We start from the raw sequence: 115,343 nt of genomic DNA on the forward strand, positions 1-115,343 counted from the left end.
GGGTTGAGTTTGCCGGAACATCTGTGCGTCCTGAACCACCGGAGAAGCTGCCATTCAGCTCAAAATTATTGATATTGTTGCTGGCTGAAACACACCCAGAGACACCTGGATTGGAACCATTGTTATTGGCGATAGCCTGCGCCGCTGATTCGCTGGAACAAGCATAATTGATGTCCATATTCGGGTTGGTCATCAAATCATCAAAGCGTACATCCTGCATATCTGCATCCCCAGCATTGGAGATAGCGATACGCCAGATCACGTCATCATTAATATTGCCATAAACATTATTGGTGTAATTAGTTTGACCCGCATCGATATTACGCCCGCGTTTATCTACGGAGGGCAGCGGCTCTTTAATAGCCAGCTCCATACTATCGTAATCTGTCTCCGAATCACCACAATAGTCGAAAGAGGCAGATGCATTAATAGTGCGGTTGTTATTAACCAAATCTTCTTCACGGTCTGCCCTACTGCGTACACCGAAAGTAATCCATACGGTAGTACTTTCATTACGGGCAGCGAGTGCAGACAAGTCGTTTTGGTCCCAACGGATAGTAGTGCCGCTGACAGTAGGTTCGCTTAAAACAACACCAGAGCTTACTGTAGTGGAACCGGGGATATATTCCAGTTGTGAAGTCCCCAGGTTTTCTGTGACCACAATATTTTCAATATGCTGGGTTCCCATAAAACCACTGCGGATGCTGGGAACAACAATTTCGATGGTCACTTGGCCATCGCCACAGAGTTCACACCAGCTATTACTATAGCTATGGTCAAGGATATTAAAAAATGCGGGGTTATCCGGAGATGAGGGACAATTGTGATCCGCCCTTGCCTGCGGAGAAAATAAAGCAATGTAAATACAGAGCAGCACTAAACCAACAAGCGCATTATTCCAGGATTTCCGTCCAATTACTTCCGACATCATCGTCACTTATTAGCCGCCGCTTTTCTGTTTACAAAATCCTTGACAGCACCCTCAGGTACTGCCGCCGCACAGGGTCTGCCCGGTGCGCGAACTTTAATTGCAGAGGGGAAAAGTGGCCGTGAAGCAGGTCATAAATACCGCCCGGCAGGAGGACTTTTTTGAAGATTGCCAAGTGGTTCTCAGGCAAACCCAGGAGGGAAAAAGCTGTGAAAGCAGACAAAAACTGCCCGAAAAAAAGGGGCCCCTTCCCGCACAAGCGAGAAGGAGGCCCATTTGATTAACTCTGCGGTAGGAAGTCGATCGGGTAGAGAATGGTGATTGTTGGAACACCAGCCTTTTCACCGAAGTTAAACCGTTTGACCCTTGCAACAATTTTGGCATTAAGTGCCGGCGAATCCATATCGCTGGACTCCACTTGTGCCAGGGACACAGAGCCATCCGGTTCGATAGTGATCTTCAGCACCATCTTGCCCTGCAGAGCCGGGTTGTTGCGCAGCTCGCGGTTGTAGATGCGATAGAGCGCATTCTTATAGCGGTCGAAGACAATCTGGATTTCCTCGTCGGTACGAGACGGGCCAACACCATCGCTGAGCGGTCGGTCCTCACCGGCAAAGTCACCCTCATTGCCAATAGCACTTTCAACACGTGCAAACTCGACACCACCCAGGGAAGAACCCGTTCCACCCACATTGCGACTCACATCTGAAGCGCTGATGCCACCACTGCCCTTGGCTGCGGCAGACGTAATCAGAGAGCGCTGGCTGCGATTCTCTTTCTTACCCGCCGTGCTCAGCTGGGTCTGCTGGCCGAGACGGTTATCCAGATCATCCTGGATCAGATCCTGGAAATTATCCTTAAAGGCTAGAACACCTGTGCGCTCAGCTTTCTTGCGCGCCTGCTTCTTCTCAGTTTTGGTTGGCTTGGGCTCTTGCTTGGCCACTTTCTGCTCAGGCTTGGGCTCGGGCTTCTTCTCCTCTTTCTTGGGCTTGGTTTTCTCCGGCTCCGGCGGTGGCTTGGGCTTGGTTTTCTTCTCGATTACCAGCTTGGCCAAACGCTCTGGAATCTCAACCACTTCGCTTTCCGGTTCCGGCAACGTATAGAGTGGCACCAGATAACCTAATAAAGTGGCAATAAACAGAGAGGCGAATACACAGAGACGGAAACGCTTTTCATCTTCACCCTGCGTATGCCAGGGCATAACCATTGGGCGAAAATCCGGTTGCTCGAACTCACGGGTAATTTCAAACTCGTACTTGGACTCTTCCTCTTCACGGCGCAGCTCATCTGCCTGCTCGTCCAGAGCAAAGATTTCCTCGCTGCAGTATTCAATATTATCGAGCACTTGCCGGCGGGATTGATGCAGCTGCTCCAGCTGTTCGTTGAAATCGCGGGTGGACTCACCGATTCGAGCAATCACCCGCTCGGAGGCATCGACCCTGTAATCCTCGGCCCAGAACATTTCACCGGCGCCGGCCTCTTCGAGCTTGCGCAAGCGCTCGGAAATTTCATCAAGCAGCTGGAACTTGGTGCCATTGGCCTGCAACTCGGCCAGCTGTGCCTCTATCTGCTGCCGCTCATCCTCGAGCAGGAGCATGCGCTGGCGAACCGCATTGAGCGATTCGCTAAGTGCCTGCTGTTGTTGTAGAAAATTACTCACAAACTTCCATTAACCCTGAGATGCTTTCTGAATAACCGCCAGCGATACCTTGGTGTAACCAGCTTCCGTACAACTGGACATCACCTTCTTAAGCAAACTGAACGGAATGCCCCTGTCCGCGAGAATATTGACTTCCGGTGGCTCCGGCTGAACTTCTCCCTCGGTGCCGGCTTCCTCGGCCTCCGCCTCAGCAGAGGCCTGGGCCACACCGATAGCCTTACCCATCTCGGCGATCATCGCCTGCTTAATGGCCTCGATAATGATTTCTTCACTCTCAAGTACCTCGCTGGTAGCCACCACTGAATTGGATTCCACCAGAATTTCCTCATTGGTCACCATCAGGGTTACGGTTTCCCTTGGTTTGGTCTCCACCACCGAATCCGGCAGTGTGATCACCTTGGGTGGCTCCAACGCTTCATTACTGGAGGTGTTGGTCAAGAGGAAAAAAACCAAAATGGTGAACACGTCCATTAGCGAGGTAAGGTTCATACCCGAGGTTTTTTTACGCTTATGGCTGCGCGCCATACGCTTCATACGTCGGCTTTCATGTCTCACGGCGCATCTCCTATGGAAATATCGGGAAACAGCACCACTTTCTCTACAGCACTTGGATCACTGGGATCGCTGCCTTCCACACGCACCTCGGCTCCGCGCACGGTATCCATTACACCCACCAAGTGCTCATAGGCAATATCCGCTTCCATCAACAAAATGGAGTCGGTTTTTTCTGGATAGCTGGCCTTTACCTGCAGTAAAAACTCGGTGAGTTTTTTCAGGTCGTAGACCTCCGCGGTTGGCAACAGAGCAAGCTGTTCACCCTCCCCGGCACCTTCCTCTGTAGCCGCTTCCAGCGGCGCAGACTCACCCTCTTCGGATTGCGTCAGGTTTGGAAAACGCGCAATGACTTTCTCACCATCACTAATCTCCAGCGCCTCTGTGCGAACGACGACTTCTACCGTGACCGTGGGATCATCCGGCGCTCCACCACCGGCTCCGCTCGGCATATTTAGCTCTAAAATTGTTACCCTTGAGAACACCGCCGATACCAACAGAAACGGCACCAGCACCACCATCAGGTTTAGGAAGGCGGTGATGTCCAGCTCCGGGGCCTCTTTATCTCTCCCGTGGCGCCGCCTTCTCATTACGCAGTTTCCGTTTGCTGTTCTTCGGTTTTGGCCTCGGCCACTGGTTGTGATTTGGTGTGCTTCTCAGACTTGCTAGCCGACTTGTTTTCACCTTTATTTTTTGAAGCAGGCGCATCGACTTCGAAGCGACGGCGGGTTGAACTGTCAATCAGATTGGAGGCTTTTACGGAAACCATTTCCAGGCTATCGATAATTTCTCCAGTGAGGGAGTTGAGCAGTGCATGCACAATCAACAGGGGGATACCGGTCATCAGACCGAAAGCCGTTGTGTTCATCGCTACCGAGATACTGGCGGAAAGAAGGTCGGCTTTTTCTGCCGGGTTGGCATTGGCCACTGCGGTAAAGGCTTCAATCAGGCCCATAATAGTTCCGAGCAGACCCAGCAGCGTGGCGATATTAGAAAACAGTGCTACGTAGGGCGTGCGCTTTTCCAGCTGCGGAGTGATTTCCATCATGCTCTCTTCCATCGCGATTTCGATATCTTCGCGGCGGCGCACTGCACCCTGACGGGCCAGCCCCATGGAAAGTAGCTTTGCCACACTGGAGTTATCCTGCTTAACCAGATTGCGCGCACGATCGAAATCACCACTGGAGAGGATTGGCTGCAATTTATCCCACATAGTGCGGTTGGTACGACGCTCGTAATGCAGGCGAATAAATCGCTCAATTGCTACTGCGCCACCCAGGGCGGCCACCACAAGAATGGGGTACATAAAAGTACCGCCCGTCTGGAAAAACTCGATGACGCTGTTGAAAAAGTCCATTACAAACCCTCTTGAGAAATACTGCAGTAATTGGTTGCTGCTCTGGCTTTAGCCAGAGAAAGGACGGCGTTAATCGCCGGACAGGCTGAGCTGGTAGAACTCCAGCTCACGCATGAAAACTTCCTTGTCGAGCGGCTTGAGCTTGTCGTCCATCAAACTGGAGACAAGATCACTTTCGACACCCACCTCGGAACTTTTCCAGGGAACGATATACAGAGACTTGGGCGCTTCCTTATTACCAATAATGGAAATACCCGATAACTCTTTAACTTTGGTATCCACTTTCTTATCTGTGGCTTGGTTTTTTTCACCTTCTTGTGCCTGCGCACCGGCAAAAGGAAAAATGGCAAACCCCATCATAAACGGCAAAATCCATTTACACTGCGCTATCACTTGCCCGCCCTCCGTTTGAGATCCGCCAGCCAGATAGACACATCCTGGTCCTCGGGTTCCAGCTGTACATATTGCTGGAATTGTGCCAGAGCGCACTGGAGATCTTGCAGATAGAGATCACACAATATGCCGAGATTTTTTATCAATGGCAGGTATTCGGGGTTTTCTGCCAAGGCATTCACATAAATTTTGCGCGCATCGGCAAAACGACCCTGCTTGCGGTAAAGCACTGCCAGTTCATTAGTGGCCACCGGGTGCTCGGCATCTATTTCCAGCGCTTTAAGAAAAGCCTCTTCCGCTTTTTTTTCTTCTGCCACCTGAATTTGGGCAATGCCGAGATTAATAAAAGGCGCGGGCAAACGCTGCTCCCGCTCAACTACCGTCTCCAACAATTCAATCGCGCGCGCAAACTCCTTATCCGCAAGGAATTCCAGGGATCGTTCAAAGTCCCGGCTCACACTGCCGGACACCCGCACAGAGGAATAATCAGAAACCTTGCCCGACTTGGTCTGAACTCCCGCACAGGCAGCCAAAAACAGCGTAACCACCCACAGGAAAACCACTCGCAGTTTTATTTGCATAGCCCTCTTCTCCATTCTCGCTATTACTGGCCGGAAACTACTTCCGCTGATTCCAAGGCCTCCGGCTCCGGTGGCAGAGGGACAATACTCTGCAGATAGTCACCAGCCTCTTCGGCACGGGCGTAACGGGCCGGCATCAGACCGGCAAGTTGGCCGATACTCTTATCGATCCAGGGATTGTAGATACCCACCCCAAGTAACTCGACATTTTTTTCATGCACGGAAATCGCTTTTTCCTCGAACGGATAAATTTGATCTTCCAGAGCCAGCTCGTACTCTTCCAGTTCCAGCGCACTCAAATTCGTTGGGCGCTCGGACTCTTTCAGAGACACACTGAAGTGCAAATAAATTTCCGCGAGGTAATAAGTGGCTGCGGCGGTCACATCCGCTGCCTGGTAATCAATCAGGGCAGAGAAATCGCTAATCGCTTTTTTCATGCGCTTGCGTTTCAAATTGAGGTTCTGCTCGATTGGCTTAACCAGCGCCACCTGGGTAAAGGCCTGATAACTGGGCTCAGCCAGCTGTAACGCGGCGCTACCAGCCAGGTAGCGGGTGCGATCACTGCGCTGGGAACCGCCACGCTTCTCTATGCGCACCATCTCACGCAGTTCCTGCATATAGCGTTTTTGCTGCCCAGCAGTTTTGTAGATATCGGCGATTTTTTGCCGCGTCTCCAGCGCGGGCTCCATGGGGTTGGGGAACAGCTTCACGTAGCGCCTCAACACCGCCAACGCCCTGTCGCTGTCTTTAGCGGTACTGTAGAGATCCGCTGCCTGCGTCAGAGCCTCGCGGCGTATTTCCTCGTCCTCAGATTCTCGCTCAATACGCTCAAACTCCGCCGCTGCCAATAAGAGCTCGCCACTTTCCTGATAGACCACCGCCAGTTTCTTGGTGACATCTTTGGCCAGTTCATGCTCTGGGAAATTCCCACGGAAATTGTTCAGCACTGTGGCGGCCTGGGTCCAATCCTTGAGCACAATCAGGGAAGCAGCAGCATCGTATTCGGCGGTGGCCAGTAAAGTGGCTCCCGGAGCCGCAGCGCGAATGCGCAGGAAGTGGCCGGCAGCAGTAGCGTGGTCTTCCTGCTTGCGCGCCATATCGCCCTGCTGGTAAATGGATGCCGCCAGATTGTCGACCAGGCCAGCACGATCCTTAGCATCGGTGGCGGTGAGATTCAGGGTTTCCCCATAGGCCACCTCCGCATCGGCATAGGCATGGGTATCAAAGGAGCCGTGGGCCACCACCATCCAGGCGGAGCGGCGAATCTCCTGCTCTGCAGCCGGGAATTTTTCCAATAGCTGACGACCGTTATCGATCGCCGGCGTATAGTCTTTAAGACCGTACAAATCTTCCACCGCACCCAGCATTACCTGCGGCGCTTTGGCGTGCTGTGAGAAGGTATCGGCAAACGTTAACGATGAACGAATAATTTCACGCAACAATGGAGCGCGCTGATCTGCACTGGCTTCTTTCAGATTATTGGCCAGATGTTCGCGATAAGCGTAAACCGCAGCGTAACCCGCCTCACTGGAATCCTTGTGGGCAGGGTATTCGTAGGCGGTGCGCTCATATTCCAGAGCGGCATTGTGGAAATCGCGATTTTCCAGCATCAAGCCGGCGAGCTGGTAGTTCATTTCCGGCGCACGCTCAGCTTCACGGAAGGACTGCAAGTAACGGCGATACCAGTGAATTGCCTCTACGTAGTGCTCGCCCTTTTTATCCTTCAGTTTTTTGTTTTGGTAGGCGGCATGGTAATGGCCGGCCAGGTCGATCAAGTTAGCCTGTAGAAATTCGACCACCTCGCCGAACTCATTAATATCGAATACTGTCCAGTAGTCGGCATTGAGGGCATAGGTATTTACAAAAGTCTTCTTCGCTTCAAGCACCAGTTTGGGGAAACCGCCCTTGCTGTAAATCTCGATCACACGAATGGAAAAGTCCGCAGAAACCTTGTGCAGTGGATTGCGCTCCACAAAGGCGATATAGGATTTGGCCGAATCCTGGTAGCGACGTTTATTCAGGTAATACTCCCCGAGATGGCTGTACACCAGGTATTCATACTGGCGCGCACCCTTGCGAGAGAAATAGTCGACAATAGAATCCGGGCCCTCCATATATGAGAAGCTCAAACTCACCACGCGGAAAGTATCGTCCACATGCTTGCGCTCAACCGTATTGGTCTGCTGGTCAAAGTCGTAACCCTGGGAGACTTTGTAATCGAGCATGGCCACATAATCGTCCAGGGCCATCTCGTACATATCCTGCTTAAACAGGGACCAACCGCGTTTATACAGGGCCAGCTCGTAAAAACTGGAAATCTGCCCAATGGTGATTACCCGGCCATAGGCCTCTTCCGCATCCAGATACTTTTTGCGGGTAAAGTAATATTCCCCCAGGCGAAACCAGGCTTCATCGATATGACGGGAATCCGGGTATTTGGCCACCAACTGCCGCAATACATCTACTGCGGCATCAATTTGCCCGGCTTCTTCATAAGCGCGGGAGAGCTGGTACATCACCTGGTCGTTGCGGTCGTAAAGAGGGTATTTCTTCAGCAGGTTGAGATACAGCGCGATGGCCTCTCGGGCATTCGCCGACATCAGCGCTTCCGGGTCTTCTTCAGGAACCTGCAGTGTAGTGGTGTCTGCGACGATATCCACACTGCCACTAGCGCGAGCTTCAAAGTCCGCATCAGACTCCGCCCCTGCTACATGCTCAGTGGGGATGCGCTGCACCTTGGCAACGGGCGCGGTTACCTCAGCCGGAGCTTCCAGGGCATTTTCTGCTGTTGCCTCCGGTGCTTCGATGGCAATCACAGCACCACTGCCTGCTGTGGCAGGGGCAATACCATCAATGGCAGCATCCTCGGCCCGGTGCGCCTGCTTAATTTTCAGGTCGGCAATCCGACGCATCGCTTCAGGGGTGAGACTCGATTCGGGCGTTTCCTGCAGGTAGCGCTGATAACTTGCCAGGGCCTTTTCCAGACTGCCGTCGATATATTCCTCTTTAATCTCAATATCGACATTTTGCAGGCTGCCAATTGTTTTACCGCTGTTCACCGCACAAGCGTTAAGTAACAGTAATGCCGCGGCGAATGCACCATAGCGCAGTGCATTTTTGGGCTTCCGCCCTGTAGCTATTGGCTCGATCGCAAAACTAGCAGAGAGGCTTACGCGATGATTTACAGGTTTCACGCCTTATCCCCCTCAGCTTCTGAAACTTGCCGTTCAGCGGATTTGTTCTCAGGTAAAATTTCCGGCTGGTCTGCTTGGGGTTGCCCGCCCTGCTCCAGTGGCCCATTTTCACTTTCTGGCACTTTCAATTCGGCAGGATTGCTCTCAGGCAGAGTTTCCGGCTGAGCTTCTAGGCTCTGCTCCTGCAGCCCATTTTCGCTTTCCGGTGCTTCCAATTCGGGAGGATTTTGTTCTGGCAAAGTTTCAGGCTGAGCCTCGCGATGCTGTTCAATCTTGCGCTGATCCTCGCGCTGCTCCTGCAGCTCATTGGCACGGTCGTAACTGTCGGCTAGGGCGAAGCGCGCTTTGATCTGGTAACTCTCCAGTTGGCTGCGGCGGCGCTCCAGCTCTTCAACAGCGAGTGCTTCCAGCATGCTGCCCTGGCGCGCCATCAACATCTCCAGACGCTGCTGGGCCGAGCGAATCTGCGCACGCGAACGCTGGATATCCTTGTTATAACCGGTGTAACTGTGAGTCGCCGCCTGGCGACTGCGCACATAGGAACGGTACACCGTTTGTAACTTTTCGATCTCAGCATTGAGGGCCTGCAAATGCTTATAGGCCTCGGTGAGACGCTGGTGATATTCGGTAGAGAGACGCAAATCCAAAATACCCTGCAAGCGCTCAACACGGCTGCGGCTTTGCTCGGTAAAACCTTTAGGATTGCGTGCGATCTGCTTATGCAGCTGCAGTAGTTGCAGGCGCGCTTCCTGCTCTTCGGCGGTGGCGAGATACTCCGGGCGGCGAGAAACCAGCATTTGCTCTATGCGACTGGAAAATTGATCGCGCTGCTCCATACGCAACTTGATCCGTGCATCCAAGGTACGGAACTGCTCATCCAGCTGTGGTAACAGGGGCTCGTAGTAAGCCCGGCGTGCACTAATAATATCCTCGAAGGCAGCAAGGCTCTTAAGCCACTCTTTATTGCGCTCGTAGAGATCATTCAAGTCGCGGTAGTTACGCAGGAATTCTTGGTAGTCATTGGAGGCCATGAGGTCGAGGAGATAGTGAGTCTCCGGTGCCTCCGGCAAATTGCGCAGCGCCACCACCCAGTTTTGTACCTGGGTAGCCTCTTTGCGCCGCAGCGCTTCGAGAAATTTGCCCTGACGAATACTGTTGATGGAAGCCGTCAGTGTGTCGATCTCACGGCCAAAAGCATCCAGAGCGCGTCCGTAATGAATTGCCGCAGTACTGTGTACATCCAATTTTCCGTAGGCGTAAGGCACAGCCAGCATCACTTCCTGCACCGATTCATTGGTGCCCTTGCGGTTTTGCAATATCCGCCAGGGCACCAGGGCGCGGTCGAAACGCCCCGCTCGGGCCTCCACCCAACCGGCACCGAGCAGCGCCCGATTGGAGAAAGGCCCTTCGAGATTCACCCGGTCAAAATAGGGGCGCGCCAGCTGCAGTTCGCCGGCCTCCATCAAGTGGGAACCCAGTAATAAATTGGTCTTGTCGTACAGGGCCTGATCGGCCGGGTCGCCACTGTGCCGCTTGCCCAGAGCGGTCAGCTCCAACACCCCACGTGCTTCCTCGCCGGATTTCAACTGGGCAATGCCCAGGTTGAACTCCACAAAGCCCTCCAGGGATTCCTCACCTTTCAGGTCTTTCAGTAGCTCTACCGCCTCTTCGAGACGCCCCAACTCCATAAAAACCCGCGCGCGCAGGAATTGCTCATCGGCACGCACCCGCAAGGGCACCCTGCCCTCAATCATTTCCAGCGCATGCAAAGCGTTTAGAGGTTGCTGTTTGTGGTAGTGAATTTTGGCCAGACGATAGGCGGCTTCATTGCGCACTTCCTGCGAAACATTGCCCTTCAGCACCGCTTCAATTGCACGCCCCGCTTCCCGGTGCATACGGTAGGAAAGCTCCAGGTCACCCACAGAGAATTCAGCCTGCCCAAGATGATTACTAAAGGGGTCTAACGCGGGCTCATCCAGACGGTGATACTGGGCCAGCTCGTTATCCAGCGCTACAATCGCATCAAAGTAGTTTTCCTGGTGGGCGTAGTACATGGCCGCACCAAAGAACAGATCGCGCAATTCTTCTTTATCATCGTCTGCGCCAGACACACTAGGGAGTAGAGACAAGCTACATAATGTAAAGCTGAGAACACGCAGGCCAGCTCCAGCTACGCCGGAAAATGCCGAAAGCAGGGGTATACGCATGGTTACCAGTCCTTGAAGTTAATCTCGGACTCGGTTCCGGAAATTCTGATCTCGACAAACTTTGGCCCTACCGCCTTGTCGATTTGATAAGAAGCATTGGCTCGATACTCTTTACCGGAAGGGGTCTTGCCTATAAAGCGCACTTGTAACGGGTGTCCACCAGCCTGCACATTACCGGTATAGATTTTTTGCACCCCCCCTTTTTGTAAGGATTCAATTTCCCGATAGGTGTAGAGGTGGTGCGCCACGATTTCACCATTGAGAGTGACTTCTACGGATTCCAGTTCAAAAGGCTTTTCGTCTGCGACAGAAACAAACAAAGCCACCTGAGTATTGGAAGGAAACAACAGTTTCTCTTCCAACTGTGCCAAAGTTGCTGTCAGATCAATTACATCTTTCTTAACATCCTGGATTTGCTCGTCCAAACCACGGATATCATCACGACTGACATTCTGCGCATTCACTGCGGCAGCCAGTAAAAGAAGGAGAGCTATCTGTAAAATTCTGAACATGTGGCCTACCTCTGACCCAATCCTTATCAATGAAAACCAGCGATGTGCAAACCCCTTGAGGGCCACATTGAAGTGCCTGTAAACAGGGACCTTTCAGCCAGCGGCATTGTAGTGAATACAGAAATAGGCAGATGTGAGGAAAGTCAAATCTAGGAAAACCGGCAATTGCTAATTTTTTGCACTGAGAAGTGATGCGACTGAGCAATTATGTGAGGTGGATCTCATTAATTCTAAATTCGCGCCGAAATATTAATGGCTACTGTTTTATAGATTCATTGTGAAAGTCTTTCACAAGCAAAACTGCCAACCTATAAAATATTAAAAGTACCTGCTGTGCAATCGATAATCATTTATCATTTGCGACTAGCAATAAAATAAGAGTGGCTAGCCATTGGCAATCACCCAATAGATACAGGAATGACTGCCAACTTGTAAAGAAGCCGTTCAAATAGTCCGGCGATTTAATCGCCGCTGTTCAATGAAATGATCACTTTACCCTTTGCTCGCTTGCTATTCAGGTAAGAGAAAGCCGCCAGACTCTGGCTGAATGGATAAACTTTATCAACGACGGGAGAAATGATTTTGTCCCTGTATAAGGCGCTTAGCTCACTGAGCTGATCCCCATTCGCCTGCATAATGACCATACGGTAAAACGCATTCTTGTCTTTCGCCTGTTTCAATACCGGGCGAGACTTAAGCCCGATTAGCTTACGGAAAAACCAGTTGATACCCAACTCCCTCGCCGTCAACGGGTCCAGCACCCCAGCAATAGATACTACTCTGCCGCCTCTTTTCAATACTTTAAAAGCATCCATTGTGTATTGTTGGCCTAGGGTGTCATACACCACATCAATATCAGACAATAAATCCAGATAGTTTTCTTTCTTATAATCGATCACTTGGTCCGCACCGAGTTTACGCACCCAGTCCACATTGGCACTACTGGTTGTAGTAATCACATAAGCGCCGTAGGCCTTGGCAAGCTGAATCGCCATAGAGCCGATGCCACCGGAACCCGCATGGATCAATACTTTCTCTCCCTTCTTCAAACCAGCAACCTGGATCAAGGCCTGGTAGGAGGTCAGCCCCACCAAAGGGATACTTGCAGCTTCTTCATGGGAGAGGTTTTCAGGTTTCTTCGCCAGATGCGTAGCATCCACCACCAGATACTGGGCAAGGGTGCCCACGTGATCCTCCCCCACCCTGGCGAACACTTCCTCTCCGGGCTGATATTGTGAGACTCCACTACCCACTGCGACCACCTCGCCACTCAGATCCCGGCCAATTCCCACCGGCAAGTTGAGCTTCTTTAGCGCTTTCATCTCGCCGCGCATCACCATTAGATCAATGGGGTTGATGCTGGCGGCATTGATCTTGATCAACACCTCGCTCGCACCTGGCTCGGGTACATTCGCCTCCTGGAAAGCCAGACTGCTATCGATATCGCCATACTGAGTAATTTTGAGTGCTTTCATTAATCTCTCTAGTCATCAGTTCAAGAATGAGAGCGATAGTGCCCCCTGCCCCAACGGAGAAACAGAGAGCATTTAGTGGAAGTCTTTTGTCTTTCTGACAATAATGAATGCTAAGTTGCCGTGTAAACAAGCAAGAATAGGGGCTTTATGGACAAAATCCGGGCATTACGCTACTTCAAGCGCGTGGCAGAACTCTGTAGTTTTACTGCAGTGGCTGAGGAATTCGATGTTCCCGCCTCTTCTATTTCACGGCGTGTGCGGGACCTTGAGCAGTCTCTGGGAGTAGAGCTATTGCAGCGCAGCACCCGCAAGGTGGAAGTTACCGAACTGGGTAAGCTCTATTACTCCATGATTAATGAAGCCATTCGCCAACTGGAGCAGGCAGATGAGCTGGTGAGCCAAACCTTCGAAGCCCCCAGCGGGTTGATCCGTATCAGCTGCCTACCTTCTTACGGCGAACAGCACTTAACCCCCCTACTGGAACAATTCATCCAACGTTACCCAAACATTGTTTTTGACCTGCACTATAGCGACGATCTTACCCAGCTAGGTAAAGATCCTGTAGATATCGCCATTCGCGGAGGCTCCGCTCCCGATGAGCATGTCATCGCTAAGCGTCTATCCAAGAACGAATTCTCACTCACCGCCACACCCGAGTACCTAAACACCCTAGGGAAAGAGATACCGCTAAACAAACAGACTATTGAATCTGCCCACGCCCTCCAATACCGCGGCCCCAGAGGACTGATTGACTGGCATTATTTCGATGATGATCACTGGGTGCCACTAAAGCTATCCACCCACCTGATCAGCAATAATGGCAAAGCTTTACTGGCTGCAGCACTAAATCATCGCGGTATGTTCTGTGTACCCTCATGGAGTATTTGCGAACACCTGGAATCTGGAGAATTAGTACAGGTTCCCACCCAAGGTAAAGTCTCTGTCAGCCCTGGAGGTGATATTGGCATCTTTCTTCTTTACGAGCGCAGTAAATATCAAATACCAAAAATTAAACTATGTGTGGATTTTATTTGTGAGCATTTGCAGCATCACCTAGATAGAACCAACGAGCAAATATAAGCAACCTGAATACCAATAAATGAACTTTTGAGAAGTGCCATATAGCTGACTAGGCTACCATTTTTACTGAAAAATTTACCACTCCTTAGTTAACCTTATTAATCACGACTTGAATTTTATGTTTTTGTCACTTTAAAGATTTACTCTCCAAAGAATAACCAACTGAACTATAAATCGTTGTAAGTGCCTGGGAAGCACATACATCAAATGATATATTGCGACTTCAATAAATGATCAGTCAGCCGTACAAAAGGTAACAATGGATTCCTCACTCGAGAAAAGAGCAACACTTAAGCACAAGATATATGCATGTATAGCTATTGGCATAGCCTGCCTACTCCCAATTGGAGCTTCGAGTGAACTTTTGATCAGTGATGAAAAAGCTAGGTTTCTTGCTTTTACTAGCATCGCTCTCTCTATAGTTCTACTCACAATCTTATTCATTTCTCTCCCCAGAAGAAAATCGACAATAAGGGAAATTATCGAAGATCAGAAAAAAAGCCCTCTCTTGATGGGGATAGCTTTAACTATGGGGATCCCAATTACCATCTATCTTTCAATAGCAAGAGGATTACCAGCAACATTACATTTTTTCATATCAACTCACGATAGCATAGATGTGACAGTTTCAGGAAAATCATCTAGATACCGAGAGAAGCATTGCAAAGGTAGAATCCTTCTGAGTGAGTACAACTCCTTAATGAGCAATCAGATATGCGGCGTGACAAAAAAGTCATGGGAGGATCTCAAACCTGGCGACAAACTACGTCTTTATGGTAGGAGGTCATTTTTTGGGTTTAACCATATAAATTACACAAAATTAACCGACACAGAAGTGTCCATTTGAAACCCACATTTATACATTAAAACCTTAAAACAGATGAACAATGGGGGCAGCCCAAGCTATAAATTTAAGCTAAAAAATATAACAATGAAAAGGGACTTCGATGAATACTCATTACCTTTTTACTAATCTTCTCGACGTACTCTCACTTTTCTTCGGTTTACTTATCACGATCGAGCACAGTAAATCTGATATCTTGGTGGTTCACAAAAAAAACAGATGAAGCATTTCATAATGGGGAAGGGTTTTTACTGATACTGCAAAGTAGGTACTACCAATGATGGTTCTTACCTTCTTGATTAGCCCTATCAACCTGCAGCATGGACTGGATGGTTTGTTGTACTGCTTCCGGCAACTATATTGTTGGCTTGGAGATGTATATAGCGCTTGCGCAACAAGTATTAGAGTTATAAAGCAAAACAACAGCCTCTTAATACCAAGGCATAACTTATAGCTAGTAGAATTGTTAGCATTCCTAGCCATACCTATATCCCTCACCACCACATGGATTGTGCTTTAATGATTCCTATGTCACTAGATGACTAGATCTCTAGAGGCTGTTTCATAACTTGAAATCGGTTATTCTCACGCAATTACATAGAAAAAAAGTTCAGCAATAGTGAGCCGATTCAAGTCAGAGTTAACCAATGATCAATGGAAATTGATCGAACCATGTCTTCCTGAATTAAAACGAGGAAAGGGAGGCCCAAAACCCATTGATAATCGGGCTTGTTTTGAAGGCATCCTGTGGGTTTTGCGTTCTGGAGCGCGATGGAAAGATCTTCCTTCACACTATCCATCACCGAGTACATGTTGGAGAAGGCTTCAGTTTTGGGAAGAGCAAGGAGCTTGGCTACATGCATGGAGAAGATTCCTGGAGCTATTGGATCAACAGTCTTTGCTTAACTGGGAGGAAGTCTTTTCTGATGGTAGCTTTGCACCAGCAAAAAAGGGGGCTTCGAAGTCGGGAAAACCAAGCGGGGCAAGGGTTCAAAGTGGATGGTGGTGGTCGATGGCGAAGGTATTCCACTGGGAGGCACCATTACTTCGGCCTCACCAGCAGAAGTAAAGTTATTACATCCATTGCTTGATGTTACGTATAAAAATACAAAGATTCATCGCTTAGTTTATGATAAAGCGGCGGACTCTGATCCTCTTAGAGATAGTCTGTTGAGTCGTGGAATCGACCTTATCTGTCCACACAGGATAAATAGGAAAAAAGCCTCAAGGCAGGATGGTAGAAAGCTCAGAAGGTATACTCGCCGTTGGAAAGTTGAGCGGACTTTTGCGTGGTTGGGAAATTACCGCCGTTTGGTTGTTAGATGGGAGCGATATTTGTCCACTTATCGTGCTTTTTTCTATATTGCATGCATGTTAATTACGTTAAATAAGTTATGAAACAGCTTCTAGGCAAAGTAAAAAATAAATTCATAAATTTTTATCCAGTTAGCACACAAGAACCACCACTCTTTATTTTCTCCAGCCAGCCCCATATGCACAGTATCTAATTCAGGAGGTTTGCACAATTAGTCCCTACCACGAGCATTCAAACAAGCGTAAGATATTACTATTAAGGTAATGGTTAGAAGCTGTTTCATAACTTGAAATCAGTTATTCTTGCGACCTCATGGAATGATAAGACCAGTAAGTGTGAGTAGATTTAAGTCAGAATTAACCGACGCTCAGTGGAAATTGATTGAGCCTTGCCTTCCCCAGCTAAAACGTGGAAAAGGAGGTCCCAAACCCATTGATAACCGTGCATGTTTTGAAGGTATCTTGTGGATTTTGCGCTCAGGAGCACGATGGAAGGATCTCCCCCCATCTTACCCTTCGCCGAGTACTTGCTGGAGAAGGCTCCAGTTTTGGGAAGAGCAAGGCGCTTGGTTGGAGGCTTGGAGAAAATTTTTCGGACAGCTCGATCAAAGATCCCTGCTTAATTGGAAAGAAGTCTTTTCGGATGGTAGCTTTGCTTCAGCAAAAAAAGGGGAGCAGAAGTCGGAAAAACTAAGCGAGGCAAGGGTACAAAGTGGATGGTGGTGGTCGATGGCGAAGGTATTCCATTGGGAGGCACCGTTACTTCGGCCTCACCAGCAGAAGTAAATTTATTACACCCACTACTCGATGTTACCTATGAAAATACAAAAATTCGACGACTAGTGTACGACAAGGCTGCAGATTCTGATCCACTACGCCATAGTTTGGCCCGCCGTGAAATTGACCTGATTTGCCCTCACCGTAGGAATAGAAGAAAACCTTCGAAACAAGATGGCAGAAAGCTTAGGAGATATATGCGACGTTGGAAAGTTGAGCGAACTTTTGCATGGCTAGGGAACTACCGTCGTTTAGTTGTCAGGTGGGATCGCTACTTATCTTCATACAGAGCTTTTTTCTATATTGCCTGAATGTTAATTACGCTAAAGAAGTTATGAAACAGCTTCTAGGCACGCATAAGATTTTTGAGTCTAATAACTGTGGCCACACGGCCCTTTGTGAGGCCCGTTAATACCCATAAGTACACTCAAAAGCCCTCTCAAAGAGCTGCAGCAAGCTTAGCAATACCATCTATCGCTCAAGTCTCCCAATCTGTACCTCTCCACCATTACCTCTTAAAATCTACAGCTGTCCTAAAATTAGCACGCCAAAAAATCAATTGCCTTTCACAAAAGGAGTTCGATATGAAAACTATGACCTGCAAGCAATTAGATGGCGCTTGTGATGTTGAATTTCAAGCAAACTCCTTTGAAGAGATTGCGGATCTTAGTAAGAAACATGGCATAGAGATGTATCAGCAAAAAGAACCGAAGTATCTAGAGTCCATGCATAAAATGCAGGAACTTATAAGAAATTCTGAATCCATGAAAAAATGGATGGAATACAAAAAGGAGCTTTTCAGCTCCCTACCCTCTCAGTATTAATTGTGAACCCAAAGATGACCAAAAATACTATAGAGAGAATATCGATGGCTACTTGGTATTTCTGGTAAAACCAACAAATCAATTTTCCAACCAAACAAGCCACCTCATAGTGAAAGCAATCACTATAGCAGTGTAAAAAAATAGACTTTCTAAGTTAAAATAGGTACAGACCATTGAACATGTTGAAATGTTATGCAAATCATAATAACTCTATCCATCGCACTTTTATCTAGCTCAAGCTCCAACCAGAGTACGCTTGAGATCCTTAAAATGTATGAACACTTTACCTTGTCTAGTGCCGCTGCTGGTAAGTGTTACCAACCTAAAAAGCCAGAGCTAGCTTCATTCTTGGCAAATTATGAGCTGGTAACACGTATGTCATCTCAATACCTTAAAGAGAAAAGGCCCCAACTAACAGAAAAACAAACAGCGCAGATACTTCTAGACGCAGGTAAACGAGCAACTGATAGGGTATATCAGGAAATAGAATCCGCAAGCTGTATGAGCCCCAAGATTCAGGATCTTATTAAGCGATTTAAGGTGCAATCAGCTTGGAAGCCGAACATACCACCTTCAGGTGGGTGATCATGAAAGGATTAACTAGTACTAACGATCAAGGTAAGACGATCTTCCCTCCCTAAGAGATCGTTAACTTACGACAAAAGCCAGAATGGCTACTCCCCAAAGGATAGCTTTAACAATATAATTGTTACCTAGACCTTAAAGGGAAATAAATCTAACTTTCAGCAACAGGAAACATAGTCAAGTTTGTATTAATAAATCTATTAACATTCCACAAGCTTAGGCCTGTGTATGTTTCCCTATCTACTTCATCAATTTTATCGAAAAGGATTACCCGTGGGACGTAAATTAATGTGGTCAAGCATTTTGATTGCTTCACTAAGTGGTTGCACCTCCCTCATGGAGGAAACTGTCACAAAAAGAGCACCCTTTGACTTAAACTGTGATGCTAAATCAATGACGATCCATCAACTTGACCGGCGTACATACGGCGCTTCCGGCTGTAATAAGCGCGCCACATACATTTTGAAAGGTCCCTGCGCTGGGCCAGGGAGTGCATGTGTAGCCATAATGAATTCCACCATTGAAGAGCAAAAACTTTAATAACCTCTTAATCTTTAGATATCTGCGAAGTTGAATTTATTTCAAACTTACTTCGCAGATTCATTCCCACTCAAAGGTGTAGATCAACTTTTAAACAAACCTGAAATATCATCAAAATTAATGAACTAATGGAATCTTGAGCAGACAATGAAAGTCAGTACCCAGCGCTTAACCATGTCACTAATCACCGAGGGTGATTGGTCACTTTTTGTAAGTCTGCATACTAACCCTCAAGTAATCCAGTTATGTTTCGATACGCCAGATGAAACAGTATTAAAGTCTAAGTTTGAATCAAGACTTACCCCCTGGGAAGCAAACTCTAATACTTGGTTGTGTATGGTTATTATAGATAAGCTCTCCGGCCAGAAAATGGGTGTAACTGGGTTTCATTTGGAGGATGGCATAGCTGAAGTTGGCTATTTACTGTTACCAGAATTCCATGGAAAAAGTTATGGTACCGAATCGCTTAGCGGCTTAATGGAATGGGCATATTTAGAGCATGGTATTGCGCACTATAAGGCAGTGGTAACAGAAGGCAACATTGCTTCAGAGCGAGTGCTCGGAAAGTGCGGCTTTCATCTTGATATGATCATCCCAGAAGCTCATATGATTGGCGGAAAAACTTATAGCGACCATATTTATTTTCGAAAAATAGAAACTTATAAATAATTCAACTCTGCTATTTTAGTAATTAAGAGCGGATAGAAGCTTGAAAACTATGATAGTTACTATAAAGTGCCCTCCGTCACCCCTAAAATCATCACTCTTTTGAAGAGCTATTTACTTATAGATATTCTCAAAAGGAATACTAACCAGATACCTCTTTCTTCTGGCTAGCACCAACAAAAAATAGACAAGCAACCAACCCTGCAAGTGCAAGATAAGCATTAACCGTAAACGCCCGGTCAATACCTGAAGAGATATCTGGTGATAAAGCCACAATAGTCGCATTCATCCCAAGACCAATGGCACCTCCAGCAATTTTAAACATATATATTACGGCTCCGGCCAAACTGGCTCGACTTGGTGATACAGCAGTGATTGCAGCAGTGGTAACTGCAGGGTTAAAGAGGCCAATGCCTGTACCCAACATCATCATACCCGGCAAAAGGCTAATGAATCCGGTATTGTCGCTTAGATGAGACAACATAAACATTCCTACGCACATACAGAGTGTGCCTGCCCCAGCCAACCACCTTGGCCCAATCAGCTCATAAAAACGCCCTGATATATAAGCAAAGATTCCCGAAACAACCATCAATGGAATCAATGACATACCAGATTGCATCGCACTATACCCCTGTGTTTTTGTCAAAAACTGCGGAATATAAAGTAAGGCTGAAAAATATAAAACAGCGACTAACAGGGTAACAACACTTACTGAAAGAAATTTTTTATTGCCGATAACATCACCTGGAACCAATGCAGTACGCCCTATGCGACATTCAATAACGGAAAATAAACATATAAAAACTAAAAATATCGTCAACAAAACAATAACCAATGGATGCTTGAAGCCAATCTGCCCAGAAATATCCAACGCAAACAATAGTCCAAATAGTGAAATAGAAAGTGTTGCTACACCTGGATAATCAATTTTCTCTTCTGTCTGCTCTGGTGGTGTAAACGGAACTACTTTCCAGCAGACAAATAGTGCGATTGATGCTATAGGGATATTGATTAAAAAAATCCACCGCCAGCTTAAAAGGTCCGCCAGTATTCCTCCCAGTACTGGGCCTACGGCATTAGCAAAAGCGCAAACTGCCATAATCAGCCCGCCAGCCTGGCCAGAGCGGTCATCGGGCATCAAGTTATAGGTCATCCCCAGAATTGATGGCCACATCAACGCTGCCCCAACTGCCATCAAAGCTCGGGAAATCAACAGCATATTAGCATTAACTGCCAATCCGCCTAAAATGGAGAAAAATATAAAAATCAGGGTACCGCAAAAAAATACACCTCTTCTACCGTAGAGATCAGCAAGCCGGCCACCAGTAATGATCAGCACCCCAAAGACCAGCGCATAGCCATTAATAATCCACTGGGAAGTGGTAATGTCTACATTAAATTCACTTTCAATAGCAGGTAATGCAGGAGCAAAAGCCGTAAAGTCATTTGCCACAAGGAACACAGCCACTGACAAGGCCGCGAGCCCTAAATATTGCTCCTTTCCTAGAGTAGAATTTAGCGCGGGCATTAATTGAAACCTCCTGCGCACTAGATCTCAAATCGAACTCAACACATTATCAAACCATGCTCCTGAGCACATTTACAAACCCAACACAGGATCTTTTAAAACGATTAAGTTTCATTATTACTGCCGTCTCGAGAAGGCTTTTGGTAACTGCCCGGGAAGAAAGAAAACAGCAATCACAAACGCACTAAGAGCAAAATAAGCATTTACCGTATAGGCCCAACCAATACCACTCACCACATCTGGCGCAAAACCTACAATAGCCGCATTGATTCCCAAGCCCAAGGCACCTCCTGCAATCTTGAACATATAAAGAATCGCACTCGCCAAGCTTGAGCGCGCAGAATCTACAACTGATATCGCAGCGGTAGTCACTGCCGGATTGAACAAGCCAATACCAATCCCCAAAATAATCAATCCGGGTATAAGCTCAAGATATTCTGTTTCTTTGTTCAGATAAGATAGTGAAAATATTCCAGCGCCTTTGCAGACAAGTCCCCCACATATCAACAATTTAGCCCCCAGCTGTTTATGCAGAACACCCGATAGATAGGAGGTCAGTGCAAAGGTTGCCATAATGGGGATCATTCCCACACCAGACTGAACTGCCGTAAACCCCCGATATTCAATTAAAAACTGGGGCAAAAACAAAATAACGGCAAAAAACATCACTGCCGATAAAAGAGTAACCAAACTTACCAGGGAAAATGTTTTATTAGAGACAATATCAGCAGGAATTAATGCAATCTCTTGATTGCGCTTTTCCACAATAATAAACAAGCAGATGAACACTAAGAATAGCATTATCAGATAGATCACCAATAGATCCCTGAAACCAATTTCGGCAGCCAAATTCAAAGAAATCAAAAGGCTGAACAGAGAAATGCTCAACGTCAAAACTCCCAGGTAGTCTATCTTCTCTCGTGAAATTTTGGGAACATCATCTGGAACTGACTTCCAGCAAAAACAAATTATGGTAATCGCAAGAGGAATATTTATAAAAAAAATCCACCTCCAACTTAAATATTCAGCCAACACCCCTCCAGCCACAGGCCCAACAATATTTGCCACCCCCAATACTGCCATCAAGCCCCCACCAACCTGCCCAGCATACTCTTTGGGAACCAGGCTATAGGTCATACCTATAATAGAGGGCCACATTAACGCTGCACCTATCCCCATCAGACAGCGGACTACCAGTAACATGGCCATATCAATAGCGAGGCCACCAATTAATGAACAGAGAGCAAAAATGGCCGTTCCCACCATAAATGCACGTTTTCTGCCATAGATATCCGCTATGCGACCGCCAGTGACCACCAAAATACCAAAGACAAGTACATAACCATTAATCACCCATTGCGAAGTGGTGATATCAAATCCAAACTCACGCTGTATAGCTGGCAATGCAGGGGAGAAGGCGCTCATATCAATCGCGATCATAAATAAGGCCAGAGCGGCAGCAAATAAGCCATAAACCTGCCCTCTGGAAATCTGTAGCTGACTCACCCCTATAAATCCCTCAGCAATTCTGCAATCCATTCGGATAGATTCGCAGCTTCCTTCACTTTCATCACATGGTCTTGCACTTCAGTGACTACCCGCCTTCCCGCTCTGGAATTCTAGGAGCGCTCATAAACATGAAAGCAACAACAAAGCCCACAAAAGCAAAACAAGCGTTTACCTCAAATGCCAAGCTAATACCCGATGTGATATCTGGAGAGAAACCCAATATGGCCGCATTTACACCAAGCCCTACCGCTCCACCGGTAATTTTGAGCATATAAATAATAGCACTTGCTAAACTAGCGCGGTTGGGATTTACAACCGCAATAACCATTGTGGTTGTCGAGGGGTTAAACAGCCCCAGGCCAGCGCCTAATATAATCAGCCCTAAGATGTAGTTATACCCTTCTCCCAGCCTGGACAAGTAAAACATCCCCAGGCTCATGCCCAAAATTCCAACACATACCAATATTTTCCCTCCGGTACGCAAATATAATTTACCTGCAATAAAGGACATCATGCCAAAAGCGACCATCATGGGTACCAGGGACAAGCCGGACTGAATAGTAGAGAAACCCCGCACATTGGTTAAGTATTGTGGCAAATACAAGATCACGGAAAAAAAAGTTACGGAGGTAAAAAGGGTAACAGCTCCTGCGGCAAAGAATCGCTTATTCTTAATGATATCCTGAGGTATCAGGGCGAAATCTCGCTCTTTTGTTTCAATCAGTACAAAAGCAACCGTAAACAGAAGAAAGGAGGTTAATAACCCCACTACCAAGGGATTCATAAAGCCATTTTCAGAAGCGAAATTTAAGGCCAAGAGAAAACTTAACAAAGAACCCGTAAGGGTCAAAACCCCCAAATAGTCAATTTTTTCGTTTGGGTCATAAGGTATATCTATCGGGATATATTTCCAGCACATATAGACCGCCGCAGTAGCGATGGGCAAGTTGAAAAAGAATAGCCAGCGCCAACTCAGTAGATCTGCCAACACTCCCCCCACTACTGGCCCCAAAGTATTGGCAAGACCGCAGATGGCCATAATTAATCCGCCGGTTTCCCCTGCGCGTTCTTCTGGCATAAGGTTGTAAGCCATCCCCAGAATTGATGGCCACATTAAGGCGGCCCCAATACCCATTGCAGCCCTGGCAGCCAACAGCATTGGAACATTTACAGCTAGCCCTCCGAGTAGGGAAAAGATAAGGAATATACACGCACCAATGATGAAGGTACGGCGCCGCCCAATAATGTCGGCAATACGGCCACCGGTAACAACCATTACCCCAAAAACCAGCCCATAGCCATTAATTACCCACTGTGAAGTGGTAATATTCATATTCATCTCCCTTTCTATGGCGGGAATCGCCGGGGAGAATGCACTGATATCAATGGCAATGATAAATAGGGCAACATAAATGGCTAATAGGCCTAAACGGTTTGACTGCTGGGTAGGCTCCTGCATATGTGCCATAAATGGTACCAGCTTCAGAAACTCCAATTTGATTGTTAGGCCAGGGGAGTTCGACCACACCATGCAATACGCTAATCTATCGCAGATTCGATTTTTTATCCTAAAACCTGATTACAAAAACCGGTAAGCTTGAAAGGGTCACCCAAAACCGTTTCTTTTGGAGTGCCACAAAGGGTACTACTTAAGCTTAGTTGAGTTTACTCAGCTAAACTCCAATGTATTTAGCAATCTAAATAGCAGAGTTGTGATAATGCGTACACTATTTTTCTTGCTATTACTTATTCAATCCTTACAGCTTGCCGCTGAAGAAACAGCTATAAGTAACCTCAAAGATTTTCAATGGAAAAATCGTATTTTACTGCTAGCAAACCCACCAAAGCCCCCTGAAACCCTAGAGTCACTGCTCAAGCTGGGGCCACAATTTGCTGAGAGGCAACTTCTCTGGTTTTTATTTTCAGGTGACAAAATTGAAACGAATTATGCAGGAAAAATTACCGGGGATTTTGGTAAAAATATTCGCGATGAATATTTCAAGGGAAATAGTGAGCAAGTTGTGCTAATTGGCAAGGATGGCAGAGAAAAATATCGTACAGTTACCTTTTCCCCTGTAGAAATTTTTCAGCGCATAGACCGTATGCCTATGCGCAAGCAGGAGATGCAGGGCAGCCATCAGCCCAGTGAAGTACTTTTGGGTAAATGTACTGTATCTGTTGGTTCATTAAATATTGTACCAAGATTGACCAGAAAGTTTTGCCAGGAATGACTACACCCAATTTCTCCGTCGTGCACCTTGCTCTATATTTACTGCTTCAAACCTTGAGAGGACCTTTGAAGCCACTATAGAAACGGGCCCATCAAGATCCACACTATACCGATAACGATTATAACGGTAGACGCTTCATCCTCATTGGCATATGGGCTTTTCTAGCCCACCATAGGCATTTTATCAATTGAATCTGGCTCACTATTCCAAAGGGAGAGTAGCTTGCTACTTAAGCCCTATCCCTGGCTCTTTTCCCCACCATTTTAAACAAAATCGGGCGAACCTTGGCAAACAGCCACCCCAATGCCTTACCCCCGGCCGTCGTCTCACTTGCCTGGGCATATGTATCCAGCGCCAGTTGACTTTGTACCTGCTGACTTAACAGATCCACTTCTTGATCTAGCTCTATTCCTGTGGCGCTGGCAATACGATTCATACGCTGGAAACTGCCTATTAGCGCGGCCGTATCCACCAGTGCAGAATCACCATGCTCCTTGGATAACTTCTCCCTGGCGAGGACAAGTTGCTGATTATCATCCCCCATAGCAGCGTCCACAAAGCCAATAAGCTCCGCATACTCCCCGGAAATTCCCCCATTACCAGGTCCATTATTTTCACTAGCTGCCGCTCTTTCCGAAGAGAGCAAGTCGGTGATATTTTGCTGCTTACCCTGCACCTCTCCGCTTACTTGTAACAACATTGCGTGAGACGCCGAACAATAGAAGCACTCATTATTCATCGACACCCTGGTAGCGACTAACTCAATTTCTATACGAGATAGTGCACGATCGTGACTCTCACCTACCTGCATGACTTCAGAGGGTAAAAAGTAATAACGATTCTCCATATAGCGCTGACAACGCACCGCCTCTGGTACCAAACTCAAAGCTCTAAGCACATTAGTGGGCTTGGGGACATCCCTATATAAATCTTGCTCCTCCTCTGCACACTGGCTCTTGCCGATCATTGGCACCCAGGCTGCGCCCTCTTCCAAGCCTCCGGGAATATATTGCGATGGCGATTCATTCACTAAAGTTTGAATTTCTGGCAATGCCTCCAAAGGTAAACCCAGTGCCCGATGGAAGGTATCCACATTCATGACAAATACAACTACAGCGACCAACTCCACATACTGTCCCTTGGAGATTTCTGAGGGTATTAGTCTTTTAAACCACTCGTCACTTAAACGGGAGGAGTCTGTCACTATACGGTGAACTGTATCGACAATAACTTCGGAAAGTTCCGAATTAGATTCATGCCGCCCCTCCACCTGATAAGGTGAAAGCGCTTTCTTCCGCTCTCGGCAAAATGCACATTCATGTGCTGCACGCACCTCTCTGGCAATGGCAAGGTGCTGCTGGGCAGACCACCAATTACCGGTCTCCCCAATAAACTGCCAGGCTTTTAAATTTGCCTCACGTAGACCTTCACGAATAGGCAACTTCTGTTTCGAGTAATCAAATAGCATTGTTCAATCCGACTCCCTAAAAGGGTTGATACCTTCACTAACAATTACGAAGGAGATTAATATGTAATAAGCAAACATTTCTACATTTATTTTTGGAATTATTTTTTTAAATAAATCGCCCATTTATTTAAAAAAATAGTCGGAAAATTTACAGCGGGGAAAGGGACCAATACACTTGACAACACCACCCCTAAATAGTGGATCATCAGCTAATTGGCAAATGTATGAATCGGAAATTTTTATAATGAAGGCAATTATTATCGGTGCAACGGGACTGATTGGTAGTGAACTGGTTGAACTGTTGGCAAAGGAATCCGCTATCGATGAGATAATCACTCTTACCCGCCGAAATGCCCCTATTCGCCACCCCAAGGTACGCAATGAAATTGTGGACTTTGAACATCTGACGGACTATGCAGACTTATTCCGTGGTGACTTGCTTTTTTCCTGCCTTGGCACTACCAAAAAACAAGCAGGCAGCCTGGAGCAACAACATAAGGTGGATGTGGAGTATCAATACCAGGCGGCAAAGCTTGCTGCGGATAATGGGGTGTCGCATTACCTGCTGGTATCCTCTAGCGGTGCCAATACCAAAAGTGGCAATGCCTACTTGCAAATGAAGGGGGAACTTGAACAGGAAATTTTATCTTTGTCCTTTGCCCGAACCAGTATCTTTCGCCCTTCCCTACTTTTAGGTGAGCGGGGCGATTCCCGTCCAGCAGAGAAAATTGGCGCCATATTATTACCCTGGATCTGCCGACTCCCCGGACTACAGCGTTTTCGCCCAATTGAGGGGGCTCAGGTAGCGGCAAAGATGGTGAGAGAGAGTCTTAAAGAGGGCAAAGGCCAAGAAACCTTCACTCTGGATGAATTGTTTTCCAACTAGCGCCTTTTTGGGCTGGCGCTTGAGGCTTTGGCGGCACAGACTATCTCTATAGGATTCCCTTTGCGGTGAACGCCATGCTGTTGTTTGTGCACTATTTATCTAGGCTGCTCCTGTCTTTAGCCCCCTCCCTGCTGCTTATCTACGTAGCCTATCACCGGCATAAGCGCCAGTATGGAAGATCCCAGATGGAAGATCCCGGATGGAAGATCCCGACTCACCGTTCTTGTCCGATCAATCAGTAATGGGCATTGAAGCCTAAGCCTATGCCCCAGGAATTTACCGGCCTATGCCAGCTGCTGGAACACATAGAAGCCAGCTGCCGGCATACTGAACGGGTCTCCCTAGAGTTGGTAATAGATGCCGTAGGGCTCGGTTCTTATGCGCCCTTTCTGCTGGTGGTGGGATTGATTCTATTTTCTCCCCTAAGCGGCGTGCCCGGCATATCTACCTCCATGGCAGCATTACTCCTACTAGTGGCCATTCAGCTGCTACTGGGGCGCAAACATGTGTGGCTGCCCCAGTGGCTATTAAACCGTTCGATTTCCAAGAAGAAGCTCACCCGAGCATTGCACTGGTTGAGGCGACCGGCAGAGTTTGCCGATCACTGGATGCAGCCACGCCTGCATTTTCTGGTAAAGCGCAGTGGTACCTATGCTATTGCCACTACTTGCTCACTTATCGCCCTGACAATGCCGCTGATGGAACTGGTGCCCTTTTCGGCCACTACAGCCGGCTTCGCCCTCACTATTTTTGGGCTGGCCTTGGTGGCTCACGATGGCTTGCTAGCGCTGATCGGCTTTACCATGACCGCCCTACTAACCCTACTACTAGCGCATACCCTGCTGTAAGGCTGACACACTCAACCACTGAAATGCGCTTGTTACTTGGCCAGCCACCGATCCGCACCCAGTACTTTCGGGTAATAGGCAAGTGTGGCCAGGGCAAAAAAATCGTAGAGGGCATGCCAGACAACCACCCCCAATAGGCTGCCGCTGGCTTGGTAGACAAAACCAAGGATTAGGCCAAATGCGAAAATTAGCAGCACATAGATCAGCGAAGCCCAGTGAAGAAGGGCAAAAACGAAAGAAGCTCCGAGTAACCCCAGCAGCGGGGAGCTCAGTTGCGACAGCCAGGTTTGCAGAAAGCCACGAAATAACAACTCCTCACAAACACCTGCGGCGAGAGACAACAGTACCACCTGGGCCAACGGCATTTTGCAGAAAATTGGCGCCAGCTGGGCACAGTACCAACGCAGAGTACGCCCCACGCGATGATGAGCGCGGGTCAATGCCACAACCACAGCAAAGCTAAACAGTGCGCCCAAGACTCCCCAGGCAATAGAACTCCACGGGTCGCCTCTTGCTGGTGATAGCGTCACATCGGAAAACCAAAGTCCGATCACTGCCAACAACAGGCAAGCCCCCTGCACCCACATCATGGTGCTGAAGATATTTATCTGGCGCTTTTTTTCCTGTGACATAGATTCTGACTCCATTCATTAGAGCTGTTTTTTTCCCTCGACTCTTGGCCCAATACAGCCTCGCGTTACAACTCCAGAGCTTAAAGTGAGTGACTCAGCCACCCCCTATTACACTCTTGAGGCTCACCTGACCACTGGGCGCTACCATAAGCTCGGCAATCCCACCATCGCGTAATTCCCGCTCCAACTGCAGGGCCTTTTCTTTGGGGGCAAAGTAGGCCTCTATACCGTACTTGATGCGGTAAAATTGCTCTGTACTCCAGGGATTAGCACCGGCAATCCGCCCCTTAATAAATATCCCCTCGATCGGTTTTTCCAGGCTCGCCGCAGAAAATTCATAAAGTCCTGAGGGGGATTTTTTCAAGGAGACATACACCACCTCCCCCTCTCGTATAGGGCGCTCTCCCGTTAAGGCTGACTTGGCAATACGGGAAAAGTCGTAATTCAAGCGCGCATAGTTGCCGCGAAACAGGGAGCGGGGGTCTACCGGTATCGTTTTTACCCGGATTGGCTCTCCAGTCCAAAGCGGCACCTGTGCCTTTACATACATGCCTACCAGAATCAAAAACTGTGCAGCTATCGCCATACCCAAGGCAAAAGTCAGTCCCTTTTTCATTGTGCTCCCTCCCTGCCCTGGTGGTACTTCCAGTACTTGGCGGCGCCCAATAACAGGCCCGCAAATAAAATAAAGATCAGCGAAGCCCCCAGGTAATCACCGATCAGATCGATATAACGCAGCAATGCAGTGATCAGTATCGACATCACCCCAAGGAAGAAATAATGGGAAATACCATCGTGAATACCCCGGTAAATTAACCAGCTACCACAGCCAATAAGGGCGAAATTGGTAGCCACTTGCAAATACATCGCCAAGTCTTGGTTATCACTGCTGCTGACAGTGATGAGGGCACCAATAAAGAACACATAGAGCAAACCACTCGATATCAAACGCCTGGCCGGCAGTGCCAACAGCAGAGTAACAGTGGCCATCACGGCCACCACCAGCCACATAGACAACCGGTGTTGCCAATCGGCCTCGATCAACGCCTCCCAAGGCTGTTCGAAGCTGAATACCAACAGGCTGGCCAGGGCAAAACGCAGACACCACACCGAGATCACCGCAGCGTAGTCCTTGGCCACCGGCGAAGCCCTCAGCGCCAGCCAATGACTAAAGGTATACAGCAGAATAAAAAGGGAGACCGCCACCGCCAGATTCTCTGAATAAAATTCCAGCCCTGCGCCCAGCTGCTCGCCACGCCAGAATTCCGATAGCGAGAATTCGATCCAGAAGCCGATGCTCACCACAAGCAGCAGCATAAGAATGGTGCTCGCTCGCCCGCGTAAAAGTACATAGAGAGATTGCGCTATAAAGAGCGGGAAGAGCGCCGGGTAATAGCCCATGCTCACCTGTAAAAAGAACCACAGCAGTGCCAGCACATTAGCCTGAATGGCCAGCCAAGGGCTGCGGGTAATCAAGGCAAATGGCAGACAGCCCAGTGCCCACCAGAAGATTCCATCGGGCATATGCTCACCCAGATGGTAGATTTGTGCGATCAGAATTATCGCGGCACCAAAAAAGAAGTTCCCCAGCAGAAAGAGCCCTTCGCCGGCACGGCGGTCCCCTGTGCAATAAGCTCGCAAGGCAACCCACTGAGTGACCAGCGTGAGCGCAATCAAACCGCCCATACGCAACGCGCGGGGGATTTCTTCCCAGTTGGCGCCAATCAGGGTGATCAGTGCAAGCGCGATAAATAGATAAGCGAGCCCCACTAACACGTTGTAACCCAGTGAGCGCTGCCGGGCACTGCGATAATCCACCTGGTAGCGGGCACAGATTAACTCTGCCTGTGCCTCGCTGATCACCCCGTCATCCACCCAATCCTCGGCTTCACGCGCCAAGTCATATTTCAATAAGCGTATCAATCGCATACCACTGTCCTGCGGCCAAATATCCATTGCGGCGCTGTTCAGCGCCCGCTGTAAGTCTTTGGAGTATCTCTGATGTCGTCTCCATCCACAATCTAACAACCAAGCCGGTCAAGCCCCAGGGCAGCAAGATAGCGACAAGCTATCTGACACATTTAAATTGTTAATTTTTATCAAAATTAAACCACCAATAGTATTAAGCCCAGAGAAATTACTGACACAACGCGGTATTCACTTAAGGAGTTACCCATGTCCCGTTACATCGAATCCGAACTTAAACCCTTCAACGCCAAAGCCTACCAAAATGGCGAGTTTCACGACGTCAGCGATGCCGATGTCAAAGGCAAGTGGGCGGTATTCTTCTTTTACCCCGCCGACTTCACCTTTGTTTGCCCCACCGAGCTGGGCGATCTGGCCGACAACTATGAAGAGTTCAAGAAGTTGGGAGTGGAGATTTACTCCGTATCCACCGATACCCACTTCACCCATAAAGCGTGGCACGATTCCTCTGAAACCATCGGTAAGATCCAGTACCCGATGATTGGTGATCCCACCGGCACTATCACCCGCAACTTCAGCGTAATGATTGAGGAAGAAGGTATCGCAGACCGCGGCACCTTTGTAATTGACCCGGAAGGCCGTATTCAGATCGTTGAGATCACTGCAGGTGGTATTGGCCGCGACGCCAACGAACTGCTACGTAAAATCAAGGCCGCCCAGTACGTGGCCGAACACCCCGGTGAGGTATGCCCGGCCAAGTGGAAGGAAGGCGAGGAAACCTTAGCCCCGTCTCTCGACCTGGTAGGTAAGATTTAAGTTTTCCCAAGCCCTCACAGGATTGGAACTGGCTTTGCCCACTCTTTGGTGGGCATTGTCATTTATAAATTCTGACAAACTGATCCGAACAAATTCAATAGAGTAAGCATTACCACTGATTTCTTTTCAGAAAAAGCTCACCTGATCATCACAAATTTGAGTGCAGTAAGAATCTAGTTCTCCCTACTTTTGATGATACGATCGCACTCGGATAATAACTGAATAGCCAATAATGATTCATCCATAGGAGCTTGAGGGCATTCAGTGCGTCCTGCAGAAATACAGCGTTGTACCGCTGCAGCCTCATAAATGAGCCCCTCTGAACTTGGAAAGTTAAATTCCCCCTGAATACTAGGGAGATGGAAAACCTGTGTTTCAACAACATTTTTTGGATTACGGCGGCTTCCACCGTACTTAATTAATGAAAGACATGTTGGACTATGCGCGGGGGCTTGCACTCTAATCCGACCTTTCGACCCATATATATCCATCTCCTCCGCACCTTCATATAAAATGCTCCAGGTTGCTATTGCTGTTGATGACCCTTCAAAATGGATATGCATTGCGCCTGCGGCCACTTGCCCAAAACCATAGCCATCAATTACTCCAGCACAGTCAGCTTCTTTAATATTACTTCCACCAAATATTAAAGCTTGATGAATAGGGTAAACCCCAGCATCGAAGCTGCCTCCTGTTTTCCAGGTTGGCGAATTTAATCCTTCATCACGCTTTAGGTCAAAACTTAAATCTGCTCTAACTTGCTGGACCTCTCCGATATCACCACTTTCAACTATTTTTCGTGAGTATTCAATTGCTGGAAAGAAACGCATCCACATAGCCTCACTACAAAACAGGCCTTTTTCCCTGGACAGAACTTTTATTTTAACGATATCTTCTACAGAAAGAGCGACTGGCTTTTCAATAAAGACATGTTTTCCTGCATTTAGAGCCAAAATGGCATGTTCAGCATGAGACTCTGTTGTGGTTGCGATATAGACTATATCTACAAGAGGGTCACTCACCAAGTTTGCATAATTCCCATAATATCTTTTAGCCCCATGCAATATTGCAAATGCCTGCGCACGGCCAATATCCCTTGCCGCAACTGCATAGACTTGGGCTGACTCAAGAAAATTCAGCACCAAGGCAAAGTCGTTTGCAATTTTCCCACAACCAATAAAACCCCACCTATACACCCGCTCACTTTCCATAGGTAGATTATCCATAGGCGATACAACCATACCCGACGCGGATGTATATAGGCTCACTGGGTTTATCTCCAATAAAATTGTTAAACACCAGTGTAATGAAAAAGAGGGATGTACCGCCAAACAAACGTGGCAGAGCTCAAAGGTTGAAGCAATCCAAGACTGCGACCAATTAGTCACCGAGTTAAAATGACAGTTTTTAATGACCCTTGGCTGACTTTTAAATAACACCTTTTAGGAGATCTTAATTCTTATAAGGGTAGGTAGTAGCTATAGCAATATTTCATTAATCGAGATATTCAACCAACACAATATACTTACCTCCAGTACTACACCTTAATTAAATTAATCAAACCATCATGTACCAGCTATTTATTGCCAATAAAAACTACTCTTCATGGTCTTTAAGAGTTTGGCTCTTAATGAAGGAGATGTGTATACCGTTCGAGGAAAAAATGATCACTTTTGAGGGTGGGGATAGTTGGAAAAAATTTTCCAGTTTCTCACCTAGCGGAAAACTACCTTGCCTGAAAGATAACAATCTCTTAATCTGGGATTCTCTTTCAATTACAGAGTATCTAGCCGAAAAAATCTCTCTCATCTGGCCAATGAATAGGTCTGCCAGAGCTTGGGCGCGCAGTATTTCAGCAGAAATGCACTCAGACTTTGAATTCTTCAATAGCAAATCGCTAAGCTGCGCGACAGAAGTTAACACCCCAGTAATACCAGATAATCTTAGTAAAGCGGTCACCCGAATTGATGATCTGGTGCAGGAAGGACTTGGAAATTTTGGTGGCCCTTTCCTTGCCGGCGAAAAGTTTACCGCCGCAGATGCATTCTACTCTCCAACAATCATTAAAATAAATAACTACAATTTATCAGTTAGCACAGAGACAAACCAATATTTCAACAAGATATTGGCTTTACCAAATTTAAAGGAATGGATAGGTCAGGCCATACAGGAACCATGGAAAGTTTCAGAATATGAAGAAATGGAAAAGGATATTGGGAGGATAATAAGAGACAAGAGAGGACAAGGATAAACTATAGATATCCCACTTCCAGCTAAACCCAATTTAAACTAAGGCTTCATAGGGTTGAACAACAGATGTGTTGTAGATCTTACAGAGAGCTAACCAGGCTAAGCCCCCTGTACCCCCCGAAAGATTAGCCAATCCAAGACTTGGAATTATGGTGAAAACCCACCCCAAAGCCTCTCGATAATAGCAAATGTCCAGAGATTATTGATAAAAAATACAAAGTAACCTAGCTATTATCATGATCAACTATATAGATTGCCACCTGTGACACACTACCTACAAACACCCCTTACCTACCAAACGATAAAGATTCTTCAATCCAAATTGAGCTGACTATCTACACCTATAGCATTAATAAAACTCAGATCATGTGAGACCAATAAGACAGCACCAGAAAAATCCATAATGGCATTTACTAATAGCTGGCGGGAATCCAGATCCAAGTGATTATCTGGCTCGTCTAGCAGTATCAAGTCTGTGGCAATGGTGCCCCGTGTAACGGCAAGTAATGCCACTTTTAGTTGCTCCCCTCCACTTAGGAGCCTGAGAGGCAGCAGCGGCGTATCTCCCCTTAGCCGCAAACTACCTAGCATGGTACGCCATTCAGATTCTTTTCTACCGGGGTGAAGATAGAAAAGATTCTCTAAGGCGGATAACTCTTTATTGAGAAAACTGAAGCCCTGGTCTAAATAACACAAACTTCCACGAGTTTGGCAGACGCCACTTAGAGCTTTTAGCTGACCAGCTATGACCTTTAGCAGAGTGGATTTTCCACTACCATTGCCACCCGCTATCCTCCAACGTTCCCCCTTGCGGACTGTTAAAGATATAGGCTTATCATGAGAACCATATGGGAGCTGCAAATTTTCAAGATGTAATTGTATTGACTTGCGAGAATCACACTTAGTGAGGGATAGCTTTTGCGGTCTTAGTCTCTGTGACTCAATTACTGTTATTTTACTTATTTCCTCTCTTTTTTTCTCTAACTGTAACTGGCGCTGCTCTAACTTTCGCTTTAATTTTCCAAGACCTTTCCCTGCGCGATCTTTTTGTGAGTCCATAAGACTCTTACTTTGAGAGTTCCGCTTGCCTTTTCCCTGCCGTTGTCTAGTAGCGAAATTATGCAGACTTTTCTGCCTGACATTATTTAGTTGGTTGAACTCTTTTCGATTATCCTCTGCCCTTTGGAGCAGGGCTGCTTGCTCTGATTCTTTTTGTTGCATATACGCACTGTATGCGCCGCCATAGGTTTTCAATCCTCGCTGATAAATCTCTATTATTTGTCGGACATTTTCCAGCAGCTCTACATCATGACTGGCGACCAGTGCCCCTCCTGCATGATTTAAGATTTTCTCTTGCAGCCACTCCCGCCCACTCTGATCAAGATGATTGCTAGGCTCATCTAGCAGTAAGTAGTCACTTGAGAGAGAAAATGCATAGGCAAGGCTTAACTTGGCTCTCTGACCACCACTCAATCGTTCTATCGGCGTATCCAATGGCGCATTGATTTTTGCTTCCTCTAGCTGGCGCTGCCAAGTAAGAGGCAGATGCCAATAGTCCGCAACGGATATCAGGTCATCCTCTGATGCATGCCCTTGCTCTACCCGTAAAAAAACTTCATACAAATGGCCATCTGCAAGACAATCGACGATCCGCAAATCAAGTCGGGGATTAAGCTGTTTCACCAGATGATGGCGTCTTCTCCAAGAGACCTTACCACCAGTAACGGAAGCTTGACCGTGAAGAACACTTAGTAGTGTGGATTTCCCGCTGCCATTAGGTGCAACTAATCCAGTGATTCCAATAGGTAATTCCAAGCTTACTTTATGGAAAATCGGGGTGTCCCCAAATATCAGGGAGATGTTTTCAAGAGTACAAATAGCTGTCATATGCCCTCCGATCATAGGACCGTGCGGCGTATTTCTGCTATCAGCCAAGATAGGTGTTTGAGGAAGATACGCCACCTGCAAAGGATTGATTAGGTCCGCAGCGATAGAGTGCGAACTTAGTTCCAGTTATGCGCAGGGCTTAATTCATCGGCGTAAATGACTCCGGACAAGATATTAGATTAGTATTTCCCAAGGCGTGGGCATCTATTAAAGGCGCTTAGCGTAATTAATATGCCAATATATTTCAAGCACTATTTGCAAACCAATCAACTTAGATGATACCTACTATCCTAGCGGTTAGAGTAACCTAACATGCTTCTCCATCGAGACTTGGTACTGAACACTGCGCCACCAATCCGACCATCTAGTAGCTTTCTAAGTCTCAACTTGTAGGAAGGGGGTACCTTAACAACCCGCCAGTATTTTCGTTCAAACCACTCTCTTATAGTCAGACTGATTCATCTGTAAGTGAATGGTTAGGATTAAATAACCCTGCACATTAAGAATTTCAACGGGTTAACTTTCTTTCTGAGCCATAAAGGTAATATGGATTGTCAGGAACTTACCGAGACTTTACCAACCTCTCAATAAAGGCTACCAGTGTGCAGAAAACAATCCCCGCCAGAAGAAATACTGGAACTATATAGATAGCAGTTTGTATACCATAATTCTCATCCAGCCATCCTACTAAGGCATGGGCAAATATCAAAAACACGCCCCCCATTCCAAGAGAAAATGAAACAGTAAACGGTGGATTTCTTGAACTACGCGTCAACCACTCCATCGTATAGGGAAAAAGGTAAGATAGAGTTAGACCACATACAGGCAACCACAAAGGATTAACCCAATAACCAAGAAGAAATACAACTGCTGTTGATACAAAAGAAATTATCAACCAAATAAATGCACTACCCCTTAGAAGGATGAAGGTAAAAAATATCCTTCCAATACACAGCAGGCCAAAAAAAATTGAAAGTAAAACATCTGCCTCAACAGCCCATGGACCACCCCTTGCATCAAGAAATAACACAAGTCGACTAGCAAGGATGTGTTCAGATCCATTATATGCAGAAACAATTAACCCACCCCCAATTGCAATCCACCATTCTTTTGGCTCTTTATCTCGTTTACTGTTTTCTCGATAAGCACTGGGATCAAAGTCCCCACCTCCTGTTTGATGCCTTCTTTTTCTTCTGAATAAGCCGACATAAATATATAGAAGAATGACAGCAGCAAGTACGCCAAATAAATAGAACCCCCCTTCCCAGTCAAAATGATACTTATAGGATAATGCAGGTATTAAGGGAGATAGTATCGATGCAACTCCATAGGTGCTATGCAACCCACAATATCCTTGACGCGCGAGATCTTGAGGAACAAAAAGAGGGATTGCTACATTAATCAGTACCATACAGCCCCCTGCTCCCATTCCAAAAATAAAACTTCCTAAAATAAGAGTGGGAAAGGAATGATAATAACCAGAAACTCCCGATAGTATTGAGCCAACCCCCATAAAAGCGACAAATAACCCCAAACCCGATATCACTCTAACTCTCTTTACCCATAAAGATCCTGATAGAGTCATTAATAAGGCAGAAAAAGTAGACAAAAAGAAAAAGGTAGAACCCTTAGAAGGGGTTACAGAAAAGTAATCCAAGATTTGAGGATAAATTGGCGCCTTATAAACCTCTATAAAACCTAGAAGAAATAGCGCTCCATAACAGGATAACAATCCAAACCAATAGATCTTTTGCTTCACGCAGCTCTTCTTTTAATATAGTGATCGCACTCTACAACCATCTGAATCGCTCGCACGGAGTCTGCTAGAGGAAGCTCCGGGCACTCAATTAAACCTTTCTCCAAACATTGCTGCACAGTCCGAGCCTCGTAGTATAGCCCCTCAGAGTTGGGATAATTAAATTTACCCCTAATTCTCGGCAGCGGGAATTCATACATCTTAGAAACATTATTCGATCTTCTATCGCCTGAAATTCTAGTTGTTGAAATCTTTGTTGGACAATGCGCCGGCGTAAAAATTTTTATCCTGCCTTCAGTTCCATAGATCTCCAACTCTTCTGCTCCCTCCACCAGATGACTCCAAGAAACAACTGCAGTAGATCCAGAATTAAAGTGGGCATAAATCAGTCCGGCTCCATCTTCCTTAAATCCATGATCATCAAGTACCCCGGAGAACTCCAGATCTGATGTATCCCGACCCAGCATCATCAACGCTGCATGTATTGGGTATACCCCGGCATCCAAACCTGCCCCAACTTTCCATTTAGGAGATTGAAGCCCTTCGTCCATGAGTAAATCAAAACTCAAATCAGCCCGTAGCTGACAAACATCCCCAATGCCACCGGAAGTTATAATGCTTCTGCAGTGTTGTATAGCTGGAAAGAATCTCATCCACATACCTTCCATGCAAAAAAGCCGCTTTTTATTGGCAAGATCCTTAATCTTTTGGGCATCTTCGACGGTCAGCGCTATAGGTTTTTCAATCAGTACCGGCTTCCCTGCCCTTAAAGCCAATTCAGCATGCTGTCGATGCAACTCGGGAATAGTCGCAATATAGACAATATCGACTTCTGGGTCAGAAACTAATTCCTGGTAATCTCCATATGCTCGACAGACTCCATGCTTACCTGCAAAATCTTTAGCCCGCCCAAAGTCCCTAGAAGCCACAGCATGAATTTCTGCAGATTCCAGATAATTGATCACTATGGCAAAATCATTCGCAATCCTTCCACAACCAATAAACCCCCAACGTAGCTTTTGGGGAGAGACCCTCTCTGGAGTATAAACATTCGCTATTTCTACGTCCTCAATCAGCCCCTCTTCATCTTCTATAGTATCGGGATCTAATACGAGTTCAGGGTGGTAGTAAAGCCTCTCTTGCAGGCTATTCCAGGCACCCTCAAGATGTTTACCCTTTATTTTGTTCACCCATATGCACCTTCCGAGAGGTGCAGGTAGAGGCGCGCGTAACGTTCCTGAACGGTGGATTGAAATCTGTTTAATTGCCGTTTTGTATACATCCAGACTCAGCCCCTTCACACTAGCGGAAAGTCCCAGATTCACGTAAATGTCAAACAGCAATTTAACTTCTGCCTTAGATATCAATCCCATCTGTTCAGCAACCAGTGAAGTAAATAGGCAATCAATACCCACAGCTTCACCATGCATCAACCTAAAAGCCTCATCACGTTCCAACCATCGAGATAGCGTATGTCCAAAGTCCATTGGCCTAGATAAGTTCTCCTCTTTTAAATCTCCCGCAATACTGTCAAGCATTGCATCGATACAATTTATTAATAATTTATAGGATGCTTCTCCCGGGAGCCCATCAGGTCCCAGAAATTTATTTTCTAATAATGATGCACCTTGGGCTGACAATGTATCGAGTACATTTCTATTAAATACCACGCCAACCTTGATCATTTCACCAATCGCGCTTTTCAGCACTCGCTGTGGATTAGTTTTTAAGAAGGTTGGATCAATTATTGTGTGCAAAGGGCTATGAAAAGCACCTATCCCATTTTTGATGTTGTGGTTTACACTAACCTTAATACCGATAGATGAGTCAATCATGCCCATTAGAGTGGTTGGGATACGTATCCAGGGCGTATTACGTCGCCATACCGCACTGACAAACCCTATTGTATCCGTTACCGCTCCCCCCCCGATAGCTACAATTGGCTCCCTATAACGAAGAGGGTTGACCTTCCATATTTCATCAATCATTTTTAAAAGACTGTCAATATTTTTTGACTGCTCACCGCCCTTCATAACAATTGGAATAAATTTAACCCCAACAGACTTTTCCCACGCAATGATAGATTTTTCATACAAACCCCAAACCTTGTCATCAACACAACAAATAATTCTGTTCTTTGGGGGCCTTAAGAGCTCAATAAGAAACCGATTGCCGAGGTCAAACAGCCCGTGGTGATACCAGATTCTCTGATTTGTAGGGGCCTGACAAATAGTGTCTGAAACTTGGACAATAGAGTGATGGTTTTCGTCTGCTCGCACTTGAGCCTTGATACTAGGCTCAATCAATGTGGCTAACTCAAGTACACTGCATGCATGATTTAACCGCGGTAGCCGCTGGTATTTTTCATTATCATCATCCAAGATAGATTCAATGAAAAGCCTCTTCAAATCACGATAATCTTGTTCAAATAAATAGCAATACCATATAGCCCCCTTTTCCTTTCTTGTAAGTTCAAGCGCGCGATCAAGCCTATCCGGCATAGCTTGTCGAATGAAAATCGGCCTGCCCCTGAGCCCTTTCCGCATCACTATACAGTTTTCTACACCTTCACAACGGGTAGCCAGAAAGGAGAAACTGATTCCCAAGTTGGTTTTTAAAGTAAAAGATAGCTTTTTGAAATCCTCAATATCACCAAATTGCTTCTGTGCCGTCTCATCCTGATTCACCACTACATCCACAATGTTGTGGGGGGCTAGATTCCACTTTGCGACACAAAGCTCAAGCTCATGGCAGCATTGGTTAAGTAACATACCTTCGGCATTTTGCCTGAAGATGCTTTCCAAATTAGCTTCTGGATGTGGATTGTGATGTATAAATCCCACACTTCTGGACTTTAACTGCCATTGTTCATTAATTCTCTCAGCTTCGCTGACGTAGCTGGCGATATGCTTCTGATAGCCTATAACAACATTTACATGCTCCTCACCAGCACGTCTCTCCATGTCACGCAATTTTTCCAGTGAGTCGGCGCCAGGTTTTTCCAGGTAGATATTTCTATACCCTTTGCCTACTACAAAATCAAAAATCCTTTTCGTTGATTGAGTTCTAACTGAAATCAACACCAAACTTTTATGGGAAAGATTTGCCTTAGGTAATTGTTCTAAAGAGGAATAGAGTTTGAAGTCACCAAATTGATCTTTGAGCCTTGCCATCTCCTCATGAAATGCCATCCCTTTTTTAGAAGACGAAACAGCAGCAGACAGCCAGTGCTGCTCAACGATGGCATCTACTACGACATTAGGCATACTCATCAACTGAGAAAGATGCAGCCATCCGATTGACTCCCCTGGCAAGCCAACACCAATCACGATGACATGCACCACATTTTGGTTCATAGGGGCGATCTCATATCAAATCTAAGCCATCCAGGCTCACATGAATCCGAGTTACTTCTTTAACTCATTGCTAACGTCCTCCCATTTAGACTCCAAGTCTTTTCTGTTCATGAGCCTGTAACGACAAGGCTACATCAGCCAACTGGCGCCTTCCCCTCCCCTAAAAACCAATGATCGATTGGGAAAATTTATTAGAAGTATTTATATTGATAATTTTTATTAAAAGAAATGAATCGATAGTATCAATGCCGTTCCAAAGACAAAGACTGAATAGAAAGTGATGAATAAGGAGTTATCCATGTCACGTTACATCGAATCCCAACTAAAGCCCTTTAACGCCAAGGCCTATCAGAATGGCGACTTCTTCGATATGAGCGACGCCGACGTAAAGGGCAAGTGGGCGGTGTTCTTCTTCTATCCCGCAGACTTCACCTTTGTGTGCCCCACCGAGCTGGGTGATCTGGCGGACAACTACGAAGAGTTCAAAAAGTTGGGTGTGGAGATCTACTCCGTATCTACCGATACTCACTTCACCCACAAGGCCTGGCACGACTCTTCCGACACCATCGGTAAAATTCAATACCCCATGATTGGCGACCCTACCGGCACCATCACTCGTAATTTCGGAGTGATGATCGAAGAAGAGGGCATTGCCGATCGCGGCACCTTTGTCATCGATCCGGAAGGTCGTATCCAGATTGTGGAGATCACAGCCGGCGGAATAGGCCGCGATGCCAGTGAGCTGTTACGCAAGATCAAAGCGGCCCAGTACATCGCCGCTCACCCTGGAGAAGTCTGCCCTGCTAAGTGGAAGGAAGGTGAAGAAACCTTAGCGCCCTCCCTCGATCTGGTAGGCAAGATATAAACCCAATGCCTCTGACCCGGCCCATCTAGATGGTGGGCCACAACCAAGCCTGAATTAGTTAGAGAAAGGACACACCGATGTTGGACGCAAACCTGAAAAAACAACTGGACACTTACCTGCAGAATATCGTCAAACCGATCGAGATTCGTGTGTCTACAGATAACAGCGAAAAATCGAAAAAGCTGGAAACCCTGGTAGATCAAATCTCCGGGCTCTCCAAAAAAATTACTGTACAACAGGGCCAGGCCAAGCGCACACCAAGCATGGCTATCGCCCCTGCTGGAGAGGAACCCCGTGTAAGCTTTGCCGGTATTCCCCTGGGCCACGAATTAACCTCATTGGTTCTGGCACTCCTGCAGGCGGGTGGCCACCCATCCAAGGCAGACCCGCAGCTGCTGGAGCAAGTACGTAATCTGGAAGGTAAATTTCACTTTGAAACCTATATTTCTCTCTCCTGCCAAAATTGCCCGGATGTCGTACAGGCAGTGAACCTGATGGCCACCCTCAACCCGAACATTACTCACGAGATGATCGATGGAGGGTTGTTTCAGCAGGAAGTAGAACAACGCAATGTAATGGCGGTACCTGCGGTCTACTTAAACGGCGAACACTTTGGCCAAGGCAGAATGTCCCTTGAGGAGATTATTGGCAAACTGGATACAGGTACCGCAAAACGCAAAGCTGAAAAACTGAATGGAAAGGCTCCTTACGACCTACTAGTCATTGGTGGTGGACCTGCCGGCGCAGCAGCTGCCATCTACGCTGCGCGTAAAGGTATTCGCACCGGGTTAGTAGCTGAACGTTTCGGCGGCCAGGTGATGGATACTGTAGGTATCGAGAACTTTATCTCCGTACCTTATACAGAAGGCCCGAAGCTAGCAGCCAGCCTGGAACAGCACGTTAAAGAATACGGTGTAGATATTATTACTGACCAACGTGCGACAAATTTACAGCGCAATGAACTGGTAGATATAGAACTAAAGAGCGGTGCCACCCTGTCCAGTCGCTCTGTGGTGCTGGCCACTGGTGCAAGATGGAGAGAGCTTGGTGTACCTGGTGAAGCGGAATACCGTACCAAGGGCGTTGCCTACTGCCCCCATTGTGATGGGCCCTTCTTTAAAGGTAAGCACGTAGCGGTTATTGGCGGCGGTAACTCTGGTATTGAAGCGGCTATTGATCTTGCTGGAATTGTCGAACATGTCACCGTACTGGAGTTCGCTGACTCACTCCGTGCCGATGAAGTACTGGTGCGCAAGACACAACAAATGGACAACATCGATATTATCCTCAATGCACAAACTACCGAAGTATTGGGGGATGGTAACAAAGTCAATGGCCTTGCCTACACCGATCGCAAATCGGGAGAGAGCAGAAAGCTCGACCTTGCAGGAGTCTTTGTGCAAATCGGACTAGTGCCAAATACAGAATTCCTCAAAGAGAGTGATGTCGTAATGAATCGTATGGGTGAAATTCAAATCGATGAGCGCGGCGCAACTTCCATTCCAGGCGTCTACGCTGCCGGCGATGCCACTACTGCCCCCTACAAGCAAATTGTGATCTCAATGGGCGCAGGGGCCACAGCGGCACTGGGAGCGTTTGACTACTTAATTCGGTCTTCTGTGGAATAAAGACTGGAATATCAAACGGCCGGTCATTGACCGGCCACTCACTCAATCTTCATCTTCTATTTCTCCACGCCACGCCGCTATAAGGGCTTTCCTGCCAAGTTCCATAAAAATCTCTTTTGCTTACCTTTTCGTAAAACAAATGCCTACTGCCTATTGAATGGTTCACAAGCTCATAGTGACTTCAGCAACTTCCTCATGGATACGTACAAATCGGTATACATACAAGCAATTTGAGGCATTCCAACAAACAGACTGCTTTACTATTCCAGAATGAAAAATTGACAACTTGATCTCGGTTGGCCCCTTTATTGGGATCGATTTCAATGGGCTGGTTAACGTCAAATTTGTTGATCATCAATTCCAGGTGTTGATGGTCAGCTGGATTTTATAAAACTATATTAGCAAGTGGCTCTACCATTTAAAAAGGAAGCGTTTCAAAAATTGAGCCTCGATTAAATACACTCTCAACAGACTCGAGACTTGATGTTGACTACATTGTTACAGAATATGGCTACTGTCAATTAATGGGAAAACCCTCGACTGACCACACACACGCACTGACCAACATTGCTCACCTAGGCTTTAGAGAGGGCCTGTTCAAGTGGGCAGAGAACACAACTTCAAATAAACCACCAAATAAGTGCCCTAAATAAAATTCCCACAGTGCCTTTAACTCCAAGTAATTTACCTGAATCCCCTCAAGCAAACTGAAAGCGTATTATGCCAAAATCGTCACAGTGTGGCCCTGTGGTCATTGAGCCACGATGTTTACAATAAAAAGAAATGACCATATAGACTCTCCAGTTTTGTTACCCATCCCGGCCACAAAACCAGACGTTCACGAAGCCACATATAAATCCGCTAAAGAGAAAAAAACCAGAAGTTTTACCCTTAACATCGTATTTTGACTTTATTTAGCTAAGATATTGGGATCAAAGAGGATATATCTAGACCAAAAAAGCAAAGCTGGTCATAGGCAATTTAGCCAGAAAGAGAAACCAAGAAGTTAAATTTTACCCTGTCAACGGGAACCCACATCCAAACCGAATGTCTGTTTGAGTGATGCAACTGAATAAACACAAATATTAATTCGAAATTTTTTCACATTTTTTACGTAATAAAAAACTCAACCTTCGTCACAGTTCACACTGGCTTTTAAATTTAGAGTGTCACCTAGATTTTTTGACATCATCTAGAGGAACACTCTACAAACAGATTTTTATTACAAGAATTCAACCACCGTGAAACACTCTTATTCACGGAGTTAACGGACTCACAAAAATAGAGATACCAGGAGTAAATCCATGCTACTAAGAACAAAATGTGCCATTGCCACATTACTACTGATGCCTTTCAGCTTGCAGGTTCAAGCTCACGGCTGGTCTGAATACCCAAAGGCGAGGCAAAAAATATGCTATGACCAAGGGAATGTCTGGTCTGGAACTCCCCCAAATCCTGGCTGTGCATTAGCAAAAACCATCTCTGGGTCTTATCCATTTCAGCAACACAATGAATTTTCCATCAACATTCCTGACTACAATAATTTTACGGCCGTAAAAGCAGCCATTCCAGATGGAACACTCTGCTATGCCAATGACCCACAAAAAAAGGGCATGGGTGCAGCTACAAACACTTGGAGCCGAGTTGAAGTTAACGCTGGAACTTTTGAATACGTATTCAATGCAACCGCACCGCACAACCCCTCTTTTTGGCAGTTTTATCTAACCAAGCCCAACGCTGACCTTTCAAAGCCTCTCGCCTGGGATGACTTGGAGCTTATTCAGGAAGTGGGCGATGTGCCAGTTGTGAATAGCCAATATCGAATGAATGTTACGATCCCTCAAGACAGGGTAGGCAATGCGATTTTATTTGTACGCTGGCAACGAGTAGATGCAGCGGGGGAAGGTTTCTACAATTGTAGTGATATCACCATTGTAAATGGTGATGTTCAACCGCCTACCGAACCTGATCCGGGTACAACAGAGCCATACCTTAGTCAAGGCAACACCTTTATCCCGCAGGATATTAATATCGATTCAGTAGCTGTAGGGGATACTGTCAATTATACGGTCTTAAATAAAAATGGTGAGGAACACTCATCGTTTTCATTAGCAATTACTGAGGACAATAAAAATGATTGGGATAGACTGCTAGCATCTCAAGTTACTGGCTGGTATCAATCCAATCACAATGGAAATGTCTTTATCGGTCGCTGGCATGAGGAAATGAACCATTACATGTATTTCCAAGGCGATTTGCATGGCAACTATTTTAACTCTAAAGATGCACGCGCTTCAGGCCAGTTCAGTATCACAAGTAATGGCAGTGAATTGATTGCGTCTATTACGCCCAAGGTGTTAAAGCCTCTCGACATAGCCAAGGTCGAGCACGGTGAATTACTGGTGCTCTCTACAGGAGAAAGCACAGGAAACATCACAGATACCCAATGGTCACAAGTGAGTGGCAGCCCAGTGGAAACAGCAGCCGGGCCGAGTGGTGCATTGGTTATTGACACTTCAAGTTTAACCAATGCCCGACACGAGTTGAGTTTTAAGTTAACCGTAAGTAGTAGTTCTGCCAATGATGACGAGGTCTACTCCTTTGTCGTTGAACCCTCGACACCCACAGATCCTACAGATCCTACAGATCCTACAGATCCTACAGATCCTACAGATCCTACAGATCCTACAGATCCCACTATTCAAACCTGGGACAGTAACCAAATCTACACTGCTGGGGACACGGTAAGCCATAATGGTAAAACATGGACTGCCGGATGGTGGACCAGGGGTGAAGAGCCAGGCACAACCGGGCAATGGGGTGTTTGGCGCTAAGTAACCAATCAATAATTTATCTCACAGGCTTCGGGGGTTTATGTCAATAAGCCCCCGTTTTTACATACCAAGAAATTAAAAAAAATCGATTGAACCTGCGGAGACCCTGATGGAATTTTCTATACAGCCCGTCTAAAACCCTATCAAATATGGTTTATGATATTTCACGGTCGCTTTACATCGCTACAATTTATAAGCTGAATTTCTAACTATCGGCAAAACCATAATCACCAAAATAAACCAAAAATTTTCTAGATTATATTCCGCCGCTCACACAAACCTGATCAAACTTCTATTCCATATCACGCAAATACATGATTGTTGAATCCATTCACGATCTCACGCAGAACACAATCAAAGCAGAGCATCACAATTCATTTCCCATAAATTTAATTGACATTGCCAATATTTATCTTACGGAGAGAGTCAACTCTCTAGTGAGGAATAAAATAATATTAGAAAATGTTTCATAACTTGAAATCAGTTATTCTTACGATCGAATAGAATGATAAGAACAGTAGGTGCGAGTAGAGTTAAGTCAGAATTAACAGACACTCAGTGGAATTTCTTGAGCCATATCTTCCCCCAACTAAAACGTGACAAAGGTAGCCCCAACCTCATTGATAACTCTGTTTATTTTTAAGACCTCTTGTGGATTTTGCACTTAGGGGCAAGATAGAAAACAAAGAAACGACGCCTATTCGTACAACAAAGCTCCGAATTGGGAATCCGCTACGATACAGCCTGCCCGCCGTAAAATTGGCCTTATTTCCCCTCACCGCAGGAATAGAAAGACACCTTCGAAAAAAATGGCAGAAGGTTTATAAAGTATGTACAACATCTTAAGTTTCAGCGAACTTTAACATGACAAGGAAACTGCCGTCGTCCGGTAGAATCGCTATGTATCAACTTAAAGAGCATTTTTCTATATTGCCTGAAAATCAACTGATTTAATGAAGCTTTGAAACAGTTACTAGAAAAATAGTCGCGAAACAACCCCAATATATCACTTGATCGATCTTAGCCCTCTAAATGTCACCTATAATGCCCTGAAACAATGGCATAGATGCGTAGCAAGGCAAGGTAAACCTGCAGAATATTCATCTTCCCCAACAGGTCAAAAGTATAATTTAAACCTTACGAAATCTACTTTATTAAAAATATTTCAAACCCTACATATAAAAGTCAAGGCTCACGGAAGACAATAAATCCACCAAAAACACGGCAAGAACCCACCTAAGGCACCGAAAATTTAGCCACTATGAATCACGAAGATCAATACCACAGAAAGCTAACCACAGCCGATAATGCCGTAGCCTCTATACCCAGCGAGAGTATCATCTCCATGGGTATGCGCGTAGCAACCCCGCCAGCTTTACTTAAAGCTTTAGAAAACCGGGTTCGGACAGGCGACATAAAAAAACTCATGGTTTATTACATGCGTTGTGGCGGTGTCGCGATGAAAACAATCTTTCAGGAGGACTTGCTAGATCGCGTCAGACCCTTCTCATCCATGCTTACCAAAGACGAGGTCAAGCTTGCAAAGAAAGGCTTCGCCAAAGGAAAGAAGTATATCAATTATGTTCCCATTTCTTTTAGTCGATACCCGGAAATTATAAAAAGGCAAGTGGATCTAGATGCTTTCCTCGTAACTGTATCCCCAATGGATAAATATGGATATTTCAATTTTGGTACTAGTGGAGATTATGCGATTGAGTTATCCAGACATGCAGACCAACTCATCGTTGAAGTCAACAAAAACATGCCGAGAACTTCTGGGGGCACATTACTTCACATTAGTGAAGTAGATACAATTATAGAAAACGACACTCCATTAATTGAAGAACCGCAAAGAGAAACCTCTGAACTGGATAAGAAAATTAGCGATTATATTGCACCGCTAATACCCGATGGCGCCACAATTCAAATGGGGATTGGAGGTGTTCCCAATGCCGTGTGCGAGCAGCTGAGAAACAAGAAGGATCTAGGGATACATACAGAGGTCATTACCTCCGGAATGATAGATCTAATCAAATCTGGTGCGGTTAATAATTCACGCAAAAAACTAAACGCCCACCTCAATGTGTTCACCTTTGCTATAGGGGATAGGACACTCTATGACTTTATTGATAACAACCCTTCAATGGCCTGCCTTCCAGTCTCCTACGTGAATGAACCACAAACTATTGCTCAAATTGACAACATGATCTCAGTCAACTCCTTTATTGAGATCGATTTCAATGGGCAGGTAAATGCAGAATTTATCGATCATCAATTCTCTGGGGTGGGTGGACAACTGGATTTTATCAGAGGCGTATATTACTCAAGAAATGGTAAAACTATATTGGCGAGCAGTTCTACGGCACAGGGAGGGAAAATTTCCCGGATTGTACCGCGCCTAAATACAATCACAACAGACTCTAGACTGGATGTTGACTATGTCGTTACTGAGTACGGTTGCTGCCAGCTTATGGGTAAATCAACCACAGAACGCACACATGCCCTAATTAACATTGCACACCCAGACTTTAGAGACAACCTGATAAAGCAGGCTAAAGAACACAACTTTATCTAACCAAGCATATGATCAACCTACACATTTATCCTGCACTACTTTTTACGCCAGGCAATAAGCCCAATCTTTTTCAGAAAGCAACAGAGGTAGAAGCCAGCGCAATTATTATTGATCTCGAAGACAGTGTACCTGCTAGTGATAAGCAATTAGCCAGAGACAATGCTATTCACTACTGTTCCAAGATCCAAAGCGACAATACTGCCAACATTATTCGAATCAACCACCTAACGAGCAATGAAGGACTAAAAGACATACTTGCCATTACTACAACCAAGTTACAAATCGACGCTGTACTTTACCCAAAGACAGAGTCTCCTAATGATATCCAACAACTTGGTAAACTCCTCGCCCAAACTTATACAGACATAGCCATTATTGCTTTAATCGAAACTGCCTGTGGAACAATGAATATCCACAATATTGTTAAGGACAGCCCCAAAAAACTGCAGGCCTTAATGTTTGGTGCCGCAGACTATGCCAACGACCTCAATTGTGACAACTCAATAGACGCCCTAAGCTCTGCACGTAGTAAAATCGTGGAAGCTTCAGCAGCAAACAATCTGGCCTGCTTTGACTCCCCCTATTTTGATTTCAATAATGAAGATGGACTAAATAAAGAACTAAATATCGTTAAGGGGATGGGATTCAATGGCAAGGCCGCCATTCACCCCAAACAAATTTCTGCTATCAAGTCTTCTTTCAAGCCTACTCAAGAACAATACGAAAAAGCAGAGAAAATAGTAGAAATCTATAACAATTCAAAGGGTAAAGCCTGTCAATACCAAGGGGAGATGATTGATGTACCGGTTTACTCCAAAGCAAAGCAAGTTATCTCTATATTCAATAAACTTAGCTAAAACCTAAAGGGAAGTGGTGGTCATGCAATTCCAGCCATATAAAAAAATTAACGATAATCGCTACCGGGAAGACTTTGGATTTTACTTCGAAGACTTCACAGAAGGTATGATCATTGAACATCGTCCAGGTAGGACATTAACTCGAACAGACAATACCTGGATGACACTATTAACAATGAATACGGCACAGTTACACTTTGACGCCCACTATGCACAAAAAACCGAGTGGCAGTTACCGCTAGTGGATAGTACTTTAACCCTGGCGATTATAACTGGAATGACAGTAAACACTATCAGCAAGAAGGTAGTAGCCAATTTAGAGTGGGATAAGGTACAGCTACTGAAACCTGTTTTTGAGGGGGACACCATCTACGCAGAGAGTGAGATCCTATCTAAACGAGAATCGCATTCCCGCCCCACTCAAGGAATAGTGACGGTTGAGACTCGTGGCTTCAAGCAAGATGGCGAACTATTTATGCGCTTTATGAGAACAGTATTAGTGTATAAGAAAGGACACTCACCAAACTATAACATTGACGAAGCCTCAGAATAACTCTGAGATTCCCCTGACTTTTAGAGCGATTGACAGTAAGAGTGGTCCTTTTGAGCTACTTATGCTGTATGCTCAACTGCTAAAACTGACCGTCTACACAGAACCATCTTTCGCCTAACGAACAAAAACAAGCTGAAAGGACATTACCCAAAGTAACTGGCACGATAGAACCTGTTTACTTTTGCGCAGGACCTAGCCATTCATCATCTTTCTTTGCCGCTCATCCATTATATAAAACCTCCCCTACTAAATTAACTGCACAAAGTTAATCAATATCTAGAATGCCAGCCATTCAACTAACCCTATGGAATAATTACTGATGCAAACGATCAAAACGAAATTTAGAGTTACCAAGTGGCGATTAAAGTCATTAATCCTAGCCACTTTATTGACTTCCAACGCTATGGCCACTGACATTGAAGGCGACTGGAGATCGATGCTTAAAACAAATGATGAGAAGATAATACCAATAGTGATTCAACTAGAGGAGAATAGCGGTGAATGGACTGGCGTATTAAATAGCCCATCTTTGGAGGAAATGAAATTAGACATTACGGGGCTGGAGGTTATAGATAATAGAATTGTTTTCGAGGTAGAAGCCCTAGATATCAAATACGAGGGAAGTTACATTAATCAGGTAGACCTAATCGCTGGTGCAAACATTAAGAAAGGCGCATCATCTCTTACATTTTTTAGCAGAATAAATGACCATATTGATGGTTCTAGCAATCATTCGCAAACACAAAAAAAATCTACTCCATATATTATTGAAGATGTCAATTTTAAAAATAAAGAGACAAGCAATCTAATTTCGGGAACTTTAACCAAGCCAGTATCCAGAATTAAAGCAACGGCTGTTCTTATCAGTGGTAGTGGTCCCCAAGATAGAGATGAATCTCTTTTTGGACATAAACCTTTTGCCGTAATAGCCGATCACCTAACCCGGCAAGGATATGCAGTATTACGCTACGATGACCGAGGCGTTGGTGGATCTAGTGGCAGCTATCAAACAGCAACTACAAAAGACTTCGCAAGTGACACCAGTGCAGCTGTTGACTATTTGAACAGCCGTAGCGACCTACCTCAGGGTAAAACTGGCTTAATTGGCCACAGTGAAGGCGGTATGATAGCTCCTATGGTTGCCAGTAGGCGTGATGATATTGCATTTGCCATTTTACTTGCTGGGCCTGCAGTTAAAATACCAACTATGCTTGCTGATCAGTGGTACCGTGGTCGTAAATTTAATGGTTTATCCGAAGAAATATTAAGCAAACTCAAAGAGTTAGATAAGGAAATCCTAGAAAAAATTGGCAATCTTGAATTAAATGAACCGCTTAATGATGCCATTCAGGATCTTATTTATTCCAGCATCAGGCTTGAGGGGGTGCCCGAAGAAGACATAAATACCCAATTTGAAGAGGTAAAGAAAGAGTACTCTCTTTTGATATTTCGTGATTACTTAAAGTTCAATCCAGAATTCTATTTAGAACAAATAAAAGCTCCGCTATTGGCTCTAAATGGTTCTTTAGACTTTCAAGTTGATGCAAAAATGAATTTAGGTAATATACAATCAGTGTTAAATAGAACCGGACATAAAGATTTTACGGTCATTGAACTTGACAGAATGAATCATCTTTTTCAAATAGCTAACAAAGGTTCAAGTACTGAGTATGCTGAAATAAAAGAAAGCTTTTCGCCAAAAGCATTACATGTAATTTCTAAATGGTTAAACGAACGATTCAAAATCTAGATTTGACTAGAATTTATGGCTCCAATTTGGGAGCCATTTTATTACATTCAAACGAAATGCTATTTAAAAAAATCAAATCGAGTGGGTATACTTAAATTAACCTAAAGATTAAAATATATTGGGAAAACCTTATAGATATTGATAATAAACGCCCCATACTGGAGCTGATAATTAGTAAACCCTCAAAGATCTATCGGCCGACTAATTCCCTTATAGAGAGATCGATCACAGCAAAACTAGAATACTTTGCACCCTAGTCTCAAGTCTGTGGTCAACCACTTTATGAGCAAGATATCTGTTTGAATTTCCTATTCAGAGTAATCCTAGACCGCTCATCGCCCCTCCCTACCATTCATCCCCTCAGGAAGCCACTCCTACTAAATTTATAACACCAGGCTAATCGACAGGTAGAATATCAACCATTCAACAAGTAGGTACAGGAAGAGTACAAATGCAGCCTATCAAAACACTCTTTGCAGAAGCCAAGTGGCACTTGAAAACAGTAATCCTCACAACTGGCTTAATATCAACCAATGTAATGGCTTCAGGTTTAGAGGGGGATTGGAGGTCCGTAGCCCAGATTAATGGTGAAAAGAATATACCTGTAGTCATTCACCTGGAAGAAGATAACGGTATGTGGAAAGGCTCCTTAGATAGCCCTTCCCTTGGGGCTAAGGGAGTAGAAATATCTATGCTGGAAATCCGGGACAGCAGTATCACTTTCGAAGTAGAAGACTTACAGATTAACTACAAAGGCACTTACAGTGCAGCAGTTGATCTTGTATTTGGGTTTATCAGCCAGGAAGTGACATCCCCTCTGAACTTTAGCCGGGCATCTGAAGATGCAAAGAACAGGACTAGCAATCGACCCCAAACACCAAAGGGCCCATTTCCGTATGCTATAGAGGAAGTAAGCTTTAAGAATGCTGCGACAGGCAATATCATTTCGGGAACACTGACCAAACCAAAGTCTAATATCAAAGCAACTGCTGTTCTTATCAGTGGTTCTGGGCCTCAAGACCGGGATGAAACCCTGTTTGGCCATAAGCCATTTGCGGTAATCGCCGATCATTTGACACGGCAAGGATATGCAGTATTTCGTTATGACGACCGCGGTATTGGCGGCTCAAGTGGTGACTTTCGAGCAGCCACCAGCAAGGATTTCGCCAGTGACGCCAACGCAGCTGTAGATTATTTAAACAGCCGTAAAGATCTCCCAAAGGGTAAAGTTGGATTAATAGGACACAGCGAAGGCGGTATGATAGCTCCCATGGTTGCCAGTAGTCGAGATGATATTGGATTTACCATCTTACTTGCTGGACCTGGAGTTAAAATACCTGAGCTACTGGTTGATCAGTGGCACCGAAATCGTAAGTTCAATAACTTACCTGAACAAAATATGCAAAGACTTAGCCAGTTAGATAAGGAGATTTTTGAAAGAATTGCTCAACTCGGAATGTATGAAAGTCTTAATGATGAGATTCATGAGCTGCTTTATGAAAGCGTGAAGCTCGAAGGCGCTCAGGAAGAGGAGTTGGATGCTCAGGTTGAACAACTAAAGAAGCAGTATACTACTCCTTGGTTCCGTTATTTTGTTAAGTTCAATCCTGAACCTTATTTGAAACAAACAAAGTCACCACTTCTGGCTCTTAATGGCTCACTTGATTACCAGGTTGATGCAAAAATGAACCTAAGTAATATACAATCAATATTGAGCAGCGCTGGACATAAAGACTTTAAAACTATCGAGCTGAATAAAATGAACCACCTTTTTCAAATAGCCAATAAGGGCTCATTTTCAGAGTATGCCGAACTAGAGGAGAGCTTTTCACCTGTTGCCCTCGAAGTGATGTCCTCATGGCTGAATGAACGCTTCTGATACTTGATAAGAATGTCAAGACATGGCTCCTAATTTAGGAGCCATCTTACTTAGATATATGTGCAATGAGTATTTTCAAATCCCCAACACCATCCGCAAAATTTTTAGCCTACCATTTTGGTGGCTGGTTGATATTTTCTTTAGTTAATGTTTTCTCTTTAGGGCTTCAATCTCAGAATCACACCGATAAAATCGTGATTAATATTATTATTGTAGGGTTTACTACAGGGATCTCTACCCTTCTTACTCGAGAAATCATATATCGATTTAGCCTCTTTGATAAAAACGGGTATCAACAATGGATTGGCTTCCTATTAGCTGCCATTCCTCTTGGCGGTATAGGCGCCTATATTGCAACTGGCTTTGGATATTTATATTACATCTTTGTAGGATATGAAATTCCATCTTCCTTTTGGGAGGTTGTTGTTAGCAATTGGTTCTATCTTACCATTCTTATATTTATTTGGAGTTTCATTTATCTTACTCTGGTAAATCAAGAGCAATTACGCAAAGCCGAACATGATGCAACACAACTTAAATTACAACTGAACGAAGTAAAAATGAGCGCTCTAATGGGGCAGTTAAACCCTCACTTTCTATTCAATGGGCTTAATAATATTCGTGGACTAATCCTTGAAGATACAGATAAATCCAGGGATATGTTGACAAACTTATCTGACCTTTTACGTTATACGTTAATGGCCCATAAGCATAAAACTGTGTCATTAAGAGATGAATTGGAAATCGTTTGTCAGTATATCGAACTTTTGAAAATACAATATGAAGATCGATTGTCTTTCACATTGGAAGTTAACGAAGATTTAATGGGAGAGCGGATACCTCCACTCCTAATCCAGCTGCTTGCCGAGAATGCCGTTCGCCATGGAATAGAAAAATGTAAACAAGGCGGTGAACTAGTGGTTAAAATCACCAAAGAAGACAATCATATGGTAATCACTGTGATAAATCCAGGTACTCTCATCAGAGAGTCAACCAAAGAGAGTGGTAATACCGGCCTGGGGTTAATCAATATACAAAAAAGGTTAACCATACAATATGGAGACAAGACATATTTTGGAATTGAACAGCAGGGCTCCCAGGTAGTTGCTCGGTGCCATATTCCCTCCTCTCCCTTACAATTAGTGGTATAAGAAGTGAAAGCCATTATCGTTGAAGATTCTCGACTCGCACGCAATGAATTAAGAGAGTTACTCAAACCTTATAAGAATATAAACTTAATAGCAGAAGCAAAAAACTGTGAAGAAGCTATTCTCCTTATATCAGAGGAAAAGCCTGATTTAGTATTCTTGGATATCAATCTTCCTGATGGCAATGGCTTTGACATACTTGAAAAACTGGATTTCACACCTCAGGTTATTTTTACAACAGCTTATGACGAATACGCCATACAAGCTTTTGAAGTAAATGCACTGGATTATCTACTAAAACCCATAAACCCTGAAAAACTAAAGAAAGCTCTCGATAAGACGTCAAGTGAAACACCCACCGAGCACACAAATAGCTTAACAAGCTATTTAGACTCCAACAATAAAATATTTATCAAGGATGGGGAGCGTTGCTGGTTAATCGAAATTGGAAAAATTCGATACTTTGAAAACTGCGGCAACCATGCTCAAGTATTTTTCGATGACAGCAAGCCTTTTATCTATAAATCTCTAACCAAAATAGAACAACGATTAAACCCAGAAGTATTCTTTCGTGTAAATCGACAACAAATTATCAATCTAAACTTTATTAAGAATATAGAATCGTGGGTTAATAGTGGATTAATAATAACAATGACCGATGGGAAAGAAATAGAGGTTGCCAGACGGCCAGCCACTCGGCTACGTGAAATGTTAAGCCTCTGAGAATCAGGCCTAAAAAATAGCAGTGGAGCAAAGCATCAGTTAGATTAGTTTAGACTTGGTAGGATCATTTCCTATTTAAATAAAGTGTACGGCCAAGCCAAGTCTAAACTACTATAGATTCACCCATATTAAAGTTATAGGCTCAAACTCTGCGACTTAGCTACATCTCAGATTTTCTGATATATACCCCATCAACGAATCATACTATTAACCATTTAATCAATCAGGCCTGCAGGGCTAAATCATCAAATTATTGTGTTCAATAGATGGCATTGCAATATGACTGATACTTATACTTCGGAAAATATTTCAGTTAATCAACTGACCAACATTTTGCTAGACGCTATATTAAACTAACATTTAACATTAGAGATCAATCTGTTAATGATACTTATATATTCATCAATATACGCAGAGATACTATCTTCGCTAATCAAAGGCTCACAATAACCAAATACAAAAGCCGAGTTGCGATAAGTCGTATAATTTATAATCATTAAGGGGTTAATTGCAGTTTTCAAACTAATCATCCCTTTTCGAATTTCAAAATATCTCATTTCATTTGCAAGAAGGCGCATATTCCCTACATTTGAAACAAGAATACCTGCAGGAAAGTATTCTTTCGGCGCAGTGATCTCAGCAGCCATGCGGGTGACCTCCTCCATGCTATAGTCAGATCTTAAGCTTTTTGTCATTGGTTTTTGTTTGAGGAGCACTAAATTAATCTCATTGTTCAAAAGCTTGGCTACCTCGAAAATATCGGAGCTTGTTGCGTTTGGTGGTAATTTTAGGCTGGCAGTTTCTGAAAATGAACCAACATGATCACTCGGGATAATGGGGTTGCACAATAGTCGAGCATCCATCGTGAAAATAACTTCTGGCAAATTTCTACACGCCGATATAACCCGAGCAGCAACTGATGCAACAGCACAATAAAGCGCCGTTAGCTTAACCTGATTTTTTTTAGCTAAACCAGCTAGCCTCTCAATTTTTTTAGGTGATATTAAATATGATTTAGCACACGCTCTTCTATCAGCGACGGACGCTTTCTTCTCAACCGCCCAACGGCTACCCCCTTCTATTTGATGCTCAAATTTCTTCTCACCACAATATCCAGAAGCCTCTAGTTGACTAGCAATACTATTTAGCAAAGGGAGTGATTTAACTTCATGCCTTGGCTTTTCATGAAGGCATAGGAACTTGTCAAGATCAGAGAATAGCGTCATGAGGGATCTGCCATCAAGTATGGCATGTATATTTATAAAACAAATCCAATCAACAAAGCCTTGTTTATTTGTATATACCCTTAATCTATATACATGCTCCTCTGTTTCAATGAAGGTCTCAGCAAGTTCCTTAAACTCTTTCTCCAAATCAAGCTGATCAACAATTAGAGTTACTTCTATTGGCACATCAACAAAATCAACATCACAAACCCACCTTAATCGCTCACCCCTTTTTACACGCGCCCTCAAAAATGGATGACGCTTATGTAAGTAAGTCAACCCCTCTCGCAAGGACACCATTTGCAAGGGCTCACAGACTTTTATAAAAGAAACAAATTGCAGGCCACCACGAGATAACCTATTCATTTCAATAAATAATGCTTCTTGGGGGCCAAGCTCTCTCGAAAATGGTTCTGGACTCATTGAAAATACCTTGTATTCATAACATTGCCTCTAACCTTTATGATGGAGACATGTAAATCAACAACTACTGATCTTTAGCTATCCTTATTTATTCCAAGAGGATCAACAGATCACTGAATGAAACATAGTATGTAATTAGACTTTTCTTACTCATTGACATATATACTAACTTCCCCCCCAAAAATTTAGTAATGATCCCGGTGGTAGAGATATTCCAAGATATGTAATCCACAACAGATCTTTTAAATACAATCTTTATTTCTTTTTATCATGATTATTGCAATTCTTTAGATAGTAAATTTCTTGAAAAAACAGGCTTTTTTTTTGTAAAGACGCAAATAACTCCTTATCATCACTAATGCCGCCAAATGCAGGTCAACACCTTTTGCAAAGGCCAACAAATTGCTCATCATTTATGTCATAGAAAATTAAACTGTAAAATTATTATATTACTAGTTTGTCACTTATTTAGTTGGGGATCTCCTTTTGTAAAGGTGATGCTTCGGCTTTCAAAACACCAGAGTACATTTACATGGTCTCCTCTCCTTATAGAAGAAGCATGGCCAATGCGATTCGTGCTTTATCCATGGATGCAGTCCAACAAGCCAATAGCGGGCATCCTGGTACACCTATGGGCATGGCAGACATTGCGGAGGTCTTATGGAACGATTACCTAAAGCACAACCCAGCTAACCCGAATTGGTCTAACCGTGACCGCTTTGTCCTCTCTAATGGACACGGTTCCATATTGTTGTATGCCCTGTTGCACCTTTGCGGCTACGACTTATCAATCGAAGAACTGATGAATTTCTGCCAATTGCACTCCAAGACCCCGGGCCACCCGGAATATGGTTGCACACCTGGTGTTGAGGCCACCACAGGCCCCCTAGGCCAGGGGGTTGCTAATGCCGTAGGTATGGCCCTGGCGGAAAAAGTACTGGCGGCTCAATTTAACCGCCCTGGCTATAAGTTGATCAATCACCACACCTATGTATTTATGGGGGATGGATGCCTGATGGAAGGCATATCCCATGAAGTATGCTCTCTGGCTGGTACTTTAGGCTTGGGCAAGTTGATCGCATTCTATGACGACAACGGCATTTCTGACGATGGGCAGATTGAAGGTTGGTTTACTGACGATACACCCAAGCGTTTCGAGTCCTACCATTGGCACGTCATCCCTAATGTTGACGGCCATGACGCAATTGCGATTAAAGCAGCAATTGAAAAAGCCCATGCATGTTCTGATAAGCCCACCATTATTTGCTGTAAAACCGTGATCGGCTTCGGCTCCCCGAATAAGCAAGGCCGAAAGGAATGCCATGGTCAACCACTCGGTGAGGATGAAATAGCTCTCGTTCGCAAAACGATTGGTTGGGACCACCCTCCTTTTAAGATCCCAGAAGATATCTATGCATATTGGGATCAAAGGTCTAAAGGTAAAGCATTAGAGAAGGAGTGGAAGGGTCTCTTCGCTAAATACCGTGAGGAGTATCCTGAGATGGCATTCGAGTTTGTGCGTCGTCAGAGTGGAAAACTTCCACCAGATTTCCTGGTAAAAGCCGATAGCTACATTAAGCAATGTCAAAAAGATGCACTAAGAATCCCATCTCGTAAAGCGAGCCAGAATACACTGAATGTTTACGGGCCTCTGTTGCCCGAACTTCTAGGTGGTTCAGCCGATTTAGCCGGCCCTTGTTTTAGCCTATGGTCCGGTTCTAAAAGATTGAATAAGAAAGATGCTTCAGGCAACTATATACACTACGGAGTTCGTGAATTTGGTATGAGCGCCATAATGAATGGCATTGCCCTGCACGGAGGTTTTATACCTTATGGTGCTACCTTTTTGGTTTTTATGGAGTATGCTCGAAATGCCGTGCGTATGGCGGCATTAATGAAGCAACAAGTTATATTCGTCTATACCCATGACTCCATCGGAATAGGTGAAAACGGCCCAACTCATCAGCCGGTGGAGCAACTCAGCGCCTTGCGTTCTACACCGAATCTACACACTTGGCGCCCCTGTGATACTACGGAATCAGCAGTAAGCTGGAAGATGGCTATTACACGCAAAGAGGGGCCCACCGCACTAATATTCAGTCGTCAGGATCTAGCTCCACAGGAACGAAATACCACTCAGATAACACAAATTGAAAAAGGTGGTTATGTACTGTCCGACTGCGAAGGCGCTCCTGAAGCAATCATCATTGCGACCGGCTCTGAAGTCGAGCAGGCCATAGCTGCTAAAAGAAAGCTCACTAGCAAGAGAATTCGAGTTGTGTCCATGCCTTGCATAGAAACCTTTTTGGAACAGGAAGAACCGTACCGTGAATCAGTTCTCCCCAGTACTCTCCGCGTCCGGGTGGTGGAAGAGGCTAGTCATAAAGACTATTGGCACAAGTTCGTAGGCTTTGACGGTGAAATCATCGGAATGGATAACTTTGGCAAATCTGCACCCGGCCAGGAAGTCATGCAGTACTTTGAGTTTACAGCTGAGAAAGTTATTGAAAGTATCGAGAGGCTGCTGAAGTAATTTAGTATGGAAGTAAACCATTTCTAAAGAAAATACGGTGCCGACCATTAAAAGGGCAAATATTTCATCGAATCATTGACCATCAATACCTCTGTATTTCAAAGTTATTTTTCATAACTAAAAAAGTTCAACCATCTTGTTTTAGTCGAATCAATATCTATTCAGATTATCCCATCATCCTTTTGGCACTCGCACAATTTTTCTTGTCTGTATTCGTGAAATTTTTATAACCTAACTACCTTACAATGAAGTGAAAGTTGCCAAATTACCTGCTCACGCTACAAATCCCCAAGTTTGCCTCCATACTCTAAAGCTATTTAGGACCTATCATTTTCACAGCTAACCAGCCTATCAGGTAAAAAACTTTACATTGGGAGAATTTAGATGTCCAAGCACCCTTACTCTTTGGCACTAACTGTAACTTTCTTGCTGTTAGGTATTGCCTGCAGTGCGATTGCCCAATCAAATAACCTTGAAGAAAATAAAAAAACTGCCATGCAGGCAGCCGACCTATGGCACAGTGGGTCAAAGGTCAATCCTGATTCAATTTTGGCACCTAACTATATCAACAATCTAGACTCGGCCACAAATTTGAGTATCGGCTCACAAAAACGTAATTTAAAGGAATTCAAAGCCGAAGTCGCCAAATTTCATACGGCCTTCAAAAATGTAAAACTGATTGATTCAATGCAGGTCGCCGAGGGAGATCTTGTCGCAACCCATGTAAAAGTTAGCGCCAATCACACAGGATCATTTATGGGAGAAATTCCAACAAATAAAACCATCACCTGGGATGCCGTAGAGTTTGTTAAAATCAAGGATGGAAAAATACTAGAAACCTGGGTGACCTGGGACAAATATGGTTTCTTGAAACAGATTGGAGTATTGAAATAGCTATTAGAAATCCCAATATAACAGTGTAGATCCAGTCCCTCCAACAAAATCTGGAGATTTACCAATTGGCTTTCACTTGAATGGATTTAGCTTTCAAGTTCAGCTAAATAACTTGCACAGCAGCCATCGCCGTCTAAATTTAAGTTCAAGCTTAGGCGGCAAAGATTTCAAAATAATTACAACCACTCAATAACAACCACCTTGAGTTGATTCATCTTGAGACTCCCAATGAAAACACCTGTTTTAGTCTTTGCTTCCTTTTACCCAAAACCCGACAAGGAACAAGCTGTCAAAAATTTGCTCACAGAGATGGTTTCACCATCCAGAGCGGAGCCTGGTAATTTATTGTATGAACTTTGCGAACAGATCGACCAGAAAGATCACACAATAATCTATAGTCTCATAGAGAAATATATAGATGAAACCGCGCTCAGTGAACACAAATCTTCAGCTCACTACATTAACTACCGAAAGAATATAGAAGATCTATTATCCAGACCTATAAGCGTGGTTGTACTAAAAAATATTTACCAATCCGACTGAGCTCTTACTCTATGCTCAATAACTCTTGGGTACTTGACCAACTCCCACCTCATAAAGATGACCTACATCTCACGCCTCCTCAGACAGCCTCAGTTTAAACACCAGCCTGCTATTGACACACACATTAATATTTGCACTCCCTAAAATAGGAAGAACAACAACTTTTAGACCTATAATTAAGCTGATTTAAAATCTTGAACTTTTACCTTAAGACTTGACACCCAAATCATCTACACTGCCATCTTTAACATGAAAGGTTCTCAGCCAATTAAGAAACTGCCGGCAGTTAGGTACTAACTGTAAGTTAAAAACCTAACATCTCAACATTTACACTGTTAGCGGAGTTCAATGTTGAATCTTGGAATTACGAATAAAGTAGCCATTGTAACTGGCTCTAGCTCAGGAATTGGCTATGCCATTGCCAAAGAGCTTCTTGCCAATGGGGCAAAGGTAGTTCTGGTTGCACGAAACGAAGCACGCCTGCAAAAAGCAGAAAATAAGCTACATAAAAATTCAAAGTCTGAAGTAACTTCTATCTCAATAGACATAACTCGGGACCATGCTGCACAACAGATAATCAATAAAACCCTAAACACCTTTGGAGCACCAGAGATTCTAGTCAACAATGCTGGGCGCGCCCATGCTGGTGGGCTTATGTCCTCAACTGAGGAAGACTGGGAACAAATGACTGCAGTAAAACTCACTTCTATGCGGAGAATGTGCAAAGCCACCATCCCTTATATGCAAAAAAAAAGCTGGGGAAGAATAGTTAACATGTCATCTATTGGCGGCACCTACCCAAACCCAAAGCTGCTCATATCTCATGTCCTAAGTGCAGCAATCAATAATCTATCAAAATCTCTTGCATTAGAGGTTGCACCGTACAATATACTAGTTAACTCGATTGGAGTAGGCGCAATTAAAACGGATAACTGGAAAAATAACATGATCCCATTTATCCGCAGTAATACGCCAGAGTATGCAACACTTACAGATGATGAAATTCTTGTTCGAGTATCGAACGAATGTACGCCTGTAAAACATCCAGGGGAACCAGAAGACATTGCTACTCTGGCCGCCTTCCTTTGTTCTGCGCGTAATAATTTTATCACTGGGGATAGTATTGAGGCATCAGGCGGAGCTGACCGCTTTATGTAGGATTTAGCTTTATCATTAACTAACATATACAGCGGCTAACCAACAATAATAGCGAGGCCTTTTATCCCTCACATTTCAATATGAATAACACTTTTTTCTTCATACAAGATCATAGCTCTGGAAACTATCATAACCTCTGTCACTATCACAAAGTTTAATCTTACCCTCTACCGGACAAACAATCATTAACACCGAGCGCACATAATAACAACCCTATACTAACAAGAACAGATTAGTGATCAAACAAACTGATTTGTCACTGGCATTTATTCACTTACAAATAAATTCGGACGTCCTTTTACTCAAACTAACAGACAATTAAAATAAACTAAAAACTCATCAAATTATAATTTTCTTCAAGTAACAATAGAGATTTTCTCTTCCAAGAGACCGCCAAATTTTCTCAAGGAGAAATAAAGTGCCGGCTATCAACCCTATTCCAGATGCGATGAGTGTAGTGCTTGTCCAATTTTCGCCTTACCCAGCCTCTGATTCAGAAGGCATCAAACAAAACATAAAGAGAATTGAAGCATATGTTGATCGTGCATCTTTATGCTTCCCGGGCGTGGATTTAATCATTTTTCCTGAATACAGCACTTACGGATTTGGCTTCCATCCATATGCTGAGCATTTAAAACTTGCTACAACCATACCGGGACCTGAAACAGAAGCTTTTGGGAAAATAGCTAAGCAATATGGTGTTTGGCTGTGTGTATCAATTGTCGAGCTTGCACCTGAGCCACATATGAAACCATATAACGCAATGGTCCTGATCAATGGTGATGGTGAGGTCGCTCTTTCCTATCGCAAAATGGTTCCATGGTGTCCTATGGAGCCCTGGAGTCCCGGGCCTGAAATGTCAGTTTGTAATGGTCCAAAAGGGTCGAAACTGGCCATTGCGATTTGCTCAGATTTTGACTACCCAGAAGTGGCACGTGAAGCAGCTTGGAAGGGTGCAAATGTAATTCTAAGACCTGCTAAATATATGTACCCATGGGATCATATTTGGGGGATTACAAATCAAGTGCGGGCTTATGAAAACCAAGCTTATGTAGTAGCGGTCAATCATACTGGAGAAGATAGTTCCTACTCTTATTTTGGTCGCTCAATGGCCTGCGATTATGATGGGAACATCATATGTTCTCTAGATGGCAGTGAAGGTATGACAAAAGTTGACCTTTATCCTCAACTAGCTGAAGAGGCTCGTGATAAGCGGCTATCGAACAACTATCTTTATCAGATTAAACACCGTGGGTATACAGGAATGCCTCCTAAGGGGGCAACTCATAACCCTTTTAGCATATATAGTGACTGGGATAAGATCCCTAAGCGATGGAACCGTGATCCAAGCAAAGAAGCCGAGAAGATCGCGAATAGAGGAAGAAAAATTCTGGCTGAAGCTTCAAAGAAAGAAAACCTTAAATCACCAGATTCAGAGGAGTAGCAGTCTTTGCAGAGTTCTTTCTTAGAACTACCATATTTAATTCTGAAATAATTTGGTTACTTAACTCCCTCTTTAATCAAAGGGGGATCTTACATCCATAAGATCAGCAACTTACTACTGAAATTTCATTGCGAAAGCGGCATCTGAATGATACTTCAGGCCGAAGCTAAATGATTCAGCGCTGCATTTAATTATTTTAATTACTACTTATAAACTATCCAGTATCGAGTATTTTATCTCATCATCATTAAAACCCTAAAAAATATCACTATCAAAAGGCCCACGTTATAAATCAACTCCCTCACAACAATCCTACGACCCATAATGGGCCATTAAATCATAAATCAAATAACATCAATGAACACCCTGTAGAAACACCATCCATGTAGATATTACAACGCACTCACTCACACATATTTTTCGCCCCCTATAATTAACCACGCACAACCTCAGATAACAACATCACTAACCCTACCGTATTAATAAATTATCATTGAACTCAATCGTGACCCAGCTCACAAACATATTCAAAGCTAAACCACCACCAATGATTACGCCTGCAACCAATTGACATTGCAAATATGAATTTTGCAGTATGAGCCAACTAATTCATTGGGAGACGCCAGCAACAGAACGATTAATTGGGAATTAACACATAGAACTTACAAAGATTAACCGCTCACACTTTTCAAGGAATGGAGAGTATCAATGCTTAATAGAATTCTAGCACTCACACTTTGTTCAATCTTTTCTATCCCCACTTTGGCAAAAACTTTACTAATTGATGGTCAACAAATCGAGATTGGAGAAGTTGCCGTTAATGGTACAGGCTGCCCTGTAGGGTCAGTAACGGCTACGGCAACAGATGATAATAAAAATATCGCGATACTTTTCAGTAAATATAGCGCCGTAACAAATTCTTCAAATCCAATTGCTAGCTCTGATTGTAACTTGGCAATACCTTTAAGTGTAGAACCTGGATTTTCAGTAGGAATATTAGATATTGATTGGCGGGGTACAGTATTTTCTGCCGATGGATCCCTTATCAATTTCCATAGAGAATACTTTTTTTCTGGCAGTCAAGGCCCGAGCCATGACAATAACTGGAATAGCTCTGGCTTTGAGAACTTTGTCCTCAATGATCGCCCACCATTTGCCTACTATTCCGGGTGCGATGGGGAGGCCCTTATTGCGAGAGCAGATACCGTTGCAACAGTAATCGGCGCCGATAGCCTATTTTCTCTGCGTTCTGCCGATGTTGGAGCACAATTGCTTTTAAATATCCAAATTATTCCTTGTGATGAATAATTAGAGCAATTGTATTCACTCCCCCCTTAATAAAGTGGGGAGTATTTATTAAAATAAAATTCTTGATTTACATGGCAATATCAATATCTACCGTTATTTATCGATTAATTATTCAGACTTATTAAGTTATTTACTGAAGCAAAGTTAAACATAGACAGACTATAACTATCTACTTCTTGCTTTCAATAATTGAGCAGCCAACCCAGTCAGCAGATCGAAATTCAAACTGATGGCTTTATCTGATATTTCGACCATTTTTCAATTATTGAACAACGAGCTACCTGAACGGCACTAGTCATAGCCCCTCCCCCTCCAATCCTCAAGACGCAAAAAACTACCACCTATGCTCACCTGCACCGCAAATGTGAATCATTACCATATGAGATGAATTCACTTCTGGGGAATCACCCATGCTTCGCAAAAGCTTGATTGCCATCGCCCTCTCCTCAGCAATCCCTGCCTCTTTTGCCAATGACGCGTCTTCCGGACAAAACGCTGTAATGGAGGAGACCCTAGTGATAGGTGTCCGCCAGCGACTATATGAGCGCGGCGCCCTCTTGGACGCCATACAGAAGACTGAAGTCGTAGACGAGAGCCTGATCAAGTCCCAGCAAGCGGTAAACCTGACGGATGCCATTGAGAAATCCCCCGGTGTAAGGGTTTCCAATGAATGTTCTATGTGTGGGGTTAAACGAGTAATGCTGAATGGTATGCGTGGGGAGCATTCCACCATCCTCACCGACGGTGTTCCCTTACACACGATGATGGCTGGCTACTACGCGGTAGATGCACTGGCCACCACCGGCATCTCACGTATCGAAGTGGTCCGCGGTGCTGGCGCATCACTGCTGGCACCCGAAGCAATCGGCGGAACCATCAATGTGATTTCCAAGGAAATAGAAGAAACTGGCGTCAATATAAATGCCTCCATGGAGGACAACGACAGTTATTTTCTTGGCTTGATGGCAGGCTATCTGAGCGATGATGAACCTACCCGCACATCGCTGGTCATCCAGGATGACAAACATCACCAGATGGACAACGATGGTAACGGCGTCAGCGAAGCGCCGTTACAGGAAAATACCAGTTACGTGGTGCGTCTCTCGCAAGACCTGGGTGAACGGGACAACCTGATCCTTCGCACGGCCTACACCGACTCCAATATTTTTGGTGGCCCCCAGGGAGACAGCATTGGCTCAGTCTTGCACGGATACGATGGTGTGGAGTCTGACCACTTATTTGTCGACGACGATGTGCGACAGCAATATATCGGTAAACCCTGGGAAACCACCGAATGGATAGCCACCACCCGCAGTGAAATTTCCGGCAGCTGGCTACACGAATTTAACGAGTCCTATAACACTTTGCTGACAGTTGCCTGGTCAGAGCATAAACAGGACTCCTTTTACGAGGGGTTCGACTACAGCGCTACTGACACGCTCAATTACTTCGACCTGCGCAACAACCTGATCCTGAACGACCAGCATATGCTGACGTTTGGTGTCGACCTTCGCGATGAATCCATGCTCTCCGACTCTGCTGCAGGGGCGGAAAGTGACAACTACATCGAAGATAGTTTCGACTACCAAACTACCGGCCTTTACCTGCAGGATACCTGGACAGTCTCACCAGATCTTGAGGTGGCACTCGCCATACGCCTGGATAATGCCAAAGCCGATTTCGTCGCCGAGCAAAAACCCGGTACCGAGATCGATGAAATAGTGGTGGCCCCGCGTATAGACTTGCGCTACCTGCACGACGATCAATGGACCTCTCGCGTAGCGATGGGGCGAGGCTACCGAGCCCCTCTATCCTTTTTCGAAACGGATCACGGCATCCTGGATGCGGGAGATGGCTTTGCCATCGATATTGAAAGTCTGGAGAAGTCTCTATCTGCAACTTATGCGCTGAGCTTCGAAGGGGAGCGCCTTAACAGTACCCTGTCATTGGCATTTACCAAAGTAGATAACCTCGCGGCATTAAGTGAAACCGAGGACGGGGTACCGCTGCTTAGCCAAATGCAGGAAAGTGCCTCTGTAGGCGCTGCCGACATTACTCTCAGTTATGCGCTGAACGACAATCTATCTATTGGCGGCACTCTGGAGACCTACGATTACGACGATGTTTTCCGGGAATCCTTTGCCATTGCCCCAGTGGAGCAACGTGCGCTATTCAATCTGGATTACAAAACCGATTACTGGATGCTATACGCTAGCGCCACCTGGATCGGATCTCGTGACCTGGCTGAATTTGGCTACGAAGGCTTTAACCAGCTGGGCGATTCCACACTTAAGAGCACAAACGCAGACGCCTATTGGACACTGGATATGAAATTGACCTTTGATGTGAGTGAAAACCTCAGTCTGTACCTGGGCGGCAACAATCTCACGGATTACACCCAGGTCGAGGAAGGAGAAACCCCTCTGTTCTGGGATGCCAGTGGTGCCTATGACGTAGCCTATATCTATGGTCCCCTGCGCGGCCGTGAATTCTACATGGGCTTCGACTGGAACCTGTAATGCGAACCTGGCTCCTACTCTTCACACTTCTGTTCGCGCCAACTGGCGCGACTGAAGTTCCCACTTCGCTATTCAATTTTGAATTGCACAGCCTTGCCGGGCCCGAACGTATCAACTTGCAGTACTTCAAAGACAAGCCAAGCCTGATGGTACTGGTAGAACCCGACTGCCCCTGGTGCTTTCGCCAGGTTCGAGCACTAAACCGGCTTACACACAAGTGTTCACAACAGTTCCAACCAATTGCCCTGGGTATCAATGGGTCGCGCAAAGCCCTACTGGCTGAGTATCGAAAATTGCGCCCGGAATTTCCCATGTTCCAGGCGAATCGAAAACTCCAACAGGTGCTGGGTGAAACTCCCGGCACCCCCTTCAGTTTTCTAATAGCACCCAATGGTAAGCCGCTGCGTTGGCTCAGGGGATATATTCCTGATGAGCAATTGCAGCCCATTCTGGAGCAAAGTTTTGGTTTTACCTGTAGTAATACTTCTTGATTTCAATTAATAACTGCAATTCCTCATGCTGTAGTAGCTCATCTTGCTGTCCCTTAAATAACTCACTCGGTGACCTGTTACCCCGGCTCTCTCTAGGTTTACTACTCAGACGATCCATTTCAAATTGAACCTGCTCACCTGTTACTTTATTTAAGTCGGCATCCTTTGGGAAATACTGTCGAATGGGGCCGTTAGTGTTTTCGTTAATCCTCCCCAGGATGAATATAAGTGGGCAAAATAAATATCGACCTCTAAATCTTCTGCAATCCTTTCATAACCAGAGAATTCAAGACCATTGTCGAATGGTAATTATTTAGCCTCGTCCGCACTAAGAACGTCAATTAAGTTTGCAGCCAAATTAAAATCAATCTTCATTTGACTTAGGTAGTTAAAAAGCCAGATACTTTACCTCTACTAAGAGATAACTCTCGCAGAAGATTTATTATCTTTGAGCGTCACTCTAGATTTAATACTATAGAATTTATTTGGGCCTTAGAGTCTCTATATACTGCGCATCTACCCACATTATTTCAAAATTCGGGGGGGTACAACGACGACAGTAGAAAAGATATTTTCCATCTGGTGTTACATACCCACCACCATCTTCCCCCTCTGTATTGATTTTATCACCAAAGTTAATAGCTTCACCCCATGAGCCATTCTGCTGGCGAAAGCTGATATACATGTCGCTATCACCATATCCGCCCTCTCTTTCACTATCCCAGATGATGTAAGACTCATCAGGGGCAATAAAGGGGTGAGCAGTCCACTTGCCCGAGTTTATCTGTTGGCCAAAAGGCTTTGGCGTTTCACGCTTACCATCTAACAGTCGTGAATAGCGAAGAATTCCATCGCCGTTTTGACCTACTTCATCAAATACAAAGGTTCCTTTCGCAGAAGCAGTAAGGCGCATAATACGAATGTCTTCAAATTGTGAGCCAAGACTTTTAAGCTCTGACCAACCATTAGCGATACGCTCTCTATATTGATTTCTAGCATACATCGTTTGACCATCCGGTGAGATGGAACCGCCCCAGGCCACTTTAGACTCATGCCATCGATTGTTCTCAAGCTTGAATACAACTTTCGAGGATTTGCCACTTTGGTGATATCTTCTTGTAACGTAGTACTCTTTCATATCGGGCGTGAAGTAACCGCCCCAGTCACGATACTCTTTCGAAGGCTTAGGGGCGAACAGTTGTGGAGTCAGCCCAGGTGGCTTCTGTCCAAGGTAAGGGCCTTCAAGTACTACAGGGGTATCCTTACTATAGCTGGTACCACTTAGAGTTAGCAGGGAAAGTAAAATGACTGCCGTAGAACGATGCCTCATGACTTATCCTTATTTGATCAGGGGGTAACTGGCAATCACTGTAATCAACTTGGCTATATAGCGCCTGACGTCCTTGTGAATTTTGCCTGATTCTTATTCTGATGGCGGCAATCAGCTCACTGCATGTATAAAATATATACAAATACCACCCTCTTAGGCAGGCTTTTAGTTATGGGCGGTGGTAAGCTCAAGAAGCAATAACAATACGGATCAACCTCCATAGACTCCTCAACTGTTTCCAATCCACCATTCTCCCAGTTTCAGGATTTCTATACTTTTTACTTTGTGGCCAGCCTCTACTTCAGCGATTTCTTCCTCGTAAAATTTACTCTACTATTTTGTGTCCTTCTGGCAATTGCATCGCCTTATCCAGTAGTCATATCCTCTGAGTGCAATAAAAATCCATACCCCCCACCTAACCGTAAAGCGGACTCAATGTGTATAGACTTTCCCACCCTCCTTATGGGCATCTACCCGCTTAGGGTCGCCAAAATTCAAAGGCCCCATCCGGAAGCTTTAAAAGCAACTCATCAAATACCTCTTCATTCACATGTTTCCGTACAGCTTTAGCAACATCTTTAATTGCTGTAACTGTTGAAAAATTGTGCTCTTCTCGTAATAACCGCACCTCCCTGGTCATTTCCTCTTCACTATCAAAGTCTTTCTTTTCTTCGTTAACATCCCAGTCGGCCACAAACAAAGATCTTAGACAAACAGGTAAGATATTGGAAAACGCAATAGCATCGGATGTAGAAATTCGACGGCGGAACACATGAAAAACGCCCTGTGTCATTGTATAGGTAACATGCGTACTCCAAAGCCCAGCTATATCTCGAGCATCAACTAAATATTCAAAAAAATTTTCAGATGCTTTCTCATATTCCAATGGCACAGTCATAATTAGTTTTACTAATCCTGATTAATATTAATTACGATTAACACCTTATATCAAACACTACTGAAGTAGCGTGATTGATGTATTCTATACTTATAATGATCTGATGTTTTTTCCTAACGATTAATCATGTATGGCAACCAAACACGCTGTCTATCATAATTCATAACCTTAAGTGTGCAGGATTATGACTGACATGTACTAAGATTGATTCAAATTTTCATAAAAACCAAATCATGACAACGTCTCTACGCCAGTTCTCTGAAATGGTCCGCAAAAGGAAGATCACAGCGACATCCTTAATTGAAGATGCCTGCGATAATGCGGTGGCCCACTCAGATCTGGATGCTTTTATCTGCCTGGATAGGCAAGGCGCATTACAGAAAGCACAGCGTATTGATAACGAGCTGAAAGAAAGCAGCAATAACTGGCCGCTTGCTGGCATCCCCATCGTTGTCAAAGACAATATCAATGTGAGAGGTTTTCAAACGACTGCGGGCACACCTGGTATGAACTTCCAGGCCAAGACTTCTGCCCCAATAATTGAGAGTCTAGAGAAGGCCGGAGCTATCGTCATTGGCAAAACCAATTTTCACGAACTCGCCTTCGGCGTAACCTCGAATAACGCCGCCTATGGTGCCGTCAGGAATCCTTGGGATAAATCCTGCTTTCCAGGTGGTTCATCCGGGGGAACAGCAGTAGCCATTGCCGCCGGGATCGTATCTGCAGGCCTGGGCACAGATACCGCCGGTTCAATCAGGCTGCCAGCAGCCCTCACAGGAATTGTGGGCTTTCGACCATCCACTGGCTGCCTGAGTACCGAGGGTATAGTGCCCTCTGTACCAGCGTTTGATACCCCAGGCCCCATGGCCGCCAATGTAGAGGATACCGCTTATCTGTTTGAGATATTAACCGGGTCTGCCCTACCCCAGGCAAAGCCACTTAATCAGCTGCGCCTTGGGCTTGCCCACCCGCTATTTGATAATCTCTCACCAGGTGTATACCAAGCTTTTAAAGCTGCATTACATTCCCTTAGCTCCGCGGGAACCACCCTAATAGAAATCGATTTATCCTCGTTAGTGAGCGCAGTCCTTGATGTTGGGTTTCCTATCGGATTTCATCAAATGAAAACCGCTATGACCCAATTTTTGGCGAGCTACCAGCCTAATACCCAACTTGCTGAGTTGGTTGCAATGATCAAAAGTAATGATGTAAAGGCTGTCTATCAGGAGTCAGTACTCGGCCCTAAGGCACCATCAAATGCCGAGTATCAAACCGCTTTAAAGAAGATGCCTGGAGTACGCGACAACTACCTAAAAATCATCCAGCAGCACCAACTAGATGCGATTGTATTCCCTACAGCACCGAGCGAAGCTCAATCTATTAGTACTTCATCAAACCAACTTGAACTAAACGGAAAAATACTTCCAACTCTGGACACACTCATACACAACAATGCCACAGCAGCAGTCACCGGTGCTCCCGGAATAAGCATTCCTATTGGGCGAGGCAATAATGGCTTACCGGTAGGTCTGGAACTGGATGGAGTGCCCGGCGCAGACTCAACACTTCTCGCCATAGCAAAGGAAATTGAACTTCAGATACCAGCACTGGTGTCGAATGGCCTGAAGTGAAACTTCAGACCCCAATAGAGATGCCTCAATGACTGGCAGCTCACTTTAACCCTTCTCTTTTCTTTAAAACCATCACTTTAGCGAAAGACCGAACACTGACAGTCTCAACCAAGTAGAAAGGGCTCTGAGCAAACAACTTATTCCATTCACTGACCGTTCGTTCACGCCCTTTTGTTCCCATTAGCATCTGCATATCCATTGCCGCTAAATTGAGATCTGCCCCTTTCTCTGGCAGTACAGCATCAACAATCGCTAAAGTAGTATTACGTTCACCCATCGCCCGATGAATATTCATTAAAAGCTCTTTAGCCCTGGTATCATTCAGCAAGTGAAAAATAGCCACACACAAATAGATGTCCTTATCACTTACTGCATCTGGAAGTGGGTCATTTAGGATATCAGTAGGATAAAAATCCAATCGTTTCCTAACATCATCACCGAGGTGACTCTCCCAATACTCTCGCGCAGTCGATTCTACATTGCTCCTGTCAACAACAACTGCATTCAGGTGTTTGTACGAAGAAAGGATACTGGCACTTTTACTACCTTTTGCGCCACCCAAATCAATAATTCGATCAAAATTCTTCCAGTTAAAGTCTTGCAGGTATTGTAAACCGGTAAGATGATCAACAGTGTCCATTGCATCCGAAAATAGGTCACTAACCTTCGGGTGATCATTCATATAATCAAACATCTCCTTTTCATACACACCTTCAAAAGGCACATTGCCCTCCTTGATATGCCCCTCAAAGTTGGAAAACCATGGCCTACTAAATTCAGGGGAATTATGCATCAGGATCATATTTTTTACGCTGTTGTCGGCGTTAGTACGAAGCGCTCTTGAATTCCTATTATGCGAAAAACATTTTGGTTCATCTTCTTTAAAAATCCCCATTGCGCATAACATTCTCATCAATCGATAGAGGTACTGTTTATCGGCTTTGCAAGCATCCGCCAACTTATCTATCGAAATGGCTTTATCTTCAATATGATCAGCAACATTAAGACAGGCAACAGCATATAAACAGCGAGATTGCCAAAATAAAGATCCTATTTGCATCAAACGAAAGGGAGCCGGGATCAGGCGATTTGGAATATTGCATAAACTGTAAACCGCATTGGAAACCCTCTGAAAGATCCAATTAGAGACCCTATTCTTTTGCATAGACCCGGGCATAAGAACTCCTCAGAAAAAAATGTCTGATAAAAATATCCAATAAAAGAAGCATCTCTGTAATTACAAACAGAGACTTGAAAGGTTACATATTTTGTAAACCGGCCTTTAGGATTCGGCCATTAAAATCGGCAAGCTGCTTTAAAAACTCAGGCCCCATTTCCTGGCCCATTTGCTCCTCAAGAACTGGCTTGGCCAGCATGGGCAACATTGCAAGACTGACAAACGCAATCCTGAGCAAATCATATTCAGTGCCAGCGTCCGAAGGTTCAGCGCCCTGAATTTCCGCCAATCTCCTGGTCCCCCGTTGGCGCCCCCGCTCTAAGAGTTGGCGAATAACATTCTTTCCTGGCCCCTCGTTAAGCGCCATAACTTTCAAGATTAGGGCTGGAAACTTGGGATTCTCCTGCATTGTGGCATAGTAGAGGTCGAAGAAGTCACCAAAATCCCAGTCGCCATCTAGGCTCAGCTGCTCAACAGCATTAATCAGGGGGAGTAAGGTTTGACGAATCATATCTTCGTATAAGCCATCCTTACTGCCGAAGTAATACCGAATCATTGATACCGCCACCCCCGCCTTGGCAGCAATTTGGCGAGTGGTAACCCGGTGATACTCATCGTTCAAAAAGCACTCTCGTGCCGCTTCTATCAACCGACTGGCAACATCTGACTCCTGCATATTCCTTACCATCCTCGATTTGTAATGCAATGGAGGCTAACAGGGTATAGCGCCACCTTCCATAATGGCTATTGTTCAATATAAGGGGTTTGTACGAACACTGAGCGCTTAACTACCTTAGACCGCTATACAGAGATAACAGGAACAATCTGATTCCTCACATTAGCTCTTAAATGAATAACTAGTCACTCTTTAGCGTGCCCATTCATACAGACAAATTCTAAGTCATTCAGGCTGCTCGCAATGAGGAAATTATTAGCAGCTAGTTAAAACACAAGAATCTATAAAGAATGCGAATTTAGCTTGCGTTTCTTGAGAGAAAAATCAGATATATCTAGAGGAAAAAGAACGAAATATAGGCACAAAAATAATCTTATTGGATTTTATTAAGTTTGTTTTAGTGTCAAAGCTGCGTAGAATTGGTAGATATTTATCGGTATTTTTGGCTGTCACTGTGCGAGTTTAATCGGCACATAGCTCAAGTTTAAAAATCCGAAAAGCTTTCCAAATAATCCATTTACTTATAGGAGAACAGTAGCGTGACATAAGAGTAAGTAAAAGGCGCTGACCCATGGTGCGGGAACACCAGGGGCCAGCTGACCAAATTGATACACAGACTATCAAGATGGCTATATGCATAGTACGCTAGAAACCCGCTCGTCTTCAATAAAGTGGAGTACATTCAGCAGCTTGGAGCGATTCCCCAAGCTCTGGGAGCGTTGCGCCCGCCTTTTCTTCTTCTATGCCTACCGTTCCCGTGCCCCACCTCAAATTTCCTGCAAACACCGCCCTTCAAGCCGCCTTCCCATTACGGAATGCTTAGCCATAACTTGCATATCAGTAGGAAAAGAAAATGTTGATTTTAAAACGCCGCACTGGCGAAAATCTAAGAATTGGAACAAATGTCTCTATCACAGTATTAGAGGTTAAGGGTAATCAAGTAAAGATAGGAATACATGCCCCCAAATTCCTACCTGTGCATCGTGAAGAAATTTATAGACGCATCAAACAAGGAAAGGGAATAAGTAATAGCGGTCAGTGAAACCCTACGCCCCCAGCAAGGAAGCCCCAATCTGCTGGGTATCCCCACATTAACCTAAATAGTTAGATCACTACTAGTACTAGCAGAGAATGAAATAACTTAAAAATCAATAGAATTTAGGCAGTAAGGGGAGTTACTGCCATACCGTAGAGTACATTATATCGACAAAGGGACAGCCGTGAATTGGTCAGGTACAGAAATCACTCTTCATCGAAAGAAACTATTCTAGTCTGCTAAAAAGATATTACAGAATAATTAGGACACACCCTAGAAACCCATCAAAATGATAATTCACTTCATATTTTTTTCTATGAATTCGATAATTGAGCTAAAAACAGCTACGTGATGCTCACTATCAGCAGGGCCATGAGCCATATCTGGATAAACTTTCCACTCATAGTCTTTATTAAATTTACTCAACATCATATGCATACGATGCATATGCTCTATATCGACAACCTCATCCTTCTCGCCATGAATAATAAACACTGGGCGACTAAGTTCTTGAGCCAAGTATACTGGAGAGATATCCTTCAAGAGATCGTAATTTTTGACAGTGTCACCAACATTCTCTTGTAACCACTTAGTTTGAGCCTCTGATGTGTAAGGGGAGTTAAGATATAAGTTAACATCTGTAACACCAGCTATACTAACTGCACAGCGAAATAATTGTTGATGTTTAATAGCCATCATCAATGCTGCATAACCACCATAACTCACCCCTGCTGCACAAATTTGTGAAGACGCAATATCCTTACGAGCGCCAACCACCTTTGTAGCCTGATAAATATCCTCAAGCATCAAGTTACCCCACTGCTGAATACCAGCCTCTTCCAGTTCAGCTGAATAGCCACTCGATCCTCGATAATTCACTCTAAGAACAGCATATTTATTCGCCACAAAGAACTGCGTGTAATAATCAAAATACTGATGATCAAAAATACCCAATGGGCCACCATGTGGCATCACTATAAGAGGATATGGCCCGTTTCCCTTCGGCATATTCAAAACATAAGGAATATCTATTCCCTCTACTTGAATCCAGTCATGAAATTGACGACTCTCAAGCCGACCATCTAAATGAGGAAACTTAGAAGCAACAAGCTGATCAGATTTCTGCCCTTGTTTTCGGATGAAATAGCGTCCAGGCTGATCGTGGGTCTCACTAAAGTAAAGCTTTACAGTATTATCGATACTTGCTCCCACCGTTGTTTCCAGCAAACTGGTCATGCCATCGTTTACTTGTATGCTTTCATCTATATATTGATACTCAAGCTTTCCATCCCTGACAACTTTTACACCAATTAATGCACCCGTTGATTCATCTATAATCAAATCAACAATATCATAGCTATCTGATCGGTAAACTACACTTTCTTCCCCAGTGGAAAAATTACACTGGTAAACAGTGCGATCTTTCTCAGCAGTTGTATCCAGACAAAAGTAAGCACCATCCTCAGGGCTAATAGACACCGGAATAAGAACACCATGCTTTTCACCTGCAGATGGCTTCTCCTCTAACTCTTCTTTCGTCCAACTCTTTATTGGAGTTGAAGAATTACCATCGGCAATCCTACTTAGGTGAAGCTTCCCTTCATCGAAATACAGAGCAGATTCTGGCTGACCTGACAGGTCAAAGAACCACCGTGCGGCAAAACCCTTAACCGAGGCTACTTCATTCTGAGCTGTAAATTGACCGCCATCTTTTCGTACAAGCTTACTCGCTTTCTGGTTAAGCAAGTTCAGTTTTGATACGTCTATCTTGTATACCTTGGAGTAAATCCCACTCTTGGCGTATAGAAAATACCCAGGCTCATCCGGTAAGGCATGAACTAACCAACCTGATGTTTTCACCTCAAATACTTTTGGCGGTAAACTTTTAGAACCTAAAACATCGAGCACCAATAAACGATAAGCAGGCTTGGTATCGAGTAAATTTTTAACACCTTTTTTTAACTCCATAAATTGCGCAACAATATATCTAGGACCGATCCAGCGAATGAATCGGATTGACGCATCCCTAGGTGTTAAGGCTTTCAGATCAATCAATGTTCTCTTAGATCCATCCACACTATTCCAAATAACCAACTTCTGGCTTTCATCACCCTGAGCTACAGAGGCTACAAACTTCCCATCAGGACTAATCTGAGCCGTCATAGTTTCAACGGGCTTAAAGTAAGTTTCAGCAGGCATCGCAACTGCCGACCCAACATTTACTATGAAACTGAACAAAGCTAATTGAATTAGCTGACAAACAATCTTCACTGCTCTACCTCCAGCGGACCCTGCCAACTATTAAAAAACACATCTTGTACTCCCGTGCCAGACACCAGAGGATATAACTCAGTTAACGATCCAAGTGATTCTTGAATTTCATTAAAATCTGTTGCTATACGATTTTTTAAATAAACTTCAATCGAATCTGATTTTCTCTGCTTACCTATGAATAAGCTGCCAATGTAATTGGTCTTTTCTGCTTCCACATGAAAACGCCAAGTACGTCGACTAGACGTATCTAGCTTGTATGGAAGATTAAAATAAGGTGCATTAATTTGAGTAATTTGGTAAAGGCCTGAGGGGATAGCCATTAAGTAATAGCCTGAGGGCTTACCCTTTAGGCTGATATGGTAACGGTTATTTTTTCGCAGCCAGGTTTTTTTCCCACTTTCTAAGTAGGTGCTTCCATTCGAATACAATTTAAAAAATTCGATCGAAGGCGCCGTTCCACCCACATCAAGCTTCACCAGTACATATCCCTGCCTACTTCCCAAATCAGGTGGATTTTCATAGGATACCAGTGATAGAGTTCTTGCAATTACTGACTCCGATAAAAAAAGCGCAGTAAAAATGGCACTCTTTAAAAAGAGGGCCATTCGGCCTGAGTTACACTCTATCAGCCTTTTATTCTCCAGATTTTGCGTCAAGATACCGCTTCCATAAGTTCAGGTTTGCAAATGAATGATACGGCTGGGAATATTATCTTAGAGCTAGTTGCAATACAATTAGCAGGCATCGACCAAAATTATGGAGAGTAATATGCCCGGGATAAAACCCTTCAGATGTATAAAGTTTTACCCACTTATACTTTTGACCTGTATAATAATCATACAGGGCTGTGCGGGGCAGGTTAATATACTGCCTGCTCTGGAAGAGAGCACTCCTATTAATGATCAAGAGGGTATCGTAGTCGCTCGGATCATCAATGCCTCAGGTAACCCCCTACCCTTTAATCAGCTTACAATCAACCCTGAAAACCTGAATGAGTCAAAGTCAATAAAGCCGGAGCGCCTCCTAGCCGCAAAGCCAAAATTAAATGGCACGACCGTATTTGCCTCCTATGTCAAACCTGGAAACTACTCTCTGAGTAGCATTCGAGCGTTTTACGCCAATGGTAATGGATGGTATAGCCGCTTCGTCAGTGCAAATGAAAAACTGGGAACCTTCTCCGTAAACCAGGGAGAGGTAACAGACCTCGGCACACTAATCTATTATCCGAAACCTCAAGGTGATAGGTATCTTGACCTCTTGATTCGAGCCCCAGAATCAGAGAAAGGTGAAGTGCTTACGAAATACTTTCCATTCCTTAAGTACAACCCCGAGGTACTTAATGGATGGCATGTTGATGAAAATGATGAGGAACGTGAATCAACGTATATATCTATTGCACAGAATCCTGTGACATACAATGAGCAGTATGTTTCGCCGGCCAATTCTATCTATTTTCTAGGAAAGATTGGTGTATTTATCAAGCGGACCTCTGAAGGAGAGTGGGAGCTTGATGCTGTTGACACTAATCATGAATTAACCGCCATTGCTCAAAATAAAAATGGTGACCTGGTGGTAGGGGGTAGTGAAGGAGCTCTTTTCTGGCGTCCAGCTTTTGGGGACTGGCTAGATATATCACTAGAGCACAACTCTCATGTAGAGCATTTAAGAATGCTTGATACAGGAGAAATCGAGATTTTGGTTGCTCGTGACTTTGAGCTAGATATTCTAAGAGGCGCCGTATCTGGTTCAGATATACAATGGAGACTAATTAACCGCTATTCCACTAATTCGAGTAAAAGATGGGATTATAGATTAGAAGCTGAAATAAAAAACAAACAGGCTCACTCAAAAAAAATAGATCGCCACATATACAACACAACACTATTTGAACTCAATGGGCAGAACTATATAAATATCCGTAACCACTCAATCTACGAAAATACCATATTTGCGACAATCAATAGCGAAATTTTCATTTATAACCCCGACAATTGGATGATCGAAAGATCTGTTAATGACTTTGAATTTTCAGCAATTATTGATGCTGGTGCTGTTCAGCTAGGTATTGAAAAAGCTGGCTTTTGGTCATTGAGTGGAAAGCCAACCTATCATAAAATCGACCAAAATGGCGCTCAGAATAAAATAACAACCTATATCCAAAGCTGCCCAGATAATAAATCCCCAAAAAACTCATGTCGTAAAAAGAGCTTTACATTCCGATCCGTTCCCTGGTTCTCCAATGAAAATGATGCTATTGCTATTGTAAGCTTTGCGTTAAATAGCTTTTCTGGTGGAACTCGTGATACTGAAGTCAAAATCCTAACCACCACCGATGGTGGGGAGAGCTGGGTGGCAACCGAAAATGAACCACCGACAGACTATTGTACCTCTATAGTCCCTCAGATTGCCGACCGCCTGTTGGTATCCTGTGATGGTGCTAATGGGGACTTCTATGAGTCAACTGACTTTGGAGCCAATTGGCATCAGGTAAGACAACAGGATAATTTCTAGCAAAATATGGGTGAGCATTGGTATTTTATATGCTCACCCATATTAAGTTAAAAATAGCCTATATCTTGCATCACCCCTAAATACTATTGAATTAGTAATTTTTCATTTACACACTTCAATGGCTAGCCTAATTTGCACAAGGTTTCACTTTACCAGATGCCAAACTCCGCCCAAACTCCCACAGCAAATGATATGCTTAGCTCTAGAAAAGGAATACCGGCTGCAGGCCAATACACTTCTATCCATAGTAATTCTGAATACCCATTGAAATCAGATTGCTTACTATTCCGCCCCTCTATCTCAGGAAATCTAATAGCGTACAGCGCCTCTTTAATAGTATTTTCCGTTCAGTACTAATGGCTGTATGAATAATTAGACTTTTTCTATCTGCGATAAAAATCCAAGGCACATTTAAGCGCATGTGAAATCTAAATATATAAAATATAAGGTACCTTTAAATCTGTACAAGCACATAAGATTGCTACTACACCTTGAACAGATTAGTACTTTTTAAGCTGGAATAAATTGCCCATTTCGTATGCTGAGTAAATTTCCTGCATTGCCTCTTCGGTAACTTGATTGATCTTTTCTATCGTGGGGTTCAATCCTGTACCATCAACAGTTGTTCGAAACGGTCGACTTGAAGGCTCTGTCTTCAGTAAGTTCAGAACCGCATCTGCAACCAATTGTGGGCTGGGGGCATTCTCTGATTCATGACCCTTCTCTGTACCGGCCCACAGTTGCTCCGGGGCATCTGCATACTCACCATAACTCGCAGCCACTTCTTTGTCACTTGCTCTTAACAGGTTTGAGCCAAAATCAGTTCCAAATCCGCCTGGTTGAACAATCAAAGACTGAATACCAAATTGCGCCAGCTCTACGCGATAATTCTCTGCCATTCCTTCTACAGCATGTTTGGTGGCATTATAAGAACCAAGGAAAGGTAATACGAACTTACCTAAAATGCTTGATATCTGAATAAGAGTTCCACTGCTGCGCTGTTTCATCTGCGGCAACACTGCACGTATTAAACGCTGAACGCCAAAAACATTGATATCAAAAACCTTTTTAAAGTCCTCGATGGTAAAGCTTTCCTGCCACCCGAGCGTACCGACTCCCGCGTTATTAATTAAGATATCAATTGGGCCGACTTCTTTAGTTGCTTGAGCAATACCCTTGGCGACGCTCTCATCATCGGTTACATCAATATCGACGACAACGATACCTTTAGCAATAAGCTCACTGGCTACAGAAGCATTGCGGCCACTTGGGTCTCGCATGGTGCCGATGACTTTGTAGCCATTATTTGCAAGTGTATTGGCTATTAGATAACCAAAACCACTATTTGAACCAGTAATAAGCGCTGTTTGAGTCATGATTGTCTCCTTAAATTTTGCATCACATCAACTGGTGTAAAGATTAAGACTTGCACGTGCATTAATGAAATTGATTTAATGCATATAGCAATGAATAAAAATAATAGCTACAAAACCAGTACGCAAAAGGCTTTATAAGCTACCCTTATTGATCAAATGTTCAATCAGGGGGGGGGTTAAAAATTAAGAAAAAGGGCTTCAACACAAAGAGCCGGATTGGTTATCTATCAGATTTTGCATCTAGTTTTTTAGTAGAAAAATAACTAGAAACAACGTGCAGAATAAAAAATCATAAGATATTTTGAATAAGCAGTCTAAGGAATGAAAACCTTAAAAGCAGTCATCTAGCACCATACAAGTATAGGACTTAAACAATTACAAAATTGAATTAAATCCTACCTGCATACCATTTAGATAACTCTAGTTATATTTCCCACTAGGAAAGTTGTATTCTCATTGTTTACTCATCTCCGCCTCAAATGCCTCACGGTAGTCGGGATGCCAACGAGAGAGTGGCGGACGATTGTTAATAATATCCCCTATCGCCCAGCTCATGCGTTTAACATCAGTTTCACGATCTACGTCATTATCCGGGCAAAGAATGTAAAAATCACCACGCTCGACGCTCTCCAGCATAAAATTGACCACTTGATCCGCAGTCCATGCGCCATCTGGTTTACTAGGGCTACCAATCATACCCGTGTAAGTGAAACCAGGAATTAACAAGTGAGATGAGACCTGGCTTCCAGGTGTATTTCGAATAGAGTGCTGTAACGCCTCCGCAGTAGCTTTTACCGCAGCCTTACTGACGTTGTAAGCCGGATTTCCCGGTGGAGTGGTAATTCCCTGCTTAGATCCGGTCGTAACGATAACAGATGGGCTATTTTGACTGATCATTTCGGGAGCAAATGCATGAATACAATGAATCACACCCCAAAGGTTTGTGTTGATAATCTTATTCCAACCATCTAAATTCTCCCAACTTCCATTTTTAACAGCAGTTCCTGCGTTATTAAAAAGAAAGTCGATACGACCGAATTCTTGTTTAACTTGATCTTTGAGTGCTAGTACCGAGCTAAAATCACTCACATCGGTTTCTACTATTAAAGTATCATTTGGTAGAGCGCGCTTAGCTTCTTCCAGTTTTTCTTTGTTAACATCTGCTAAACAAATCTTCATCCCTCTTTTTGATAGGGCCTTTGCTGCCGCAAAACCTATTCCGCTGGCACCACCAGTAATAACTGCAACATTATTCGGCTGAAAGATAGTAGATGTGCTCATTGGGATTCCTGGATTATCGTCAAAGACATAAATTAGAGTTTGTGGAATACGGTATTAATACTGCTCCTTCAGGCATAGGCTTTTTACCGAAATCATTCTTTACAGCCTTGGGACTCTCAATGGAGTTTTGCCTGAAGAAGCCTGCTACTAAGATAGACGACTATTTCATCAATTTTAGAAGCTCTTGAGCAACAGCAATGGAGGATTTGTTGTTCTGGCCTGTTACCAGTTCACGATCAACAACTACATGCGGCTGCCAATCTTCTTTGCTACGGGAGTAATTACCACCGGCATTGGTGAGTGCATTTTGAGGCCAGTAGAACAGCTCATCACCACCTAAGTAGTATTGAGTAGCTACAGCTTCTTCTGAGTTACTAAAAGAGGTCATTTTGTAACCGTCATATACCCAGCCCTTGGCAGCTTTAGCTTTCTTACCGGCTTTCATTTGGGTTTCAAATTCAGAGCTGTTAGGCAAAGCGGACAACAGCGCAACTGGGCCATGACACACTAAACCGGTAGGCTTGGACTCAGCGTTAAAATGACGTAAGAAGCTGCCCAATTGATCATTGGATACCAGGTCACCTAAAGGTGCATGACCTCCAGGTACAAACAGCGCATCAAAATTCTCTATACCGATTTGCTCAATACGAGCAAAGCTAACTACTGGGCTGTGATCTTTGTCAGTCAGCATTAGCTGGTTGAGTAAAGCTTTATGGGCATTGTAGTTTTCTTGACTAGTATCTAAGAAATGGTCAGCCGTGTCTGAGACCGGGTCCAATGTCGGCGCCAGCCCCATCGGGGTAGCGAATGTTATTGTGTGGCCAGCTTCCATCATCAACTTGACCGGCTCCATAAGCTCATTCAAATAGAAGCCCGTTTTGTAGTCACTACCACCCTTCAGCTTCATTTCTGATACATCTGACATCACAACCAGAACGTTATCTGCCACCGCCAGTGGGCTGACTAGCAATGCTGCCATCGCAAGCAGTTTCTTCAAGTTCATAATCACTTCCTCGAAATTAGGGTTGAATCAATTGAAGTGGCGACAGAATAGGACCCCAGGCTTCATTACTGAAATTAATTAACCTAATATAGGTATGAGCATAACTAATGGCTGAGACTGGTTAGAATGGGCAATATTTCGGACATTGAGCTGAACCAACTAAGGCTCCTGCAGATTATATTTGAGACCCGAAACCTGACCCGGGCTGGTGAGCGTGCAGGGCTAACGCAGTCTGCGGTAAGCCATACGCTGAAGAAACTCCGCCACAGTTTTGATGACTCACTAGTCATCAGGCAAGGCAATCAACTGGTACTGACTCCAAGGGCTGAGTCCCTACAGACACCGTTAAGTCGCTGGCTAAGTGATTTTGAGCGGAATATTTTAAATCAAGAAGAATTCAATCCTGAAAGTACGCAACGCACTTTTTATATCGCAACGAGCGACCTGGTGGAGCAAAGTATCGCCCCCCCCCTAATAGCATTACTGCAAAAAGACGCTCCGAGAGTTCAGGTTATTTTTATAAAGTTAGATAAGCACAGGATCGCCAACCAAATTGAGAGTGGTGAGGCGGATCTTTCTATCAGTGTTATGGAATCAAGTCATCCAAGCCTGATAGTAAAAACCTTGTATAAAGATTCTTTTGTCTCAGCGGTAAGAAATAATCATCCATTTTTGAAAGACAAGAAAAATGTTCATAGTTTTTGTCAATATCCGCATATTATGGCAGGCACGGGGAGAGATAACCGCGGAACAGTTGACAAGGCACTAGAAGAAATTGGCTTATCCAGAAATGTTCAATTTAAAGTAGCGAATTTTTCCAGTGCGCCCTACATTGTAGAATGCAGTGACGGAATCCTCACCGCACCAAGAAAATTTATCCAGTCTATTGCCGGCAAATTCAATATTGTGCATTTTACTCCACCTGTCACCCTCCCCCAATACTCTATGAAAGCCTATTGGAACTTAAAAAATAAGGATGATCCGGCAAATAAATGGTTGAGGGAAAAGATCGTGGAAGTTGCTCGTATTGAATACTAGTTTCAAGTGAGTTTAGTTTTAACTATCTTAATTAGCGCATCAAGTATCGATGCTTTATTATGTGTGGCTACAATCAGTGAAACCTCTCAAATCTTTAGTTTATAAATTGATATCGTTATCAAGAGGCCGCCGAGAACCTTTTGGAGGCCCCCACCTTACACACACATCACCTTCCTCCAGGGTACCTTTCAGAATATCACACCTGATTTTAGGGGTCGTTATTTGCTGTCTGCAATTCTCTAGTGACCTATCCGGATAGGAATCTCTGCAGTATTCAGCAAGTAACTCACTTGCTTTTTCCGGTCTGGAAAAATAGACAACACCGACTATCAATATCATAACTACCACTACAACTTTCATAAATTAGGTCTTTAGAATATTGAGACTACAAATATTTCCGCTTGTGGATTGATTTTCAAATGCATAAACCAGCTGGAATATTTGTGCTAGATATCGATATCTATGCAGTAATGAGTACTCACCAACGTATCGCACTCTATATCGACAACGAGATAGTACTGAATATGTCAGGCACCCAGCCAAGACACTTTGAGATTCGAATTCCACAGTTACTGGTGATTTCTCTCCCAACTAGATCGCCCCCTGTCAGTACTACCTATTGATTTTCCCACTTGGAATTGAACATATCCGAGATTGCTCAAAGCTCTGTACACGTCATCTCTAGTTGGAGACCATCCAAACAGAGAGGATTCATATCATAATACTTTTTTAGACCCCAAGAGTTGCGTGTTCTCTAAATTTTTCAAGATCCTCGCTCAAAAAAGGTTCAGTGGAAAATATATTAAGTACTGCACAGAAAAGTAAATGAAGGAAACTAGAATGATCCCCCAAATTTACCTTTTCAACACTGTGAAGTGGTCCACAAGTTCCCACATTGCATTCGATTTAAATAATGAATCTTCGAGCAGACTATGGATAAGCTATTTAGCAAGAAAGTTTTGGTATTGGCACTTACTATTGTATTGGCCTCATGCAGCGGCGGTGGAGGCTCCTCTTCGGATTCCGACCCAGCCCCATCCACAGGGGGAGATGGTAGTGGCCAGGGATCTGGAAGTGGTACGGGCGGCAGTGGATCAGGTAGCACTACACCACTTCCAGACAATGAACCCGGTACAGTGACTGTTGGCGATATTGAAACTGCAGACTTGGGATTTGCCCGAATCACTTCTCGGGATATCACCTTACCGAATGGCCAACCCAATGCCCAAGAGGTTCACGGGCTCCCACACTATATTGCCAGAACAGACAGCACCCAGGACGACACCCTAAAGTCGGTCCCCATGCGAAGTTACACAGCTGCTTGCGCAACTGACACCGACAAACCTCGAATGTTTGTTTCTAAGACCCTAAGCGAGGGTAGTGGAGATGATGAAGTCACTTATGGCACTGTTTATGAACTGCAATATAACCCAGAGACTTCAAGCTTCGATCAAACCGGTAACACAACGATACTAAAACAATGCTACGAGTCGCACGGTATTGCGGCCAGCTCAGATTGCTCCCGGGTTGCGGTCTTGTGCAACACGGAATACCAAGCCAACAAGCGCTATGAGGTGCAGGGTGACTTAGTAGAGCAATACGGTAGCGATTCGATGAAAATGGAAGATAACATCAGCCCTATCGATGCCCGTATTGAAAGAGACATCGGCCTGATGATTTCAACCAATCATAGTCAGTACATCGGCTACTTTACTGATCATGCCACCCTAACATTTGAGGACTTCCTCCCAGGGCTTAAGGCTAAATTCCCAGAGACCGATTTTGGTGATTCTCCATCCTTTAAGACCATTAAAGGAAAAGAGATGCAAGAGGAGATGGCTTATATCGTCGATCAGCTCTCTGAAGCCGACTATAACGCGATGGTCGAGTACATTCGTGAGAGAGGTTATAAATATAACGACCAGATCTGGCTCATGGAGTGGGACGATCAACCACTCAGTGAAAAGCCTGCGGCCTATGTTGTAAACAAGATGCACGGTGGTGGCCATGCCGGAGCCCAGGAGCTTATCTATGTGGACAATGATAGCCAAGGCCGCACCAGCTATGCCTTCTCCGTAACAGCGCGAGTATTTGATGGCAGCTATGGTGGCTCCCACTACTCTGCAGGAATGACGGTTATTGATCGAGATAACTGGTCCCTAAACATGAGTGGAAGTAATAATAGAGGTTGGTATTGGCTTTGTGGCTATGGCCACGTATTAAACATTCGCGCCTTCTATAATCCAGGTAATGAAAGGTATGGAGCAATTTGTACCAGCGATGGCGGAAAATATAATCAGTCTCGCGGGTTAAACACTATTGCGATCAAAATGGAGGATACTTCCTCTACCAGTAGATTTGAAGGAAGTTACAATTACCTTGTTCCCTCCGACAATGCATTCTTCTCCAATGGCGGTGGGCACACGGTAGTGCCGGTTGATAAAGACACAAATCTATCGCTTATCGTCTCCCCCAAGTATATTGATGACGAGGAAATGAATCGCTTCCTACAAAGTGAATACGGCATTGATACAAGTAGTGGCGGCCCCTTTGATGAGCAGTGTTCAGATAGTACGAATTGCTTCTTCTCCTATATGTCAAGCAACAGCAACCCAACCATCTCCAGGCAGGGCCTACGCGGAGGTGATGCCCTGGACGCCTCTTCTTTAACCCGTATTGGTATCGCCAAAGTCGATGGTAACGGCAGTATCGAGGGGCAAGGCTTTAAATGGCTGGTAGAAGAGCCCGACTGTCAAATCAGTGATCCTCAACTTATTGATTTGAAAAATGGTCGCTACCTGTTTGGCTACGCACAATTTCAGTGTATCTCTGATAACCTATCGTACAACCGAAGTTCAGCGAAGAATGGCGCAATGCGTATGCTGGTCCCCAAGGCCTATTATGTTATGGAGATTGACGCAGACCTCAATGTATTAGAAGGGCCAGTAAAACTAACCAAGTTTGGTTGGGGTGGCCTGGATGAACCCATTTTCCTTGGCAACGGTAAAGTAGCTTGGTCATACATCAAGAACCCCACCTATGATAATTACGGTGGCGGCAAGCAGAATATTTGGCAAGCGATGATTTACCATTCAAACAGTGTCAATTAATCTAGTTATTGAGCGATCATTATCGTGTTAAAAAATGGAGAGCCTTGCTCTCCATTTTTAATGAACAACAACCTAAGTAGTTTCAAAGTAGTTAAGGTTAATACTCCGCAACAGAAGAAAATGCTTGGTACTGACTCAAGAATATACCTCCAGATAATTTCTGCAGAAAACTACTTCTCTCCAGGCAATCCATCACAGGCCCCTTAACTTCCGATAGATGCAGTTGAATTTCTCTGTCCAATAGATTGCTATTAATAGACTCAAGTACCTCCAGGGCACTCCAATCTATTTCATTCACTGCGCTGCACATCAGAATGACATGTTTTACCTGTGAGTTATTGGCAAGGCCGGTATAGATACGGTCTTCCAATACGCCGATATTGGAGAAGATTAAGCGACCATCTACGCGGAAGGTGAGAATCTCGGGAACGGTTTTTACCTGGTGCCGGTGAATATTACGGAAGTGCTCGGTACCCTCCACCAGGCCCACTTCGGCGATATGGGGTTTGGAAGCACGATAGATAAACAATAATAAGGATGCACCAACACCACAAGCTACACCGGGTTCGACGCCCATTAGCAGGGTAACGGCAATTGTTAGGGTAACGGCAATAAAGTCTGCTTTAGCAAAGTGCCAGGTTTTACGCAGGATGGAGAAATCCACCAGGGAGAGAACCGCAACAATAATGGTGGCGGCTAGTGTGGTTTTCGGTAAGTAATATAGAAAAGGAGTTAAAAAGAGTGCAGCCAGGGCGATACCCAATGCGGTAAACAGGCTGGCAAATTGTGTCTGCGCCCCCGCTGCATCATTCACCACCGAGCGGGAGAAACCACCGCTCACCGGGAAACCGCCAGAAATGCCTGAGCTTATATTGGCCATCCCTAGGGCAACCAATTCCTGGTTGCTATCAATTCTTTGCCTGCGCTTGGCGGCCAAGGTTTTGGCCACCGATATAGATTCTACATAGCCAATAATGGCAATCATTAGTGCGGGCACAAATAAAGATTGCAGCAGCGGCAGTGAGGGGTGCGGCAGTGATAGGGGCGGTAACCCAGCAGGAATAGCGCCTACCAAGGCCACTTGATGTGCTTCAAAATTTATGGAGATGGATAAGACGATAGTTACCAGTACACCCACTACTGGGGCCGCCTTGGCAAACAGCTCGGCATTGCTGCTAGACAAGCCCATTTTCTCCAGCCATTTTGCAGCAAGGGCCCTACTCCAGTAGAGAAAAATCAGCACCCCTACTCCGGTGATCAAAGCAAGGCTATTGATACTGTTCAGGTTCTGCCATAGTGATAGCAGCAGCTCCGGTGCGGTATCACCCTGGGCGGCCACCCCCAATAAATGCCGCAACTGGCTGAGGGCTATCAGTAATGCCGAAGCCGTAATAAAACCAGAGATCACCGGGTGGGAGAGAAAGTTCGCCAGCATGCCGAGGCGTAATGTACCCAGCAGAAAAAGTATTCCCCCGGAAAGCAGTGCCAGCGCGGCGGCAGCGCTCAGATAGTCCACCTCGCCCGTGGCGGTGACCTCTCCCAGGGCGGCGGCGCTCATCAGTGAGATCACCGCGACCGGCCCCACAGACAAAGTACTACTGGAACCAAAAATACCGTAAACCACCAGCGGTACCATGCTCGCATAGAGGCCGACTTCCGCCGGCAGGCCCGCCAGCAGGGCATAGGCAAGAGATTGGGGAATCAGTAGCACTGTGACAATTGCGGCGGCGAGCAGATCGCGGTTTAAGGTGCGGCGGTTATAGGATTGAAAAGTAGTGAGGATGGGAAACCATCGGGAGAGTTGCTGCATAACCTTGGTTCACCTTCCACTCTGTTGTTTAACAACGCCGGTATCTCCCGCTTTATCACGGCACATCACGGGCATTTAACTGCGGCACACTTTCACAACTGTGCCGCAATTCTGGGTATGACCTAGCCGGCCATTGAAATGTCTTTATTAGGGCTCAATAGCAACCAGCGCGGCACTGACATCGAAGCCGGCCATCTGCGCTTGGCCGAACAAATGTTTTTTATCTGCGCCCATTAAAACTTTGGCGCCAGCCCACACCTGGCTGGAACGATTGCCGGTACGACAAAATGCATGGATTTTTTCGCCGCCCTGCAATACATCACGAAAGGCCTCACAGTGTTCCCGCGTCATTCGCCCACGGGTAAAAGGGATCGCAATAAAACGCAAGCCGGCGTCCTGGGCGGCCCGCTCCATAGCTTTGTAACTGGGGTGTACTTCACTCTCCCCCTCCGGGCAATTGCAAACCACCACCTGTACACCACTCTGTGCCAACGGTGCCATTGCCTCACAGGTAATATGTTCAGAAACACTCACCTGTTCATCTAACTTTTTAATATTCATAGTCGTCTCGAAATGACAGCAGTCCTCATTAAAATAGAACTACAGCGCTGGGATTAACTGGTTTTTTACAGCTGATTCAGCGGCACTTTTAAATAAACAGTGCCATTGGATTCCGCCGGGGGAAGTTGCCCTGCACGGATGTTGACCTGCACCGAGGGAATAATCAGCCGCGGCATAGGCAGACTGGCATCGCGCTTTTTACGGATTGCCACAAATTCGCTTTCACTAATGCCGTCGCGCAGGTGGATATTCTCGCGGCGCTGAGCACCCACCGTGGTTTCACACTGATAGTCCCGCTCGTCTTGCGGCGGGTAATCGTGACACATGAACATGCGGGTTTCGTCCGGCAGAGATAATATTTTTTTCACCGACAAATACAACTGCGCGGCATCGCCACCGGGAAAATCACAGCGGGCACTGCCCACGTCGGGCATAAACAGGGTGTCCCCCACAAATAGGGCATCGCCGATCAGCCAGGCCATATCCGCCGGCGTGTGGCCGGGACTATAAATCACCCGCGCCTCTAGTGCCCCCACCTGAAAAGTTTCACCATCTTTGAATAGGTGATCGAACTGACTGCCATCGGCAAGGAACTCCCGCTCCAAATTAAAGACCTCACGAAAAATCTTCTGTACCTGGCAAATCTGCTCACCAATGGCGATGCGCCCGCCCAATTGCTCCCGTAGGAAAGGGGCTGCAGAGAGATGGTCGGCATGGGCGTGGGTTTCCAGTATCCATTCCAGGGTGAGGTTCTTTTCGCGGATAAACGACACTATCGCCTGAGCACCCTTACTGCTGGTGCGCCCAGATGCCGCGTTAAAGTTAAGCACGGCATCCACCACCGCGGCCGAGCCGCCGTCCCTGTCATACACCACATAACTCCAGGTTTCGGTCTCCTTGTCCAGGAATGGCTGCACCTGGGTGCCTTGCTCTAACTGCGACATTTTATGCCCTCCAAATTTCACTACCAGAACAATATACATTTTGATAATATATAAAACAATATATTATTGATCTGTAAATTATTGCCAGGCCAAGTTCATGCCCGATACCACAAACCTCGACTTAGACAAGATGCGTGATTCCGCCGGCCAAGCCGCGGCCATGCTGCGCTCCCTGGCCAACCAAGACCGCTTGCTGCTGCTGTGCCAGCTCAGCCAGGAAGAACTAAATGTAGGCGAACTTGAGGAGCGTCTGGGGCTTCGCCAACCCAGTCTTTCCCAACAGTTGGGGGTCCTGCGCCGCGAGGGGCTGGTAGATACCCGTCGGGAGGGCAAACACGTCTATTACCGGGTAGCCGATCCACGGGTAATGGCCCTTTTACAAACCCTCTACCAACTCTACTGCGCGGAGTAACCCCATGACCATCGACTGGACTGCTTTCACCCCAGCCACAGCACTCGCCGGCGGCGCTCTTATCGGCCTAGCCAGCATTCTGTTACTGATGTTTAACGGCCGCATCGCCGGTATCTCTGGCGTTTTGGGCGGCCTGCTGGAGGGCAACCCCGGTATCGGCTGGCGCCTGGCTTTTGTTATCGGATTGTTGGCTGCGCCGCTGGCCTGGCAATTATTTTTTGTCCTGCCACCCATAGAAATTGAAGCCGGCTACCCCACCCTAATCGCAGCCGGTCTACTGGTGGGCTTTGGCACTCGCTTGGGCTCCGGCTGCACCAGCGGCCACGGAGTTTGTGGTCTTTCCCGCCTCTCCCAGCGCTCTCTGGTCGCCACGCTGGTATTTATGGCTGCGGGTTTTGTCACTGTTTACGTTGTACGCCACCTGCTGGCCGCTTAAGCGAGGATCGAATTATGAAAACCACTTTTCCTGCACTGCTGGCGGGTTTGATCTTTGGCCTCGGGCTACTGTTATCTGGCATGGCCAACCCGGAAAAAGTCCTCGGATTTTTGGATATTGCCGGCGCTTGGGACCCCTCCCTGGCTTTGGTGATGGCTGGTGCCATCGCCGTGAGCCTGCCCGCTTTCCAATTATTTAAAGGCCGCAGCCAATCCCTGTTGAAGCAAACCATACAGCTGCCGACAAACAATCATATTGATCGCCGTCTGCTGATTGGCGGCCTGATGTTTGGTGCCGGCTGGGGGCTGGCGGGCTTCTGCCCCGGCCCGGCTATTGTGGCGAGTGGTGCCGGGCAGGAAAAAGCTCTGATATTCACCCTGGCTATGCTGGCCGGTATGGGGATTTTCAGACTCAGTGCCCGCAAGATGGTCCCGGCGCAAGGTTAAGGCCAAAGACTGTGGGCGGCGACTGCTACGAATAACCCGCGCCGCCGCAGCGGTCTATCTTGTTGTTTCAGGGCGCTCGCACAGCGGGTGCCGATACCCAAAAGATAAAGGTATGCGTGCGCACCAGCTGATCCCCTCCTGGCTGAAAAACTACCAGCCCAAGTGGCTGATAGGGGATGCCGTGGCCGCAATCCTTGCCAGCATGATGCTGGTTCCCCAGGCCCTGGCCTATGCGGCTCTGGCCGGCCTACCCCCCTACCTGGGCCTCTACGCAGGCCTGTTACCCCTGGTGGGCTATGCCCTGTTTGGCTCCAGCTCGGTACTCTCTGTAGGGCCCGTGGCAATACTGGCCCTGATGACCGCATCCGCCCTCACCCCCATCGCCACACCCGGCAGTGCCGAATATATCAACGGAGCCATACTGCTGGCCCTGCTCAGCGGGATCATGCTGCTACTGATGGGCTTTCTCGGCCTCGGCAGCCTCTCCAACCTGCTGAGCCTGCCTGTAGTCAACGGCTTCGTCTCCGGCGCCGCGGTGCTGATCATTGCAGGGCAAATAGCTCCCCTGCTCGGCACCAAGAGTGAGGGCCACACGGCCCTGGAGATACTATTGAGCACCATAGACAACAGCCCCATGAGCGACCCGGATGCAGCATTAATGGGGCTGATCGCTCTGTTCAGCCTGGTTATCGCCCGCCTCGGGCTCCCCCTGTTACTGCGTACACTGGGCGTTGAGCGCACACGGGCAAAGCTTCTATCGCGCCTGGCGCCCATGCTGGTTGTACTGCTCTCCATCGCCCTTACCGCCATCTTTCACTGGGAGCAGGATTTACCCGTGGTGGGCGAAATTCCCGCGGGGCTACCGGACTTCACGCTGCCGGTTTTTAACCCCACCATGATTTATCAGCTGCTGCTGCCGGCCCTGATTATCGCCTTGATCGGCTTTGTCGAAAGCCTCTCGGTAGCCCATACCATCGCCCTGCGGCGGGGGGAGAAGCTCGACGCCAATGCAGAATTACGCGGCCTCGGCACCGCCAATCTCCTCAGCGCTTTTTCCGGTGGGTTTGCGGTAACTGGCAGCTTTGCCCGCACCGCGGTGAACGACGAGGCTGGGGCGAGATCACCACTGAGTGGCGTTATCGCCGCAATATTTATTGCCCTGGTACTGCTTTACGCCACCAAGGTATTCACCGAACTGCCGGTGTGCGTTTTGGCTGCAACGATTATTGTCGCGGCAGCCAATCTGATCGATTTGCGTGCGCTGGCGCACCACTGGCACTACGACCGCACCGATGGTCTGGCCATGGGTGGCACCCTGTTGGGCGTTATATTGTTTGGTGTTGAGGCCGGTATCGGCCTGGGTGTGGGGCTCTCTTTCGCCACCCTAATCTGGCGCGCTAGCCGCCCCCATATCGCCGTGGTGGGGCGCGTTCCCGGCACCGAGCACTTTCGCAATGTGCTGCGTTACACGGTAAAAACCCAACCAGATACCCTCTTCCTGCGCATCGATGAAAACTTGTTTTTCAGCAATATCAGCGCGATTGAAGACCGCCTGTTTGCGGAAGTACAGCGGCAGAAAAGCCTGCACGACCTGGTATTGATCCTTTCTTCGGTCAACCGTATCGACAGCACCGCCATTGAGCGCTTGCAACAAGTCAACCAAGATTTGCTCGAGCGCAATATCCGTCTGCACCTGGCAGAGGTAAAGGGCCCTGTTCTGGACCGGTTGGGGCGCTCCAAGCTGCTACAGGAATTAACCGGCCGGGTTTTTCTCTCCGCCTATATTGCCGAGCTGGCCCTGCGCCATCACAATATCCATGACGACGGCCAAGCCAGCACGCCACCCTCCCCCGCCGACCCCAGCTAACCCACAATTTGGTAAACTTGTCTGCCACCACCAATCACTGGCAAAATATCCAGTATTTGGGCGAAGGACACCATGGCTGGCGATACACTGACACAGGAACAGCAGGCCATTGCGGATCACTCCGGTGGCCATGCCAAAATTATTGCCGTGGCCGGCTCCGGCAAAACCACCGCCCTGCTGCACTATGTAAAAAATCGCCTGGATGCCGGCACTCCTGCCGCCCAGCTGCTGGTATTGATGTACAACCGCAGCGCGCGGGAAGATTTCGAACGCCGTATGGGCCAGCTGGCCAGCAACCATACCCCGGCAGTGCACACCTTTCACAGCATCGGCTACCGCCTCTACCAGCGCATGATTGCCAGCGGCCATATCGCCGCAGCGAATCTCAGCCCCCTGTCACAATCCAGCGTACAGCTACAAATCTGGAAGGCCATCGAGGAGTGTGCTCCCACCCACGAGCTGGAAGAAATTCGCGAACGCAAGCAGTCGGAAATCGAGGCCGCAGAATTTTTTATCGACTACAGTAAAACCCTTCTCTGCAGCGAATACAGCGCGCTCAAGGAACTAAAACTCGGCGACGAATACGGTTATTTTTTACAAGTATTTCGCACCTTTGAAGATTGGCGCCGCAGCCAGGCGGCCGTGACCTACGCCGACTTAATTTACGACCCGGTAAAATTACTCCATGAAAAGCCGGAGCTGGCACAACAATACGGTGGAAATTTTGAAGATATCCTGGTGGACGAGTATCAGGACATCAATGAGATACAGCACTTTCTGTTGCGAGTGCTGCACGGCGGCAATGGCAATGTGATCGCCATTGGCGACCCCGACCAGACCATTTATGAGTGGCGCGGCTCTAAGCCGGAATTCCTGCTCAAACTCTTCGACCAGGATTTTCCACCGTCTCACATTTACCACTTGAGCCGTACTTTTCGCTACGGACACCAGCTGTCCCTGGCCGCCAACCACTTTATTGAGAACAACCGCGATCGTGCCGAGATTTTTTGTGTTTCCGCCGATGGCGAGCAGCAAACTCCAATTGAACAGATAAACACCGACAAGGAAGGTCACTGGCTGGTAGAACACCTGCGCCGCTGCCAAAAGCAGGGCCAATCTTTAGCGGGTATCGCTGTACTGGTCCGCCTCTGGTCCATTGCCGCACCACTGGAACTGGCACTGCTGGCCAACAGCATCCCCTACCACTCCGCCAGCCGCAACACGGTGCTGTCGCGCCGTGAACTGCGGCCATTGTTCTGGAGCCTGAATATCGCCTCGGGCCGCTTTAGCGAACTCCCGCCCAAGCGGCGCCAGCAAGGATTGTACGAATGGCTCACCGCGCCGCATGTCCGTATACCACGCAAAGTACTTGAACCCCTCTGTGCCACCCTCGCCACACAAGAGAAAGGCTGGGGCAAACAGCTGCTTGCGCAACTGCCAGAGACCCTGAGCAAACCGCAGGCCAAGCGCCTGCGCCAAAGAGCAGAGCTTTTGATACAAATAGAGAGCTGGCGTGGCCACGCCGGCGAGCTACTGCGCCGGCATATTGGCGAGCTGGAACTTCTCAGCGGTATTGCCGAAGACGCCTTCACCCGCCAGCAGGGTGAGGAGAGGCAGCAAACTATTCTGGCCTTCTGCCAATATCTGGATACCCTCAAGCAACCTCCAGCAGAAGCCTTGGCGCACCTGCAAGAACTACAACGGCAACACCGCGAAGGCGAGCAGACTGCCGCGGAGGCTATCCAAATTACCACCATGCACCAGGCCAAAGGGCTGGAGTGGGACCAGGTTATTATTCCCACCCTCACCCAGCACAATATGCCCTACCAGTCCCAGCGGGATTTCAGCACCCCTGCCTCCCTGGAAAGTGAGCGCCGCCTAATGTACGTGGCCATGACGCGGGCAAAGTCCAAACTATTTCTGCTGGCCCCCACCGAGGAGGCCAAACGCAAAGATCCCGAGGCCGCACAGCCCTCGCTGTTTATCGACGAAATGCAATTGCCCCTCAGCCAGCTGATGGCGCAATGCCTGCACGAGCGCCCCGAACATATCCATACCGATATCCCGGTCTCCCGCCAAGCCCTGCGCTACCTAGAGGCCTGCGACTACAACCCAACCCTCAGCGCACCCGCCGCCCCCATACGCAAGCCCACCCAAGGCGAAGCCCTGCGCCACAACAAGCTCGGCCAAGGGCGGGTTTTAAAATGGGAGGATCAGCGTGTGGAGGTACAGTTCAGCGATGGCAAAACACGGCGCTTCGACTGGGACACCCTGGCCAGCTATTTGGTGTAGCGCTTGGCAAGATCAGTATGTATGGGGTAAGACAATGATTTGTAACGATTTTTTTAAGAAAACAGTTGACTTGGGTAAAGCGTCTCTATAATATCCGCACCCGTAACGCGCTCGTAGCTCAGCTGGATAGAGTACCTGGCTACGAACCAGGCGGTCGGAGGTTCGAATCCTCCCGAGCGCGCCACACAAAGCAAAGGCTTACGTCTCAGGGCGTAAGCCTTTTTTTGTTGTGGTGCAAATTAAGTTGGGTAATCGCTCATAACCTGTATATTTTGACAGTTCCGTATGTAAGCTAACAATAATGTTTCATACTTTTTATATTGAGAGCTTTCTGGCAAGGACCGATACCGTGCCAACTCCCATGGATCACAGGAGATCCTTGCCAGTTTAATCCATTCTCAACTGCATACTGGGCTGTACTAATAAATTGTGACTACTCCTTTGCCCATTAACAAAATGCAGGCTTGATAACCTTGAAGTGTATCTGAGCGCCCTCATGCACCATCATTTGTGGGCCTATGCAAGTCATGCAGGATCAGGACATCATTCAAACCTACGGAAAACGACTCCGAGAACTGAGTAAACTGTGGGATTAGCCTCAGAAGAAGCAGGCCAGCAAGCGAGATACCAACTACCCCCACCTCAACAAGTACGTGAGCGGAATGAATGAACCGACGCAGGAGGTACTGATCCAGCTGGCGGATATTTGTGTAGGTTTCCCAAGTATTTATTTAACTTTAAAATTGATTTTCAAGGGAAACTCCATAGAACAGGGCATTCCAGAGCATATCGCTGGTTTAAATTTTGTTTCTCTAAATACAGCAATGGCTAAGTCAGACATGTACTTATTTGGAGACTCATAAATTGAGATTTTCTCAAGATCACCATCCTCATTGATAAGTGCGACAACATCTAGCACTCCCCGCTTCATCGATATTTCATGCCCCTTGTATAGAGGCCAATGTAGTGCCTTGAGCCCCTCTTTAGGGAATGGAGGTTCATCTCCCTCTTGAAAATTCTCATACTCCGAAGTAAATATCCGCTTTTCTTTTTCAGATAATTCACTATAGGGCCTATCAAAAGGAATTCTTCCAGATACTGCTACACGCTTGATATGGCTACCTGTCGGAGGATCAACTTTAATGACGTTTTCTTTTGAGAAAGCTAACATTGAAAAAAATAGCGGTATAGCAAAAAAGATAATTCTCATCATAAAAATCACTAAAAATAAGATTTCTTAAAGTTTAATTCTAAAATTGAGATAATTAAATATCAATACTCGCACAAAGATATTCAGCACCAAAAATTAGAAAAAAACACCTCCAAAACAATTAAAAAATTGACATCATAATTTCTGACTTACTCTTCATTACTTACACCAGCCAACCTGCTGGCAGACCCGACGCATTCTCTCAGGGTCAACACGGACGAGCTACTCGGCGTAAAGCCGGTGAAGAAAATCAAGCAGCCGGACACCGCCACCAAGCGGCAGGTGATTCAGATGATCGATGCGATTATCGCCCAGCGCCAGGTGGAACATGCTATGCGGCCATTGGAGCGCTAACTACTGATTGTTAGCGCTCTACTTTTCTTATTTGGTAGCACTCAAACTAATGTCCGTATTTCTGATTATTAAGTACCAATCACGACTATGGGATAGCGGGAGAAAAGCGAACGGCTAAAACAAAAAAGCTCAGAGAGTGCTGAGCCTTTTCAAGGTAAACTAATTATGAGCATCCTTTAATTTCACTATGCATTCACTCATCAGACGCTATTTCCATAAGTAATTCTAAACACTTTTCGTCCTCCACATATCCGAACTCAATAGTTTCTGACTTTTTTCTTAAAAGAATACTTAAGAGATAAGATTGAGAACCACTGTCTGGCTTTAGAAATAAATCGACCTCATCCAAAGAAAAACTTCCCTTAAAATTACTTTTTAATATTTTAATTGAGCCTACTTCAGAATCTATACTAATTATTCTAGATTTATTTTTTTTCTCGTTTGCAAAAGAGAAAACCATTTTTCCATCTAAAACTTCACACTTTTGTGAAAAGTATTTCGTCAAAGTATCACCTATATTATCACAAGCTACAAGATGCATCGCTGTAAATAGTGTAGTTAATTTCAATATACGCGAAATCACAATTCACCTCCAAACCTCTGATAAAGAGCTCTAGGACTATTTATACCAGCACCAGTATTCTGACCAGCAATGTTTGCTATATGAGTTGCAAAACTTCCGCAATGCCTACCTGTAAGGCTGTATGTTTGAGGTCTATTTTGAATCCTTGAGATCTCATTCATCGCCCGACCATACTGAGCTTCTGTAATTTCAAAGGTCTTAGAAGCATTTAACCCATATTCCTTATTTAAATACTCACTATCGTCAAAGACCACACCATCAACGCCAGTTATAAATTCTTTGTTCTGAGTACCACCATTAGGCCAATATCCATACGTACTAATTTCCCCGTCTGGATTTTCTAGACTTACAAAAGCATGACCTATTTGGTCTTCTGAATCACTTAAATGAGCACCAACGGTTAGTTTCCATGCCCCCTTTTGTGCATCACAAGACATACCTTCTCTTTTATAGTCTTCACAGCTGGCTGTTTTGACTACCTCTTCAGGATCTTCCTCATCTTTTGAATCCGAATCATCACTATCATTGCTCTGAGCAGAGGAAGATACGGATTTACCACCCTCACTCCTGCCTAGTGGTGCTCCACCACCTGTGAATACGGGCCCACTTAATGCACCCGCAAGCCCCATATCTCCTCCGTTATACTTGTATCCCCAACCTTGTACATGTTCAATCTCGAAACCAGAAGGGTCAACAAAACTCAACGGATTGTTAAGTACATAGGAATACCTGTTCCAATTCTGAGAAGTCGATGGAAATTGCACAATGGGATCAGGGCTCAAAAACCTGCCCAGGGTGGGATCATAGATCCGGCCATTCATATGAACAAGGCCGGTTCTATCCAGGTGTTCATGTCCGGTAAAACCCCTCTTGGTGCTGAGCCCCTGCGCTGCTATTAGTTCTACAATATCAGCCTTGCTTAACCCTCCGCTCCAATCACTCTTCTTGCGGGCACCGAAGGGATCAAAGGCCGTATCCAGGATAACAGCCCCAGATTCATCGGTTACCTTCTCAATAGAGCCCAGGTAGTCACGGTGCAAAAATTCGAAGACCTGAACCTTGATGCCAAGATGATCGGTAGCTGAGACCTGTAGGATATCTCCACCAATTTGCACCTTCTCGATCTGCTGATAATCGGGATCATTGGCCGGAAGGAGATCTTCATAGTCACCCACAATAAACGCTTTTTCGGTCATCAGCTTCTGTTGGGATTCATCCCACCAGCTGGACTCTCGGTAATAGCGCTGCCCACTGGGGCCGTATTGGAAGCGATCTCTTGCTGTGGGAGTTGCAGTATCTTGTGCGCTCCCCAAAGTAATCTCTTCCGCCAATTGACGCGCGTTCCAGGTAATCCACCGATCGTTACCCACAGCAGCATCATAGCGAGTTAGAGAGCCATTCTGGTCATAGCCTAAGTTATTGACCACACCATTGATATTAACTTGGGTTACAGCATTGGGACCGGCATTGTTAACCTGCTCATATTGGTAACCAGTCACCTGATTACTCACATTTCCCGTTGCTGATTTGCTAAGAATATTGCCCAGGGAGTCATAGAGTGTACTTAGGCTACGAAGATGGCTGCCATTCAGTAATGTCTCGCTGCCTTCCAATCGATTGAGTGCATCATAGGAAAAGCGCTCTTCCTTTTTATTGGCTCCGCTTATCGATAAGCGACTTTCCAGTGTACCGTTAGAACGCCACTTGTAAATATTATTTTGGATAGAGCCAGCAGCAGTGTTAATGGAAGTAATACGTCCAGTATTCGGATCGTAATTTGTTTTCGTTGTTAGTGAATTACCAAAGGTAAACTCTAGTATTTTCCCTGAAGCATCCCGATCTTTAAAGGTTTTTAGGGTACTTATCCCATCAGTAATTTCTGACAAGAAACCTTGGTTGTTGTAATGATAGCGAGCCTCAGCACCAGAAGGATAAACGAGTTTATCCAGGCGACCTGAATTATCATAACCATAAGTATGCTGATAATTGCGCTGCAAATCACCAGCTTGTAACGAGGTTTTTAAATCCTGCAATTGACCCGCAGAATTATAGATATAGTCTTCAGAAAATAGAGTCAATCCATTCTGACTATAACTTCGATTTGCAATGCTACCTATTGCATTTGCTGCATCATAAGTCCAACTGGCTACGCCTAAAGCATCGACCTGCTCACGCATACGCCCAAGCTTGTCATAGAGATAACTTAAGCTATCGCCCTTGTTATTTATCTGCTCTCTTATCTGGCCTAACCCATTGTAGTGAGTGACCACAGTACCGAAAGCAGGATCAATGGTTTTTGTACTGTTGCCAGCATTGTCATAAAAGAAACTGGCTTTAGTTGATAAGTCATTGTTAACAAGCACTGATTTCAATAGACCACTGCCATAGTAGTCATATTCTGTAGTCACTTGTTTATTAGTTCCCACAGCTTCAACTACTTTCACCTGGCTACCAGAAATATTGTAATAGTGATGCCTAGCCTGAGTTTCAACCAAGTTGCCATTACTATCCAAGATATCTTCTTCTGCTTCGACCCTGATTAATTTCTGAGCCGTATCTGGATAGTACTTAGTGCGGACTTCACTACCATCTGGACTTGTGATTTTCTCAATACGGTCCTTTATATCGAAATGATAGATAGTCAGTGGTTTATTTTCCCCTAGATAGAAGGGATCCGTTTCTAGATATAAGCGGCCTTGCAAATCATAATTAAATTCACGCCGAGCAATACGTGTTCCATCAAATGCCTTTTGATCCTGCTGCACTATTCTCCCCAGCAAGTCATAGTAGAGTTCAACTTTGGGAGAAATTGAAGAATCTTTGATTATTTTATAAGCTGCAAGAATATTACCAGCTACTGGACAAGTGCCAGCAAAGCATTCGGAATATGTCGTATTAAACACCACTCCATCGGTATTGGTCTTCTCGATTTCGCGCCCAAAGGCATCATATTGCACACTAGTAGTACGGATATTGCTATCAGTGATCTCAGATACCAAGCCAAAGCGGTGATCGTAAGTTAGTGAGACCTTCTGGTCGAGAGCATTGGTTAATGTCCCAGGGTAGCGGTTATCTACAAAATCAGTTGCAGACGTTGTTCTTGTTTCTACATGGGCTCCGCTAGTACTTTCACTGACCAAATTACCCGAGGTGTCATAATCAAAATCAGTGCTTAATTTTAGATCTGCATCATCGGGAAAGCTAACCCTAGTTGCGACCTTGTTCGTTGACAAATAAGGAAGAGAGACCACGGTATGAGTACGATCGGGAGCACCACTGGGGCCACCATCATACTCCCTAAGCTCCAGGCCGGATGCAAAGCCCACTAACCACTGACCATTTCCAACTCGGTTTTCAAAACTAGTGAAAATCTCGCGACTTCTCTCAATGCCACTCAAGGAAAAGTCAGAAATTTCGCCCCAGGTAACCGGTTTAGTTGGTAAGGTCGGGAGTTTATCGGTTTGCCCAAAGGAAGGGGTAATAATACCGCCCAAGCCATCTTGATCAGCGGCCCCAGATAGGGATTTCGCTGTTTTCTCTACTGAAGTTTGATTCTCAAGCAGCTCTCCGAGTGTACCAAAGCTTCTCTTTCCAAAGCTGTTTTGTAGTGAACGATAACCAAGAACCTGGTTCTTTTCGATCAGGGTTTCAACACTTTTCTCTAAGAAGGGGTAGTAACTCTTATCTAAGCCAGTGGATAGCTCCATCACGCTATAACGATGACGCTCATCCGCCAATTTCTGCGCATGAGAACCATAACTTCCCTGGAACTGCAGCTTTCTCGCCACCTTACCAAAATGCGGGAAATCTTGACGGAATTGGCGGTAAGTAACGATATCCGACGCTAAATCATGGATTTTTTGTGCGTAGAAGCCCAGGAATCCCCAGCCCTTGGTACTGACAACGCCAACACCTTGATAGGAATACTTGGTTTTATGCCAACCATTTTCCAAATCATCTGCCAAACCATTTGCCAGTCCATTGGATCTGTGCACTTCTCCGACTACTGTCCGATAGTCACCATTATCGGCCTCAAGATTTTTCGCATTTTCGGGAAGAACACCATCCCCAAAGGGCCTTTCCAAGAAAGTAGCGTTACCAGAGGCAGAGGCTTGGCCAGTTACCTCACGTACCGTAGTGTGATAGAACCTAGTAGCTTTGCCTAAACCATCGATAATTTGCCAGATACCGGTATCGAGATCCAGGTCACTAGAGCTATTAACCTCTTCCCAATTGAATATAAGGGGGTTAAGGCATTGATAGCCAGTACCATGCTTATCATAACCGCAGAGTTGAACTTGCTGCAGACGGCGGTAATGCTGGGAATACTTGCTAGCAGGTTCTGGCTCAGTAATTAAGCGGTACTCTCTTAATAATTTATTGTCTAGGTAAACATTAATATGGTGGAGTAGAACCAACTGCTCTTGCTCAATTTCTCCCGAGGCCAGTGGTTGCGGGGGGGCATCGCTGCGGGTGCCATAGGCAAACTCTATACGTGCATCGTTTCCATTACCGTAGGTGATTTCTAGTGGATAATTAATACCTTCAACGGTATCAAGATGGTATTGATACGTTATGCTATTCCCAAAGGCATCAGTAACCTTGTTGATGCTCCAAGCAAAGCTCGGGTTCTTCCCTGCGCGGATTCGACTGTTATTTGTGTTACCAAACTCATGAACTTCACCATTAGGTTTATGTACCAGGAACCAAGGCTGACCACCTGTCTCTTTTAGTTCAATAAGGCTAAAGTCATCTCTAAGCTTTCGGTACTTCGAACCAGAGGCCCAATATTCTCCGGAAACAAGGACCAATGGCTGACCGTTCAAACACAGCGAATCCGTATCATCCAACTTAATGCGGTCTGTGTTGGGACGATTCTTCACACAGCGGCGGATCTCCTACAGACCACTCAACCTCCATCCATAGCCCAGAATATCTTCTGGCAACATCTCATTATTTCTTTCCCGGTATCGAGCACCTGAATACTGAAGGCCCAAGCTAGGGACCAAGTTATTAACCCCCGGCGCTACTTCGACAGGAATCGATATAACCGCGTCCCCTTCATAATTAACGTTTGCACTATAATTTGCAGTTCCTGGTGTATCTGCAATTGCAAGACTGACCGCCGGCTCGATCCCCTCGAGATTGTGTACATCAATCCAATCACTTGTAGTCCATCCAGAGCACTCAGGGCCATTACAGGCACGGACTCTGTAGCGATATTTATCTTCTATGTCTCCGCGAGCTGAATAAGTCCGCTCCTCTAGATTACCTGAGACCACTTTCCAGCAACTATTTCCACAGTTTGTGTCTGGGTCATTGCGACGCTCACGCTGTAACTCAAAAGAGGTCCATGTAAGGCTTGGTTCACTCCAACTGAGATCGTAATCACCAAACTCACTGTCACTAGGGAAAGAAGTAAATTTCGGTGCGTCTGGTGCGGGCAACGGCACATTGACCATCACAACTTTACGGCTATCACTGGGAGTCCAACCACTACAACCATGGTCATTACAGGCCCGAGCCATAAAACGATATTCGCCACTGGGATCACTGGAGTTGAGTGTAACCTCCATAGAGGTTGCTGTACCCAAGTTGGAACTACCGCACTTAGCTTAGGTGTAACTCCCTCCATTGATACTGCACCGAAGCTCATAACGTGTTACCGCATCGAATGAGCCGGTAACTTCAGACCATACTACCTTAAAACTACTACTCTGGGTCCCGTGGTCAGGTTGCGTAAAGTTCCGCACAGTATCAGGCTGTCGACTCACAGTCACTGAAGAGGAATTTCTCCAGCCACTGTAAGTGACATAGGAACCGCCCTTTGCATAGGCCCTAACACGGTACTTATAAGTTCCATTAGTTAGCGGAGTACTTCCAGACGCCGGAACAGGCGTCGGCCCAGTGGCTGTGCTTGCACTAGAGTAAACTTGTGTCCAACCTGAGCAGGAATCTTTACATTGTTGTATCTGATAGCCCGTAACAGCATAACCCGAACCAGGTGCTGACCAATCGACGCTTATGCGCCCCTCACGGTCGACAGTGCCACTTGTTATATCCTTAAGGACAATGCTAGCCGGCGTATTCGGTGTACGGGCAACATTGACCCGGCGTTCGTTAGAAAAAGCCCCACAGCCGGTACTATTACAGGCTCGGACTTTGAAATCCCATGCTCCTGTAGATAAACCTGAAATCTTGGTGGAACTTGCCCCAATACCGTTGAGGGGAGACCAAGCCCCGTTGTTAATCTGCCTATAGACCTCATAGCGAGAGACAATACCTGAAGGTACTGGCCAGGATAAGGTAAAAGAACCGTTCGAACTATTTGTGGGGGCTGTTAGATTGCCTAGCTTAGGGGGCGCTTGTAATTTTACCGTTACTGTAACACTGCCCAATGCTGTACCACTACCCGGAACCCATTCACCTATTATTGGATTCCAAATATCCCCTGAAAAAGCGACAACTTGATACCTATAGTCCCCATTTTCAGTGTGGGTAAAAGATCTAGAAGTACCATTTACATTATAGGTGCCAATAGACTTTGACCCTTTATGGACGCTTACTCCATAGTACTCGGCAGATGAATTTGTACTCCAACGAATCGTATGCTTTCCATTTGAATTCGTGGTGCTTGCCCAAACCCCAGCAGTAGCAAATTCAGCAAAAAGTATTAAAAACAAACAACTAAAGAAAGAAATCCGTTTCATCATAGCCAGACTACACGTAGAAAAAAGCTTCACACCAAAAGGGACCATCGGAGCCAATGAAGGCAAAAATAAAACAGTACATCCCTGTAAATTAGGCGCACCTTTTATCACAAGAAGAAAAGTACAATCAACAACATTCTAAATATTCTTTCGCATGGTAAAGGTGGGAAATTAATTTTTAAAATCTAACCACAACAATCTGGTCGTTAAAAACACAACAACCTTTACATAGGTACCAACTAATAATTATTTTCTGAGGTCTTAGAAGGTTATAAATTCATCCACTTCAAAATCGGACACCTAAAGCCAAATACAATCTCGGTAATATCTGGCTTCTGCCTAGCAAGAATTTATGAAAAGGTGGAATTAAGCATTTTTATAAGACTGCACACTTAAATTAACAGGGTGGTAAGCAGCCTTCCCCAATTAACTCTAAAGAGATATCTATAACCTTCAAACTGCCCAAGTAGACTTTAATCTATGAGCTAGATGTCATTTAAATTACAAGACAATAGACATGTTAAATAGTCATAATTTTAATAAAAATTAGGAACTAATGCTCTGTTACATACCGATTACTTTCTGAGCCGCTCTTTCTATCCATGACCCCAACGCACTTTGTTCACTCTTTATTTTATTGTCCGGATGACCCAAGTATTCTCGTACAGAAGTGTTTTCAGCAATATAACTTCGCTTCCAGCTCATCGCATTTAGACCTTCACCCTTATACGATGTCATCAATTCATCCAGGATATTCAAATAAGTTGATTTTGTATCTCCGGCCTGAAAAAACAAAGTTGAAAGACTTTCAGATTCTTCTGTACCATCTTTTTTGGTTTTATTCGTTAGCTCAATTTCCAGTACTTGAATAGAAGTTTTTAGATCTCTTACAATCACTGCATGACAGTAACGATGAGGGAGATTATTGACTAACTAAATGAGTTAGCGCAGTCCGACGATGCACCCTGCCTCTGCTAGGGACATCCCGCACGGTTCAAAAGGGTTTGTAATCTTTACCAAAGCCTTGGCCACGCGGTTAGCAAGCTTGACCAGCTTACTGGGGCGATACCCTTTCCCACAGGCATGCGGATATTGCGCCACAGGGTATTGCGGATCTTGCGGCCTTAGCCCTGCCAATCCACTTACATCCCGTGCAGGTCCATAAACACCTCATCAATGCTGTAGACTTCCACATTCGGGCCGAACTCGCGCAGGGTGGTCTTCACCCGCTGGAAGGTACCGCCATACAGTGGATAATTGCTGGAGAAAATCACCACCCGGTGGGCATGCAGGTCCGGCCGGAATATCTGCACACTGCTGGCATAGCAGCTATCCTACAGGCCCCAAGCCCGGAGCCTTCAGCGACCGCTTCAAGGTGTACAGATTTCTGGTTTACATTCTCGCAGGTTAAGGGGTACAAATGAGGCGAATCAATTTATACCCAATAACGGTGCGCCCCATAACAACCAACAGGGCGACTGATTACCAGGCTCGAGTTTTCGATAGTACGGAAATAGCAGCCAGATTTATTTGCGGTGAAGACTGAGGAGTAACCACTCAGAAGCTGCTGCATCGTATGACTATTTTTAATAATGACTCAGGAGAAACCATGGACGAGCTCGAACTTGGAACAAAGATCATTCGCACTGCCGTTGTCACGATAACCTTTTTCCTAATTAGCGCTTTTATAGTCTGGCGTGTAACAAAGCCACTAAAAAGCTTAGAAGACAGGATTCCTGAGAAAAAAGCCCTTTATGATGAAAAGATGAAGGCATACGAAAATGCCGTGCTTTTGATAAGTGGCCTGGAGTCGAAACTAAACCTTCTTCTTACTGAATTCGAAAAAATAGGAAAAGACAATAGTCCAGACTGCAAAGCTACAAAATCCAAAAAAGCCGTCATCTCGCACCTCAATAAAGCTGATAAAAGGCTGGGAAAACTGGCGCCGCACTTCGAGCCAGAAGTACAAACGCTGATTGAAGATCTGAGGAAATCAACTGAGCTTGCCTCGCAGTCGGCTGGAATTTTTGCTCAGGACCAAGAAAATTTTAAGCTGCTACAAAAGCAGTTGAACGCCCTCACAAAAAGCATCTTTAAAGATGGACATAACCACTTTTCCACTCTGTCGACTAGCGCAACTAACTAAACACCATGTAGAGTTAAAAGCCCGATTTTCGGTTTTGCCAAAACTCCAGTATGCGGCGCCTGCTGGACTTCATTAGGATTTCAATAGAGCGCATCCGCATATTGCTATCAATTTCCAACCTCACCACCTTGGACGGCGGGCCGAAGCGGCGCCAGTCTGTCCTCCTGGGCGCATTGACACACTTGGGAATGCTTGGTGCCCCCCCCCCTCAAGGCGAGAACTTTAGGCACTGCAAGAGTACCAGCAAAAGGAACAGGATGATCTCGCAGTAGGTCATCCCGGCAATGAGTACCAGTGAAATGCTCTCTAGGTTATTCACGCCCTCTCAACACAGAGTTTGCGAACTATTAAATCGGGCTTACATTCGATCCAGATCAAATTATTGCTTGGCATTGTCTGCCTCCTCAATACATGCACGAAACCGAACAGTTGTTGATCAATGATTGTATATCTCCCAATTCATTTTCTCGATTAACTGCATTACACCGAGGGAAACTTATCTTAATAGATAATTTGTTGAATTAAAGGGCTAGTAAGTAGTCAATATATAAATGTTGAAACCTCTAAAAAAAAAGAAAATTGAAGTACACACCGAAACCAATGTACTTCAAGAAAGCGACTTCATTCTTAATGAAATCACGAAAGTCGATGGCGCAGGCATTGTGACCACTACTTATGAAATCAGAACACCCGTAGGCGTCACCTTCACTCACAGAAGCAAAGCTGCTGCGCTTACAAAACTTGAAAGCCTTCTGCAAGAGCAACGTTTTTCAAACTCAGGTATGAGCATGTAATTAAAAAATAGGCCCTACTTATCGGGCCTAATTTCTTTGCGCCACATCAGCCCATACTTACTAGCCACTATCCCAAACTGCCGCTTGTAGATGGTTCTGGTAAGGGGACCGTTCATCGGGGCCATTATCGCCCTTGCTCTGGTTATGACCCTCTTCCACCAGCCACAGGTGGCCGGGTCTTTGCCGAAGACGCGGCGCTGCTCGCAGGCCCAATTGGCACCGCCATACTTATGGACTCAAGCGAGCAGGACTATATGCTCAACATCCAGATCCGAAGCCTTTTGGAAAACTGGCCGCTATAGGGGGCCACTCATAAGCGCGGCATATCGGTACAGGCCTTTTCATTTCTGAGGTTCACCGGAGTCAAGTAGAGATGAATCAGCAGCTCTTGGCGAGTATTCTGACAGCCACCATCGGCATCGGACCACTGGGGAAGCCACTGCTTGTGATCATAAGCCTCGAGCTCGGTTTAGTAGAAGCCGTTTAAAGTAGCTGTTACGGCAAGTAAGGGAAATATATAACCGTGCTTTAACATCGAAAGGCAGTCAGCTTATTTTGATAGCTGAGCCATATATGATTAGAACATGAAAGCTTAGTCAGCACTTTTTGTGAAATGCAGACTGTCTTTCACCCGAATCCCGGTGCTTGGGTCAGCGACATACCAAGTTAGCTCGTAATCTCCAGCCTCAAACCACCCTGGTATCGTTAGATAATTTCGAGTGTAGTCCTTTGCCTCAGAATAATTCAACACGACATCACGTGATTTATGAATGGGGTAATTATCCCCATTGGGAAGAGTGAGCACGCTCCATTGCTCAAGAGTAACCAATGATTGTGAAGAATCTAAATTGCGAATACTTGCATCATAATTGACTCTTCCTCCATAGGAAGGAACTGAAAATTCGACAGGTTCGTCAAGCACAATCGCTAACTGAGTATCAGAGACATCCCCCTCTACAACCAGCTCAAAGTCCCAGAAATCTATATAACCACCAGACACAATGAATGTAAATTTACCTTCTCCATCGAAAAAATTTTTTGCTAAGAGACTGTTTTCTTCCCCACAGATATTGATGCTTTCTTGCAGCTGTGGTACAGGATTAGGGTTTTCCGGTGTTGAAAGCTCTATGCTCCTAAACAACATCAACGCTTGCGATTCAAAATAAGGAAAAGTGAAAGGTCCTGCAGGTTCACTTTTTGTTTCATAAGATACTCCGCCCGCAGTTCCATTTTTAACTTTCGTATTGATACAAACTTTCTTAATGGTATCGAATTGATAGCCAATATCTAAATTCACCTCATGTTTAATTCCATCTTCCATCCTAAAGGGAAATGGCTCACCTAGATCTATTTTTGTACTGATTGTATCCGCATGAACCAGTGCCGATGCACAGATAAAGGTGATACCACCGATAGAATTTTTCAACACAGCCCTGTGCAGAGCGGATTCTGTAGCCAGTTTTTTCAAAATTACAACCTATTACATATACTATGAAACAAATAAAACTTCGGACAGTTTTTTAATGCCCAACCCTAATAAGGCCTGCAGCTTGATAATCGGCATTAATCGCACTCTTGGACGTCTCCAAATTGTGAAAAAATACCTTTACAGAGCTACAACCCTAAAACAGCTAGGCCAAAACTATCCGAAGTATTTTATTTCATTCTTTCCCCATGCCCCAAAATTTTCACCTTATATACGTACCAACTAAGCCAACAGTTAAAAGCAGAGCGATCAACTAACCTGGTTACCCCAGTAAATATTATTTAACGCGGATAACATCTGCCCCAGCACCCCAACCAAATCGCTGCTTGCACTCCCAATGATCTTCGGCAGAGCCGCCCTAGCGGTAAGCGATATGCCAGCCGCTGTTGCCTTTCATATACAGCGGATTGTCCGCTTTATTCGGGGCCACTTTTGCCAGGCAAAATTGTCTGTAGCCTGACATTTCCACATAGCGGGCAAGCTGGCCGACTTTGCCGGCCCAGGCGCCGCTGCCTGAAGCCACTAGGTAGCGCTCGCTATTACTGGCAATGCCCGGCGGATCGTTTTGTATGGCCAGCTCTTCTAGCTGCAGTTGTGCGTCGATAGTGTCCCGGGCTTGACGGCGGGCGCTAGGGTGTCCTCTTGTGCGAAGGGTTTGCCGTTATTGGGTATGCCGCTAAAGATGTTTGATTCCTGCTAACACGCAGATTTGTGCCTCCGGGCCTGGGCTGGTGATGCTGTTTAGCTAGCCGACTGCGATAGTGGCTATGCCTAGGATGGTGAGCGTGGCTGGGTTGATGTCTGCGCTCTGGTCATTCACCGATAACCGCTAAAAAACTAGCTTTGATCGTAGACAGCGCGGCCACCCAAGCGCCCTACTCCGAGCAATTGAAATACTAGCTGGCCAACGTCACCGACCCGGACCTGATTTTTGATTTTCTCGACAGCTGTGGGCATCTTTACCAGGCCAGAAGTAGAGCAGTTCTACGCAGCCTTTTTTATCAAGAGTAAGAGCAACGCGGCGATTGACAATATCTGTAAGCCGGCGGTTGAGCGCTGGCAGGCCCACTGCAAATCTGCCCTAGCCGCCAATAAACAGGCCAAAGAAATGTTTGAGCGCAGCAAGCGAGGGGGTAATGCGGTACTCATCGCCAATATGGAAAATAGCTTTAAGGCGTGCAAGCAAGAATCAGATAATGCAGCTTTTATCCGATCCAGAAAAGATCAAGCAGTTTTCCCGGCTGGTGTTTGATTTATTAAATAGGCCTGAATGACTTACACGGAAAACGGGTTAATGCCGGTTACACATATATAGAGGATATTACCATAGCATGGCTCTCGGGTCTTGAACTTTCCGCTTCCGCCCGCTTTAGCAACCCAGGCCATGCCAATCTATAGGTAGGGGATGATCCCCTACCAGCAAAACACATAAACGCCCTCGATTTTTTATGCATCTTGCCAGCTTGTAATTTTTTCAAGAAGAAGTACCTCAGTAGATAATTAGTGTTTTCGTTCTGCCCATTGAGTACTTCAATCTAATGTCGTTCTTTCAGGGCGACTGGTGGCATCAGCTCCAGTAAGATTCCCAGCTTACCCATGTTGAAAATAACTAGCCTGGAACCAACGGGCCCCACATTACTATTGCCAAGGGCAGTATTTGTTATAACAACCCAGGCATAAAATTGTGAGCCTAAATGAGACATGAATACAATATAATTTTCAATCACTCTCTTACAATAGAGCAGCGCAACGTGTATAGGGTTTTTACCAGCAGCTATCCTGGCACACTAATCCTGCATTTAAATAGATTTTGACAACAAATGGTTAATAGTGACTACTAGGGACCAAAAGATATTTTCAAGCGCCAACAAAGAGCAGCCTGACTCTTTTAAGCAGCCACAATACAGGAAAAAACTCAAGGCTTTATTTTAACTGCACAAGCACAATCAAGAACAGCTTGAAGAACCGTCCACCTTAGAGCTCTGACATCAAAAAAAGAATTTCCCCTGAAAAGGCAGAATAACGCTTAAGGTCGATCACGGGTATTTTGCACTGCACATAATATTGATAAGTTATTAAGTTGTGACAACATCCACTTAGCCCCACACAAAATTCAGATGCTGCCAAATCAACCAGAGGTTAACAAATCAATCTCGATTAATTGCCTAGAGCCAGATAAAGTTCTAAGCCGGAGATAATTAAACTTAGTCAACTCAAGACCAGAGCATCCTCTTAAAACTTGTTATGCAATCACATAAACCTTGGAGAATCATAAGAAAATGAACTTAGATAAATATATTCTTCTAACACTCTGCTTTATGTCTAGCGCTTTATGCTCCGCAGACACAATTAAAGTAGAAAATATATCTTACTCTGCCTCCATAATTAAAGTTGGTGCCGGCCAACCTGCAATTGCAGTAACTGACCTTAATTCAGACGGAAATCAAGATGTAATTATTGCAAACAATTCGGACAACAACATAGTAACCTATCTTTCCAATGGCAATGGGACTTTGACACTAGCGGGAGATTTCCCCGCCGGTGACAGCCCTTCAGGTCTATCGACCTCTGACATCAATGGCGATGGGAACGTTGATGTTGTTATAGCCAACCACGAAACCTCATACGTCACCATGCTATTAGGAAATGGCAAAGGAGGTTTTAACCCCGCACCGAATTCACCATTAAACGTGTACGTAACACCTCACCCACATGCCGTCCGATTAAATGACCTTGATGGTGATAACAAAGTTGATCTGATTGTAGACAACCGTAATCACGAAGGTTTACTCGTTCTCAAAGAACACGGGAATGGTGATTTTAAACTGCCAGGGAAGACTATCAAAGTGGGAGGAGACCCCTACCGGGGGTTTGCCATCAAAGACTTAAATAAAGACGGACACTCCGATTTGGTGACTCCAAATCAGAATGACATAGGCATATTAATAAATAAATCCGGCAAGGGTTCTTTCAGCTTAAGTAGTCTTGCGCAATCCGAAGTGCCATTTAGCGTTGAGGCGGCAGACATGAACGGAGACGGAAACATGGATTTACTTGTAGCGAACAATCGCAATATCATTACTATAATCCCAGGAGATGGTAGCGGTAGTTTTCTTAAAAAGAAACAAATCGAAATCCAGGCATCTAATGGCGCCAAACAGATTGCAACGGGAGATCTCAATGGCGATGATGTTGACGACGCTTTAGTCAGCAGTTGGTCAGGTGAAGTGCTTATTTTGATTGGAGGCCCGACGATCAAGTCAATCAAATTTAAGAATTTTAACATTCCCAACCCATGGGGGGGCACACTTTTAGATTTAAACAAAGACGGTAAAAGTGACTTTATTGTTGCGGATGGCAACAGCAATTTAGCAGCTGTGTATATAAGCCGGATAGAGTAACAGATACCCTATTGGATGTAATCTAAAGTTACTCCTGCAGCGTACCGGAATTAATTACCAGAGCAACATACCCACATAAATACAACCAACCTCTCAACCACAAAAAACCGCAGAAGGTTATCACCGTGAAAATAAAATCTCTTTTTGTTTTAGCTGCAACGACAACTATAGCCGTCAACGCTTCTACGCAAGAAAGTAATGACGCGGTATCCGATGAGACCATCGCAAATCAACGAGCGAATTTAGAGAAAAGCACCACAGGGAAAAGCTTTGGCCCACAATCTCCACGAGATATTGAATCAATTTCCGGAAACCATACGATTTTCTTCGCTGCCGCACCAGCTCATACAGTTATGAATTTGTGCAACATCCATTTTCATAAAAATGCTGAGCATAAAGGTGGAGAATTTACCCAGTATGCGGGCAATGGTGATGGACGTGGCTTTCTGTCAGGCTATAAATATTCCGGCACTCTTACCGCGGCCGAGTTAGCCCCACTTAATCAAGAAGTGTGCCCAAGCGATCATGGGAGTCTTTATCCGGGAGATACCATTGAAGTCCATTACGTCCACTCATCCGCCAAAATCAAGCCGGGCCCAACCTTGGGTTCCTGCTTTAATGAAGAGATTAAGAATCCACAATTGCGTGTAGAAACGCAAGTTTATGTCTTGGTGAATGATTCCACTGCTTTAGACTTTGTAAAGCTAACTGCCCATGATGAAAAAAGTGGTTTTCAACAAGCCTTGGGCATTCCCAGCAATACTGGAAAGCCAATTCAGTATTCAGGTTCCACCACCGGTCCAGATTACAATGAACAAGGCTCCCCTTATCAAGTCACCTGGAGTGTCCGCCCCAACGTTGCCAAGGTCAACATTACTTCTGTGGGCAACTGGTGCAAGGACAATATCTTTAATGAAGATCATGCTCACGGTGTAAGGAATCTGATCCAGAACCCCAAGCTTCTCTCCGAGATTAAACACTAAACACCCATGGCAAGAATAAAACTACCAGCGTGATCCTATCCAACAACAACGGACACGCCACTAAGCGGCTAACGACCCCTCAAACAGCTCAAGGCTACTAATGTATGGATGCCAACTAATGCCATAGCTAAACCACCCTGCTTCTTGGTTAACCGGAGTAGGAGCTGACCACTACTCTCCTTTGCATGATGGTCAATATTTAACCTCAAGTACTCTTTTTCATAAAAGTACTTGACGCTCCATGGAGAAGTCTATATTGTGCGCACCCTCAACGACGCGCTCGTAGCTCAGCTGGATAGAGTACCTGGCTACGAACCAGGCGGTCGGAGGTTCGAATCCTCCCGAGCGCGCCATTTCAAAAGGGCTTGCATCTCCGGATGCAAGCCCTTTTTTTATTTCTTCAGTAGATAGATTCACAAGTAGCGATTGCAGGCATACGACCATACACTTCTCATTAGCCTAAGGTAATCTCGGCTTCGGCCCGGCAGCATTCACTAACTCTTTAAGTAAGAGTGGCCTGCAGTCTTATGCTTAAGCGTGCGATTTTAGCCCTACTCTGTATCCTTGTAATTTATATTGTTGCCGCTTACGTCTACAACAAGCACTTTACTCAGTCTGCCACCTTCAAAAGCTCCCCCTCCGAGCCCGAACGATCTGAAAGCCTGGATTACCTCAAAGAAAAAGACACCATCAAAATCTTGATTGTAGATGGCGGCGGTGTCCGTGGGCTCATCCCCTTATATGTGCTCAACTATATCGAGAACAAACTAAACAAACCTATTAGCGAAGTTTTTGATGTTTATAGTGGTGTATCCAGCGGTGCTATTGTAGCCAGCGGCATCAACATCCCTGAAAAATTTATTCCCAAAAACTACACCGGGCATGATTCAGCCACAGAGTACTTAATACAACTCTATAAAGAAGAAAGTGACTATTTGTTTTCCTCACCCTGGTATCACGATCTATTGACAGGCTGGGGGCTTTTTTCCCCCTCCTTCATGGGAGAACGGCTCCACCGTGTACTGGAAAACCACTATACAAAGTCGCTTTCTTTTACAGACTTAAATAACTTTGTCCTTATTCCTGCACTGGACATTCACAGTGGTGAAATACACCTTTTCAAAAATCGTGGGGATGCAATCAAACAATTACCTACCGACAGCTTATACCAACTTATCACGGCAGCAGTCAGTGCCGAGACCGCCTTTCCCCCGGTAGTCTTCAAAACACCAGAGCAAACCAGAGTGCACCGTTACTTTGCCGATGCAGGTCTAGCCATGAATAACCCCACCAGTCTGGTGCTACTTGATATCCTTAAAGAGTTCCCAAATAAAAACTACTACGTTCTAATATTGGGGGCAGGTTCACCACCATTGGCCAGTAGCGAGGTAGATTATAGTGAGCTAAAAAACTGGGGGCGCATTCGCTGGATACGAGATGCTTTTTCTAATATCCAGAGATATATGGACCTTCAACAATTATACGCTCTTGATCTCGCCCAACATTTCTCCGATAGCGACCGCCTAGAATACGATTATCTCAATATCGAAATTGCTGATCCATTCGTCGATATCTTTGACTACGACTCCCTACACCATTTAAAAATTTATGCCGACCGCTTGATTGAAGAA

At 45.3% G+C, this 115,343-nt stretch carries 91 protein-coding genes, 2 tRNA genes and 4 pseudogenes (2 of these 97 only partly in view); 51 read left to right on the forward strand and 46 right to left on the reverse strand.

The features are described from left to right. From MJO52_RS13275 to MJO52_RS13325, 11 genes are all read right to left on the reverse strand, one after another. Positions 1 to 928: the beginning of an isopeptide-forming domain-containing fimbrial protein gene (locus MJO52_RS13275; RefSeq protein WP_252082136.1), read on the reverse strand. Its footprint begins 12,110 nt before the window's first position; 928 of the gene's 13,038 nt are visible here — the first part of the coding sequence; its start codon is at positions 926 to 928; its stop codon lies beyond the left edge, outside the window. Between the two features lie 280 nt (positions 929 to 1,208). Next, entirely contained in the window at positions 1,209 to 2,588 is a 1,380-nt protein-coding gene (locus tag MJO52_RS13280) for an AgmX/PglI C-terminal domain-containing protein (RefSeq protein WP_252082137.1), read from the reverse strand. 9 nt (positions 2,589 to 2,597) lie between these two features. Next, positions 2,598 to 3,143 carry an ExbD/TolR family protein gene (locus MJO52_RS13285; protein WP_252082138.1) on the reverse strand — a complete coding sequence of 182 codons (546 nt, stop codon included), beginning with the start codon at positions 3,141 to 3,143 and terminating at the stop codon, positions 2,598 to 2,600. Next, positions 3,140 to 3,730: an ExbD/TolR family protein gene (locus tag MJO52_RS13290; protein ID WP_252082139.1), complete on the reverse strand. Its 591-nt coding sequence runs from the start codon at positions 3,728 to 3,730 to the stop codon at positions 3,140 to 3,142. The genes MJO52_RS13285 and MJO52_RS13290 overlap by 4 nt, the downstream gene beginning before the upstream one ends. After that, positions 3,730 to 4,497, reverse strand: coding sequence for a MotA/TolQ/ExbB proton channel family protein (locus MJO52_RS13295; RefSeq protein ID WP_252082140.1), 768 nt, complete (start codon positions 4,495 to 4,497; stop codon positions 3,730 to 3,732). The genes MJO52_RS13290 and MJO52_RS13295 overlap by 1 nt, the downstream gene beginning before the upstream one ends. A 69-nt stretch (positions 4,498 to 4,566) precedes the next feature. Beyond that, positions 4,567 to 4,890, reverse strand: a complete 324-nt coding sequence (locus tag MJO52_RS13300) for a hypothetical protein (RefSeq protein ID WP_252082141.1) — start codon at positions 4,888 to 4,890, stop codon at positions 4,567 to 4,569. Then, positions 4,887 to 5,471, reverse strand: a complete 585-nt coding sequence (locus tag MJO52_RS13305; RefSeq protein ID WP_252082142.1) for a tetratricopeptide repeat protein — start codon at positions 5,469 to 5,471, stop codon at positions 4,887 to 4,889. Before MJO52_RS13305 ends, MJO52_RS13300 begins: the two co-directional genes overlap by 4 nt. Before the next feature lie 23 nt (positions 5,472 to 5,494). Next, positions 5,495 to 8,665, reverse strand: a complete 3,171-nt coding sequence (locus tag MJO52_RS13310) for a tetratricopeptide repeat protein (RefSeq protein ID WP_252082143.1) — start codon at positions 8,663 to 8,665, stop codon at positions 5,495 to 5,497. After that, positions 8,662 to 10,872 (reverse strand): hypothetical protein, encoded by a 2,211-nt coding sequence (locus MJO52_RS13315; protein WP_252082144.1) that lies wholly within the window; start codon positions 10,870 to 10,872, stop codon positions 8,662 to 8,664. Before MJO52_RS13315 ends, MJO52_RS13310 begins: the two co-directional genes overlap by 4 nt. 2 nt (positions 10,873 to 10,874) lie before the next feature. After that, entirely contained in the window at positions 10,875 to 11,384 is a 510-nt protein-coding gene (locus MJO52_RS13320; RefSeq protein ID WP_252082145.1) for a hypothetical protein, read from the reverse strand. A gap of 461 nt (positions 11,385 to 11,845) precedes the next feature. Next, a complete protein-coding gene (locus MJO52_RS13325; protein ID WP_252082146.1) occupies positions 11,846 to 12,859 on the reverse strand; it encodes an NADP-dependent oxidoreductase in 1,014 nt (337 codons plus the stop codon). Positions 12,860 to 13,006: 147 nt separating this feature from the next. On the opposite strand from MJO52_RS13325, the gene MJO52_RS13330 reads away from it, so the two are divergent. The 8 genes and pseudogenes from MJO52_RS13330 to MJO52_RS13360 all read left to right on the forward strand — a co-directional run bounded on the left by MJO52_RS13330 (position 13,007) and on the right by MJO52_RS13360 (position 19,492). Beyond that, the gene (locus MJO52_RS13330; RefSeq protein ID WP_252082147.1) at positions 13,007 to 13,939 is read left to right on the forward strand and encodes a LysR family transcriptional regulator; all 933 of its coding nucleotides are present in this window, start codon (positions 13,007 to 13,009) and stop codon (positions 13,937 to 13,939) included. 259 nt (positions 13,940 to 14,198) lie between these two features. Then, on the forward strand, positions 14,199 to 14,786 hold the full coding sequence (locus MJO52_RS13335) for a hypothetical protein (RefSeq protein WP_252082148.1): 588 nt from the start codon (positions 14,199 to 14,201) through the stop codon (positions 14,784 to 14,786). A 616-nt stretch (positions 14,787 to 15,402) separates the two neighbouring features. Further along, complete coding sequence (locus MJO52_RS21480; protein ID WP_353505425.1) at positions 15,403 to 15,852, forward strand: transposase; 450 nt, start codon at positions 15,403 to 15,405, stop codon at positions 15,850 to 15,852. Continuing rightward, positions 15,753 to 16,181, forward strand: a pseudogene (locus MJO52_RS13345) (IS5 family transposase); the annotation flags it as partial. The gene MJO52_RS21480 and the pseudogene MJO52_RS13345, both read left to right, overlap by 100 nt. A gap of 234 nt (positions 16,182 to 16,415) precedes the next feature. Next, the gene (locus MJO52_RS21485) at positions 16,416 to 16,883 is read left to right on the forward strand and encodes a transposase (protein ID WP_353505433.1); all 468 of its coding nucleotides are present in this window, start codon (positions 16,416 to 16,418) and stop codon (positions 16,881 to 16,883) included. After that, a pseudogene (locus MJO52_RS13350) lies at positions 16,799 to 17,185 on the forward strand (transposase); the annotation flags it as partial. The gene MJO52_RS21485 and the pseudogene MJO52_RS13350, both read left to right, overlap by 85 nt. Positions 17,186 to 17,458: 273 nt before the next feature. Continuing rightward, positions 17,459 to 17,698, forward strand: coding sequence for a DUF1059 domain-containing protein (locus tag MJO52_RS13355; protein WP_252082150.1), 240 nt, complete (start codon positions 17,459 to 17,461; stop codon positions 17,696 to 17,698). A gap of 1,272 nt (positions 17,699 to 18,970) precedes the next feature. Further along, a complete protein-coding gene (locus tag MJO52_RS13360) occupies positions 18,971 to 19,492 on the forward strand; it encodes a GNAT family N-acetyltransferase (RefSeq protein WP_252082151.1) in 522 nt (173 codons plus the stop codon). 139 nt (positions 19,493 to 19,631) lie between these two features. Here the strand turns inward: MJO52_RS13360 and MJO52_RS13365 are convergent, their stop codons facing one another. From MJO52_RS13365 to MJO52_RS13375, 3 genes are all read right to left on the reverse strand, one after another. Next, positions 19,632 to 21,020, reverse strand: coding sequence for an MFS transporter (locus MJO52_RS13365; RefSeq protein ID WP_252082152.1), 1,389 nt, complete (start codon positions 21,018 to 21,020; stop codon positions 19,632 to 19,634). A 117-nt stretch (positions 21,021 to 21,137) separates the two neighbouring features. Beyond that, a complete protein-coding gene (locus MJO52_RS13370; RefSeq protein WP_252082153.1) occupies positions 21,138 to 22,526 on the reverse strand; it encodes an MFS transporter in 1,389 nt (462 codons plus the stop codon). Positions 22,527 to 22,614: 88 nt separating this feature from the next. After that, complete coding sequence (locus MJO52_RS13375) at positions 22,615 to 23,997, reverse strand: MFS transporter (RefSeq protein WP_252082154.1); 1,383 nt, start codon at positions 23,995 to 23,997, stop codon at positions 22,615 to 22,617. 250 nt (positions 23,998 to 24,247) lie between these two features. On the opposite strand from MJO52_RS13375, the gene MJO52_RS13380 reads away from it, so the two are divergent. After that, positions 24,248 to 24,760, forward strand: coding sequence for a DUF4174 domain-containing protein (locus MJO52_RS13380; RefSeq protein WP_252082155.1), 513 nt, complete (start codon positions 24,248 to 24,250; stop codon positions 24,758 to 24,760). A gap of 229 nt (positions 24,761 to 24,989) precedes the next feature. On the opposite strand, the gene MJO52_RS13385 is transcribed toward MJO52_RS13380, so the two are convergent. Then, positions 24,990 to 26,228 (reverse strand): alkylhydroperoxidase-related (seleno)protein, encoded by a 1,239-nt coding sequence (locus MJO52_RS13385; RefSeq protein WP_252082156.1) that lies wholly within the window; start codon positions 26,226 to 26,228, stop codon positions 24,990 to 24,992. A gap of 244 nt (positions 26,229 to 26,472) precedes the next feature. On the opposite strand from MJO52_RS13385, the gene MJO52_RS13390 reads away from it, so the two are divergent. Both MJO52_RS13390 and MJO52_RS13395 read left to right on the forward strand, forming a co-directional pair. Further along, positions 26,473 to 27,114 carry an NAD-dependent epimerase/dehydratase family protein gene (locus tag MJO52_RS13390; RefSeq protein ID WP_252082157.1) on the forward strand — a complete coding sequence of 214 codons (642 nt, stop codon included), beginning with the start codon at positions 26,473 to 26,475 and terminating at the stop codon, positions 27,112 to 27,114. 263 nt (positions 27,115 to 27,377) lie between these two features. After that, positions 27,378 to 27,962, forward strand: a complete 585-nt coding sequence (locus MJO52_RS13395) for an exopolysaccharide biosynthesis protein (protein WP_252082158.1) — start codon at positions 27,378 to 27,380, stop codon at positions 27,960 to 27,962. A gap of 32 nt (positions 27,963 to 27,994) precedes the next feature. Here MJO52_RS13395 and MJO52_RS13400 read toward each other — a convergent pair whose 3' ends face one another. The 3 genes from MJO52_RS13400 to MJO52_RS13410 all read right to left on the reverse strand — a co-directional run bounded on the left by MJO52_RS13400 (position 27,995) and on the right by MJO52_RS13410 (position 30,523). Continuing rightward, a complete protein-coding gene (locus MJO52_RS13400; RefSeq protein ID WP_252082159.1) occupies positions 27,995 to 28,594 on the reverse strand; it encodes a CPBP family intramembrane glutamic endopeptidase in 600 nt (199 codons plus the stop codon). 94 nt (positions 28,595 to 28,688) lie between these two features. Continuing rightward, positions 28,689 to 29,210, reverse strand: a complete 522-nt coding sequence (locus MJO52_RS13405; RefSeq protein WP_252082160.1) for a GDYXXLXY domain-containing protein — start codon at positions 29,208 to 29,210, stop codon at positions 28,689 to 28,691. Further along, on the reverse strand, positions 29,207 to 30,523 hold the full coding sequence (locus MJO52_RS13410) for a DUF2157 domain-containing protein (RefSeq protein ID WP_252082161.1): 1,317 nt from the start codon (positions 30,521 to 30,523) through the stop codon (positions 29,207 to 29,209). The genes MJO52_RS13405 and MJO52_RS13410 overlap by 4 nt, the downstream gene beginning before the upstream one ends. 246 nt (positions 30,524 to 30,769) lie before the next feature. Here MJO52_RS13410 and ahpC (MJO52_RS13415) point away from each other — a divergent pair, with 246 nt between their 5' ends. Beyond that, positions 30,770 to 31,336, forward strand: a complete 567-nt coding sequence (gene ahpC / locus MJO52_RS13415; protein ID WP_252082162.1) for an alkyl hydroperoxide reductase subunit C — start codon at positions 30,770 to 30,772, stop codon at positions 31,334 to 31,336. 173 nt (positions 31,337 to 31,509) lie between these two features. Here ahpC (MJO52_RS13415) and MJO52_RS13420 read toward each other — a convergent pair whose 3' ends face one another. Continuing rightward, a complete protein-coding gene (locus MJO52_RS13420; RefSeq protein ID WP_252082163.1) occupies positions 31,510 to 32,547 on the reverse strand; it encodes a Gfo/Idh/MocA family protein in 1,038 nt (345 codons plus the stop codon). Positions 32,548 to 32,903: 356 nt separating this feature from the next. Here MJO52_RS13420 and MJO52_RS13425 point away from each other — a divergent pair, with 356 nt between their 5' ends. Then, positions 32,904 to 33,587, forward strand: a complete 684-nt coding sequence (locus MJO52_RS13425; RefSeq protein ID WP_252082164.1) for a glutathione S-transferase — start codon at positions 32,904 to 32,906, stop codon at positions 33,585 to 33,587. 311 nt (positions 33,588 to 33,898) lie between these two features. On the opposite strand, the gene MJO52_RS13430 is transcribed toward MJO52_RS13425, so the two are convergent. The 3 genes from MJO52_RS13430 to MJO52_RS13440 form a co-directional block, all read right to left on the reverse strand. Further along, on the reverse strand, positions 33,899 to 35,473 hold the full coding sequence (locus tag MJO52_RS13430; RefSeq protein WP_252082165.1) for an ATP-binding cassette domain-containing protein: 1,575 nt from the start codon (positions 35,471 to 35,473) through the stop codon (positions 33,899 to 33,901). A gap of 562 nt (positions 35,474 to 36,035) precedes the next feature. After that, the gene (locus MJO52_RS13435) at positions 36,036 to 37,232 is read right to left on the reverse strand and encodes an MFS transporter (RefSeq protein ID WP_252082166.1); all 1,197 of its coding nucleotides are present in this window, start codon (positions 37,230 to 37,232) and stop codon (positions 36,036 to 36,038) included. After that, positions 37,229 to 40,585 (reverse strand): Gfo/Idh/MocA family oxidoreductase, encoded by a 3,357-nt coding sequence (locus MJO52_RS13440; RefSeq protein ID WP_252082167.1) that lies wholly within the window; start codon positions 40,583 to 40,585, stop codon positions 37,229 to 37,231. Before MJO52_RS13440 ends, MJO52_RS13435 begins: the two co-directional genes overlap by 4 nt. Before the next feature lie 298 nt (positions 40,586 to 40,883). On the opposite strand from MJO52_RS13440, the gene ahpC (MJO52_RS13445) reads away from it, so the two are divergent. The 11 genes and pseudogenes from ahpC (MJO52_RS13445) (at position 40,884) to MJO52_RS13490 (ending at position 55,397) form a co-directional block, all read left to right on the forward strand. Beyond that, positions 40,884 to 41,450, forward strand: a complete 567-nt coding sequence (ahpC, locus tag MJO52_RS13445; RefSeq protein ID WP_252082168.1) for an alkyl hydroperoxide reductase subunit C — start codon at positions 40,884 to 40,886, stop codon at positions 41,448 to 41,450. 77 nt (positions 41,451 to 41,527) lie between these two features. Then, on the forward strand, positions 41,528 to 43,078 hold the full coding sequence (gene ahpF, locus MJO52_RS13450) for an alkyl hydroperoxide reductase subunit F (RefSeq protein ID WP_252082169.1): 1,551 nt from the start codon (positions 41,528 to 41,530) through the stop codon (positions 43,076 to 43,078). 434 nt (positions 43,079 to 43,512) lie between these two features. Continuing rightward, positions 43,513 to 43,731, forward strand: a pseudogene (locus MJO52_RS21490) (acetyl-CoA hydrolase/transferase C-terminal domain-containing protein); the annotation flags it as partial. A gap of 651 nt (positions 43,732 to 44,382) precedes the next feature. Beyond that, the gene (locus MJO52_RS13455) at positions 44,383 to 45,912 is read left to right on the forward strand and encodes a lytic polysaccharide monooxygenase (protein WP_252082170.1); all 1,530 of its coding nucleotides are present in this window, start codon (positions 44,383 to 44,385) and stop codon (positions 45,910 to 45,912) included. Positions 45,913 to 47,173: 1,261 nt separating this feature from the next. Then, positions 47,174 to 48,487, forward strand: coding sequence for an acetyl-CoA hydrolase/transferase family protein (locus tag MJO52_RS13460; protein ID WP_252082171.1), 1,314 nt, complete (start codon positions 47,174 to 47,176; stop codon positions 48,485 to 48,487). Positions 48,488 to 48,495: 8 nt separating this feature from the next. Continuing rightward, positions 48,496 to 49,344 (forward strand): HpcH/HpaI aldolase/citrate lyase family protein, encoded by an 849-nt coding sequence (locus MJO52_RS13465; protein ID WP_252082172.1) that lies wholly within the window; start codon positions 48,496 to 48,498, stop codon positions 49,342 to 49,344. A gap of 22 nt (positions 49,345 to 49,366) precedes the next feature. Next, positions 49,367 to 49,897, forward strand: coding sequence for a MaoC/PaaZ C-terminal domain-containing protein (locus tag MJO52_RS13470; RefSeq protein ID WP_252082173.1), 531 nt, complete (start codon positions 49,367 to 49,369; stop codon positions 49,895 to 49,897). A gap of 319 nt (positions 49,898 to 50,216) precedes the next feature. After that, positions 50,217 to 51,647: an alpha/beta hydrolase family protein gene (locus tag MJO52_RS13475; RefSeq protein ID WP_252082174.1), complete on the forward strand. Its 1,431-nt coding sequence runs from the start codon at positions 50,217 to 50,219 to the stop codon at positions 51,645 to 51,647. A gap of 451 nt (positions 51,648 to 52,098) precedes the next feature. Next, positions 52,099 to 53,526, forward strand: a complete 1,428-nt coding sequence (locus MJO52_RS13480; protein ID WP_252082175.1) for an alpha/beta hydrolase family protein — start codon at positions 52,099 to 52,101, stop codon at positions 53,524 to 53,526. A gap of 65 nt (positions 53,527 to 53,591) precedes the next feature. Next, entirely contained in the window at positions 53,592 to 54,677 is a 1,086-nt protein-coding gene (locus MJO52_RS13485; protein ID WP_252082176.1) for a sensor histidine kinase, read from the forward strand. A 3-nt stretch (positions 54,678 to 54,680) separates the two neighbouring features. After that, positions 54,681 to 55,397: a LytR/AlgR family response regulator transcription factor gene (locus MJO52_RS13490; RefSeq protein WP_252082177.1), complete on the forward strand. Its 717-nt coding sequence runs from the start codon at positions 54,681 to 54,683 to the stop codon at positions 55,395 to 55,397. A 353-nt stretch (positions 55,398 to 55,750) separates the two neighbouring features. On the opposite strand, the gene MJO52_RS13495 is transcribed toward MJO52_RS13490, so the two are convergent. Continuing rightward, the gene (locus MJO52_RS13495) at positions 55,751 to 57,046 is read right to left on the reverse strand and encodes a hypothetical protein (protein ID WP_252082178.1); all 1,296 of its coding nucleotides are present in this window, start codon (positions 57,044 to 57,046) and stop codon (positions 55,751 to 55,753) included. Between the two features lie 532 nt (positions 57,047 to 57,578). On the opposite strand from MJO52_RS13495, the gene tkt reads away from it, so the two are divergent. The 8 genes from tkt (at position 57,579) to MJO52_RS13530 (ending at position 67,936) form a co-directional block, all read left to right on the forward strand. After that, positions 57,579 to 59,579 carry a transketolase gene (gene tkt / locus MJO52_RS13500; RefSeq protein WP_435583615.1) on the forward strand — a complete coding sequence of 667 codons (2,001 nt, stop codon included), beginning with the start codon at positions 57,579 to 57,581 and terminating at the stop codon, positions 59,577 to 59,579. A 384-nt stretch (positions 59,580 to 59,963) separates the two neighbouring features. After that, a complete protein-coding gene (locus MJO52_RS13505) occupies positions 59,964 to 60,473 on the forward strand; it encodes an ester cyclase (protein ID WP_252082180.1) in 510 nt (169 codons plus the stop codon). A 228-nt stretch (positions 60,474 to 60,701) separates the two neighbouring features. Then, the gene (locus MJO52_RS21495) at positions 60,702 to 61,016 is read left to right on the forward strand and encodes a putative quinol monooxygenase (RefSeq protein ID WP_353505434.1); all 315 of its coding nucleotides are present in this window, start codon (positions 60,702 to 60,704) and stop codon (positions 61,014 to 61,016) included. A 348-nt stretch (positions 61,017 to 61,364) separates the two neighbouring features. Beyond that, positions 61,365 to 62,174 carry an SDR family NAD(P)-dependent oxidoreductase gene (locus tag MJO52_RS13510; RefSeq protein ID WP_252082181.1) on the forward strand — a complete coding sequence of 270 codons (810 nt, stop codon included), beginning with the start codon at positions 61,365 to 61,367 and terminating at the stop codon, positions 62,172 to 62,174. A gap of 418 nt (positions 62,175 to 62,592) precedes the next feature. After that, positions 62,593 to 63,618, forward strand: coding sequence for a nitrilase-related carbon-nitrogen hydrolase (locus MJO52_RS13515; protein ID WP_252082182.1), 1,026 nt, complete (start codon positions 62,593 to 62,595; stop codon positions 63,616 to 63,618). A gap of 708 nt (positions 63,619 to 64,326) precedes the next feature. Beyond that, on the forward strand, positions 64,327 to 64,926 hold the full coding sequence (locus tag MJO52_RS13520) for a DUF4360 domain-containing protein (protein WP_252082183.1): 600 nt from the start codon (positions 64,327 to 64,329) through the stop codon (positions 64,924 to 64,926). A gap of 410 nt (positions 64,927 to 65,336) precedes the next feature. After that, the gene (locus MJO52_RS13525; protein WP_252082184.1) at positions 65,337 to 67,445 is read left to right on the forward strand and encodes a TonB-dependent receptor plug domain-containing protein; all 2,109 of its coding nucleotides are present in this window, start codon (positions 65,337 to 65,339) and stop codon (positions 67,443 to 67,445) included. Continuing rightward, a complete protein-coding gene (locus MJO52_RS13530) occupies positions 67,445 to 67,936 on the forward strand; it encodes a TlpA family protein disulfide reductase (protein ID WP_252082185.1) in 492 nt (163 codons plus the stop codon). Before MJO52_RS13525 ends, MJO52_RS13530 begins: the two co-directional genes overlap by 1 nt. On the opposite strand, the pseudogene MJO52_RS21575 reads toward MJO52_RS13530, so the two are convergent. The 3 genes and pseudogenes from MJO52_RS21575 to MJO52_RS13540 all read right to left on the reverse strand — a co-directional run. Then, positions 67,914 to 68,245, reverse strand: a pseudogene (locus MJO52_RS21575) (transposase); the annotation flags it as partial. The gene MJO52_RS13530 and the pseudogene MJO52_RS21575 sit on opposite strands and share 23 nt — an antisense overlap. Positions 68,246 to 68,417: 172 nt before the next feature. Next, a complete protein-coding gene (locus MJO52_RS13535) occupies positions 68,418 to 69,266 on the reverse strand; it encodes a hypothetical protein (RefSeq protein WP_252082187.1) in 849 nt (282 codons plus the stop codon). Positions 69,267 to 69,744: 478 nt separating this feature from the next. After that, a complete protein-coding gene (locus MJO52_RS13540; protein ID WP_252082189.1) occupies positions 69,745 to 70,164 on the reverse strand; it encodes a DUF2267 domain-containing protein in 420 nt (139 codons plus the stop codon). Positions 70,165 to 70,397: 233 nt separating this feature from the next. Here MJO52_RS13540 and MJO52_RS13545 point away from each other — a divergent pair, with 233 nt between their 5' ends. After that, positions 70,398 to 71,795 carry an amidase family protein gene (locus tag MJO52_RS13545; RefSeq protein WP_252082191.1) on the forward strand — a complete coding sequence of 466 codons (1,398 nt, stop codon included), beginning with the start codon at positions 70,398 to 70,400 and terminating at the stop codon, positions 71,793 to 71,795. 40 nt (positions 71,796 to 71,835) lie between these two features. Here MJO52_RS13545 and MJO52_RS13550 read toward each other — a convergent pair whose 3' ends face one another. Both MJO52_RS13550 and MJO52_RS13555 read right to left on the reverse strand, forming a co-directional pair. Then, on the reverse strand, positions 71,836 to 72,972 hold the full coding sequence (locus MJO52_RS13550) for a methyltransferase (protein WP_252082193.1): 1,137 nt from the start codon (positions 72,970 to 72,972) through the stop codon (positions 71,836 to 71,838). A gap of 82 nt (positions 72,973 to 73,054) precedes the next feature. Next, positions 73,055 to 73,648, reverse strand: coding sequence for a TetR/AcrR family transcriptional regulator (locus MJO52_RS13555; protein WP_252082195.1), 594 nt, complete (start codon positions 73,646 to 73,648; stop codon positions 73,055 to 73,057). 853 nt (positions 73,649 to 74,501) lie between these two features. On the opposite strand from MJO52_RS13555, the gene csrA reads away from it, so the two are divergent. Next, positions 74,502 to 74,690 carry a carbon storage regulator CsrA gene (gene csrA, locus MJO52_RS13560; protein WP_252082197.1) on the forward strand — a complete coding sequence of 63 codons (189 nt, stop codon included), beginning with the start codon at positions 74,502 to 74,504 and terminating at the stop codon, positions 74,688 to 74,690. Between the two features lie 291 nt (positions 74,691 to 74,981). Here csrA and MJO52_RS13565 read toward each other — a convergent pair whose 3' ends face one another. Continuing rightward, positions 74,982 to 76,955 (reverse strand): alpha/beta hydrolase family protein, encoded by a 1,974-nt coding sequence (locus MJO52_RS13565; RefSeq protein ID WP_252082199.1) that lies wholly within the window; start codon positions 76,953 to 76,955, stop codon positions 74,982 to 74,984. After that, positions 76,952 to 77,614 (reverse strand): hypothetical protein, encoded by a 663-nt coding sequence (locus tag MJO52_RS13570; RefSeq protein ID WP_252082201.1) that lies wholly within the window; start codon positions 77,612 to 77,614, stop codon positions 76,952 to 76,954. The genes MJO52_RS13565 and MJO52_RS13570 overlap by 4 nt, the downstream gene beginning before the upstream one ends. Before the next feature lie 112 nt (positions 77,615 to 77,726). Between MJO52_RS13570 and MJO52_RS13575 the strand changes: the two genes are divergently transcribed. After that, positions 77,727 to 79,469 (forward strand): WD40/YVTN/BNR-like repeat-containing protein, encoded by a 1,743-nt coding sequence (locus MJO52_RS13575; protein ID WP_252082202.1) that lies wholly within the window; start codon positions 77,727 to 77,729, stop codon positions 79,467 to 79,469. Positions 79,470 to 79,969: 500 nt separating this feature from the next. Here the strand turns inward: MJO52_RS13575 and MJO52_RS13580 are convergent, their stop codons facing one another. From MJO52_RS13580 to MJO52_RS13590, 3 genes are all read right to left on the reverse strand, one after another. Further along, on the reverse strand, positions 79,970 to 80,845 hold the full coding sequence (locus MJO52_RS13580) for an SDR family oxidoreductase (RefSeq protein WP_252082205.1): 876 nt from the start codon (positions 80,843 to 80,845) through the stop codon (positions 79,970 to 79,972). Positions 80,846 to 81,298: 453 nt separating this feature from the next. Further along, entirely contained in the window at positions 81,299 to 82,126 is an 828-nt protein-coding gene (locus tag MJO52_RS13585; protein ID WP_252082206.1) for an SDR family oxidoreductase, read from the reverse strand. 160 nt (positions 82,127 to 82,286) lie between these two features. After that, positions 82,287 to 83,129, reverse strand: a complete 843-nt coding sequence (locus MJO52_RS13590) for a type 1 glutamine amidotransferase domain-containing protein (RefSeq protein ID WP_252082207.1) — start codon at positions 83,127 to 83,129, stop codon at positions 82,287 to 82,289. Positions 83,130 to 83,255: 126 nt separating this feature from the next. Here MJO52_RS13590 and MJO52_RS13595 point away from each other — a divergent pair, with 126 nt between their 5' ends. The 3 genes from MJO52_RS13595 to MJO52_RS13605 all read left to right on the forward strand — a co-directional run bounded on the left by MJO52_RS13595 (position 83,256) and on the right by MJO52_RS13605 (position 87,277). Further along, the gene (locus MJO52_RS13595; protein ID WP_252082208.1) at positions 83,256 to 84,167 is read left to right on the forward strand and encodes a LysR family transcriptional regulator; all 912 of its coding nucleotides are present in this window, start codon (positions 83,256 to 83,258) and stop codon (positions 84,165 to 84,167) included. Between the two features lie 419 nt (positions 84,168 to 84,586). After that, entirely contained in the window at positions 84,587 to 84,790 is a 204-nt protein-coding gene (locus MJO52_RS13600; protein ID WP_252082211.1) for a hypothetical protein, read from the forward strand. A gap of 309 nt (positions 84,791 to 85,099) precedes the next feature. Beyond that, complete coding sequence (locus MJO52_RS13605; protein WP_252082213.1) at positions 85,100 to 87,277, forward strand: hypothetical protein; 2,178 nt, start codon at positions 85,100 to 85,102, stop codon at positions 87,275 to 87,277. Between the two features lie 97 nt (positions 87,278 to 87,374). On the opposite strand, the gene MJO52_RS13610 is transcribed toward MJO52_RS13605, so the two are convergent. The 3 genes from MJO52_RS13610 to MJO52_RS13620 form a co-directional block, all read right to left on the reverse strand. Further along, complete coding sequence (locus tag MJO52_RS13610; RefSeq protein ID WP_252082215.1) at positions 87,375 to 89,087, reverse strand: SulP family inorganic anion transporter; 1,713 nt, start codon at positions 89,085 to 89,087, stop codon at positions 87,375 to 87,377. Between the two features lie 147 nt (positions 89,088 to 89,234). Next, the gene (locus MJO52_RS13615) at positions 89,235 to 89,648 is read right to left on the reverse strand and encodes a TIGR01244 family sulfur transferase (protein ID WP_252082217.1); all 414 of its coding nucleotides are present in this window, start codon (positions 89,646 to 89,648) and stop codon (positions 89,235 to 89,237) included. A 65-nt stretch (positions 89,649 to 89,713) separates the two neighbouring features. Continuing rightward, on the reverse strand, positions 89,714 to 90,592 hold the full coding sequence (locus tag MJO52_RS13620; protein WP_252082219.1) for an MBL fold metallo-hydrolase: 879 nt from the start codon (positions 90,590 to 90,592) through the stop codon (positions 89,714 to 89,716). 97 nt (positions 90,593 to 90,689) lie between these two features. On the opposite strand from MJO52_RS13620, the gene MJO52_RS13625 reads away from it, so the two are divergent. The 6 genes from MJO52_RS13625 (at position 90,690) to MJO52_RS13650 (ending at position 96,229) form a co-directional block, all read left to right on the forward strand. After that, a complete protein-coding gene (locus MJO52_RS13625) occupies positions 90,690 to 91,004 on the forward strand; it encodes an ArsR/SmtB family transcription factor (protein ID WP_252082221.1) in 315 nt (104 codons plus the stop codon). A 4-nt stretch (positions 91,005 to 91,008) separates the two neighbouring features. Beyond that, positions 91,009 to 91,440 carry a YeeE/YedE family protein gene (locus tag MJO52_RS13630; RefSeq protein ID WP_252082222.1) on the forward strand — a complete coding sequence of 144 codons (432 nt, stop codon included), beginning with the start codon at positions 91,009 to 91,011 and terminating at the stop codon, positions 91,438 to 91,440. Between the two features lie 14 nt (positions 91,441 to 91,454). Then, positions 91,455 to 91,886 (forward strand): YeeE/YedE family protein, encoded by a 432-nt coding sequence (locus MJO52_RS13635; protein WP_252082223.1) that lies wholly within the window; start codon positions 91,455 to 91,457, stop codon positions 91,884 to 91,886. Between the two features lie 112 nt (positions 91,887 to 91,998). Then, positions 91,999 to 93,753, forward strand: a complete 1,755-nt coding sequence (locus MJO52_RS13640) for a SulP family inorganic anion transporter (RefSeq protein ID WP_252082224.1) — start codon at positions 91,999 to 92,001, stop codon at positions 93,751 to 93,753. Between the two features lie 72 nt (positions 93,754 to 93,825). After that, positions 93,826 to 96,045: an ATP-dependent helicase gene (locus MJO52_RS13645; protein ID WP_252082229.1), complete on the forward strand. Its 2,220-nt coding sequence runs from the start codon at positions 93,826 to 93,828 to the stop codon at positions 96,043 to 96,045. 107 nt (positions 96,046 to 96,152) lie between these two features. Further along, a tRNA-Arg gene (locus tag MJO52_RS13650) sits at positions 96,153 to 96,229 on the forward strand. A 543-nt stretch (positions 96,230 to 96,772) separates the two neighbouring features. Here the strand turns inward: MJO52_RS13650 and MJO52_RS13655 are convergent. The 7 genes from MJO52_RS13655 to MJO52_RS13685 all read right to left on the reverse strand — a co-directional run bounded on the left by MJO52_RS13655 (position 96,773) and on the right by MJO52_RS13685 (position 106,215). Beyond that, the gene (locus MJO52_RS13655) at positions 96,773 to 97,258 is read right to left on the reverse strand and encodes an energy transducer TonB (RefSeq protein WP_252082230.1); all 486 of its coding nucleotides are present in this window, start codon (positions 97,256 to 97,258) and stop codon (positions 96,773 to 96,775) included. A 544-nt stretch (positions 97,259 to 97,802) separates the two neighbouring features. After that, a complete protein-coding gene (locus MJO52_RS13660) occupies positions 97,803 to 98,192 on the reverse strand; it encodes a hypothetical protein (protein WP_252082231.1) in 390 nt (129 codons plus the stop codon). Continuing rightward, the gene (locus MJO52_RS13665; protein ID WP_252082233.1) at positions 98,189 to 103,075 is read right to left on the reverse strand and encodes an RHS repeat-associated core domain-containing protein; all 4,887 of its coding nucleotides are present in this window, start codon (positions 103,073 to 103,075) and stop codon (positions 98,189 to 98,191) included. The genes MJO52_RS13660 and MJO52_RS13665 overlap by 4 nt, the downstream gene beginning before the upstream one ends. A 15-nt stretch (positions 103,076 to 103,090) precedes the next feature. Further along, positions 103,091 to 103,768, reverse strand: coding sequence for a hypothetical protein (locus tag MJO52_RS13670; RefSeq protein ID WP_252082234.1), 678 nt, complete (start codon positions 103,766 to 103,768; stop codon positions 103,091 to 103,093). 39 nt (positions 103,769 to 103,807) lie between these two features. Continuing rightward, positions 103,808 to 104,905, reverse strand: a complete 1,098-nt coding sequence (locus MJO52_RS13675) for a fibronectin type III domain-containing protein (RefSeq protein ID WP_252082236.1) — start codon at positions 104,903 to 104,905, stop codon at positions 103,808 to 103,810. A 561-nt stretch (positions 104,906 to 105,466) separates the two neighbouring features. After that, a complete protein-coding gene (locus MJO52_RS13680; RefSeq protein ID WP_252082237.1) occupies positions 105,467 to 105,799 on the reverse strand; it encodes a hypothetical protein in 333 nt (110 codons plus the stop codon). A gap of 245 nt (positions 105,800 to 106,044) precedes the next feature. Next, entirely contained in the window at positions 106,045 to 106,215 is a 171-nt protein-coding gene (locus MJO52_RS13685; protein WP_252082238.1) for a hypothetical protein, read from the reverse strand. A gap of 296 nt (positions 106,216 to 106,511) precedes the next feature. Here MJO52_RS13685 and MJO52_RS13690 point away from each other — a divergent pair, with 296 nt between their 5' ends. Then, on the forward strand, positions 106,512 to 107,048 hold the full coding sequence (locus tag MJO52_RS13690; protein ID WP_252082240.1) for a hypothetical protein: 537 nt from the start codon (positions 106,512 to 106,514) through the stop codon (positions 107,046 to 107,048). Positions 107,049 to 107,599: 551 nt separating this feature from the next. Then, entirely contained in the window at positions 107,600 to 107,842 is a 243-nt protein-coding gene (locus MJO52_RS13695; RefSeq protein WP_252082241.1) for a hypothetical protein, read from the forward strand. 60 nt (positions 107,843 to 107,902) lie between these two features. Here the strand turns inward: MJO52_RS13695 and MJO52_RS13700 are convergent, their stop codons facing one another. The 3 genes from MJO52_RS13700 to MJO52_RS13710 form a co-directional block, all read right to left on the reverse strand. Beyond that, positions 107,903 to 108,055, reverse strand: coding sequence for a hypothetical protein (locus MJO52_RS13700; RefSeq protein ID WP_252082242.1), 153 nt, complete (start codon positions 108,053 to 108,055; stop codon positions 107,903 to 107,905). A gap of 379 nt (positions 108,056 to 108,434) precedes the next feature. Further along, the gene (locus tag MJO52_RS13705; protein ID WP_252082243.1) at positions 108,435 to 109,310 is read right to left on the reverse strand and encodes a hypothetical protein; all 876 of its coding nucleotides are present in this window, start codon (positions 109,308 to 109,310) and stop codon (positions 108,435 to 108,437) included. A 376-nt stretch (positions 109,311 to 109,686) separates the two neighbouring features. After that, positions 109,687 to 109,851: a hypothetical protein gene (locus MJO52_RS13710; RefSeq protein ID WP_252082244.1), complete on the reverse strand. Its 165-nt coding sequence runs from the start codon at positions 109,849 to 109,851 to the stop codon at positions 109,687 to 109,689. A gap of 408 nt (positions 109,852 to 110,259) precedes the next feature. Between MJO52_RS13710 and MJO52_RS13715 the strand changes: the two genes are divergently transcribed. The 5 genes from MJO52_RS13715 to MJO52_RS13735 form a co-directional block, all read left to right on the forward strand. Further along, positions 110,260 to 110,580 (forward strand): hypothetical protein, encoded by a 321-nt coding sequence (locus MJO52_RS13715; RefSeq protein ID WP_252082245.1) that lies wholly within the window; start codon positions 110,260 to 110,262, stop codon positions 110,578 to 110,580. A gap of 1,027 nt (positions 110,581 to 111,607) precedes the next feature. Further along, positions 111,608 to 112,729, forward strand: coding sequence for an FG-GAP repeat domain-containing protein (locus MJO52_RS13720; RefSeq protein ID WP_252082247.1), 1,122 nt, complete (start codon positions 111,608 to 111,610; stop codon positions 112,727 to 112,729). A gap of 125 nt (positions 112,730 to 112,854) precedes the next feature. Beyond that, a complete protein-coding gene (locus tag MJO52_RS13725) occupies positions 112,855 to 113,712 on the forward strand; it encodes a delta-class carbonic anhydrase (RefSeq protein WP_252082249.1) in 858 nt (285 codons plus the stop codon). 276 nt (positions 113,713 to 113,988) lie between these two features. After that, positions 113,989 to 114,065: transfer RNA gene (locus tag MJO52_RS13730), tRNA-Arg, on the forward strand. Between the two features lie 174 nt (positions 114,066 to 114,239). Then, positions 114,240 to 115,343, forward strand: partial view of a patatin-like phospholipase family protein gene (locus MJO52_RS13735; protein ID WP_252082251.1) — the 5' portion only. It continues 66 nt past the right edge of the window; 1,104 of the gene's 1,170 nt are visible here — the first part of the coding sequence; its start codon is at positions 114,240 to 114,242; the stop codon falls past the right edge of the window.

The organism is Microbulbifer variabilis, from assembly GCF_023716485.1.
Taxonomy (GTDB): Bacteria; Pseudomonadota; Gammaproteobacteria; order Pseudomonadales; family Cellvibrionaceae; genus Microbulbifer; species Microbulbifer variabilis_B.

Coding starts and splice junctions, on each gene's coding strand:
- MJO52_RS13290 (WP_252082139.1), bottom strand. CDS start 3,730: ATGAGAAGGCGGCGCCACGGGAGAGATAAAGAGGCCCCGGAGCTGGAC.
- MJO52_RS13295 (WP_252082140.1), bottom strand. CDS start 4,497: ATGGACTTTTTCAACAGCGTCATCGAGTTTTTCCAGACGGGCGGTACT.
- MJO52_RS13305 (WP_252082142.1), bottom strand. CDS start 5,471: ATGCAAATAAAACTGCGAGTGGTTTTCCTGTGGGTGGTTACGCTGTTT.
- MJO52_RS13315 (WP_252082144.1), bottom strand. CDS start 10,872: ATGCGTATACCCCTGCTTTCGGCATTTTCCGGCGTAGCTGGAGCTGGC.
- MJO52_RS13320 (WP_252082145.1), bottom strand. CDS start 11,384: ATGTTCAGAATTTTACAGATAGCTCTCCTTCTTTTACTGGCTGCCGCA.
- MJO52_RS13325 (WP_252082146.1), bottom strand. CDS start 12,859: ATGAAAGCACTCAAAATTACTCAGTATGGCGATATCGATAGCAGTCTG.
- MJO52_RS13330 (WP_252082147.1), top strand. CDS start 13,007: ATGGACAAAATCCGGGCATTACGCTACTTCAAGCGCGTGGCAGAACTC.
- MJO52_RS13335 (WP_252082148.1), top strand. CDS start 14,199: ATGGATTCCTCACTCGAGAAAAGAGCAACACTTAAGCACAAGATATAT.
- MJO52_RS21485 (WP_353505433.1), top strand. CDS start 16,416: ATGATAAGACCAGTAAGTGTGAGTAGATTTAAGTCAGAATTAACCGAC.
- MJO52_RS13355 (WP_252082150.1), top strand. CDS start 17,459: ATGAAAACTATGACCTGCAAGCAATTAGATGGCGCTTGTGATGTTGAA.
- MJO52_RS13360 (WP_252082151.1), top strand. CDS start 18,971: ATGAAAGTCAGTACCCAGCGCTTAACCATGTCACTAATCACCGAGGGT.
- MJO52_RS13365 (WP_252082152.1), bottom strand. CDS start 21,020: ATGCCCGCGCTAAATTCTACTCTAGGAAAGGAGCAATATTTAGGGCTC.
- MJO52_RS13375 (WP_252082154.1), bottom strand. CDS start 23,997: ATGGCACATATGCAGGAGCCTACCCAGCAGTCAAACCGTTTAGGCCTA.
- MJO52_RS13380 (WP_252082155.1), top strand. CDS start 24,248: ATGCGTACACTATTTTTCTTGCTATTACTTATTCAATCCTTACAGCTT.
- MJO52_RS13385 (WP_252082156.1), bottom strand. CDS start 26,228: ATGCTATTTGATTACTCGAAACAGAAGTTGCCTATTCGTGAAGGTCTA.
- MJO52_RS13390 (WP_252082157.1), top strand. CDS start 26,473: ATGAAGGCAATTATTATCGGTGCAACGGGACTGATTGGTAGTGAACTG.
- MJO52_RS13395 (WP_252082158.1), top strand. CDS start 27,378: ATGCCCCAGGAATTTACCGGCCTATGCCAGCTGCTGGAACACATAGAA.
- MJO52_RS13400 (WP_252082159.1), bottom strand. CDS start 28,594: ATGTCACAGGAAAAAAAGCGCCAGATAAATATCTTCAGCACCATGATG.
- MJO52_RS13405 (WP_252082160.1), bottom strand. CDS start 29,210: ATGAAAAAGGGACTGACTTTTGCCTTGGGTATGGCGATAGCTGCACAG.
- MJO52_RS13410 (WP_252082161.1), bottom strand. CDS start 30,523: ATGCGATTGATACGCTTATTGAAATATGACTTGGCGCGTGAAGCCGAG.
- ahpC (WP_252082162.1), top strand. CDS start 30,770: ATGTCCCGTTACATCGAATCCGAACTTAAACCCTTCAACGCCAAAGCC.
- MJO52_RS13420 (WP_252082163.1), bottom strand. CDS start 32,547: ATGGAAAGTGAGCGGGTGTATAGGTGGGGTTTTATTGGTTGTGGGAAA.
- MJO52_RS13425 (WP_252082164.1), top strand. CDS start 32,904: ATGTACCAGCTATTTATTGCCAATAAAAACTACTCTTCATGGTCTTTA.
- MJO52_RS13430 (WP_252082165.1), bottom strand. CDS start 35,473: ATGACAGCTATTTGTACTCTTGAAAACATCTCCCTGATATTTGGGGAC.
- MJO52_RS13440 (WP_252082167.1), bottom strand. CDS start 40,585: ATGAACCAAAATGTGGTGCATGTCATCGTGATTGGTGTTGGCTTGCCA.
- ahpC (WP_252082168.1), top strand. CDS start 40,884: ATGTCACGTTACATCGAATCCCAACTAAAGCCCTTTAACGCCAAGGCC.
- ahpF (WP_252082169.1), top strand. CDS start 41,528: ATGTTGGACGCAAACCTGAAAAAACAACTGGACACTTACCTGCAGAAT.
- MJO52_RS13455 (WP_252082170.1), top strand. CDS start 44,383: ATGCTACTAAGAACAAAATGTGCCATTGCCACATTACTACTGATGCCT.
- MJO52_RS13460 (WP_252082171.1), top strand. CDS start 47,174: ATGAATCACGAAGATCAATACCACAGAAAGCTAACCACAGCCGATAAT.
- MJO52_RS13465 (WP_252082172.1), top strand. CDS start 48,496: ATGATCAACCTACACATTTATCCTGCACTACTTTTTACGCCAGGCAAT.
- MJO52_RS13470 (WP_252082173.1), top strand. CDS start 49,367: ATGCAATTCCAGCCATATAAAAAAATTAACGATAATCGCTACCGGGAA.
- MJO52_RS13475 (WP_252082174.1), top strand. CDS start 50,217: ATGCAAACGATCAAAACGAAATTTAGAGTTACCAAGTGGCGATTAAAG.
- MJO52_RS13480 (WP_252082175.1), top strand. CDS start 52,099: ATGCAGCCTATCAAAACACTCTTTGCAGAAGCCAAGTGGCACTTGAAA.
- MJO52_RS13485 (WP_252082176.1), top strand. CDS start 53,592: ATGAGTATTTTCAAATCCCCAACACCATCCGCAAAATTTTTAGCCTAC.
- MJO52_RS13495 (WP_252082178.1), bottom strand. CDS start 57,046: ATGAGTCCAGAACCATTTTCGAGAGAGCTTGGCCCCCAAGAAGCATTA.
- tkt (WP_435583615.1), top strand. CDS start 57,579: ATGGTCTCCTCTCCTTATAGAAGAAGCATGGCCAATGCGATTCGTGCT.
- MJO52_RS13505 (WP_252082180.1), top strand. CDS start 59,964: ATGTCCAAGCACCCTTACTCTTTGGCACTAACTGTAACTTTCTTGCTG.
- MJO52_RS21495 (WP_353505434.1), top strand. CDS start 60,702: ATGAAAACACCTGTTTTAGTCTTTGCTTCCTTTTACCCAAAACCCGAC.
- MJO52_RS13510 (WP_252082181.1), top strand. CDS start 61,365: ATGTTGAATCTTGGAATTACGAATAAAGTAGCCATTGTAACTGGCTCT.
- MJO52_RS13520 (WP_252082183.1), top strand. CDS start 64,327: ATGCTTAATAGAATTCTAGCACTCACACTTTGTTCAATCTTTTCTATC.
- MJO52_RS13525 (WP_252082184.1), top strand. CDS start 65,337: ATGCTTCGCAAAAGCTTGATTGCCATCGCCCTCTCCTCAGCAATCCCT.
- MJO52_RS13530 (WP_252082185.1), top strand. CDS start 67,445: ATGCGAACCTGGCTCCTACTCTTCACACTTCTGTTCGCGCCAACTGGC.
- MJO52_RS13535 (WP_252082187.1), bottom strand. CDS start 69,266: ATGAGGCATCGTTCTACGGCAGTCATTTTACTTTCCCTGCTAACTCTA.
- MJO52_RS13540 (WP_252082189.1), bottom strand. CDS start 70,164: ATGACTGTGCCATTGGAATATGAGAAAGCATCTGAAAATTTTTTTGAA.
- MJO52_RS13545 (WP_252082191.1), top strand. CDS start 70,398: ATGACAACGTCTCTACGCCAGTTCTCTGAAATGGTCCGCAAAAGGAAG.
- MJO52_RS13550 (WP_252082193.1), bottom strand. CDS start 72,972: ATGCCCGGGTCTATGCAAAAGAATAGGGTCTCTAATTGGATCTTTCAG.
- MJO52_RS13555 (WP_252082195.1), bottom strand. CDS start 73,648: ATGCAGGAGTCAGATGTTGCCAGTCGGTTGATAGAAGCGGCACGAGAG.
- csrA (WP_252082197.1), top strand. CDS start 74,502: ATGTTGATTTTAAAACGCCGCACTGGCGAAAATCTAAGAATTGGAACA.
- MJO52_RS13575 (WP_252082202.1), top strand. CDS start 77,727: ATGCCCGGGATAAAACCCTTCAGATGTATAAAGTTTTACCCACTTATA.
- MJO52_RS13580 (WP_252082205.1), bottom strand. CDS start 80,845: ATGACTCAAACAGCGCTTATTACTGGTTCAAATAGTGGTTTTGGTTAT.
- MJO52_RS13585 (WP_252082206.1), bottom strand. CDS start 82,126: ATGAGCACATCTACTATCTTTCAGCCGAATAATGTTGCAGTTATTACT.
- MJO52_RS13590 (WP_252082207.1), bottom strand. CDS start 83,129: ATGAACTTGAAGAAACTGCTTGCGATGGCAGCATTGCTAGTCAGCCCA.
- MJO52_RS13595 (WP_252082208.1), top strand. CDS start 83,256: ATGGGCAATATTTCGGACATTGAGCTGAACCAACTAAGGCTCCTGCAG.
- MJO52_RS13600 (WP_252082211.1), top strand. CDS start 84,587: ATGCATAAACCAGCTGGAATATTTGTGCTAGATATCGATATCTATGCA.
- MJO52_RS13605 (WP_252082213.1), top strand. CDS start 85,100: ATGGATAAGCTATTTAGCAAGAAAGTTTTGGTATTGGCACTTACTATT.
- MJO52_RS13610 (WP_252082215.1), bottom strand. CDS start 89,087: ATGCAGCAACTCTCCCGATGGTTTCCCATCCTCACTACTTTTCAATCC.
- MJO52_RS13615 (WP_252082217.1), bottom strand. CDS start 89,648: ATGAATATTAAAAAGTTAGATGAACAGGTGAGTGTTTCTGAACATATT.
- MJO52_RS13620 (WP_252082219.1), bottom strand. CDS start 90,592: ATGTCGCAGTTAGAGCAAGGCACCCAGGTGCAGCCATTCCTGGACAAG.
- MJO52_RS13625 (WP_252082221.1), top strand. CDS start 90,690: ATGCCCGATACCACAAACCTCGACTTAGACAAGATGCGTGATTCCGCC.
- MJO52_RS13630 (WP_252082222.1), top strand. CDS start 91,009: ATGACCATCGACTGGACTGCTTTCACCCCAGCCACAGCACTCGCCGGC.
- MJO52_RS13635 (WP_252082223.1), top strand. CDS start 91,455: ATGAAAACCACTTTTCCTGCACTGCTGGCGGGTTTGATCTTTGGCCTC.
- MJO52_RS13640 (WP_252082224.1), top strand. CDS start 91,999: ATGCGTGCGCACCAGCTGATCCCCTCCTGGCTGAAAAACTACCAGCCC.
- MJO52_RS13645 (WP_252082229.1), top strand. CDS start 93,826: ATGGCTGGCGATACACTGACACAGGAACAGCAGGCCATTGCGGATCAC.
- MJO52_RS13655 (WP_252082230.1), bottom strand. CDS start 97,258: ATGATGAGAATTATCTTTTTTGCTATACCGCTATTTTTTTCAATGTTA.
- MJO52_RS13670 (WP_252082234.1), bottom strand. CDS start 103,768: ATGGAGGTTACACTCAACTCCAGTGATCCCAGTGGCGAATATCGTTTT.
- MJO52_RS13675 (WP_252082236.1), bottom strand. CDS start 104,905: ATGATGAAACGGATTTCTTTCTTTAGTTGTTTGTTTTTAATACTTTTT.
- MJO52_RS13690 (WP_252082240.1), top strand. CDS start 106,512: ATGGACGAGCTCGAACTTGGAACAAAGATCATTCGCACTGCCGTTGTC.
- MJO52_RS13695 (WP_252082241.1), top strand. CDS start 107,600: ATGTTGAAACCTCTAAAAAAAAAGAAAATTGAAGTACACACCGAAACC.
- MJO52_RS13720 (WP_252082247.1), top strand. CDS start 111,608: ATGAACTTAGATAAATATATTCTTCTAACACTCTGCTTTATGTCTAGC.